The sequence below is a fragment of the Acinetobacter sp. A2 genome, from assembly GCF_048537555.1.
Taxonomy (GTDB): Bacteria; Pseudomonadota; Gammaproteobacteria; order Pseudomonadales; family Moraxellaceae; genus Acinetobacter.
This window is the reverse complement of sequence record NZ_CP183239.1, coordinates 57,672-173,014: the sequence shown is the minus strand read 5'-3', so window position 1 is coordinate 173,014 and position 115,343 is coordinate 57,672. Positions and strand designations below refer to the sequence as shown.

Here is a 115,343-nt window from a genome sequence, read left to right as displayed (position 1 = left end):
GGGTGTTTGAATAATGAGCTGGCGATGACTTACTCTCACATGGGTAACCCCACACTACCATCAGCGCGAAGAGGTTTCACTTCTGAGTTCGGGAAGGGATCAGGTGGTTCACTCTTGCTATTGTCGCCAGCACAACTGTTATGGACTTGTTCGGGTCTTAGTTACATTGCTTAAGCTCGATGCTTTTGCTTGTAATGCCTTACTTCGTTCCAAATGAGTTATTAACAGGTTGGCTATTGTATCTGAAATTTCATGTTCAGCAAGGGCTGAATCAAGATATTTGATCTGATCAGGTTTAAGTGATCTTTTATGAATCGATTGATGCTTGTGATACAACAACTGTTTGGGTGTTGTATAGTCAAGCCTCACGAGCAATTAGTATTGGTCAGCTTCACATATCGCTATGCTTCCACATCCAACCTATCAACGTCGTAGTCTTCAACGGCTCTTTAGGAGGCATAAAGCCTCGGGGAAATCTTATCTTGAGGTAGGCTTCCCGCTTAGATGCTTTCAGCGGTTATCCCTTCCGAACATAGCTACCCGGCGATGCGACTGGCGTCACAACCGGTACACCAGAGGTTCGTCCACTCTGGTCCTCTCGTACTAGGAGCAGATCCTCTCAAATTTCCAGCGCCCACGGTAGATAGGGACCGAACTGTCTCACGACGTTCTAAACCCAGCTCGCGTACCTCTTTAAATGGCGAACAGCCATACCCTTGGGACCTGCTTCAGCCCCAGGATGAGATGAGCCGACATCGAGGTGCCAAACACCGCCGTCGATATGAACTCTTGGGCGGTATCAGCCTGTTATCCCCAGAGTACCTTTTATCCGTTGAGCGATGGCCCTTCCATACAGAACCACCGGATCACTAAGACCTACTTTCGTACCTGCTCGACTTGTGGGTCTCGCAGTTAAGCGCGCTTTTGCCTTTATACTCTACGCGTGATTTCCGACCACGCTGAGCGCACCTTCGTACTCCTCCGTTACTCTTTAGGAGGAGACCGCCCCAGTCAAACTACCCACCAGACATGGTCCTCGTCCCGGATAACGGGACAGAGTTAGAACCTCAACATTACCAGGGTGGTATTTCAAGGACGGCTCCACTCGAACTAGCGTCCGAGTTTCAAAGCCTCCCACCTATCCTACACAAGTAAGGTCAAAGTTCAATGTCAAGCTGCAGTAAAGGTTCACGGGGTCTTTCCGTCTAGCCGCGGGTACACCGCATCTTCACGGCGAATTCGATTTCACTGAGCCTCTGCTGGAGACAGCGCCGCCATCATTATGCCATTCGTGCAGGTCGGAACTTACCCGACAAGGAATTTCGCTACCTTAGGACCGTTATAGTTACGGCCGCCGTTTACTGGGGCTTCGATCAAGAGCTTCGCTTACGCTAACCCCATCAATTAACCTTCCAGCACCGGGCAGGCATCACACCCTATACGTCCACTTTCGTGTTTGCAGAGTGCTATGTTTTTAATAAACAGTTGCAGCGGCCTGGTTTCTGAGGCTGTCGACAGCTCAAGGAGCAAGTCCTATCACCATCAACAGCGTACCTTCTCCCGAAGTTACGGTACCATTTTGCCTAGTTCCTTCAGCAGAGTTCTCTCAAGCGCTTTGGTCTACTCGACCTGACCACCTGTGTCGGTTTCGGGTACGATTCCAGTGTAACTGAAGCTTAGAGACTTTTCCTGGAAGCAGGGTATCAGCCACTTCACTGTACAAGTACAGCTTGCTATCAGATCTCAGCATAGAGCACCCCGGATTTGCCTAAGATGCATGCCTACTTCCTTTCACCTGGACAACCAACGCCAGGCTGACTTAACCTTCTCCGTCCTCTCATCGCATTACACTGAAGTATTGGAATATTAACCAATTTCCCATCGACTACGCCTCTCGGCCTCGCCTTAGGGGTCGACTCACCCAGCCCCGATTAACGTTGGACTGGAACCCTTGGTCTTTCAGCGAACGGGTTTTTCACCCGTTTTGTCGTTACTCACGTCAGCATTCGCACTTCTGATACCTCCAGCAGACTTCTCAATCCACCTTCGTCGGCTTACAGAACGCTCCCCTACCACGTATACAAAGTATACATCCGCAGCTTCGGCACATAGTTTTAGCCCCGTTACATCTTCCGCGCAGGCCGACTCGACTAGTGAGCTATTACGCTTTCTTTAAAGGGTGGCTGCTTCTAAGCCAACCTCCTAGCTGTCTATGCCTTCCCACATCGTTTCCCACTTAACTATGATTTTGGGGCCTTAGCTGGCGGTCTGGATTGTTTTCCTCTTGACTACGGACGTTAGCACCCGCAGTCTGTCTCCCGGATAGTACTCATTGGTATTCGGAGTTTGCATCGGTTTGGTAAGTCGGGATGACCCCCTAGCCGAAACAGTGCTCTACCCCCAATGGTATTCGTCCGAGGCGCTACCTAAATAGCTTTCGGGGAGAACCAGCTATCACCGAGTTTGATTAGCCTTTCACCCCTATCCACAAGTCATCCCCTGGCTTTTCAACGACAGTGGGTTCGGTCCTCCAGTTAGTGTTACCCAACCTTCAACCTGCTCATGGATAGATCACCCGGTTTCGGGTCTATACCCAGCAACTAGACGCCCTATTAAGACTCGATTTCTCTACGGCTCCCCTATGCGGTTAACCTCGCTACTGAATATAAGTCGCTGACCCATTATACAAAAGGTACGCAGTCACCGAACAAGTCGGCTCCCACTGCTTGTATGCATGCGGTTTCAGGATCTATTTCACTCCCCTCACAGGGGTTCTTTTCGCCTTTCCCTCACGGTACTGGTTCACTATCGGTCAGTCAGGAGTATTTAGCCTTGGAGGATGGTCCCCCCATATTCAGACAAGGTTTCACGTGCCTCGCCCTACTCGTCATCATTATGTGTGCCCTTTCGTGTACAGGACTATCACCCACTATGGTTGCACTTCCCAGAGCATTCCACTAAAACACACATAACTTAATGGGCTTTTCCCCTTTCGCTCGCCGCTACTGAGGGAATCTCAATTGATTTCTTTTCCTACGGGTACTGAGATGTTTCACTTCCCCGCGTTCGCCTTGCAACACTATGTATTCATGCTGCAATACCTACCTTAAGGTAGGTGGGTTCCCCCATTCAGAAATCTCCGGATCAAAGGATATTTGCCGCCTCCCCGGAGCTTTTCGCAGGCTATCACGTCTTTCTTCGCCTCTGACTGCCAAGGCATCCACCACATGCACTTAATTACTTGACTATACAACCCCAAACAGTCGTTAACCCCTACAAGTAGGGTTAAGACAATTAAATAAATATAAAATATTTATTTAATTCACAGTTTGATGTCTTGTGCACTTAAGCACTGTACAGCTTCAATTAGATTCATATACCAAAACGCTTGATTCAGTTAATTTGCTAGTTCTCATTTCAATTCGTAATTAAAACGTAACACCGAAGTATTACTGTCAATCTTGAATTAAATGAGTTGAACAATTTATTTCAGACTCAATTTTGCCAATCTGTTAATGATTTCCTACCGCCTCGTCAGCGAGTAGTTCACTGTGATAAATCACAGAATTTAATAAATCATTAAATCTTTACGATTTAACCTATTTACTAAATTCTGTAATCTTTAGCTTATCCCATACTTAAAAGTACGTGGTGGAGACTAGGAGAGTCGAACTCCTGACCTCCTGCGTGCAAAGCAGGCGCTCTACCAACTAAGCTAAGTCCCCAGCTTATCAATAAGTCAATGTTTCTGATTTCCGTTTACTCTGCAATCTCTTGCGTCGTCAGTAGTGGTGGGTCTGACAAGACTTGAACTTGTGACCCCACGCTTATCAAGCGTGTGCTCTAACCAACTGAGCTACAGACCCTCAGATACATCGTCATGAAGAACAACTTGTTGTGGATTCTTACCAATCGTCAATCTTTCGTTAAGGAGGTGATCCAGCCGCAGGTTCCCCTACGGCTACCTTGTTACGACTTCACCCCAGTCATCGGCCACACCGTGGTAAGCGTCCTCCTTGCGGTTAGACTACCTACTTCTGGTGCAACAAACTCCCATGGTGTGACGGGCGGTGTGTACAAGGCCCGGGAACGTATTCACCGCGGCATTCTGATCCGCGATTACTAGCGATTCCGACTTCACGCAGTCGAGTTGCAGACTGCGATCCGGACTACGATCGGCTTTTTGAGATTAGCATCACATCGCTGTGTAGCAACCCTTTGTACCGACCATTGTAGCACGTGTGTAGCCCTGGCCGTAAGGGCCATGATGACTTGACGTCGTCCCCGCCTTCCTCCAGTTTGTCACTGGCAGTATCCTTAAAGTTCCCATCCGAAATGCTGGCAAGTAAGGAAAAGGGTTGCGCTCGTTGCGGGACTTAACCCAACATCTCACGACACGAGCTGACGACAGCCATGCAGCACCTGTATGTAGATTCCCGAAGGCACCAATCCATCTCTGGAAAGTTTCTACTATGTCAAGGCCAGGTAAGGTTCTTCGCGTTGCATCGAATTAAACCACATGCTCCACCGCTTGTGCGGGCCCCCGTCAATTCATTTGAGTTTTAGTCTTGCGACCGTACTCCCCAGGCGGTCTACTTATCGCGTTAGCTGCGCCACTAAAGGATCAAATCCCCCAACGGCTAGTAGACATCGTTTACGGCATGGACTACCAGGGTATCTAATCCTGTTTGCTCCCCATGCTTTCGCACCTCAGTGTCAGTATTAGGCCAGATGGCTGCCTTCGCCATCGGTATTCCTCCAGATCTCTACGCATTTCACCGCTACACCTGGAATTCTACCATCCTCTCCCATACTCTAGCCAACCAGTATCGAATGCAATTCCCAAGTTAAGCTCGGGGATTTCACATTTGACTTAATTAGCCACCTACGCGCGCTTTACGCCCAGTAAATCCGATTAACGCTCGCACCCTCTGTATTACCGCGGCTGCTGGCACAGAGTTAGCCGGTGCTTATTCTGCGAGTAACGTCCACTCTTCTTAGGTATTAACCAAGAGAGCCTCCTCCTCGCTTAAAGTGCTTTACAACCAAAAGGCCTTCTTCACACACGCGGCATGGCTGGATCAGGGTTCCCCCCATTGTCCAATATTCCCCACTGCTGCCTCCCGTAGGAGTCTGGGCCGTGTCTCAGTCCCAGTGTGGCGGATCATCCTCTCAGACCCGCTACAGATCGTCGCCTTGGTAGGCCTTTACCCCACCAACTAGCTAATCCGACTTAGGCTCATCTATTAGCGCAAGGTCAAATGATCCCCTGCTTTCTCCCGTAGGACGTATGCGGTATTAGCATTCCTTTCGGAATGTTGTCCCCCACTAATAGGCAGATTCCTAAGCATTACTCACCCGTCCGCCGCTAGCTCAGTTACCGAAGCAACCTCGCCCGCTCGACTTGCATGTGTTAAGCCTGCCGCCAGCGTTCAATCTGAGCCATGATCAAACTCTTCAGTTAAAATCATTTTGAAGTTTTAATCTAAACTTCCAAATCTGGCTCATCAATTTTCTGACTTAAATTTCGCTCAAATAAACTTCGAGTAATTTAAACCAATCAATCAATGATAATATTTCGATTAATCAATCAGTAAAAATCCACACAAGTTGTTCTTCATAATCTCTTAATGATCTTCTCGATGCTTCGTCAGCATCAAGCTAGGTCGGCTATACTACTCTCTATTTCCAGAAAGTCAACATGCAATGTTGATTTTATTTTCAAACCCGCCTACTTAAAATAAACTCAATCAATCTTAAACCAATCAACCAAGCCATTGTTTTTCAACAAGTTTTTATCAACATCACCGCCAATGGATGTGCATTATAGGCCAAATATTTTGCCATGCAAGGCTTTTTGTAAAAGAAATATATCGAGTGTTTATTTTATAAACCCAAAAACAGATAAACCACTGTTTTATCTAATAAATTTATTTTAATAAAAGTCTGTGCAATTCTTTAGAATACAATCACAAGATTTAATCTATTGTTTTATTTGAAATTATTCTAATAAAAAAGTAAAAAGCAGAGCCTAAGCTCTGCTTTTGGTTTAAATAAAGTCCAAATTAGAACTTCATACTGATACGCGCCCAATAGTTGCGACCACTATTATTAAATTGTTCAGTAACTGGCAAACCTGTTCCTGACGCACCCATTTTGTTTAGATGCTCGGTATAGGTTTTATCCAAAACGTTATCAATACCCACAGACACATCAACACCTTTACTTAGGTTATAACTACCATTTAAAGACAACACGCCAAAGCCACTGCTCTCTTTTACATCATAACCAACAATATTCCCTTGATTTTGGCTGAAACGACTTTGACCATCGACCACACGTAATAATGCACCTAAAGTATATTTATCCTGAACATAGCGTAGGTTTAAACGTCCTTCCAAAGGTGAAATTTGTGGTAGCGGCGTATTGTCTGTGGTGTTTTCACCCCACGCATACATGGCACTCACATCAGCCTGTAAAGCATCGGTAAATTGATAGCCAATACCAACTTCTGCACCAGCAATGGTTGCATCCACATTACGAGAATCTGCGGCATTTTTCATCATTGGAACCATTACAGTTGGATCATAGCTCATGAGAATGAAGTCATTAATCATCCCTACATAAGCCGATGCCCAAGAACTGAACGCGCCATGCTCGTGCTGATAACCTAGATCGAGTTGTAAGGTTTTTTCAGTATCTAGATTTTTAAAAGTCGTACCTTCAACACCATTTAAATCTGTTCTAAACAATTCCCAATAATCAGGAACACGCTCTACATAACCCAAACCAACATACGTTTTTGCTTCATGGTGTGGGTGCTGATTTTCCAAACGAATAAAGCCACTTGGCAAAGTTTCTTTACGTTGTTGAGCTTTTTTAACAGCATCAACCTCAACTTGATCGACACGTATACCTGTGACTAATTTATTTTGATCATTGAGTTGATAACTCAATTCACCAAAACCACCATAAGATTGAAATTCCATATCAGTTGTTACTGGAGAATTCATCATTGCTTTAGTTGCATGATACATCCCACCAGCATGTTTATTATTTTGACTATCTAAGCCAGTAATAAATTGAAGCTTATCCCACTCATGTGTCACCGCCATACGCGCATTTAAAGTACGGCGTGTAACTGTCATAGCTTTGTTAGGCTCATCAACTTGGCGTAAACTAAAATTATCCATTACATGATCGTTAAAACTATAATTCACCTGTGCTTCAATTTTCTTAATCACATCGGTGATATTTTTCTTTTCTACACGTAAACCTAAACTTTCGCGGTCAAATTCAGCACCATCCATTGTACGGCCCGCATAAACCACTTCAGCATCACCACGACCACCTGTCAGTTCTAGCCAAGTGTTTTCATCGGGTGTCCAACCTAAAGCGACATCAGCATTCCAACGCTCCCAATCCGAAGGAACAGTTGTACCATTGCCATCTTTATAGCTGTCTGCTACAGAACGGTTGGCGTTTAAACGAATATATTTCTGCTCATCACCCGCAGCCGCTTCAACATTATGATCTAAACGGCCAAATGACCCCATCAAGACACTGGCTTGGCCACGATAGTTTTGACCTTCACCAAATTGCTCAGGCTTACGCTCAAACAATACCGTTGCTGCCGAACCTGTGTTGGCATATTGCACCGTTTGCGGGCCTTTAATGACGGTAATTTCATCAAAACTTTCTGGTGAAATATAAGAGGTTGGTGAATCCATACGACTCGGGCATGCACCTAAGTTTTCAGAACCATCGGTTAAAATTTTAATACGTGAACCAAACATGCCGCGGAAGGTCACATCGCCATTGGTACCCGCACCACTGTTGACAGCACTAAAGCCAACGATGCTTTGCAAATAGTCTGCACCATCTGTGGCTGGAATCGGCTGAATGGGTTGTTTTGGATTAGCACGAACCACCAAACCATTGGCATCATTGCCCTGTTGTGCGGTTGCAACAATAGGCGCAAGACTATGCGTATTCGCAGACAGCATACTTTGATCGGCAAACGCACTTGCTGAATAGCAGGCAACACAAACTGCAGCCGCAATGGGCTGTAATAAAAATTTAAGCTGAGCCATTTTATTTCTCACTTCAAAACATAAATACAGTTAGGGTCAAAGCAGACCCGAAAAACATTGAATTTATGCAAAGTGAGGTGGAGCACGTCCCTGCGGAAGTAAAAAGAGTTGCTGAAGTGCAAACCAAACGTGTTGAAAACGTTTTTGGAAAGCCAAAAGACGTACCTGAATGCGATCAAGCACCTCTTTAAGCTCTAATTCAGGTGGCAAGACCAAGTTGCCATAGACCGTACAATACTGACATTGATGTGAAGCATCGTGATGATGATGTTCATGCTGTACGGTCAGTTGCTGATCATCGGTCTGTGATGTAGATGAATGTGCAGTGTGCGAAGAATTTGTATGCACTGCGTGGGCTTGTGGCAACAAAAGTGCTCGCGTGATGGTTTCACAGACTGGCGCAACTTGATATTGCTCAGGCAGCAAAGGCTGTAAAAATACAGCAATCTGTAAAAAAACTGCGATAAATGAAAGCAGTAAGCCACTACGCAACAACAAAAACATCTATCCTGAATTTGTGTGGCGCAAGTATAACAAAGCCCAATCGAAATTGGGCTGATTTTTATGCTTTGGTCTAAACATGGACAACTAGATTGTGGTTTGTTTTAACGCTTCACAGCAACTTTTTCTTTCTGACGCTGGCGCACTACTTTTTCCACTTTTTCACGGGCACGCTGTCTTTTGAGTGGTGATAAATAATCGACAAATAATTTACCATTTAAGTGATCCATTTCATGTTGGATACAAACAGCGAGAAGTTGATCTGCTTCTAGCTCAAAGGTTTGACCCTCAAGGTTAATCGCTTCAATTTTTACACGTGACGGACGCTCAACTTTGTCGTATATTTGAGGCACTGACAAACACCCTTCTTCATACGGTTGGGTCTCTTCAGTCAATGGGGTAACTTTGGGGTTAATGAAGACCATGGGTTGATCTTTATTTTCAGATAAATCCATGACAATCAGCTGAATATGATGATCTACCTGTGTCGCAGCTAGACCAATTCCTGGTGCGGCATACATAGTTTCAAACATATCTGCAGCAAGCTGACGAATTTCGTCGGTCACTTCTTCAACTGGTTTGGCAATGGTACGCAAACGGGGATCCGGGAAACTTAAAATAGGTAATAAGGCCATAGGACGTCCTCACTTATATGCCATTGATCAAAAAACCGAATGAAGGAATGCTTCATCAAAAAAATGTGTGTAAGATCGTTATTATAACGCAACTACATACATAATTTTAGGAATTATGATAATGAAAAAGGTTTTGACAGACACATCCTCTTTTCGTGTCTTGGGGTTTAAAAAGCAAGTTTTAGCGCTCGCTGTATGTCTCACTGTGGGACTTGGGGCAATGAGTGTGGCTGAAGCAGCACCTGCACGAAATATTAATCCGCCTGCTTTAAAAGCCAATGCACCGAATGTGTATGTGGTGAAAAAAGGCGATACCTTGTGGGATATTTCTAAAAAATTCCTGAATAATCCACTGCGCTGGCCTGAAATTTGGGCAAGCAACCGCCACGTGAAAAATCCACACTGGATTTTCCCGGGTGACCGCTTGTTAATGTGTACCTATGAAGGTCGCCCAATTATTGGTAAAGATGAAGGTGATGGCTGTGAAGGCATTATTCGTCGTTACACAGGCAAGAGCACCAATTTACAGCCACAAATTCGCGTAGAATCTTTAAATAATACAATTCCTGTGATTCCACTGGAATACATCAAGCATTGGTTAGAGCGCAGCAGCATTATTGCCTCAGATGCACTGCAAGGCACGCCTTATATTTTAGGTACTTCTGATCAACGCGTGTTGGCTGCTAAAGGACAAAGCGTGTATGCACGTGGTGCAGGCCTAGAAGTTGGTCAACGTTATGCTGTCTATCGTGAAGGTGAACCATACATCCTAACCGATGCAAATGGTCAAAAATTCAATGCAGGCTTAGAACTCACTCAGGTTGCAGCAGGTATTGTAGTACGTGGTGAAAATGACATTACCACACTTGAATTGACCGACACTTACAACGCTGAAGTGCGTCGTGGTGACCGTGTCTTGCCTGTTTATGACCCAATGTTACCAACGCTGTTCTATCCGACCCATGCTGAAAATGTAACTGCAGGCGGTCAAGTGGTTCGTGTAATGGGTTCTATTGGTACGGCTGCAAAACACAGTGTGGTTGCCATTGACCGTGGTACGCTGCATGGCGTGCAATCAGGCCACGTATTCTCTGTCGCTCAAAAAGGCGAAGTTGTGACTGACCCGAAAACCAAAGAGCGTGTGCAACTTCCAGGCGAACGCATTGGTAATATCATGGTCTTCAAAAGCTTTGATCACATCAGCTATGCCTATGTATTAGACAGCGAATTGCCAATTAAAGTGGGTGCGAACTTACAAACACCCCTAATGGACGACTAAAAATAGTCTGAGATGGTGACATGTTGAATTCATTCACCCCACATCAAATTGACTACATTAAGTTGTGGTATTTGGTTCAGCATTCACTGTCGAGTTTTTATAAACTAGAACAATATTTTGGTTCCGTGGCTGCCGCAGTGCAGCCCGAACATCTTTTGGCTTGGTCAGAAGTACGTGTACATGCCAACCATCAACAGCGTGCTAAAGAATATCTTAGCCAATCAGGGCAACAGGCCTTTGAAAACGTCTTAAAACAATTACAACAGCATTGTGATTTTATCCTGACCTTGGATGATCCCAACTACCCCAACCAATTACGCCCCTATGCAAATAAAACTCCAATTTTATTTGGCCAAGGCAATGCTCAGGCTTTATTGCAAGCTCAAATCGCAATTGTTGGCAGTCGTAAAGCCAGCCCACACGGACGGCAAGTGGCTTATGATTTTGCCTATTATTTAAGTGAACAAGGTTTCTTTATCAATAGCGGTTTAGCACAAGGTATTGATGAGGCTGCACACCAAGGCGCTTTGGCACACCGTCGTACCATTGCAGTCATGGGCACAGGTTTAGACAGCACCTACCCGAGCGCCCACCATACACTCCGCCAGCAGATTGTGGAGCGTGGCGGTGCAGTGATTACAGAATTTTTACCTCACACCAAACCTTTGCAGCAAAATTTTCCACGACGTAATCGGTTAGTGAGTGGATTGAGTCTTGGCGTTATTGTTGCTGAAGCCAGTTTAAATAGTGGATCACTGATTACCGCTAAATGCGCAGCCGAACAAGGTAAATTAATTTTTGCTATTCCTGGACATATTTACAGTGAATTTCATCAGGGTTGCCATCAATTAATTCGTGAAGGTGCAATTTTGGTGGATCATCCTGAACAGGTGCTTGAAGATTTGGCATTGCCGACTCAATGGCAATATCAACAACAAAATATTGATCAATTGAGCTCTGACTCAACCTTGCCATCTTCAAAAATGAATGCTCAAACAGGAGAAAGCAATACAACCATACCTGATACAGCCACCTCGCCACAACCTATCCATAAAATCGTGACGCAGATTCCTGAGCATTTATTGGCGTTGTATCATCAATTGGATTGGGTCGGACAAAGTATTGACCACTTGGCACAACAGCTCGACTTGGAAATTGCCGTACTCACAGCTTATTTAATGGAACTTGAGCTCATGGGCTTAGCAATGCAGCAATCAGGCCTGTATCTGCGTTGTCGTCCTCACAAATAAGGTTCACAATAGCCCTCTCCCATTTCTATTTAGGTCAACTCGCATGATTACCACCTCTGTCACCGAAGCCGCTGCATGTCTACAACAGGGACAAGTGCTGGCCTATCCAACAGAGGCGGTCTGGGGTCTAGGTTGTGATCCTTATAATCAGCAGGCTTTTTTGGAAATTCTACGCCTCAAACAACGTCCAATTGAAAAAGGCGTCATTTTACTGGCAGGGCACCTGTCACAGGTAGAACATCTGCTTGAAGATTTAAAGCCAGATATGCAAGATCGTGTAATTGCCTCATGGAGCAATACACATCCGACTGAGCGTGCCACCACTTGGCTGTTACCCACCACAGCGGCAATTCCAAACTGGATTACAGGACAACACCCGAAAGTTGCGGTACGCGTGACCAACCATCCTTTATGTATGGCTTTATGCCATGCTTTTGATGGCTTTATTGTTTCAACTAGTGCCAACCCTGCTGGCCATGAACCTGCGCGCTCCCTGCAAGAAGCAACCCAGTATTTCCAGCAACAACTGCATTATTTAAATGGTGATTTAGGCTTAAGCCAAAAACCTAGCCGAATTTTAGATGCAGAGACAGGTTTGGTCATTCGCGCCTAGGCTTAGACAAATTTTAGATAAAAAAAAGCTCAACCATATAGGGATGGTTGAGCATAAAAAGGATGTGTATAAAAGCACATCCAGAGGGTACGAAAATCTTGCTGCGAATGATGTCTTGCTAAGTTTTTACTAAAGCAGATCATTTCCAGTACGTGAATTATGGAGTAATTTAGTCGACTATACAAATAGATTATTTCTATTAATCTTACATAAATAATCAATGATAGACTTATCACTTTTTCTTAACAATTTAAATTATCTTACTATTTTTTCAATTATTTTAGAAAAATTAAAAAAACTGTCATAAATTATATGCCTAAATCCTGTATATTTTTTGAATAAAACAGTATTTTAGATACATCTTTAATGCTCAAAAAAAGAGCAAATGCACTCAATTTTTTAGTGGAATTTGCACACGAGTTTTCATTTGAGCCAAAACAATGCCCACTAAAATAATCAAACCACCAACAGTGTGATAGCTCCCCCATACTTCTGCCAGCCAAAAATAAGCAATGATTGCAGTAAATACAGGCATCAAATTCATAAAAATACTGGTACGGTTTGGCCCTAAGTGCTGTACTGCCAACATCCACACCAAAGGCGCAATAATGGATGGAAAAATCCCCGCATACAAAACACTGAAACTATTTTGACTATTGAGCGGATCTAAGCCGAGCCACACAATGAAAGGTAGATGATAAATCAGCGCAAAAATTATTTGTACATACAGGCTAAGCATTAAAGGCAGTTTTAAATTCCATTTCTTTAAAAACACCCCATAAAAAGCATAAAAGAACACGGCTAGCACCATCAGCATGTCGCCTGCATGCCCAGTCAGCTGTGCTAATTGGCTGAAATCTCCCTGTGCAATCACATACAACAAACCAAAAAATGAAATGATACAGCTCAAAATTGCAAATTTTGTTGGAATGTCCCTTAAAATAATCAAAGACACCAATACCGTAAACATAGGAATAAATGCATTGATGATGCCCATGTTGGTGGCAGTCGTATAATTGGCTGCAGTGTAGCTTAGCCCTTGATACAGCACCAAACCAAAGGCACTTAAAACGGCTAACTGTTTTAAATGTGGACGAATTAAACTGCGTTGCTGCCAAACTTTAGGCAATATCCAAGGCGTGAGAATCAAAAATGCAATAAGCCAGCGGTAAAAGCTGATACTCACTGGCGAAATATATTCTGCAACATAACGTGTCACGGCAATATTGAGCGACCAAATTAATACCGCAATCACAGGGAGTAGAATTGCCCAAAGTGCACCTTTGGCTGGCTGTGTCATGTCTGCATCATCCTTGTTGCACGTCAGCTGCATAAGCTTGCTGCTGTTTTCTGATCATCCAATTGATTTGATTGCTTGAAGCTCAAACTAAACTTCAGGGCTATTTATGGCACTTTTCGCTCAACTTATCCACCAATACTTTTAAATGATGATAATCCTTATATTTTTTTAATTTATAGTCCTTCTTCTTTTGCACACAAATACAATAAATTTTCTGGTTTTCAACTTGCTGTGCTTTATAAATCCAGTTAAAACAATAACACTTCATATCATTCGCATTTGGACACTTACATGAGCCATTCGGTCTATAACATTCCCGTTCTCACCAATTCAGGTGAAGAAACCACATTAAATCAATATGCTGGAAAAGTATTGTTGATTGTTAATGTCGCCTCTAAATGTGGCTTAACCCCACAGTATGAAGGCTTACAAAAATTGTATGCGGATCAAAAAACACAAGGTTTGGAAATTTTGGCTTTTCCATCTAATGACTTTTTGGCTCAAGAACCAGGCAGTGATGCAGAAATTCAGGAATTCTGTTCATTGAATTATCAGGTGAGTTTCCCGTTATTTGCTAAAATTCCTGTGGTGGGTGAGAACAAGCACCCATTGTATCGCACCTTAATTCAGGCCATTCCAGAACGTATAGGTGAAGGCCCATGGTGGAAAGATTTGGTCGATTATGGCTTAACCCCAAATAATCCGCCGGAAGTTTTGTGGAACTTTGAAAAATTTCTAGTCAACAAGCAAGGTGAAGTCGTAGCACGTTTTGCGCCTGATCTAACTGCAAAAGACCCACGAGTTTTGGATGCGATTGCAGCAGAACTCGCCAAATAATGCTTGGCAATAAATGCTTTATACAGGGAATTTGCTTAGGCAACTCCCTGTTTTTCGTTTTAACAACACTTCTAATATTTGTTATTGCTTTGCAATAATCTGTTTTTTATTCATATTTTCGTTTTATATTGGTTTTAATGCCTTATAAATGATTAGATCAAGATGAATACACCATTTTCTAAATATGCAATACTGCTCCCCCTACTCAGCGTAGGTTTACTACTCAGTGCTTGTGAACAGGCTTCTGGCCCTCAAAGCAGCTCAGTCGAAGAACAAGGGACTGTAACATCTAGCAATAGCAATCCTGATGCAACACAAGCCCCCCTAAGCAGTGGCAATATGTTTTACATTGTGCGCGATGTAGCTGATCTACAACTTAAAGCTGGACAATATGTTGAACAACTCAATCAGTCCAAATCAGAATTGCAAACAGCAATCAACGCACAAGACCCACAACAACTCCAGCTTGCTGCAACTCAATTACAACATCAACTACATGGTTTTAATCAGACCCTCAGCAGCTTAGATTTAAAAACACAAGAAATTGATACGATTCGTCAAAACCTGTTAGCAGCTAATCAACAAGTTTTAAACTCCCCGTTTTTAAACGGACAAATTAACCTTAGTCAGGTCGATTTTAAAAAGCTAGAACAGCAAATGGGCAATATTCAATCTGAAATGGTGAAGTTGGCGGGTATGATTTTGCAGGGTGAATCGAATTATAAAAGTGAACACAATCAGCAGAATAATGAAAATACCACGACTTAGAAATTGTAAACAATTACAAAGCACGAAGTTTGTATCTCTAAAACAATAAGTCGTACAAACTTCGTGAAAAAATCAAAGTGAAAAATTAAGACTTTGGTAACAAAATCGTAGGTTTACTACACTTGCCTGCAACAGCTAGACTATATTTCTCCACTGCTGTTTTCCCTTCCATTTCATCAACTAGTTTTAAATTTGCACCACCAACAAAAACACCTGGCTTGATATATTGCTGAATATAGTAATTTTTTCCAGTTTCAGTATTCACTTTTAAATGATTTGGTGAAAATTCAGATTCTGTAGAAATAGTATGCTGTTTTCCGCCCTCTACTTCTTTATAAAAATAAACACCACGTGCTGTTTCCCCTAAACACTCCCCATCAATCCAAATATCTTTTTTTAAAGCACTACCAATAACATTGTTAGATCGATAAACAAAAAGTCCAGCATTACCGACCTGTGGAGTTTGTATTGCTTTTTGCTGTTGAGTTGTCGTCAAATCCGCCTTTGGAACTGATGCACAACCAACAAATCCCAATGCTAGCAATAACGGAAGTAAAATTTTATTAGACATTTAATACACCCTATTTTTTATATTTACATAAGAATACAAAATATAACAAATATTTCTTAAATATTCTTAACTTAAAATAAAAAAAGCCACTCTTTCGAGTGGCTTTTCAATCTTAAACCAGCAATTAAAGTGCGCGGTTTTTGATTTTGCGGATGGTTTCCAACTGTGCAGCAGTTTCTGCCAAAGCAGCCAAAGCAGCAGCAGAGTCCAAATCGCTTTTTTGATTCGCCAACAATTGTTCAGCGTGTTTACGCGCTTCAAGAATTGCGGCTTCATCTAAGTTTTCTGCACGAACTGCAGTATCTGCAAGAATCGTAACAACATGCGGTTGAACTTCTAGAACACCACCAGATACATAGATTAATTCTTCTGTACCATTTTCCAGCAGAACGCGGATTGCACCCGGCTGAAGCAAAGTTACTAGTGGTGCGTGACCCGGCATAATACCGAGTTCACCGCCAGCACCTTTTGCAATTAGCATAGTCACAGTGCCAGAGTACAAAGACTCTTTTACACTTACAACGTCACATTGCATAGTCGCCATGAGAATCTCCTAAATTAGAGCTGCTAATTAAAGTTTCTCGGCTTTAGCAATCACTTCGTCAATACCACCAACCATATAGAACGCTTGTTCTGGGATATGATCGTATTCACCAGCTAGAAGACCTTTAAAGCCACGAATTGTATCTTTAAGCGGTACAAGTTTACCAGGCGCACCAGTAAATACTTCTGCTACGTGGAACGGTTGAGAGAAGAAACGTTGGATCTTACGTGCACGGTATACAGTAAGTTTGTCTTCTTCTGACAATTCGTCCATACCAAGAATTGCGATAATGTCTTTCAATTCTTTATAACGTTGAAGAACGTTTTGAACTGAACGAGCAATTTCGTAATGCTCAGTACCAACAACTAATGGATCTAACTGACGTGAAGTTGAGTCTAGTGGATCGATCGCAGGGTAAATACCTTGAGATGCAATGTCACGGCTCAATACTACAGTTGCGTCTAAGTGCGCAAACGTTGTAGCAGGCGATGGGTCAGTTAAGTCATCGGCAGGTACGTATACAGCTTGAATAGATGTAATCGAACCAGACTTAGTTGAAGTAATACGCTCTTGAAGAACACCCATCTCTTCTGCAAGTGTAGGCTGGTAACCTACTGCAGATGGCATACGACCTAGAAGTGCTGATACTTCAGTACCTGCTAGTGTATAACGGTAGATGTTGTCTACGAACAATAATACGTCACGACCTTTACCGTTCTCGTCTTTTTGATCACGGAAGTACTCAGCCATAGTCAAACCAGTTAACGCTACGCGTAAACGGTTACCAGGTGGCTCGTTCATCTGACCGTAAACCATGGCTACTTTGTCAAGAACGTTAGAGTCTTTCATCTCGTGATAGAAGTCGTTACCTTCACGGGTACGCTCACCAACACCAGCGAATACAGATAAACCTGAGTGCGCTTTAGCGATGTTGTTGATCAACTCCATCATGTTTACGGTTTTACCAACACCCGCACCACCGAACAGACCAACTTTACCACCTTTTGCGAACGGGCAAAGTAAGTCAATGACTTTAATACCTGTTTCTAGAAGGTCAGTAGAAGCCGCTTGTTCTGCATAAGAAGGCGCTTGACGGTGAATTGGTAAACGCTCTTCAGTTGCAACTGGACCAGCTTCGTCGATAGGGCGACCAAGAACGTCCATGATACGACCAAGAGTCGCTGTACCTACTGGTACAGAGATTGGAGCGTTAGTGTTAGTTACGTTCAAACCACGCTTAAGGCCTTCAGTAGAACCCATTGCAATAGTACGAACTACGCCATCACCAAGTTGTTGCTGAACTTCTAATGTAGTTTCAGTACCGTCAACTTGGAGAGCGTCATAGATCTTAGGAACGCTGTTGCGTTCAAACTCGACGTCGATAACCGCGCCGATGATCTGAATGATACGACCGCCACTCATTGCTGTCTCCTCAATTCAAACTAATAATGTTAAACGGCAGCGGCACCACCAACGATCTCAGAAATTTCCTGAGTAATCGCGGCTTGACGCAGCTTGTTATAAATAAGTTGTAGGCTCTTGATCAGTTCACCTGCGTTGTCTGTTGCAGCTTTCATTGCAACCATACGTGCAGACTGTTCACATGCGATGTTTTCAATCACACCTTGATAAACCATAGACTCAATGTAACGAACCAATAAACCATTTAACAGCTCTTCAGCTTCTGGTTCATAGATATAGTCCCAACCGTATTGACGGTTAAGAGTCTTGTTTTCTTCAGCAGCTGCTAAAGGAACAAGTTGTTCGATTTTCTGATCTTGAGTCATGGCATTTACAAAGCCATTCGATACGAGGTAAATGCGATCTAACTCGCCTTTATCGTACGCATCCAACATCACTTGCACAGAACCAGATAACTGTTCAAGACTTGGCGCATCACCTACGTTTGTAGTTGCACCAAGCACTTTACCGCCGTAGTTTTTAAAAAACGAAACCGCTTTTTGACCAATTAAAGCAAACTGAACTTCAATTGACTGCTCTTGTTGTTGCTGTACATGCTTTACAACTTTCTTGAACAAGTTAATGTTCAAGCCACCTGCCAAACCACGATCTGAAGACACGATGATATAACCCACGCGTTTTACAGGGCGTTCGATCATATAACGGTGTTTGTATTCAGGGTTCGCCTGTACCAAATGAGCAATTACACGGTGCATATTTTCGGCATACGGACGGCCTTGAGCCATGCGCTCTTGCGCACGACGCATCTTAGAAGCAGCAACCATTTGCATCGCGCGAGTAATCTTTTGCGTGCTCTTGATACTAGCAACTTTGGCGCGAATTTCTTTTAAATTTGCCATACGCTTAACCTAGTATTCGAAAGCCCTTTCAGGCTTCCGAAGGTTGATTCCGTGAACCAAACCTCTAACTAGCCAATGCTAAATTAGTAAGTTTGAGTCGCTTTAAAGCTTTCAATACCTGCTTTGATTGCAGCTTCGATGTCTTTGTTGAAATCACCAGTTTCATCGATTTGTTGCATTAACGCAGCATTTTCTGAACGGAAGTAAGAAATTAACGCAGCATCAAAGTCTACGATTTTCTTCACTTCTACGTCAGCCATGTAGCCTTCGTTAGATGCATAAACTGAAACAGCTTGGTCAGCAATTGAGTATGGCGCATATTGTTTCTGCTTCATTAACTCAGTTACACGTTGACCATGTTCAAGTTGCTTACGAGTTGCTTCATCAAGGTCAGAAGCGAACTGAGCAAATGCTGCCAATTCACGGTATTGCGCCAAAGCGGTACGGATACCACCAGACAATTTTTTGATGATCTTAGTTTGAGCAGAACCACCAACACGCGATACAGAAATACCCGCGTTCACAGCAGGACGGATACCCGCGTTGAATAATGATGTTTCTAAGAAGATCTGACCATCAGTAATCGAAATTACGTTGGTTGGAACGAATGCAGATACGTCACCTGCTTGAGTTTCAATAATCGGCAATGCAGTTAAAGAACCAGTTTGACCTTTAACTTCACCGTTAGTGAATTTCTCAACGTAGTCAGCAGATACACGAGAAGCACGCTCAAGTAGACGCGAGTGTAGATAGAACACGTCACCCGGATAAGCTTCACGACCTGGTGGACGACGTAAAAGCAATGAAATTTGACGATACGCAACAGCTTGCTTAGACAAGTCATCATAAATGATAAGCGCGTCTTCACCACGGTCACGGAAGTATTCACCCATTGTACAGCCAGAGTACGGAGCAAGATACAACATTGCTGCTGGATCTGCCGCTGCTGCTGCAACAACAGTTGTATACGCCATAGCGCCAGTTTCTTCTAGCTTGCGTACTACGTTTGCGATAGTCGATTGTTTTTGACCAATTGCTACGTATACACACTTAATGCCAGAGTTTTTCTGAGCGATGATCGCATCGATCGCCATTGCTGTTTTACCAGTTTGACGGTCACCAATGATCAACTCACGTTGACCACGGCCTACAGGGATCATGGTATCAACTGATTTATAACCAGTTTGAACAGGTTGATCCACTGATTGACGCCAAATTACGCCTGGTGCTACTTTTTCTACAGCATCAGTTAATTTTGCATCAATAGGGCCTTTACCATCAATTGGGTTACCCAAAGCATCTACTACACGGCCTAAAAGTTCTGGACCAACCGGAACTTCTAATACACGACCTGTGCAACGTGCTTTTTGACCTTCTTGAAGGCTTAAGTAGTTACCTAAAACAACGACGCCCACTGAATCCTGTTCTAGGTTCAGTGCCATACCAAATAAGCCGCCGTCGAATTCGATCATTTCACCGTACATTGCATCAGCAAGGCCGTGAATGCGCACAATACCGTCGGATACCATAACAATGGTACCTTCGTTTTTAGCGGTCGCGCTGGTGTCCAGATCGCCGATACGCTGTTTAATGAGCGCACTGATCTCGGATGGATTCAGTTGTTGCATTGCGCTATACCTCAATCTTTTATTAGTTCAGTCTTCGCAATTAAGCTAAAAGACGTGTCCGCATTTTTTCAAGCTTGTTAAGCGCAGAATCATCTATCACTTGGTCGCCTGCACGAATAACCACACCCGCAATTAACGCTGGGTTCACTTCTACAGAAACATTTACTGCCGCAGCGAAACGTTTTTCTAACGCTTGAGCAAGAATTTGTTCTTGTACAGAAGTCAATGGGAATGCTGATTCAATCACAACATCCACAGTATTGTTATTCTGTGATTTGAGCTGTTCGTATTCTGCTTGAATTTCAGGAAGCAAAGCCAAACGGTTGTTTTCAGCAAGCAATGTCAAAAAGTTTGACACTGCTGCAGTTTGGTCTTCACCTAAAACTTTGGCAAAAATACTCACCTGCTCAGCAGGCGTAAGCTCAGGGCGATTTAAGTAAGCTGAAAATGCCTCGTCTTGCACCGCAGCACTGAGCAAGTTAAGTGCTGTTGACCAATTGTCAGTTGCACCTTGCTCAGAAGCGTAAGCAAATGCTGCTTTAGCGTATGGGCGTGCCAACGTCAAGAGTTCAGCCATAATCTGCCTCTCTCTTAAAGTTTAGCAGCCAGCTGAGTCAGCATGGCATTGTGAGCTTCTGCGTCAACTTGCTGGCTAAGAATTTTCTCTGCACCAGTTACTGCAAGCGCAGCTACTTGTTGACGTAATTCTTCGCGAGCAGAATTGATTTCTGTATCAACAGCTTCTTTCGCTTGTTGACGAATACGCTCACCTTCAGCAGATGCTTGGGTACGCGCTTCTTCTACCAATTGTGCTGCACGACGATTCGCTTGTTCGATCAATTGAGCCGCTTGTGCTTTAGCTGCATCTAATTCAGCTTTCACTTGAGCTTGCGCATCGGCAAGATCAGCTTTGGCTTTTTCAGCTGCATTTAAGCCGTCAGCAATACGACGCTGACGCTCACTAATCGCATTGATTAGTGGTGGCCATACAAACTTCATGCAGAATGCGACGAAAATCGCAAATGCAATCGCTTGGCCAAACAATGTGAGGTTGATATTCATTGCAAATTCCTCAAATAGTGAATTTCGGAATTAAGCTGATTAACCTACAAATGGATTAGCGAAGATGAAGAACAAGCCAATACCAACACCGATCATAGGCACAGCATCAAGAAGACCTGCGATTAAGAACATACGAGTTTGAAGTTGTGGAGCCAATTCTGGTTGACGAGCAACAGCTTCAAGGAAGCGACCGCCTAAAAGACCAAAACCAATCGCAGTACCTAAAGCACCGAAAGCGATCAAGATAGCAGATGCAATTGCAACTAGACCTAAAGTGAGTTCCATGATAATTCCTCAGAGGTTAGGTTTTATACCAAATTAAGTTAAAAAATTGTGTGCCCAACCGCCCGATGACAGTTAGGCCATACCATTAATGCTTTTCGCTTGCCATGCTCATGTACACGATAGTCAACATCATGAAAATGAATGCTTGTAGCGTAATAATCAAAATGTGGAAAATCGCCCAAGGCACAGACAATGCCCACTGGATCCAGAACGGTAATAACGCGATAAGAATGAAGATTAACTCACCCGCATACATGTTACCGAACAGTCGTAGAGCCAATGAAACTGGTCGCGCCAAGAAAGTAGTCAATTCCAACAATAAGTTGAATGGAATTAAAAGCACTTTAGCAACTGGATTACTTGGGTTGAATGGGTTAAGTGCCAACTCACCAACGAAGCCGCCAACACCTTTCTCACGAATACTATAGAAAATAATTAAGAAGAATACAGAAATAGACATACCTAAGGTAATGTTTGGATCTGTAGTCGGAACAATTTTAAAGTAAACCTGATGAGGGTCCACACCCAGCATAGATGCAATCGCCTGTTGAGCTACATAAGGAATAAAGTCAACAGGGATTAAATCCATCAAGTTCATGAGGAAAATCCACACGAAAATGGTTAATGCTAAGGGTGCAATTAATCGAGACTTCCCATGGAAGGTATCACGTACACTTGAATCCACAAACTCGATAATCACTTCAATTACTGACTGGAATTTACCAGGCACGCCTGAATTTGCAGCTTTCGCAACAATCCAGAACAATAAACAGAAGATCAGACCAAGTCCGATAGACCAACCCATTGAATCCAAGTGAATAGCAGTGAACCCCATCTGTTGAGCTTCTTCAGCAGACTCAGCCAACTTCCATGAACCGTCTGGCATTTTGCCATAGGTCATATTGGTCAAGTGATGCTTGATATACTCGGTCGAAGTAAGGGCATGTTCTTCAGCAGCCATAAATCACACCTGGTCAATGTAAAAAAACTAATAGAACAAACGAACATCGCGTGCTGCTTGATATCTCGCCTATTCCTGAAAAACTTTTCAATTTTTGCTGCGTTTAGACTCGTTTTTGTAATCGTGACACCCAAAATGGCGCAACCCACGACATGCTTTGAACGAGCATAAAACCACAAAACAATGCCACCGGGGATAACGGCTGTACATTGCTTAAAATTAAAATGAATCCTACGATCACGATTGCAAACTTACCGAGCATTCCTCTATACATGTTCGAAAGAACCTGTCTGGACGCTCGTGCACCTGCTGCTCGAAACGACTGCCATGAAAAATAACAACTTGCCAACCAACAAACACTAGCACCAAGTGCAGCGCTTAAGGCAGCCGTTGAGTCTTTCAAGACCCACGCTATCAGGGCTGAAACTGGAATCATGAATGCTTGTAAGAAGACCAAAGCTTTAGCTAATCGTCGGTCAATCAAGCGACTAGTTCGGCTCATTTTTTTATCCACTCACAGCATTAATGCTTGACAAGTTCAACTGATGATCGTTTTTTATCGCAGGCATTATAGAGTTAGCCCCCTGAACATGCAATCGTTTCCCGACCTTAGTCGTGTTTTTTTGCATGTTTGTCTCGGAATTGTCATATTTCAAATTTGCTTAAAAAACGCATCATTTTCGTGCATTTAATACACAAGCCTTGGTTTGCTTGGCTAGTTGCTGCCACGCTTTCACAAAATCATCTGCGCCGCGCATGCTTTCATCGACCTTTTGAAACACAATTGGATTCAATTTCATATACTGATTTTTACTGGCATGTCCTTCTGCAAGCAGGCACATTTTTGGATTTGGTCGGTGATCGTTCAAATATTTAATTTGTGCGACTGTTGGCGCAATATGCGGATCATTGGTCATCGACCCAGAAAATTCTAAATTTAAGGCACGTTCTAAATATTGATAGGCATCGTGATAAGCCCAATATGGCTGTACTACAGTTTGAGTCTGAAACTGACTTGCACTTTTGAATAAACTCTGTGCGAAGGCACGTGCGTTGTTCCAGTAAGCATCGCGATGTTCAGGCATTTGCTGAGAACGTAACGCGGCAATAAAGAAGCCGATACGCACCGCATTGTTTGGGTCTAGCCAGACATGGCTGTCTACTGTATTTTTTAATGCTGCACCACGTTCTGAACGCTGCGGCAAAGTTTTCATAATGCCCGTATCTAATAAAGCAATCGCTTTAGGATTTTGATGTAATACACGTTCTAGCGGTGCTTCATGCGCCTTACCTAGCCAAATAATTAAACCCGCATCTTGGATGATTTTACGATGTGCAGGCGTGAGCGATACATCATGCCCTGTTTGATCTGCCAGTAATAAAGTGGGTGTTTCGATATTTTGCGTGACTTTTTGGGCAATCAAATAGATAGGATGCGTAGACACCACCAAAGCCTGCGCCATGCTGACAGTACTGCATAACGCTAAGAAACAGAAACTAAATAAACGAAACATTGCGGCATATCACGAAAAATCGATAAATGTTATAATATAACAAATTTATAAAAATACCTACGTATAATCGAAACTGATAACGCTTCATGCTAAGATTTACTGTCGTTTTTCTTTTAAAGTTCAACTGGGGTGGCTATGAGCTTATGTTCGCACGAGCATCACAATGCATTACATGGCGTTCACGACTATCACAATGTCGATCAACGTCTTGCCGAAGCTGAAAGTTTATGTGCGGCAACAGGTGCTCGTTTAACACCGCTACGTAAAGAAGTGTTGGAACTCATTCTCAAGGCATCTGCACCAATGGGTGCTTATGATTTATTGGCGAAAATTAAAAGTGAGTCTGATCGTCCTGCAGCACCGCCAACGGTGTACCGTACTTTGGATTTTTTACTGGAAAAAGGACTAATTCACCGTTTGACTTCAATCAATGCCTATATTCCTTGCTGTCATCCACGTGAAGGACACCAAGCGGCATTTTTGATCTGTACTGAATGTAAAGTCGTTAAAGAAGCTTCAGCGCAAGGTTTATTAGAGCAATTAGATCAGTTGGCAGCCTCTGACCGCTTTAGCCCGCATCACAGCATTATTGAGATTTCTGGAAAATGTCAGCAGTGCAACAGCAAATAACCACTGCACCGCTCATCGCCTTGCACAATATTCAGGTGCGAATAGATGAGCGCGATATTTTAAAAAATGTCGATTTTGAATTACATGCACGTGAAATTGTCACGCTAATTGGCCCCAATGGCGCAGGAAAATCGACTCTAATTAAAGTCTTGCTTGGCATTGTCAAACCAAATGCAGGCAAGCTCGTAAATGCTCGCAAATTGACCTTTTCTTATGTGCCGCAAAAGTTTAATCCTTCACACAGCTTGCCTTTAAGAGTGAAAGATTTACTGGCTTTAGAAAAATGCCCAGACGCAATTAAAGCAGAAATTATCCGCGATACTGGCATTGCCAAACTGCAAGATTCAAAAGTACAACAACTGTCTGGTGGTGAGCGGCAACGGGTGCTATTGGCACGCGCCTTATTACGTCAACCTGATGTTTTGGTACTGGATGAGCCGATGCAAGGACTAGATATTCAGTCCGAAGCTGAACTGTATGACTATGTGCGCAACTTACCGAGCAAATATGGCTGTGCGGTGTTGATGGTGTCGCATGATTTGCAATGGGTCATGCAAGGTACGCATCGTGTGGTATGTTTAAATAAACACATTTGCTGTAGCGGTTTGCCCGAAAATGTACAGCAACATCCTGAATACCAAGCTATTTTTGGAACTAATCGGGTGTTTTATCAACATCACCATGAACACTGCGCCCATGGCGATCATGCCGAGCCTTGTCAGCATGATTCACGTCCTCATATTCACCCTGAACCGGAAGCTTAACCCATGATGGATTGGCTACAATTGCTGTTACCTGCATGGATCATGGGCAGTTTATTGGTATTTTTGACCGCCCCACTTGGCTGTTTAATGCTGTGGCGACGCATGTCCTTTTTTGCCGATACGATGGCGCATGGCACTTTATTGGGTGTGGCAATTGCAGGCGCGTTAAGTTTACCTCTGTGGATGGGCGTGACATTCTTGGCATTATTATTGGTGGGTGTTTTGTGGATTTTACATGATCCACGGTTGCCGAATGATGCATTATTGGCGCTCTGCTCTGCGACCTTGCTCTGTTCAGGTTTGCTCTTTATTCAACATATTCCGAGTTTGCGTCCTGAGTTGCTGAGCTATTTATTTGGCGATTTACTCACCATTTCATGGGCAGATTTACCCGTATTTGCTTTGGTCATTATTGCAGCCTTAGCGGTACTCTATAAGTTTTGGCAGGCTCAAATTCAAATTGCAATTGACCCTGACATTGCAGTCAGTGAAGGTGTGAATGCCCAATGGCAACGCCTGATTTTTATGTTGTTGTTGGCATTATTTACCGTATTGGCTTTACGTGCAGTCGGCTCTTTATTGATGGGCGCATTGTTGGTGATGCCTGCTTTAACCGCACGTTTATTGGCTCACTCGCCTAAACAAATGGTGATTTGGGCATTTATTGTGGCGCAAATTGCAGTCAGCGTAGGTTTATGGTCAAGTGCGGGCTTAAATATTTCGACAGGTTTAAGTATTGTGATGACGATGGCAGTGATTTTTGCTGTGATTTTTAGCGTTCAAAAAGTCAGAAAGATGGCTTAAGCCAATGAGCTAAATGGATGCCATGCGATTGCATGGTTTTTGGATATATACCATCATTCCGATTAATACATTAGCATCAATCTTGGTAAATAATTTTTTGGGTAATAATATTCAAAGAGCTGCCTTTCAGCAGCCGTCAGCTTAGTTTTGAACAGCACAAATACTGACTATAAATAAACAAGTCATCACGCATGCCAAACTCGGATCAAAATAAACCACCAATGTATCAAACATTGGAGTAAATCCAAGAATTAAACCCGCTGAGCTTGCTTTCTTCAGTTGTGACATATTATCACTCCTTAAAAAACTGTTGCGGGTCTCTTGATGAGTTAGGTACGCAACGCTCAGACTATTGCTACTTAATTTCGTTTTAAAACCAGTTGCGATGGGTAAGTAGCAATCCTAACTGGTTAATAACTATTCTAGTTATCAATAACAATTATTTCAATTACTTACTATATCACTGATGCACCAAACTTAACAAAAATGCAGCACCCGCAAATAGGGTCGCAAAAGTACGATTCATCATTTTTTGCTGCCGAGGCGATCTTAACAAACGCAAGACTTTGGCGGCCAAACCTGTGTATCCTGCCATCACAATCAAATCAATACTGATCATAGTTGCTGCCATAATCAGATACTGAATCCATTGCGGTTTCGATAAATCTAAAAACTGTGGCAAAACTGCCAATAAAAACACAATCGCTTTTGGATTACTCATGTTAACCAAAAAGCCATACATCACCAGTTTTCCAGCAGATTTTCGGGTCAATTCATGTTGGATTTCAATGGACTGAGCAGGTGCTGCCCATTGCAAATAGGCCAAATACAATAAATAAGCTACACCAAACCATTTCACAATCAAAAATGCCCAAGGGGTGGTAGCAAACAAAACCCCTGCCCCCGCAGCGACAATTGCAATTTGCAGTAATAATGCCAACTGCAAACCAATAGCATTCCAGTAGCCATGTCGAAAACCATAGTTCAAACCACTCGACATCGATGCAATTGCACCTGCACCGGGCGAAACACTAATTACCCAGCACGCCAACATGAATGCTATCCAAACTTGATAAGACATAGAAAACAGTTTTATGAAAGATAGCGCATTATATGATATTTCACTTAATATCATGGCAAAAACCGTTGAATAAAATCCCAAGAAGGGTATTAAGCCTGCATGCAATCAGGCACAATAAAGTAAACCCTATAGAAAACAACAATTTTTTCAGGAGCTATACATGACTGCCCAATCTGTAATATTGCCACTACCTTCAGATCATGCTCGCTTTCTAGTGTTACGTTTAAAAGATTTAAGCATTGCTGAATTAAAAGAAAAATTGGCGGACCTTTTTAGCACACGAGATCGTTTAATCACTCAACATCCACATGCACAAATTAAAACTGGGGTGGCCTTTGGCCCTGAACTTTGGGCACAACTCTATAGCCAATCTCCTGAAGGTTTTAAACAATTACAGCCGATTCATGGCTCCTTTAATATGCCTGTAGTGCCTGCCGATGTGATTATTCACCTAGCCAGTGCCCGTGCAGATATTTGTTTCGCACTAAGTCAGGCCTTTTTTGATGGTATTCAAGATAAAGTTGAAGTTTTAGATGAACGTGTTTGCTTCCGTTATTTTGATGGACGTGACATGACAGGCTTTATTGATGGTACTGAAAACCCGCAATTCCCTGATGATCGTGCTGAAGTGGCGCTTTTAGGTGAAGATGCAGGTGTGTTTGCCGATGGCGCATTTATTTTTGCACAGCGTTATTGCCATGATTTAGAAAAATGGAAAAAGCTGAAAGTCGATGCTCAGGAACACGTGATTGGTCGTACCAAACTTGAATCTATTGAGTTGGATGACGAGGTTCAACCTGAGAACTCGCACGTGTCGCGTACTGTGGTTGAAGATGATGCAGGCGATGAGATGGAAATTTTGCGTCACTCGCTGCCTTATGGCGATGGTCAGGGTGATCAAGGCTTATTCTTTATTGCCTACACCAAAGATTTGAGCATTATTGATGCCATGTTAGAGCGTATGTTTGGCACGTCTGGTGATGGCATCCATGACCGTTTACTGCACTTTGTGACTGCTCTAGACGGTGCATATTACTTTGCCCCAAGTGAAGAGTTATTAGAAGAAGTGATGGAAGGTTAAGATAAAGAGGCCGACGAGAGTCGGCTTTTCAGTCTGAGAGACTGTAAATTAAATTGTGTAATTGCCTGAATTTGCTATGTTCATATTCACAACGGAGTCAGGCAATATGATGAACGAACAAAAACTAAAAGACCTTGCAGCAGAATTTGCTAAAGGAATCAAAACAGCAGACGATCTCAACCAATTCACCAGATTGTTGACCAAACTCACTGTTGAAACGGCTCTTAATGCCGAACTTACCGAACATCTCGGACATGAAAAAAATGCCCGTAAATCTGGCTCAAATTCACGCAATGGTTATTCTAGTAAGACTGTACTTAGCGATGATGGGGGAGATTGAGATCACCACACCACGTGATCGTGATGGCACTTTCGAACCTCAGTTAATTAAGAAAAATCAGACCCGTATCACGCAAATGGATAGCCAGATTCTATCCCTTTAGCCAAAGGCATGACCACCCGTGAAATCGTTACTACCTTCAAGGAAATGTACGATGCCGATGTATCTCCAACGCTCATTTCCAAGGTAACTGATGCCGTCAATGAGCAGGTTGCTGAATGGCAAAACCGTCCGCTGGATGTGATCTATCCTATCGTTTATATGGACTGTATTGTGGTTAAAGTCCGTCATAATGGCAGTGTCATCAACAAGGCTGTATTTCTTGCCTTAGGCATTAATCTTGATGGACAGAAAAAACTGCTCGGCATGTGGATAGCTGAGAATGAAGGTGCCAAGTTCTGGCTAAATGTTCTGACTGAGCTGAAAAACCAAGGGTTGCAGGATATTCTGATCGCCTGTGTAGATGGACTAAAAGGCTTTCCTAATGCCATTAACAGCGTATACCCGCAAACCCACATCCAGCTGTGCATTATCCACATGCTGCGCAACAGCTTGAAATATGTGTCATGGAAAGATTACAAGGCGGTCACTCAGGATTTAAAAGCCGTTTATCAATCACCCACTGAAGAGGCAGCCTTGATGGCCCTGGATCAATTTGCCCAAACATGGGATGACAAGTACCCACAGATCAGCAAAAGCTGGCGTACGCACTGGGAGAATCTGAATACCTTCTTTGCTTATCCAGCCGAGATACGCAAAGCCATCTACACTACCAACGCAATCGAGTCATTAAACAGCGTAATACGCCAAGCGATCAAAAAACGTAAAGTCTTTACAACGGATGATTCTGTACGTAAAGTGATTTACCTGGCAATTGATGCAGCATCTAAAAAGTGGAATATGCCGATTCGCGACTGGCGTTTAGCTATGAGCCGCTTTATTATTGAATTCGGTGACCGCTTAAGCAATCACCTTTAAATTGATCAAAAGCAATTACACAAAATTATTTACAGGCTCCAGTCTGATATTATCTATAGTTTTTTAAAAAATTAATTCGTTCTTCATTATCTTGAACATAACAATCTAATAAATAAATTGGAGCTTCATGCCCTCCTTCTGCCAACTCATACTCAGAAGTACATTTATTTTCTCTTCTCTTTAACCAATTTTTTTGACTTGATAATAATTTCTTCTTTTTAATTAATTTTAGTTTTTTCATTCTTTTTTTATACTCTCTGTTTAACTCATGATCCGACTCTAAATAACCTCGTGAAAGGCAGTACCTCAAATCCTCTTGAAGAGGACTTCCTTCTTTGCATATTACTCCTAAAGCATCTTCATATAAAAAATCTTCAGGAACAACAGCATAAGAATTTAAAGAGAAGAAAAAAATATTATAAATTTATTTATAGCATTCACATTTCAATCCTTTTTCAAAAATAACAGAAATCCTCCCATACTCGACTTTGATATTAGCATTACTTGTGAATCTAGTTTTTTTATAGTTTCATAAGCAAACAATATTATTGAGACTTAGGTTTTGATAAGTAAGAAAAGTTTTCTTTTTATTTCTAAAATTCAAATACTCAACGCCATATAAAATATATCCTTGAGATATGAATGTATATTGACCAGTAACTTTATTATTGATAATTTCATTCACGGTTTTATGAATTTCAGGTTTAAATTCATCTCCCATATCAATTTCCTTCACCTTAATCGGCTTAGAAATTTTAATATCTTTTAAATAGGGATAATATTGAACAACCTTTATGTCTGGATAAGTACTTGGTACCAATAGTGTATTTTTCCCACCATTTGATAAGCAGAAAAAACTATTGTTCGCATAACTTCCAAAACTAACTAGTAAACCCAATAAAAAAAATAAAAACTTCATATTTCTTTCAACCTTGTATTTGCAATTTTTTTAGCTGCATTCGCAGTATATCCGTAACGTTTCCTGCTAATTTTATTTTTATTCTTATCAAGAGTAAAACCGAATGGAAATTCAACATCCTTACTCATATTCAAGAATTGCTGATAACCCTTTCTGGCCTCTTTTTCATTTTTTACCTTACCTTTTTTATTCATCTTAGGATCGTTCCATAGTCCCCATCCAAAACATTCACCAGGTTTATTAAAAAAAATATAACTATTTTCAAAATCAGTATAGTTATCTAGGTTACGAACAATAGTTTTATCTATCTTTAAACATTTTTTAATGTTAAATGCACTTGCAGATTTTTTGTAATATTTTTCTCTATCATCAAAACCATTATATCCACCATTAATTAGTGCACAGGTAGCGATTAAATCATTTTTTAAAGCGTGAGGTGTCAAATTCCCTGATTTAGAGTGAAACCAATACCAAATAGCTGAACCAACAGCATGTTCTTTCTCTTTTGAAATTTTATGTTTATTTTCACCTAAAAAATTTTCATTCACAGCTAGACCATATTGCATATAATTATTTTTATAGGTCAACTGCATTAAACCTCGACCTTTATACCCATCATAGACCTGACTCTCTGTTTTACCAACTAGAACCTCTTCTAATAATGAATAACTTGCTGTTTCATGCAAAGTATGAGCAATAAAATGTGCTTTTTCTAAACAGTTATGCATATTAAATTTAGCAAACTGCTCATTTAAATCTTTAAGAAAACTTAAAGCAGTTTTACTACGTGTAATTTTTTTAAACTCTTCAAGAGTTATATCTCTATTACAAACACATTCGCTTTCAACCACCTGTTTCTCAATACTCGGCCTACCCTCTGCCGTGATACCTTTAACGATCTCCACATCCAAACGCAATTCAACTGCATCTGCACGCATTCTTTTTGCAATATAAGTCACAGGGCTTAAAGCATCCCCATTCGGCTTTAATACTCTAAATTGCAAACGCTGCCCCACCATACTGAACAATGGAGTACTGCCATTTAAAATGGTAATTATCTGTTTTTTACCCGTATCCAACATCAACATTTCAATATCAGTTGGAGTTTCAATTAACTGCTCACCTGTTCTATCTTTTAGTTTTAATTCAGATCGGCTTTTGAAATTACTATATGGTTCATCGAGTTGTATTAAAATCGGCTGCTGTGAGCCATTTTTAGAATTTACCTCACATTTCACGACAAATTGATCATTTGAAGTTAACACCAAAATTTCAATATCACGCTGTGGTGATGACAATACCTCCACGATCCCATTTTCATTGGTATATCGTTCATAAGCATTTTTCCGCCCTCTAGGTCTTGATTGAATAGGAAAATTTGAAACCACTTTCCCAGCACAATCTACCACTTTAAAAGTAGTTGTAACAATTCTAGCTTTGGTTTCACCTAATTCTTTTTGTTTATATTCTTCAATTGTTTTAGGTAACTGAATTTTTATTGGATCTTGTGATGATGAACCAATAGATGTATGAATGACCTTAAAAACAGTAAAATCTTTTTGATTGGGTGGTTTTGCCAGTATTTCTACTGTTCTATATGGAGATGCCTGAAATACAAACTGTCCATGAAGATCAGTTTTCTGAAGATTTTCACGTTTTGAACCTTGGTATCTAGACATAACATTTAAGTTGATCACCCGACGCCCTGAACGATCATAAAATTTTGATGTAATTGTGACTAAATTACTCATTAGCCTAAATCCTCTTCTGCATAAACTTCATCTTCTTCTAATTCTGTTTCTTCTTCTATTTCAGCCCATAATTCATCAATATTATTATCTTGTACAGCCGACTGAGTTAAATAGACATAGGATGAATTAAACCCTAACGCAACGAATTCAGTTTTTTCTGACGTATAAAATCTTAATGAACTGACACTCTGATTTGCATCTTGTATATTTTTATTCGTGTTAATGAGCCTTCCATCTTGCTTTCCGACAACAAAAATCTCTTTCTCATCTTCAGTTGCAACATCCCACTGATAATCAATTTGATGACTATATTCAGTCTCAGCTTGAGGCAAACTGTATTGGACGCTTGCCACCCGTTCCCCACCCTCAAAACAATGCTGCCCCGCCTTACATTCAAATTTCCCACCTGTTGTATTCAACACACCTTTTGAATTTATTTTGATTTGTGAACCGCCTGCCGTTAGCACAATTTCTTTCGGACTGCTGATTTCAATGCGCCCCTCAGTTGAAATAATTTGAATCCCTTCCCGTGCAAAAAAATCTACACCATCATCTTGTGCCTGAATTTCGACTTTTCCCTTGGCTGCAAAAGCACTTATACCTTGCTCTGCAGCAAATAAACTGACTTTGTCACGTGCATGTGTAATCACAGATTTCTGGGTTGAAAAATTGATACCGCCTGCAGCACTTTGATAAATCTGTTGATCTGCCGAAAGATGGATATCCTGATGCGTTGACAAGGCAATTGAATGCGGTGCGCATAGCAGCATCAACGCCTGTTTAAACGTAGCAGCTTTACTCTGATCTTCTTGTTCTATCTGATTTATAAATGCCTTGAGATGATCCAGTGTTTGTAACGGATCAGCTCGCTGCTTTTGTGCCAACTCACTTAATTTCTGACTTGCAGCAAAACTATTATCTAATTGTGTTTTTGCAGCACTAACATCCAAATGATGAGCCTGTGCCTGTTCTTGTGAATGCGTTGAAAGCAGTAAGCCCTGACCTGCTCTAACTGCACCAAAAGCATCTGTGCGCAACTCAAAGCCTTCTCCTCGATCGGTCAACTGTTCATGCTGCTGCGGATGCGTTAATGCCCCCAAATTGAGCTGGCTCACCGCATGACTGCTTTGTAATTGAGCACTCAGCTGTCCTGTGCTGTCATTAAAACGGAGCTGATTAAAGCCTGTGCCCTGCATTTCCTGTGAACGAATACCACTCAAACTTTTGCTATCGGGCAAGCTGCCCAACATATCAAACTGGGTCGGTATTCGTTCTGCCTCATGTAAACGTCCAACCACAAACGGACGGTCAATATCACCTTCAAAAAAATCCACCACCACAATTTCACCAATACGTGGATGAAATCTGGCACCATAACCCTCACCCGCCCAAGGCGTGAGTACATCTACCCAAGCAGAATCACTCTCATTGTCATTAGCACCCGCACCGCCATCATGTTGATGGTCATCATTACGGGTAAATAAAAATCGTACTTTAATGCGTCCCCATGCATCTACATGCACCTCTTCATGCGCTGGCCCAACCACTCGTGCTCGTTGTGGATAGGCAACAGGGCGATGCTGCAAAGGATTAAATTCAGGCACCACTGCAATATGCCTACGTATCAGGGTTAAATCACAAAATTGTTTAGACTGATTTGCAAGAGGCAATTCAAAAGACCACTGGCTTTGTTGCAGTAGACCTGCCAACTGTACGTGCACATCCTGCGCCAAGTTGTTTTGGTTATAAAACCGTTTCGATAAAATTAAAAACTCACGCTCTGTTTGAGGATGCGTATCTACTTCGGCATGCCCCTGTAATTCAAACCAATACCCGACCTGAGCATCTCTTAAATTACTTTGAGCAGAAAAATATTTCGACTGTAAGGCATGATATTGGGTTTGCTGTTGTCCCCATTGATCGAGCTGCGCTGTGCCAGTAACAGCAGCCTGATCTTGGTCAGTTGTATCCTGCATATAGGATGAACTTAAATTCCACACCTGCTCCAAACTTAAATCTGCTTGGCTTTGCGTTGCACTTTGCACGTTTGATGAAAACACGACAGAGTGCTGATCTTGCGCTAAAAGATCGGGTTGCCAACGTTGTAACTGGACTTCGCTCGGTTGCAAGCTACGCTGTGCCATCCAAGCATAAATACTGTCTCTGCGCTCAACCCCACTAGAACGTTGAAAGGCAATCTGTCGACGTTTTAAAGACTGAAAATGACTATTTTGTTCAATCAGTCTTAATTTTTGTACGGTGATTGGACTGAGATAATCTGCAACCCTCAGCTGACTTTCATCAATTAACCAATTGATTCCTTCACTCCGCCACAAGCGGGTTAAAAAATCATAATCAGTTTCGCTAGATTGAATGATCAGTGGCCGCGTTATATAACGATCGCTGACACCACTTAAATCTAGACTCAAACTCGCAGCAAATAAATGGCTGCGGCTTTGCCATTCTTTAAACAAAATTTCACTGACTTCCAGCACAGTTTTATTCATAAATACCCGACTATTGCGTCGTTTATGCCAAAGTGCGGTTGCATCCTGAATCTGTAATTTATATAAGCTCAAAGTACCGTCACTGTGGCCTTGTGCTGCAGCAGTAATGATGCCGCTGTGCCGAAAAATCTCGCCTTGGTCAGTTCGTTGATCCACTGCCACGGCACAACCTATAAATTGTTTTAAGGGTACATGTGCATGAGATGCAAGACACAAGGCTTCAATCTGTAAGCCTTGATTAATGGCATGCTGGCCATTTAAGCATTGTAAAAAAACCTGATGATTTAAGGCTGAATTAGAAAACTGGATATGAATGGTGCGATTTTGAGGGCTTAAGCCAAATTTTTCTAATACAGCAAAGTATGGACTTTGCATGGTTATTATCTTTGCTATTTTTATAATGGGCGCTATTCTAATCAGCAACTTAGCAATTATCTAGAGTGTTTTATTCGCAAAACGACAGGCGGTTTTACAAGGCATGAGAGGATTAGCGTATGAAACAAATGAGTATGCAGTCCCACGTATAATGAAAAATCAACAAAGCTGACACAAGAAGTTACTCCTCAGTCAGGACAATTCAAAATAGCTGTGCTACAAGTAAGGCATTCACAAAAAATAAGGAGAAATTCAGAAATTTATTGTTTTTTATCAAAACCTTTTTTCAATTTTATTTTTAAAGATTCAATTTCTACATAAAAGGGTCATCATTAAGCTTTAGCATAATAAAGGCATGAAAATGCCTAACATATATAACTGCTATTCGGGAGCGAACATGAATAACAGCCAAAATTATGTCAAACAAATTAAAAATGCTAAACGTGGAGGATACACGCCTACCATCGCCAAAGACATCAACAAACATAAGATTCAAAAAGCCATCCGCCTAATTGAACAATGGAGAACGCTCGCCAATGAACTCAAACCCCAAATGCAACTGGATATGGCCTTTACCTTAGAGGAATGTGCACAAGATTTAGATCGTGTCTTAAGAAATAAATAATCACTTTTCACCTTTCATTTCACATGATTTTCCTCAATGAGCTCAGATACTGAGCTCATTTCTATTCTTTCCCCCTACACAGTTTTTGTTGATCTGCGATTAAAAAATAAAGAATATCGACTGCGCTAAAAGTGTGAGTTCTGCATTAAACGATCACTTTTTGGCTTGCGTGCTTGAAAAAAATCTGTAAAATTCTCTGCACAACGCCGGCATAGCTCAGTTGGTAGAGCAACTGACTTGTAATCAGTAGGTCCACAGTTCGAATCCGTGTGCCGGCACCATATTAAACCTCGTAAGTCTTAGATTTATGAGGTTTTTTTGTTTATAAAGCTCAAATTTAATGCTGGTTTATAATATTTGAGGAGTTTATTGATCAGTCCTTAACGGCACTCACTTGCACATATTTAACCCAGCCATCTGCATACAACTTGGCGCACAAGCGTGCTGTCATGGCAATTTTAAACCAGTCTACATCTCGCGTTTGGATTTGATGTTGGAGATGCTGATTCACATAGTCAGCAAAACCTGCCAACACCTGTGTCGATAAATCCTCTATCTGTATCTGTTGAAAATGATGCTGTTGCAACAGGCTACATAGCTGAGTTTCAGACATGAGATCATCAAAATGAACATCGGCAGCTTTTAATAAGGCTCGATATTGCACTTGCTTAAGTAGATGTGCGGGGGCTTGATCTGCCCAAATTAAATAATGAAAACCAAGCCGCCCATTTGAATTTAAAACAGCGCTGACCTGATCTAAAAATGAATTTAAATGGCTGTGATATGCGGCATCTATACACAACACCACATCAAAACACGGCTGGGGAAAAATAGTTTTTAAATTTAAAAATGAGGCGTGGTGAATTTGGAGATTTGAATTCAAATTTTCACGAATATGCTGTACGCAAGCCGCTTGAAGTTCAACCGCTTCAAGATATTGAATTTGATAATGTTCCTGCCAATAAATTAGGCTGGCACCTTGCCCACAGCCTAAATCAAGCAACCGATCTTTTGAATTTAAATAGACGGCTGCCGCCAAATGGGCAGCCAAATTTTGACATGCAGCGGGATAATCATCGCCCACTGCATCTGACCAATAACCTAAATTGCTCCATGGCAATCGTGCATTGTCGCCCAAATATGCCGCTTGAATGGCATATTTATGTTTTGGAAAATATGAGCGGAATGCCTGTTGCCATTTCATAAGGACTCAGTCTAGTTCAATGAAGAGGGTCTGTTGATAATTCATCTATGTTTGCGACCACGCATATTTTTTAGCTGATATAAGGCATGAGGCAGGAAATTTAGTCATTCTAAATGACTGACTCATAACGCAATAGCAGCAAAAAATATGCTCGCCCCCTTGCGCAGCAAACAAAGCAGTGCTTTGTTTTTGCTCATGTGGCTAAAACTTTCTCAGATTGCGTTATGAAACTTGGCAATAGTCTCGCTATTCCCTGCGTTTCATGCCTGATCTGCTCAGTATTAGCCTACAGCACAAACCATTTATGAAATATCAACAGACCCTAAACTTAATAACCTAATTGTGGCGCAACCTCAACTTTTGGTTTCAAATCAATAAACGGTAACGGCGCACCAAAAATTTCTGCAATATGCATGGCCGAAGTTACTGCAGATTCTAAAATTGGCAAACCATCACACGACCAAGAACCACAGAAGAATACTTTACGGTTGTCTTGGTGATGACGCTGTTGCAACTCTTTATTTAAGGCAACAGTTTTTGAGTCCACCACAGCACGGGTTAAAGTCACGGTCGAAATGATCTTTTTCGGATCAATCGGGGTAACTGGACGCCATGTTTGGAACACTGGAGATTTACCCACCAAGGTTGGTTCAATCGAGTTCAACCATACTGTAAATTGCTGACGGGTAAATTTACGATCCATCATATAACTCAGTACCGACCAATCTTTACGTTTTGGTGGCATCACAGTTTGATCGGTATGAATCACCAATTCGCCTTGTTCAAATTTGAATTGTTTCAGTAATTCAATATCTTCAGCAAATTGTTGATTGTCTAGGAAATCCTGCACTTTTGTGGTTGGTGTTGCAATCACAACGCGGTCAAATGTTTGTGCATGACCTTCAGAATTTTCAACAACCACACCCGCTTCTTGCTGATGAACACGGGTAATAGCTGCACCACTTTGAATATCGATACCTTCAATCAGTTTATCGACTAAAGCAGGCGTGCCGCCTTGTAAACGCAATAAAGCATCACCATCAGTCAATTGGCGCAAAAATACCAATAACGGTTTTGCAGGCCATTCGCCAATGGTTTTAGGGTCACAGGTACAAATGGTGTATAGCACAGGCATGACGGCACCATGCAAAAATACCTCTTCAATTTCATTGCGGTTAATAAATTCTGCAAGGGTAATATCTTGGTGCTTAGATTTAAAGAACTTGGCAATTGCTGTTTTTAACTGCAACATACCTTTCACCAAACGCCAGCCGTATTGCTGCAAACCTTTGCGGTTGTTGATGATCGGGAAGTTACCAATACGGGTACGACTGGTGGTCAGCCATGTTTCAGTACGGTCTTCAAATAACCAGCTACACGCCATATATGTGCGTACAGGGTAGGTTTTAATCCCTAAATGTGTCGCTAAACTGAGGGTGTTTTTCCACAAATGTGGATTCATCACCCGTAAAGGTGCATCAATTAAACCATCTTCAAATTCGATGCTATGGCTGTCCATTCCACGACCAGGCAGCGCCTCAAAAATTGTAATGTTATGCCCTGCATCTTTAAGAATTCTTGCGGTAGCCAGTCCAGCCATACCACTACCGATTACTGCGATATCCAAACCGATCATCCATCTTTTGACATACTTTATGAAATTATGAACCATGCCCTGTCAAAAGGAGCTATTAAAAACTACCAGATTGCGCACTTTTCACAGAGAAACAACAGAAAGCACAGTGCCTGCTTGATTACATTTCTTAACATTTAGATTGCAGAAAAATAAGTCCAAGAATTTATTCATATTATTTTTATTAAATGACAAATATTGTTCTAAACCATGTAGATAAATCAACCGAATATCTCATTTATATTTTACAAATAAATTTTCAGTGGTTATGATGCACCGCATAAAAATGATAACTACGTCACAGATAATTATCATAAAGAATATGATCAATCCGTTAAAACGAGAAACTTTACAGCGTAATAATAATAAAAGCCTCTATCGAATATTCGATAGAGGCTTTTTTCTTCATCGCTCTCTTCCAAGCTTTAAGCCGTTTGATGCTGAATTGGAATTTCACCAAATTTGCCCTGATTAAAATCATCAAAAGCCTGAATAATTTCCTGTTTGGTATTCATGACAAATGGCCCATAGCCTTGAATAGGCTCATTTAACGGTTTGCCTGTTAGCACCAAAAACTTAGTATCTTGCAATGCTTCCAACTGAATCAGTGCTTCACCATCTTGAGCAAATAGCATGACCGAATGATCCAGCATCTGTTGGCTGCCATTGACACGCAATTCTCCTTCTAAAAGCACCAATAAAGTATTGTGATCGACAGGTACATGCACAGCCTGAGTTTGTTCGGCTTTAAGCTGCCCATCCCAAACATTCACTGGACTAAAGGTACTCGCAGGCCCATGCTGATTAGCATATTGACCTGCAATAATGCGTAAATGACCCGCATCGTTTTCAAACTCCACCACAGGAATATTTCGCGCCTCAATGGCCTGATAACGTGGTGCTGTCATTTTATCTGCAGCAGGTAAATTCACCCAAATCTGCACCATTTCAAACAGCCCGCCTTGCTGCGCATAGTCTTTGGAGTGAAACTCCTCATGCACCACACCTGCACCTGCTGTCATCCACTGCACATCTCCTGTTTTAATGGTGCCACCACCACCCGCAGAGTCTTGATGTGTGACCTCGCCCTGATAGGCCAAAGTCACTGTTTCAAAACCACGATGTGGATGTGAACCCACACCATGCTGTGCCGTCGTAGCATCAAAATGATACGGCGATGCATAGTCCAACATTAAAAATGGGCTGATGACCTGACCTAAACGATCATAAGAAAATAAGTTTTTAACGGGAAAGCCATCGCCCACCCAATGCATGTTCTGATTGCGATATACACCTATTATTTTTTTCATGTGTGATGCCTATAACTGAATATGGAAGATACTTTGATCTTAATATTTTGCTTAGCTGCGACCTAGCACAAATTTGGCATACTGCATTGCAAGAATAGAATAATCCCTGGCAAGATGCGCAGTGTATTGCGCTATCTTAAAAATTGCATAAAAAATCCAGAACCGAAGTTCTGGATTTTGAAATTTTCATGGATGGATGATTTAGATTTTTCCAACCAGATCAATTGATGGTGCAAGTGTTGCATCACCTTCTTTCCACTTGGCTGGGCAAACTTCACCCGGATGTGCATGCACATATTGTGCAGCTTTCACTTTGCGTAACAGCTCTTGCGCATCACGACCAATACCACCCGCATTGACTTCTACAATCTGAATTTTACCTTCAGGATCAATCACAAATGTACCACGGTCTGCCAAGCCTTCTGATTCAATCAGTACTTCAAAGTTTTTAGCCAAAGTCCAAGTTGGGTCACCAATCATTGGATATTGAATCTTTTTGATTTCTTCTGAAGTATCGTGCCATGCTTTATGGGTAAAGTGGGTATCTGTAGATACTGAATAAATTTCTACACCCATTTTTTGGAATTCTTCATATTGATCGGCCAAGTCTGCAAGTTCAGTCGGGCAAACAAAGGTAAAATCTGCAGGGTAGAAAAATACTACTGACCATTTGCCAATAAGGTCTTGTTCCGACACTTCAATAAATTGACCATTTTGGTAAGCGGTTGCGTTGAATGGTTTGATTTGAGTATTGATTAAACTCATGCTGTATTCCTCAATTCGTTTCGGGGATTGCTTATCTTGTGTAGTTAGAATACAAAACCCGATAGAATCGGTAAAACAGTACTTTTTTATAAAAATGATCGGTTTTTAGAATCAAAAATCCATTTATTATTTAAAAACTGATTGATCAAGCCGATGCTGAACTCACTAATCTGCATTAAAAAACCCTTTGTCGAAACAAAGGGTTTGGAGGATGATTTGCCGTTTTAACTTAAGTTAGAACGGTAGATCATCATCTAAATCTGCTGGTGCGGTTGCAGGCGCAGCTTGCGGCTTCGGTGCAAAACCACTTGGGTTATTGTTGGCATAGCCACCACCCTGATTTTGGTTAAAACCACCTTGATTTTGGTTGCCATAACCCGCAGCCTGACCTTGATTCTGATTACCATAGCCACTTTGGTTATTGTTAAACCGTGGCTGTGCAAAACCGCCATCTTGTTGGTCAGATTGTCCACGATTACCTGAATCGAGCATTTGCATTTGATCACCACGAATTTCAGTGGTGTAACGCTCTTGACCGTTTTGGTCTGTCCACTGACGAGTACGCAATGAACCTTCAATATATACCTTAGAACCTTTGCGTAGATATTGCTGTGCAATTTCACCTAAACGGTTATGCAACACAATACGGTGCCACTCTGTTTGCTCTTTACGCTCGCCCGTATTTTTGTCTGTCCAGACATCACTGGTTGCGATAGAAAATTGGGTGAGAGAACCCCCATTTGGGAAAGTTTTTGTTTCAGGATCGCGACCTAAAGTACCGACTAAAATGACTTTATTTACACCACGCATTAGACGTTTTCTTCCTATTTGTTTCTATTATTTACTTTATAAGAGTTATGCTTAAATGGCTACCTCTTTCCCTAACAAGTGCGTTAATTGTTGTCGCGCAGCATCATCAATTTGCTGTTTATCCACTTTCACATACGCCACTTGCTGGTCAGACATCACCACGACCTCTTCAATACCACGAATCGCTAAAAGTTGAGAAGTCCATTCATCTGTTTCTCGACTCTCAGGCAAACGCAACACCAAAGATGAAAGATAGCGCGGCTGCGCCAATCCAAAACTAACCAATAACCAAATTATAGCAATCGCAGTCAAAATACTCCAACCCATCGCAGTGTGATTCAGTAACAGCAACTGTCCACCAATCATCCCGCCAAAGAAAGCGCCTAAGAATTGGCTGCTGGCATTTACGCCCATGGCGGTAGCTTTAGACTGAATAGGTGCCGCCTTAGACAACCATGAAGGCAACAAGGCTTCCATGACGTTAAAGGCAATAAAGAATAAGCCCAGACCCAACAGTAAAATATATTTTGATTCAAACCCGAAAATCAGTACCAGCAGACCTAAAATAATGCCTGCAATAGCCGTCAGGAAAATGCCACGCATTTTTCGATATTTTTCTGCCAAAACAATGCTTGGGAAAGCTACAAACAGGCTGACCAATAGTAACGGCAAATACACCCAACCATGATGCTGTAAAGGAATATCAGCAAACTGGATTAACTGCGAAGGCACATAAATAAACATGGCCGTCAGCAATAAATGCAAGGTAAATACGGATACATGCAGGCGGTTTAAATCGCCCATTTTTAGCACTTGCTTTAACTGCGGTACATAACCTTGCTGGAAATTACGGTGATGACGGGTGACTTTCGGCACCAGCAGCAACATGAGAATGGCTGCCAACCCCATCACTGTGGTCACCCAAAATAGTCCTGAAATACCAACCCAACCTGTAAGCCATGGCCCCAAACTGAAGGCCACCACAAAGGACATACCAATACTCATGCCCATCACCGCCATGGCTTTCATGCGGTTTTCTTCACGGGTCACATCGGCCAACAATGCCATCACTACCGCAGACACCGCACCACCACCAGCTATAGCACGTCCAATAATCACACCATAAATGGTGTCGGACATGGCGGCAATCGCACCGCCCAAAGCAAACAATAATAAGCCCAAAACCACCAAAGGTTTACGGCTATAGCGGTCTGCTATTAAGCTAAATGGAATTTGTAAAATGGCTTGAGTGAGTCCGTATATCCCAACAGCAAGCCCAATTAAGGCAGGTGTTGCATATTGATACGATTGCCCTGCAACTGAAAACACAGGAATAATCATGAACAAACCCAACATGCGCAATGCAAAAATACTGCTTAAAGCAAAGGTCGAGCGGCGTTCCAAGGCATTCATCATATCAATCGACTAAAACTAAATAATTTTGAATTTGCAGATATCCTACAACATTCAGCTGCATGATGCTGATTTTTCCCGATGTTTATTATACGAGATGCCTAGAATTTCAATAAAAAAAGGGCGCAACGCTGTGCACCCAAATTCTAACTTCGTTCTGTCTGTATGATTGTTCAGCTTGGTTATGCTTGAGTCATACCATCAAAGCATCAGCAGCGCATTAACCTACTTTTGCCTGACGTTTTTTAAATTGAATCGAAGCAATCACTGCCCAAACAATGAATGCAACGCCAATTAAACCTGTCACTACTTCTGGCACATGTAAGCCTGTACCGCTGGCAATCATAATAAAGGCCAAGGCACCAATGGCGTAGTGTGCACCGTGTTCAAGGTAAATATAGGCATCCAAGGTACCTTTTTCGACCAAGTAAATGGTCATAGAACGCACAAAAATCGCACCAATGGCTAGACCTAACATAATGATTACCACGTCTGAGGTAATCGCAAAGGCACCAATCACGCCATCAAAACTGAACGAGGCATCCAGTACTTCTAGATATAAAAAGCCGCCAATACCCGCTTTTACCACACCTGTTGGCACACCATTTTCATCATAACGCACAGCATTGCCCTGCTCATCGACTTCAGGCTCTCCGCCCAGCATGTGACTCAGCACTTGCACACCAATATAAATCACGATGCCCCAAATACCCGCCATCGTCACCACAAGGCGTTTATCTTCAACCACGTTCGCCGCCATGATCAGCAAGGTCACTAAGGCTAAAAATACAGACATGGCTGGTACGCTTGCCAAATTGCTCAAACGACGTTCCAACCATCTGAACCAGTGGGTGTCTTTTTCATCATCCAAAAAGAAATTCAGGAAGACCATCAACAAGAATGCACCACCAAATGCGGCAATTTCAGGGTGATGTGCCATCAGTTTGGCAGAATATTGCTTCGGATCATTCAGTGCCAGTTGCACCACTTCCATCATGCCCATATCGGCAGTGACAGCCACAATCACCACAGGGAAAATCAAACGCATGCCAAATACAGCAATGATAATCCCCACGGTTAAAAACAGCATTTTCCAGAAATGATCCCAACCGCGTAGGACTGAAGCATTGACTACCGCGTTATCAAACGACAACGACACTTCCATAATCGCCAAAATTGCGGTGATGGTCAGTGCGGTGAGCATGGTCTGCACACCTGCTTCTGGGCCATGGGTATAGCCCCAATATGCAGATAGCGCAAGACACACTATCGAAAATACGATTGAGAAACCAAAATGTTTCATCATGACAAACGACCTATCGATATATTTTGATCTGAATTTTTTATCTGTCGAATCTGCACCACAAAAGCCAAGCATAGCTTTGGGTGAGTAACAACAGATCTAAAAATTCTGAAATTTGAATTGTCCGAATTTTAATCGGACAAAAGCTGAGAATGTAAAATTTTATGCCGCAATTATGACGCTTTTTTCTCAACTTCGCCAAAATTCTTCGTATGATTTTTTTGTTGTGATGGATTTCGCCCCAACTGCGCTATTTCAATATTGATCAGTTGTGATCACCGTACAGATATGCAATGGTATCTGCATCAATAAAATTCAAATGGAAATCCAACATGCGCTTTTCTCAAGAGGCTTGGCAGCGTAACCTTGCGCTCTATCAAAAAACACTGGCGTTGCCATTTAATCAGGAACTGGCGCAAGGTACGTTAAGCAAAGCTGCGTTTTGTCATTATGTGATTCAAGATTCACATTACTTAATTGCCTATGGTCGTGCACTGGCTGTCTGTGCTGCCAAAGCTTTTGATGCCGATGATATCATTCAGTTTTCGGAAGCAGCCAAAATTGCAATTGTGGTTGAACGCACCTTACACGACAGCTTTATGCAAGCGTTTGATATTTCCAAACAGGAATTTGAAAGCACCCCACTGACCCTCGCTTGCTATCATTACACCTCTTATTTGCTCGCAACGGCATGGTCAGAAAGTTATCCTGTGGTATTGGCTTCATTGCTGCCATGTTTCTGGATTTATGCAGAAGTGGGCAAAGATATTGTCAATAATTCTGTACCGAATAATCCGTATCAGGCTTGGGTAGATACCTATTCAGGCGAAGAATTCCATAACGCAGTCAACAATGTAATTCAGACCATTGACCGTATTGCTGCACGCTGTGATGCCGACACCATTGAAAAAATGCATCAGGCCTATACCAAAGCGGCAGAACTGGAATGGCTATTCTGGGACAGTGCTTATCATCAGCGTCAATGGTTAGGCTTAGATCAAGTTTAAACCTTGGCCGCTTTAAGTGCCTGCTGTATTCGCGTTTCTCTATACAGCGCGACACGCCATGACCGATAAAGCGTGAAAAATAACACTTGAACAATTTTCATGCGCTATCATATATAAGTTTTTCATTTGCAGAATTTCGAGAATTTTTTATGAGCCAAAGTCATATCCGTATTCGAGGTGCACGTACCCATAACCTAAAAAACGTGAACCTTGATATTCCACGCGATAAATTTGTGGTGATTACGGGCTTATCTGGTTCAGGAAAATCCTCACTGGCGTTTGATACCCTGTATGCCGAAGGACAACGTCGCTATGTCGAATCACTTTCTGCCTACGCACGCCAATTCTTATCACAAATGGAAAAACCTGAAGTCGATTCAATTGAAGGTCTAAGCCCTGCAATTGCAATTGAGCAAAAATCGACCAGTCATAACCCACGCTCAACGGTGGGTACCATTACTGAAATTTACGACTATTTGCGTTTACTGTATGCCCGTGTCGGTACACCGTACTGCCCCGAACATGACTTGCCGATGGTAGCACAAACCGTATCAGAAATGGTTGATGCAGTAAAAGGACTGGAAGAAGGCACTGCTTTGATGCTGCTTGCACCAGTGATTCGTGAGCGCAAAGGCGAATATGTGCATCTGTTTGAACAGCTACAAAGTCAGGGTTTTGTACGCGCCCGAGTGGATGGCGAAGTCATGGACATAGACCCACCGCCTGAACTCGACAAAAAGAAAAAACACACGATTGAGGTAGTGGTAGACCGTTTTAAAGTCCGAGATGATTTGGGTAACCGTATTGCCGAAAGCTTTGAAACGGCACTACGTTTAGGTGGCGATCTGGCCATTTTATCGTGGATGAATGCCGAACAGCCTGATCGTATTTTTTCAGCCAAACATTCATGTCCAAAATGTGATCGTGCCGTTGCTGAACTTGAGCCACGTTTGTTCTCGTTTAATAATCCGTTTGGCGCCTGCCCAACCTGTGATGGCTTGGGGACACGTAGCCATTTCAGTGCAGAAAAACTAATTCCAAACCCTGAACTTTCAATCAGTCAGGGTGCAATTCGTGGTTGGGACAGACAGCGTCCGTATTATTACAGCATGCTAGAAAAAGTCGCAGCACATTATGAACTTTCATTAGAGACTGCGTGGAATCAACTCGACAGTGCCACCCAAAAGAAATTTCTGTACGGTACAGGCAAGGACAAAATTGACCTGAGTTATACCGATGAACGTGGTCGCCATCATAAACGTGTGATTGCTTTTGAAGGTGTTTTGCCGCATTTAGAACGTCGTTACCGTGAAACTGAAAGTAATTATGTACGTGATGATTTGGCACAGTATTTATCTAATGCGGCCTGTGATGCCTGTGGTGGTTCACGCTTAAATGAAATCTCCCGCAATGTCCGTGTGAAAGACAAAACTATTGCTCAAATTACCCAAATGTCAATTGGCGATGCCGAGCAGTACTATCAAGGACTGAATCTGGAGGGTGCCAAAGGTGAAGTGGCAGATAAAATCTTTAAAGAAATTCGTGAGCGCTTACATTTTTTAGTGTCGGTAGGTTTGAATTATTTAAGTTTGTCGCGCTCTGCCGAAACGCTGTCTGGTGGTGAAGCACAGCGCATCCGTTTGGCATCTCAAATTGGTGCAGGCCTCATGGGCGTGATGTATGTGCTGGATGAACCCTCTATTGGCTTACACCAACGTGACAACGACCGATTGCTAGAAACCCTGATTCGCTTACGTGACTTGGGCAATACCGTATTGGTGGTAGAACATGATGAAGATGCCATCCGTGCAGCCGATCATATTATTGATATTGGCCCAGGTGCAGGTGTGCATGGCGGGCATATTATTGCCGAAGGTACCTATGCAGAGCTGGCGGAAAATGCCGATTCACTGACAGGGCAATATTTATCGGGCAAGTTAAAAATTGAAGTACCGAAAAAACGTACCCAACCGCCACATCCTGAACAACAAATTAAACTCATGGGAGCCGCAGGTCATAACCTAAAAAAAGTAGATCTGACTTTGCCCTTAGGGGTCATGACCTGCGTTACAGGCGTATCTGGCTCAGGTAAATCGACCTTAATTAACCGTACTTTATTGCCTTTGGCTGCAACACAATTAAATGGTGCCACGACCTTAAATGCAGAAAAGTTTGACTCGATTGATGGTTTGCAATACTTAGATAAAGTCGTGGATATTGACCAAAGCCCAATTGGACGTACTCCACGTTCAAACCCCGCAACGTATACAGGCTTGTTCACTCCAATCAGAGAACTATTTGCACAAACGCCTGAAGCCAAAGCTCGCGGCTATGCGGCTGGTCGTTTCTCCTTTAACGTTAAAGGTGGACGCTGCGAAGCTTGTGAGGGTGACGGTATGATTAAGGTAGCGATGCACTTCCTGCCCGACATGTATGTACCTTGCGATGCCTGTCATGGTAAGCGCTATAACCGCGAAACGTTGGAGGTCAGCTATAAAGGCCGTAATATTTCCGATGTGTTAGAAATGACAGTTGAAGATGCTATGCATTTCTTTGATGCGATTCCTGTGATTCATCGTCGTTTAGAAACTTTAAATCAGGTGGGTTTGGGCTATATTCGCCTCGGACAATCTGCAACAACGCTATCGGGTGGCGAAGCCCAACGCGTCAAACTAGCGCGTGAATTGGCCAAACGGGATACAGGTAAAACCTTATATGTGTTGGATGAACCGACCACTGGTTTGCACTTCCATGACATTGCTAAGCTACTCGACATCTTGCATGAGCTACGCAATAAGGGTAATACCATTGTGGTGATTGAACATAACTTGGATGTGATTAAAACTGCAGACTGGATTGTCGATTTAGGGCCTGAAGGTGGTGCAGGTGGTGGACAAATTATTGCCGAAGGCACCCCTGAAGATGTGGCAAAATCTAAAGTTTCACACACTGCTAAGTTCTTAAAACCAATGTTAAAAGCTTAGACTGGTGAATAAGTGAAATCATTTTAATGTGAACCAAGTTGTACATCATCTTGTTGATTTTAGAGATGATGTGCAACTTAACCCTCAACCGCATTACGTCCACGCGCTTTGGCTCTAAACAAATGCTTATCGGCTTTTTCCAGCAAGCTACTCCATGAAGCAGCACCTACTGCAACGCCCGCACTAATAGAAATTTTAATATAATCATTAATTTCTGGAATATAAATTTCGTCTTTGACAATTTGACAACGTAGCTTGTCTGCCAAATAAAGTGCTTCAGTAAATTCAATATTATCAATGACCACCAAGAATTCATCGCCACCAAAACGCACCACTAAATCTGATGAGCGCACATTGGCTTTGAGTGTTTTAGCAATCAATTTTAAGGCTTGGTCACCAACAACATGACCAAAGGTGTCATTCACATGTTTGAACTTATCCACGTCCATAATAATTAAACCTGTTTTAGTCAATTTCTCAGGTTTTTGTTCCAAAAATTTTAAATATTCTTCTAGTGCTAAACGGTTTGAAACACCAGTTAAAGCATCGGTATTGGCAATATTACGCAGCTGAAATTCCAAATTATCACGCTGTACTAAACGTTGTTTTAATTTTTGAATTGCTTCAAATAAAGACACACTATCGCTATTTTTATTGTTGATAAGGGCACTGACTTCATCATCATAAGCGGACAAAGCCAAAATTTGTTTGCGTGCCTGAATGAGTGGAATAAATACTTTTGAGCGAGCATACACCATGGTAAAAATGGCAGCCATCAACGAAATAAGTGTAACCACCAGCGTTAAAATAAGTTTTTGTTGTGCTTTGAAGTGATCTTTTTTTGCCAGCGCCAAACTATAATCCAGCACATAAGTTTGTAAATCGACGACAGTACTAAACTTATCGACCATGACTTCCGTTAATTGCGTACCCGTTAATGAGTAAGGCTCACCACGCAAACTTTGCTCAATCAACTGTTTTATAATTGGAATACCTTGATCCAAAAATTCAGCCTTGAGCTGATTATGCAAAACGGTATATTCCGGCACTTTGTGCGCTTCAGGCAAAATGGTATGTACCAAGTCCCACAAATAATAGGCCTGTCTTTGATTTTGCAAAGAATTGGCTAGATTTTCTTCGGGGATTTTTTCGCCAAATGTAACCGCAGCAAACACATTTGAGGCGACTCGTCCCGCCTGATCACGCAAATCTGACAGTATAAAAATAACGCTATAGTAGGTAGATACAGCAGTATCTTTACCCACAGAATCCAACATGACATGCTTTAAAACATACTGTGAGCTGTCCCAAGCATTGAACATTTTCTGGATCGCTTGATCGAGTTGTTCTGAACGTCGCAAATGTGTTGGTGTTGCCGCATAAGCATCTACCGCATCACGCCCCTGTCTTAATGAGGCTTGCAACTGATCTGACAAATAAAATGCCTGATGATTAAAGCCTTCACGCTTAAGTACCCGAATCGTGTCCTGAATTTGTTGATCAACCTGCAAACGGTACTGTTTTAATTCTTCTAAATGTCTTGCCTGATCTGCAGGTGTACTTGACATCACTTTATTGGCAGGAGCCCGCTCACGGGAAATATTATTGGTTAATTCTGCAACATTACGCAAGACAGAAATTTCGATTAAGGCGTGCTCTGCCTTTTTGTAACTCTGATAACTGCTGACAATTAAAGGCACTGAAATAAAAATTAATGAGCCAATAATAATGATCATTGAGATAAACAAGCGTCGACTAATCTGCTCAGAATGCAATTTCGCCATCATGTTTAGCCTAACTCCATCTCACTTCAGCCTTAAAAGCTGAACTTGGTCACTTTATCGTCAGCAATAGTACAACAGCTTGGATGATATTTCTTATTTATTTTAGCAATAATTTTAATCGCTTAGTTTTAATTAAGCATCGGTAATATACTCAAAATGATTGCAACCCACTAAAGCAAAATAACAGCTCATCCATGTTTCACTGATTCTGAGTCACTTTCAATTCATTTATATGCTTTATGTTTCATACCGAAATGATGAAAAAACTCACTGTGAACAGCAGAAAATATTTTACAGTTGCAACATTTAGGTGCATAATGCACCCCAATAGGGCGAGTTTAGTTTTTCCTCAGCAGAAAATTAAACTTTCCCGCAAATTTTGGCGAAAAAACCCAGTTTTCATTGAAAACTGGGTTTTTTTTATACAAAAATAACAGCACTCATATTCACCCATCAATATAAATGCACCAATATGGTGCATAAAACTCATCCATATATTAACTTTTATCATCTGGCCGATAGCAAAGTGATAAGTAACCAGCCAGCCAATTTAAGACAAAAAAAACCCAACCTTGGGGAAAGTTGGGCAGATAAAAAGAAACAATTATGGAGAATTTCATCGTACTACTGAAAAAACCAGTCTGTAGATTTGATATGTAAAATTATGAGAAATTTCACAAAACTCAAAAACCCGACTTAAGTAGTAGGACTTCGTGAGAGAATTATGAACTAAATCACAATTTATGTAAAGCATAGTTAATTGGTCTGCTATATTCTTGAACAGACCACCAAATAAATGTGATAAAAGTCACACAAAAATACTCATTCACATCAATTAATCACATAAAAATATGACGGTTAGCATGTTTTTAATACAAAAAAAGAGTATTGCTACAAAAAACACGTCAATTTTTAAGTTATTGTTCACACTAAAACTATTGGTTTTAAGGATTATTTACATAAATAGCATCGCTTATTCCAATCAAAAATTCTTCAACCTGTCATAACTCTAGGGTTCTAAACAACATAATGACTTGTTATCACTACATTTTTATGGTTGACAACAAAAAATCTATTTGAATATTTTTCAACCAAAAAAGTCAATTGGACTTAATGCCTGAAGAATGTTGTTTTAGTTCATTGACTTAATAAATTGTTACACTAAAATGATCAATGTTTCATCCATTTTTAACAAAACTGGTAACTATCATGAAAAAACTCGGTTTAGCCACTGCATTATTATTAGCCATGACCGGTGCTCAAGCGTACCAATTCGAAGTTCAAGGTCAATCTGAATACATCGACAATACTGTAAACGATAAGAATTTCACTGGTGCTGTTCAAGGTACTTACTACTTCAAAAATGTTGATGCAACTAAAGGTCCATTGGCTGAAGCTGCATTCTTAAACCAAGCGTCTAACTTCTCTTTAGCATACAACTATGGTGAATATGACGAAGATGGTTTAGATATCGTTTCTCACACATATGGCGCTAAAGCTGAAGCATATGTACCAACTAAGCTTGTACCTGTTTATGCAAGTGCAGCATATAGCCACACAATTCATGACAGCAAAAACAACCTTAAAACTGATGACCAAGGCGACCGTTATGCCTTAGAACTTGGTGCAGTTGTTGCGCCTAACTTCTTGGTTGCTGTAGGTTATACAAGCGTTGCAGACCAAACTTCTTATGACGCTTTCAATATCCTTGCTAATGGTGTTGCTAAAGCAGCGCTTGAGTCAGGCACAATTGCTGAAGACCAAGATGCAATCACTGCACGTACAAAATACGTAGGTGCAATTGACGGCACCAATATGGCTGTTGGTTTTGAAGCAGGTCTAGTTTACGGTGAAAGCACTGCTTATAACTTAAAAACTGATCTTTATTTAACACCAGCACTTAGCGTTGGTGCGTCATACATGGAGTCAAGCTACAACGATTCTCCAAATAAAGCTTGGGGCGCGAACGTAAACTACTTCATCACTCCTGCGGTTTCAGTAGGTGCAAGCTATGTAAATGCAAACTTCGAAGCAGCTAAAGCAGCAGAAGAAGACGCTGATGTACTTGACACTCAAACTGTTGGTGTAAACGCTAAATTCCGTTTCTAATTTCACATTAGATACCGAAGTTAAAAAAGACGCTCATCTGAGCGTCTTTTTTTATGCCTGAAATATGTCATGAAAAATTTGCACGCTGTTTTACTCAGCCGAATCATCATGGTGATGATGCGGTAAGTGGCGAATGTACTGCAATGCGATTAAACGTGACACGATCAATGCCAAATACATCACGCCACAGAACATTTGCAACATGGCAATGAACCGTGCTTCGGGACTGATCGGTATAAGATCAGATAAACCTGTCGCAGATTGCAAACTAAAACTTAAAAACAGTAAATCCAACCAGCTTTGTAAACCTGTAACATTCGGGTTCTGAAAACTATTTGGAATCAGAATCTGGCAAATACTGTATAAAAAAGCAAAACCCCAAGCAATTAAAGTAAACACTGCGGCAGCGGCAAACAGCTCATCTTTGGTTAAATAACGGTCATGGAACATATAGCGCAATAAGCCATACGCTGCGCTAAAATAGGCTGCAGCTTCACAAGCATGACTCATCACCAAAATAAGAGGATGCCGCACACCTAGTAAAATAAAGAATGAAAAGAACAAAGCCGCATAAACAAAACTGAGCCCCAAAACACTCAACATTGGCGTTTGTCGAATCACTTTAGCAATGAGCAGCAACACCAATACCCCCACCATCCACGTGATGACTTTATAGGGCATGTTGTGATGTGCAAAGAGTGAGAGCAGCAAAATCAAAAACTGCAAAAACAACAGCCATGCCGAAGGCAAGACCCGAAATCTTTTCCATACATTTTGTAGTGCTTGCATACGCCTCTTGTAGTGCTTGCATACGCCTCGGCTGCCTTTTTATTGTTTTGATTTCTAACATAACATGCTGCCAGATCACTGCATGCATGGACTCTGTATCAAAATTGCATATATAAAACCTCTCTCTATACTTTAGATGAAATAGCCCTCCTAGATGCTAGATAGATCATCCACGAAATTTTAGCCATAAAAAAAGTCCCATTGCTGGGACTTTTTTGTGGTGTTTCAGACCTTAGTGGTCAGATGCACCAGAGATACCAATACCAGTTTGTGAGCGTACGAACTGTGCATCGAATGCTTTACGTTCAGCTTGTGCTTGCGCAGAGTTGTCAGTGATAGAGAACAACCAGCAGCAGAAGAATGAAAGTGGCATTGCAAAGATCGCAGGACCATTGAATGGGTTGATTGGTGTGTCAGAAATTTGCAGCGTATCTACCCAAACTGCTTTAGACAATACAATCAAGGTGACTGCTGAAACTAAGCCTGCTACCCCACCAATCACTGCACCACGAGTCGTTAAGCCTTTCCAGAACATAGATAGTACAAGTACTGGGAAGTTTGCACATGCTGCTACAGAGAATGCTAAACCGACCATGAATGCAACGTTTTGTTTCTCGAAAAGAATACCCAAGATCATTGCGAAGATTGCTAAGCCTAAAGTTGCAATTTTAGACATGCGAAGTTCAGATTCAGGTGTCGTTTGACCTTTCTTGAATACGTTAGCATACAAGTCGTGAGAGATTGCTGAAGCACCAGACAATGTCAAACCAGCTACAACCGCAAGAATTGTTGCGAATGCTACCGCTGAAATGAAGCCCATGAACAAGTCACCGCCAACTGCGTCAGACAAGTGCACCGCAGCCATGTTGTTACCACCAACAAGTTCTAACTTGCCAGTCACTGCCATTTTCGCAACATCAAGGAATTGTGGGTTGTTTGATACATAAAGGATCGCACCAAAACCAATGATGAAGGTTAATAAGTAGAAGTAACCAATGAAACCTGTTGCTACAACTACTGATTTACGTGCTTCTTTCGCGTCTTTTACTGTGAAGAAACGCATCAAGATATGTGGTAAACCTGCAGTACCGAACATTAACGCAAGACCAAGTGAGATTGCATCAATTGGGTTAGACGCTAAATTACCAGGACCCATAATGTTTGCAGCATCTGCCAAGCTCAAGTCATGTACTTTAGAGAATACTTGGATCGATTGCTCGAACATGTTAGTGAAACTGAAGCCCACACCTTTCATTACCATGAAGGCCATGAAAGTTGCACCTGAAAGTAACATCACCGCTTTGATGATCTGTACCCAAGTTGTTGCCAACATACCACCGAACATTACGTAAGCCATCATGAGTAGACCCACGATTACTACCGCAAGGTTGTAGTTCAAACCAAAGAGTAGTTTGATTAACTGGCCCGCACCTACCATCTGTGCAATCAGATAGAACGCAACCACAACAAGTGAACTGAATGCTGCAAGGGTACGTACCGGCTTTTCAGCTAGACGGAACGATACCACGTCAGAAAGGTTATATTTCCCTAAGTTACGTAAACGTTCAGCAATCAAGAACAATACAATTGGCCAGCCCACCATGAAGCCCAGTGAATATAGCAAGCCATCAAAGCCTGACATAAACACCATTGCGGAAATACCGAGGAACGATGCTGCTGACATATAGTCACCTGCAATCGCTAGACCATTTTGGAAACCAGAAATACCACCGCCTGCGGTATAGAAGTCCTTAGTGCTCGTAGTTTGCTTCGCTGCCCATTTAGTAATGAACAAAGTTGCACCAACGAAAATTAAGAACATAATAATTGCTGGCCAGTTGGTTGGCTGCTGTTCTGCTGCACCTAAATCTGGTCCTGCAAATGCCATACCTGACATTAATACAGTAGACGCAGCCAGTGCTTTCAATGAATTCCATTTCATCTTAGTGCGTTCCTTTCTCATGTGTAATTGCTTCAACTTCACGCATCGCTTCTTCGTTCAATTGGTCAAGTTTGCCATTCGCAATTGATGAATAAACAGCACACAAAATGAAAGATAAAACGATAATGCTCAGACCTAATGGAATACCCCAAGTCGTCACACCGCCAGAAATTGAACTCAATAAGAATTCTTTGTTATAGCCCACTAAAAGCATGAAACCTACGTACACAAACAACATGATTGCTGTTAATGTCCAACTTAGGTTACTTTTTCTGCGAACCATTTCTTTGAATTTTGGGTTTTGTAGAATGCGTTCTACTTGTACCTCATCCATAACCTGCTCCTTCAAGCGCCCTGCCTTAGGCGCAAATTTTTAATTCGAATTATTTCGAACTTAAAATTAACAATGTTGAAGCCGATTTGCAATTTAGACTTTGGTCGCTAAAAAAATGATCAACCTCAGCGCAAAGGCAATGGAATAGGCTATCATAGCCCTATTGTCGATACTTTTAAGGCATCATGAACAGCTGGCTCATTATGGGGGTTTTAGCCCTCTATATCGCATTACTTTTTATCTGTGCTTTCTATGGGGAAAAACACGCCAGTCGTTTAAGCACGCGTGGGCGCATGCTCATGTTCAGCTTAACTTTAGGGGTGTACTGTTCATCATGGACTTTTTATGGTGCAACGGGCGCAGCCGTTCGTGAAGGGATCATTTTTTTACCCATTTATTTAGGGCCATTGCTGTTTGTCGCTGTTGGTTATGATATTTGGCGACGTTTAGGTCGAGTGCGACAACACCACGCCATTTCATCGATTGCTGACTTTGTTGCTGCACGTTACGGTAAAAGCGGGCCATTGGCATCACTGGTCACAATTTTGGCGGTGATTGCAATTATTCCCTATTTGGCTTTGCAATTACGCGCAATTGCGCTGAGTGCCGCAGTGATTTTGGATCAAAGCACCAATGTTGAAAGTACCACCAATGCGGTGTTATTCCTGACAGGTTTATTGGCTATTTTGGCGATGCTGTTTGGTACTCGACAAATTGCCAATACCGAACAACACGGCGGCTTAATGCTTGCGGTTGCCTTTGAGTCCTTTGTCAAACTATTTGCCTTGCTGGCTGTGGCCTTCTTCTTTGTATTTGAAGCGCCTGACAATATTCATCAAATTGCCAATGATGTTTCAATTACCTTCCATGAAGTACAGCTGTTTGGTGTGCCTGAAACCTTTTGGGTGCAAACCTTATTGGCGGCATTAGCGATTATTTGTTTGCCGCGTCAGTTTCACGTTGCTGTGGTCGAACTGCGCGATGAAAAACATATTCGGGGTGCGCGTCGCTGGTTTACCGTTTATCTGATTTTAACCACCATCGCGATTGTTCCAATTGCCAGTTGGGCCTTGCACGCAGCTCCGCAATATTTAGCCATCCCTGATGTAGCAGTATTGTCTTTACCGCTTAGCTATAACCAAGACTGGTTGACGCTGTTGGCGTTCTTGGGAGGATTCTCCGCCTCAACAGGCATGCTATTGGTATCTTCAGTAGCACTGTCGATCATGCTGAGTAATGACCTGATCATGCCTGCCTTGTGGCGCATGGGCATTTTCTCACGCCATGACAAGCGCTTGCCTTTGGTACTGAAATTCACCCGACGCATTTGTATTTTAGCGGTGATGCTGCTCGGCTTCCTGTTCTTCAACTTCTTTAACGATATTGATCAACTTTCTGTGTTTGGCTTGTTGGCCTTTAGTGCAGTGGCACAGTTCTCCCCTGCCCTGATTGGGGGGTTATATTGGCGTGGTGGCAGTAAACAGGGCGTTTATGCAGGCTTAATTGTTGGATTTGCGATGTGGGCCTATACCCTGCTACTTCCGACTATTTTACGCAGCCTGCCAAGTCAGTTCAGCGAGTTTACCCGTGAATTTTTATTACTGGGACCTTTAGGCATCAACTGGTTACGCCCTGAAGCCTTGCTTGGCTTTGAATCTTTTGCCCCGCTCACACATGGGGTGGTTTGGGCGCTCGGTTTAAATATTTTGTTATATGTTTGGGTGTCACGTATTTTCCGCCCAAGTGTGGCAGAACAGATTCAGGCCGAAAGTTTCTTTTATTATGAAACCAAGCCTTTGCCAACTCAGAACATGAGCAACGAGGTCAGCTATTCACATCAGGATGTAGCGCGTTTAAAAGTAGGCGATTTAATCACACTGGCAAAACGCATTACAGGCGAATCTCCAACCCGACAAGCCTTTGAACAGTTTAGTCAGCAAAATAATGTGGTGCTGAATGAAAACGCCAACGCCAACGGCATGTGGTGGCGTTTTACCGAACAATATTTGGCAGGGACGATTGGTGCTGCTTCGGCACGTACCTTGCTCACCACCGCCATGGTCAATAATGGCCTTGCGTTAGGGCAAGTCGCGAATATTCTTGACCAAGCTTCACAATGGCAGCGCTTCAACCAAAATCTGATCATGACCATGATTGACCACATGACCCAAGGGGTGAGTGTGGTAGATGAAAATATGTGCTTGGTGGCATGGAATAATCAATATCTCAAACTATTTGATTATCCTAAAGATATTGTCTATGTTGGCTGCCCAATTGCCGATTTGATTCGCTACAATGCCGAACGTGGCGAATGTGGTCCAGGTTCAATTGAAGAACATGTGCGTAAACGTATTCATTGGATGAAAATGGGCAGTGCGCATGAGTTTGAGCGCATCCGTAAAGATGGTCGTGTCATTCAAATGCGCGGCAACCCAATTGAAGGCGGTGGTTTTGTAACCACCTTTGCCGATATTACTGCCTTCCGTGAAAATGAAGCTGTGCTTGAAGCACGGGTGCAGGATCGTACCCAACAATTGGCCGATGCCTTGTCCGAACAACAATTGGCTCGTGAACAAGCCGACAAAGCCAATATGTCCAAAAGCCGCTTTATTGCCGCAGCGAGCCACGATTTATTACAACCGATGCATGCGGCCCGTTTGTTCAGTACAGCTTTAGAGCAAACTATTCAGTCGGATGAAGACCGTAAAACCCTGCAGCAGCTAGATCGCGCCCTGCATGGTGCAGAAAGTATGCTTTCCGCCTTGCTGGATATTGCCCGTTTAGAGGGCGGTACCATTCAGCCAAAACGTCAAGCATATCCACTGCATGATTTACTCAGCGATTTAAGCCTGCAATTTAAATCGATTGCAGCACAACGTGGCATTGAATTCCGTGTGCATGATGTGCAGTTCTGGATTGATACCGACCCACAATGGATTCGTCGTATTATCCAAAACTTTGTCAGTAATGCCCTGCGCTATACCGCCAAAGGGCGTGTTGTGGTAGGGGTACTGCGTTCTGCCGAGCATCCACAGCATATTCGGATTGGGGTTTGGGACACCGGGCCGGGCATTGCCGAAGAACAGCGCATTAAACTGTTTCAGGAATTTGAACGTTGTGGACATACTTCACCTTGGGGTGAGCAAGGTCTGGGCTTAGGCTTGGCGATTGTGCAACGTATGACCAGCCTGCTGAACTACCCTGTGCATGTCTATTCTGAACTGGGCAAAGGCTCTTGCTTTATGATTGAAGTGCCAATCGTAGAAGCACCAAAAGTGGTGGCAGCGCCTGTGCAAGTGGTACCAATGAAAACCAAAGCCTACAAAATTTTATGTCTGGATAATGATGAGACCATTTTGGAAGGCATGGCGACCCTGCTCAGCAAATGGGGCTATCACGTCTTTAAAGCCACTGAGCCCGAACAAGCCATTGACCTGATTCAGCGTGAACACATTCAGGTTTGGTTGGTCGATCAACACTTAAATGACGATAAAATTGGTTTAGATTTTATTCTGGAACATCGTCAGGAAGATGTCCCTGTGGCATTAATTACAGCAGACTCCGACCCAGAATTGCCGCAACGCTTAAAAGAGCTGAATATTGTATTGCTGAAAAAACCGTTAAAACCAGCATCGCTGCGTTCTTGGTTATCTGGACTGAAAATTTCAGGCAGCTGATACCCATAAAATTTTGTCTGCCCCGCTTTAAACTATGCTTGGTTGAGGCCATGTTAAGCGCGAGGCAGGCAAATACTCAATATCCATCTTGCAACAGTTTAATGCTGCTTTACTTACTGCAACCCTAGACCACTCAAAAAACAACAGATTGCCTGTAAAGTGTCACAGCCGCTGGCCTGATGTACAACGTCCATTGACCAAAATTTTCAAAAACATCGAGTTTTGAGTGCCTGCCATTCACATTAAATACCATCGTCTCACTGGCTATGGCAAAGTCTGACAAGATGGTAAGTGAATATGCTCAATAAATTTTACAATTTGTCTAAGCCCTGAGTTTGTCGTTATTTTTTGCCCTTATCGCCAAAACATTAGACTTTAGTCGTATATGCTTAAAACGCTTCATGCGCACATAACTAAGTACAAGAAATGATCAATTAGCTGGTGTAGCCTATATAAATACTGCCATTGATCAACCCTTCTTCTCGTTTTAGGAAGTGATGTCATGAATTTAGCTGAATATGAACAGCAGCTTGCCGAACAATCTCAGCAGCTGCATCGTCAATACGGCGTCAATGCGCTCTTACCCGAAATTCAATGGAATCAACTGTTCCCCAATAGCAAACTCAGTTCCACACATCTTCAAGCTTTGGAAACCATTTACCAAAGTGCTGTGCCCTTAGCCTTGCAGGTTTTTGAAGAGTTAAACTTTGATGTATTTAGTCCTGCAGCTTATAAACCTCAAGGTTTAGGTCTGTTCGAGAAACTTGCAGATCAGGAACAACAATTACTCAGCCTTTTGGAGCAAGAAGCTCAAGGTCTCGATGGACCTACCCGCCAACATATTTGGAGTATGTTATTGCGTGGTGGTGCCGTACTGGTCTTTAAAGCATGGTTGGGCAAAGTCAAAACCGATACAGCACAGCTCGACACCTCTCAATTTGATGAGCTGTCCGATTTACTGTTTATTAAAACCCCACCCTTTGAATTGGCAGAACGCTTGAATATTAATGCACATGCCCCTGCCGAACATATTTTTCTGTTATATGGTAATGACGTATATTTAGACCGTTTTAACAGTCTCGAAACCGCAGCGCTATTTGTCGATTTAGGCGTCTATGATGCGGCTTTTTTAAGCCTGAGAGATGACCGTGTGGCCAAATACTTAATTGGGCAAGGCTATGTCAGCCAGCAACAAATTGATGAATTACAATGTGCTTTAAATCCATTAAATTGTGCCGATTTAAATCCGAAACAGAATTATATTGCCTAGGGTTTGTTGAGCATTGCATTAAAAAACAAGGCGTGCCAATGGCACGCCTTGTTGGTTCGTCTATCTGCCAATTCAGACAGTAAAATTGCATAACCTGCCTTAAAAAGTCACTCGCTTATAGTCACGGTAAGCAGGCTTCCAAAAGTTTGCTTCAATTGCCTCTCGTAAAGCCTCATCACTCATGACAGCTGCAACACCTGCATCCATTGCTGCTTTTGCAACTCTAAATGCAATAAATTTAGACACCTGCTGAATTTCATTTAAATCAGGTAATAAATCTGCGTTTGGATCCTGCAACAATGGTGAGCAGTCCGCCAGCGCATTACTTGACGCAATTAACATACTGTCTGTCACACGTGTTGCCCCTGCAGCGATTACCCCTAAGCCAATACCTGGGAAAATATACGAGTTATTGCATTGGGAAATATTATAAAGTTTGCCCTGATAGTTCACTGGCTCAAATGGGCTACCTGTTGCAATTAAGGCCTTGCCTTCAGTCCACTCCAAAATATCGGCAGGAAATGCTTCAACTTGTGAGGTTGGATTTGACAATGGCAACACAATTGGACGCTCGCAATTGGCAGCCAAGGTTTTAATTACCTCTTCAGTAAATAAACCCGGTTGCCCCGAAACCCCAATCAATACGGTTGGCTTGGCGTTTTGAATGACGTCCAACAGAGAAATCACACCCTCAGGATTACCCCAATGTGCAACACGGTCAGGACTTTGTGCCAATTTACGTTGGAAATCGAGTAAGTTTGGCTGATTGCTGGTGAATAAACCAAAACGATCCACCATATACACACGGGCACGTGCTTCAGCATCGCTCAAGCCTTCCACCACCATTTGCGCCACAATTTGCTCGGCAATACCACATCCTGCAGAACCCGCGCCCAAAAAGGCAATGGTTTGATCTTTCAGCTGCTTGCCTGCCGCACGTGATGCAGCAATTAAACTGCCCACAGATACGGCAGCTGTGCCCTGAATATCATCATTAAAACAGCAAATCTGATCACGATATTTATTCAGCAAGGGCATGGCATTTTTCTGAGCAAAATCTTCAAACTGAATCAATGCCTTTGGCCAACGGCGTTTCACCGCATCAATCACCTGATCGACAAATTGATAATATTCCTCACCACTAATACGTGGCTGATTCCAGCCCATATAGATCGGATCATTCAGTAATTGTGGGTTATTGGTGCCGACATCTAAGGTAATCGGCAAGGTATAGGCCGGGCTAATACCACCACACGCTGTATATAAAGATAGTTTCCCAATTGGAATACCCATGCCGCCAATGCCCTGATCACCCAAGCCTAAAATACGCTCACCATCAGTAATCACAATCACTTTGACATTCTTTTTATTGATGTTTTGCACAATGTCATCAATATGGGCACGATCTGGATAGGAAATAAAAATACCCCGATGACGGCGGTAAATATCGGAAAAACGCTGACATGCCTCGCCCACAGTTGGGGTGTAAATAATAGGCATCATTTCACTCAAATGCTGTTCAATCAGGTGATAAAACAGGGTTTCATTGGTGTCCTGAATGTTGCGCAAATAAATATGCTTATTGATGGCATCGCTAAAAGCAGAATATTGCTGATACGAACGCTGGCTTTGTTCTTCAATATTTTCAATTGCATGTGGAATTAAGCCATGCAAGTTAAAACGGGTGCGTTCTTCTTCTGAAAATGCAGAACCTTTATTTAATAAAGGCAATTCTAAAAGGCCGTTGCCCGCATAGGGAATATATAAAGGACGTTTCTGCTGCAAATTTGCGGTTGTCATTGTTCATCTCATTCTAATCGGTTGCTGATGGCGCATGGATTGAGATGCACCATCTGACATCTGACTAGCTTAGCCCGAATTGCAGCAAATAGGGCATTTAGAAGTTTGATAACCAAATCTGAATGATTTTTATTTCTGATAGCCCATGTTATATAGGCATCGAACCTGATTTATTTGGGTGGTTGCAGTGGCGTCATATCTACAATTAAGCCAGTGAACTTACGCACCAAAGGCAGCACACATAATACGACTGGAAAAGCAAACGCCCAAGAAATCATCCAGTTATGCAACCACAGGGTAAAAAAACCCTCAATCCAGCCCAAATTTCGGATCATATTAATCAACGAAATGATGCCACTCATCAAACATGATAAAAAGAAAGGCATTACCACCGTGGCCCATTTCATGGGTAATTTGGGTACATTGCCAAAAATCATTGCACGTTGTTTCATGCTCCAGCCTTTTCGTCTCACTGAATGCCGCATACTATGCCATGAATTGCTGGCTTAAAGGATGATTTTTCAGGCAATTTGTTCATGCTTAGCCACAATCTCTGAAATTCGATAAAGCATACAATTGCACTCCCCTAAAGCCCCTGAAATTTGCTATATTTAGCGTTTTTCTGCACATCTATTTTTCGACTAAATATGAATACGGCAATACAAGCAGCGCTCGATCATGCAGTGCAATCCCTTCAAGCTGAAGGTGTACTCCCATCTGACTGGAACAATACGAGTAATTTAACCCGTACCAAAGACCGCAGCCACGGTGATTTCGCATCAAATATTGCCATGATTGCCTCTAAAGCCGCAGGCATGAAGCCACGCGATTTAGCCGAAAAAATGCTTGCTGCCCTGCCTGAAGTTGCAGACATCAGCAAAGCAGAGATTGCAGGTCCTGGTTTTATTAACTTCTTTTTAAATGCCGACCAGCGTTTTAGCGTTTTAGACCAAATTCAAGCACAAAAACAACAATTTGGACGCAGCCAAATCAATGCAGAAAAACGTATTCAGGTCGAATTCGTTTCTGCCAACCCAACCTCAAGCCTGCACGTGGGTCATGGTCGTGGTGCTGCTTATGGTATGACCGTTGCCAATTTACTTGAAGCCACAGGCGCCAAAGTTGACCGTGAATACTATGTCAATGATGCTGGCCGTCAAATGGATATTTTGGCAACTTCAACTTACTTGCGTTATTTGGAACTGGCAGGTCAAACGCTGGTGTTCCCCAAAAATGCGTATCAAGGCGACTACGTTAAAGACATCGCACAAAGCATTTTAAAACAGGATGGTGAGCGCCATGTACGCCCTGTTGCAGATGTATATAACAATGTGCCTGAAGATGTGCAATATGCGGCAGAACTCGATGCCGATGGCAACAAAGTGGTCTTGTCGGGCGATAAAGAAAAACACATTGATGGTTTGATTTTCAATTCGCAAACGCTCTTGGGCGATGATTATCGCGTGTTCCATCAAGCTGCGCTGAATGCTATTTTGGCCGACATTAAAGATGACTTGGGCGAGTTTGGTGTCACCTTTAACCAATGGTTTAGCGAAGCGTCATTGACAGAAAAAATTGATGAAGCTCTGCAAACACTAGATCAACGTGGTTATCTATACGAACAAGACGGCAATATCTGGTTTAAATCGACCGCATTTGGCGATGAAAAAGACCGTGTGGTGAAACGTCGTAATGGTCAAACCACTTACTTTGCTTCAGACATTGCTTATCACCTGAATAAATTACAACGTGGCTACACAGACCTAATTGATATTTGGGGTTCAGATCACCACGGTTATATTTCACGTGTGAAAGCGGCCATTGATGCACTAGGCTACGACTCGAAAAAATTAACGGTACTGTTAGTGCAGTTCGTGAGCTTATGGCGTGGCGGTGAAATGGTACAAATGTCATCTCGTTCAGGTCAGTACGTGACCTTACGTGATTTGCGTAAAGAAGTTGGCAACGATGCTGCGCGTTTCTATTATGTCATGCGCAAATCTGAACAGCACATTGACTTTGACCTAGATTTAGCCGTTTCACAAAGTAAAGACAATGCTGTCTACTATATTCAATATGCACATGCACGTATTTGTCGTATGCTCGAAAAAGCTGCGGCTACGCAATTGAATTTTGATGCGACGACTGCACGTCAGTTTGCCGCTAAACTTGAGCTAGATGCTGAAACTGAAATTTTAGCCAAACTGGCTGCGTATCCTGAAATTTTAGTACGTGCTGCCAACAGCCACGAACCGCATCAGGTAGGTAACTATTTGAAAGAATTAGCAGCATTGTTCCACGGTTGGTACAATGAGCATAAAGTGCTGAATGATGATGCAGCCTTGACCCAAGCACGCTTATTGCTTTCAGTAAACGTACAACAAGTCTTGCGGAATGGTTTAGAATTATTAGGTGTCTCTGCACCAGAAACAATGTAAAAGCCCAATAAAAGCATAACAAGAGGAAATCCACGTGTTTGGAAAAACGCAACGCGGTGTATCTGAGCGACCGAATAAGCCCAAAAAACCACTAATTCCAACGTGGTTAGGCACGCTCGTGGTGATTTTAATCGTGTTGTGTTTTGCTGTAGCCTTAATGCTCTGGAAACCGTGGGCACCTGTGCAGCCTAAAGGGCAAATCAATTCTGAGCATTATCAGGAAGATACCAACAAAGACTATCGTTTTTATGATTTGCTGCCACAGCAACAGGTTACCCCAATTCCAGAGCAAGCAGTACCTGAAACACAGCAACAGAATACCGTAGTCATTGTTGAAGCACCTGCTGCGGTTGAAGCGCCAGCGGCCAGCGAAGCCAATGTTGGTCTGACAGAAATGCCAGCCCCTGTGGTACAAGCCAGCTATATTCTACAAGTGCGTAGCTATACCGACCCAGATGCTGCAGATGCACGTCGTGCCGAAATTATTTTGAATGGTTTATCGGCAGATGTGGTGAAAAGCGTAGAAGCTGGTGAAACTTGGTATCGGGTGATTTCAGGCCCTTATGATTCAGCCGATGCTGCAGTGATTGCTCAGCAAACTTTACAGCATAGCGGCATTGATTCAATTGTCGTGAAACGCTAAGCCTAGTTACTATCAATCGACCAAAATCAATTAAAAAAAAGATGCCACGGCATCTTTTTTTTAGGTCTATAGAACGATGTGCTCACAAGAATCATTGCCAGATTTACATTAACTGCTGCTCACGTTCGCGTGCACGCTGAAATGCGGGACGCTGTTCCACACGTGCCAAATAAGCCGCAATCTGTGGATAATGATGCCCGGTACGGCTTTGCAATGCTTGGAGCGGGAAACCCATTTGAATATCGGCAAAAGAAAAATCCCCTGCAAAATAATCATGTTTGCCCAAATAATCTTCTAAATAAGCAATATGATCTTTTAAACGAGGCTGAATAAACCCTGCTTTAACACCTGCTGTAATTTTTTGCGCCATTGGTCGAACTAACCATGGCACATGCTGCGGCACATTGGTCATCACCAACTGCATCACTAACAATGGCATTAATGAACCTTCGGCATAATGCATCCAGTATTGATAGGCTTGCTGTGCTGAAGCCTGCTGCGGTTTAAACTGCCTTTGCGTATCATAATGCTGCTGCAAGTACTCCAAAATGACAGCAGATTCTGCAATGGTCTGTTCTGCATCAGTCAAAATTGGTGCTTTACCCAATGGGTGAATCAGCTTCAATTCATTGGGCGCGCTTAAATTGGGCTGACGGTGGTAAAACTTGATTTCATAGTCCAAGCCCAGCTCTTCGAGCGCCCACAAAATGCGGAAAGAGCGGGATTGATCAAGGTGGTGTAAAGTAATCATAAACGTCCTATTTTGTTTTTATTGCATCTGTTTTAAGTGATTGTTATATCTTCTGTTTCACGCAACATTATAAAAAGGCATGTCCTGCATGCCTTTTTATAAGAAACAGATTCAACATCTAGGTTTAACCCAATTCAGTACGAATTTCCACACTGCGTAACAAGGTTTTCGTCACTGGTGTTTTTTGACAGATATTCAGTGCTTTTTGCTGTAATTCTACATCCAATACCACTTCAGTTTGCACACGGCGTTCAATCCACTGCTCCTTGAAATGTAGTCAAACATACTCAAGGACTAATTCGCACTCTGTTAATGTCTTGTTGCCAAGCGTGTAACTAGAGCCTGAGTCGGTCAGTTCCGACTTGTAGCGGTCAGTCCGTTCTTGCAATATACGCTTTACAGTTTTGTAAGGCGTATAACGACTTATCTCATTGTCGTTTAATCTTGCAAGCACGTTTCTCGCAGCATTCCAATCAGCTTGCACAACTTCCCCATTGAAACGGTGAAAACGATCTCCCTTACGTGTACCTATTAAAAGGCCATGCAAGAAAGAATCACTTTGCGAAGTATATGCAGAATTGACTAGATGCACCGTAGAACCTCTACGGTGAGATATAGAAGTTAGGGCATTAGCTAACAAACCTTTAGCCCATGTATTTAAGCGTCTATTGGTGTTTTTGCCATAGTTGCGTTTACTTTGAATTGGGGATGTTAAATCTTCCGCAACAATCACTTTGGCTTTATCAACCAACTTGTGAGTTGCTGTAAATATTAATGTTTTGAGCTTTGCTTTTTGAGTATCTTGTCGCTTATCTAGTTTTTTTCGACCTAGATTATTTAACTCAATTTTCTGTTTCTTGTGCGGTTTGGCTTTAGAAATCGCTCTGAGCTTATTTCTACGTTTGTACTTTTGATTTAAATAATCTGATTCACTTGAGATCAATTTACCTAAACCATTGCCATATACTTCACCATCAGAATCCACAAAGGCTTCTGAATAACCTTTATCAACACCTACGGTTTCCTGACCACAATCCTGTGTTTCAACTGCATCATAAGTTGAGTGAACTTCAACATTACCGTTTTTTAGAATGATTCTAAGTGTGCCTTGTGGCGCAAAATCAACAGTGGTGTTTAGTGGAATTTTAATGGTTTGTCGAGGGACTAGACTCGGCACTTTAAGCCAACATTGACCATTTAACTCAAAAGTTTTACACATATCCGCACGAACAATAATTTGATTATGTGTGTGATTAACACCATGCTTAAAGTGATTACGCATTTGACGATGGAGGAAATTATCAGTCATCCATTCATCTTTTTTAAGCAAGGTGTATAGTCTTTTTTGTTCATTATTACAGGAGGTGCGTTTTCGGATCGCCTGCTTTACTTTGTCTTTTGATGCTTCTCGATAGGCTTTAATATCACCTATGCAATCACGTAGCGTTTCTTTCCACGCATTTGCAGAAACACCAAAGTCACGACTTTCTTTCATCCACGCATCACGAATAGCTCTGTCACTGATATTCAAACCTGAAATAGCACCATATTTAGCCCACACCTCGCTACGAATACGACCAAGTAAAACAGCTTGTTTTTCAAGTTGCTTATACTTTTCTCGATTCAAGTTTTTACAGTGATGAATGCGTGTTAATTTCACAAAGTCATGCCTAGGTTAAGGGGTTGGATAATCAATAGATATGGATGCTAATATACCAAGACACTCACCTAAAATACAAAAGATAATCATTTAAATCTCTAATAAATACCCACCTTGCCACTACTGAATCGACATAGACAAAATGAGCACTTATGCAAATATTTGTCTATATTTTTAGTTATAGTTAATTACTCCCTATAGATTGATATTCCATCATTTATTTTGATGCACGCATTTTTGCGGGGAAAGTCGGTGCTTCTAAACGTGGCCCATCATAGTCTAGAATTGTGCCAAAACGAGGATCATGATTGATCCATTGCTCACGTGCAATGCTTAACTCTTCTTGGGTACGACCGACGAGATTCCACCACAACAAAATTGGCGACTCAAAAGGTAATCCACCCAAGAGCAACAGACGCGCACCCGCATGTAAATCTAGCTGAATTTCGGTTAAGCCCGGTTCAAGTACCAGCATATTTTCATCGTTTAATTCATGCCCATGCACAGTGGCTGTGCCTTCCAGCATCATCAAACCATATTCAAATTTAGGATTCAGCGACAAACGGGTTGTCGTGCTGGTTTCACTATAAATATCCACCCCTAGCAACTCACTATGTACCAATACTGGCGAAGTGGTATTTAAAAACTCACCAACTAAGATGGTAAACTCCACTCCATCTTGCTGAACCACAGGCAGGTCAGGGTAATGATCAAAACGTGGCGCCATATTGCGCTGATCATCAGGTAAAGCAATCCACAATTGCGCTGTATGCATGTGTGTTTCGGTGTCAGGAGCAACTTCGGTATGTGAAATACCATAACCCGCGGTCATTAAATTAACCTGTTTGGGACGAATCAATTGCTTAGTACCCAAGCTGTCGGTATGCATAATGCTGCCTTCAATCATCCAGGTGAATGTTTGCAAACCTATATGCGGATGCGGCCCGACGTCTAAGCCTTCACCTTGTGGAAAATTGACAGGGCCTGCGTGATCCAGAAAACACCATGCCCCAATCATGCGTTTATGCCGACTCGGTAAAGCACGTTTAATTAAAGTTCCCTGCCCAATTTCAGCACTACGCAGTGGAAATTCCTGTATAAATTGCTTGACGTACTTATCACAATCGTCTGAATTGGAAAGCTCGGTATAATTGCTGTTGCTCATCCTATACCTCTTATATTTCTGTAAATTCCTTGACTATTAAATACGCTAAATCACTAACGAAGAGCAAGATGAAATTTGTTGTTCTGATTTTTATGGTTCAAACTTGAACTACACCTTAAAATATATGGCATAATTTTGACCAAAATTTAAAAAAAATAGAGAAAATACCCAAATTTAGGGAGGTTATTTTTTCTGCATTTTGCGCATAATCCTAACTATAAGTTGTCAATTTGAGTAAATATCGCTATGTCTGTAAAAGCTCGAATGGGGGAACAGACCCGTTCGAAGATTTTAAGCAATCAGGAAGCCTCAGAAAAACTTTTAAAAACAACTGAGTGTGATCTTGAAAACCGACAAGCAATTGAAAAAGCATTGCAGCACCCTGCTGCGCAACTTCCGCCACAATTTGAAACACATTTTTATCAACACCAAAATTTACATCAGCGTCGTTATTTACGCCAAGTCAATTACATTGGGCAAATGATTTTCTTACTGTATTTCTTTGTCGATTATTTTGTGATTCCAGATGTCACTACACTCTCGGCCACACTCCGTCTCAGTACTGTTGTATTGGCGCTGATTGGCAATTATTTCTGCTTTAAATTGATCAAAGATATTCGCCTGCTAGATTTAATTTTACCGGTCAGCGCCACACTGTGCTGCGGTATTTGGTTCTACATCCTGTCGCAATCACAAAGCCCTTGGATTTCCACTTATGTGTATGCCTCGGTCATTTTTGTGCTCATGGCGAACCTATGTATTCAAGTGCGTTTCCGCCCTGCGGTCTACAATTCATTGGTCATGAGCGTACTCATGTTTTTGGGGGTGATTTCCCTCACCAATTTGCAGGATGCCTTAGTTTTTATGGTGGTGTATATCCCTGTATGTTTGTTGAGTTTGTATATCAGCTGGATCAATACCCTAAATGCCCGCCATCACTTTTTACGCAGTTTGCTGGATGACTGGAATTTTCATACCTTGCAAGCCTTGGCGCATACCGATGAACTGACCCAACTCAATAACCGACGTCAGTTTGTACACATGGCAGAACACAAAATTCATGCATGGCCTAAATCTGAATCGGTCTGCTTGCTAATGTTTGATGTCGACTTTTTTAAACAAATTAACGATACCTATGGGCACGATATTGGAGATCGAGTCTTACAAAATATTGCAGACATTGCCCGTAAAGAAATGCGCCGCAAGGATATTTTGGCACGCTTTGGCGGTGAAGAGTTTATTGCGCTGCTCAGTGAAACCAGCTTAGATGAAGCATTGATGATTTCAGAGCGCTTAAGACAAAAAATTGCTCAGCATGAAATGTGCATTGATAAAAAATGTTTTAATTTCACTGTCTCCATTGGCGTGTCGAGTTTAAAACCACAACAAACCGACTTGCAAACCCTGATTAAAGAAGCCGATTTGGCCTTATACCAAGCCAAACAACGTGGACGAAATTGTGTTATCAGTTTTGATGTAGGGATGCCTGAGCCCCCTAAGTCTACGGTAAAAAAAGAAATTAAATCTTGGATTGTTTAGCAAACATAAAAAAAAGAGCACATGAAGTGCTCTTTTTTATGTGTAAGAGGAAAACTAGTTGCCGTTGGCACATTGTGCCCATTTAAAAACTTTGCTTTCAAATGGGTTCATTGCGTAATTTAGGTACGAAGTAGTGCTGCTTGAAACCCCTAGCTGCCGCGCGCATCTTGCACCCATTTTAAAAGCCGTGCTTTAAAATGGGCTCATGTCGTAAAACTGGCAAGCAGCAGTGCTGCTTGGAACCCCTAGCTGCCGCGCGTATAGCGCTTGGCGTAATTCAGGCACGAAGCAGTGCTTCGTGAAATCCCTGAATTACTCCCATTCAATGGTTGCTGGTGGTTTAGATGATACGTCATAAACCACACGTGAAACCTCTGCAATTTCATTCATGATGCGCGTTGAAATACGGTCAACCAAATCATACGGCAAGTGTGCGAAACGTGCGGTCATAAAGTCCACTGTTTCTACGGCACGTAGTGCGATTACCCATGCATAACGACGACCATCACCTACTACACCAACAGATTTTACAGGTTGGAATACTGCAAATGCTTGAGCTGTTTTGTCATACCAGCCACTTGCACGTAATTCCTGCATGAAAATATCATCAGCTAGACGTAAAATGTCTGCATATTCTTTTTTCACTTCACCCAAAATACGCACGCCCAAACCTGGACCTGGGAATGGATGGCGGTAAATCATGCTGTGTGGCAAGCCTAAAGTGGTGCCAAGTTTACGAACTTCATCTTTAAACAAGTCACGTAATGGTTCAACCAATTCAAAAGCTAAATCTTCTGGTAAACCACCCACGTTGTGGTGTGATTTAATCACGTGTGCCTTGCCTTGTTTGCTGGCTGCAGATTCAATCACGTCTGGGTAAATCGTACCTTGTGCCAAGAATTTCACGCCATCTAATTTACGCGCTTCTTCGGCAAAGACTTCAATAAATTCACGACCAATGATTTTACGTTTTTTCTCTGGATCAACTTCACCAGCCAATGCGCCTAAGAAACGCTGTTCAGCGTCGGCACGAATTACGCGAATCCCCATGTTTTCTGCAAACATTTGCATCACTTGATCACCTTCGTTCAAGCGCAACAAACCATTGTCTACAAATACACACGTTAATTGATCGCCAATGGCACGGTGCAATAAGGCAGCAACTACAGATGAATCAACACCACCTGACAAACCAAGTAATACTTTTTCATTGCCAATTTGCTGACGTAATTGTTGTACACGCAAGTCGATGATGTGTTCTGGTGTCCACAAACCACGGCAGCCACAAATTTGATGCACGAAGTTAGACAGTAATTCTGCACCTTTAGCCGTGTGCGTTACTTCTGGGTGGAATTGAATACCATAGAAACGGCGTGTTTCATCAGAAATCATCGCCACAGGGCAGCTTGGTGTGCTTGCCGTAATTTGGAAGCCTTCTGGAATGCGTGCCACTTTATCGCCATGGCTCATCCAAACGTGCAATTGGTTTTCACGGTCTTGCAAGTTACCAATCAGTTTGTCACGTACCAAAACATCGACTTCGGCATAACCGAATTCATGCACTGAACCTGCTTCAACTTTACCGCCCAGTTGTTCTGACATGGTTTGTAGACCATAGCAGATACCCAATACAGGTACGCCTAAGTTAAATACAATTTCAGGTGCGCGTGGACTACCCTCTTGGTGAACACTTTCAGGTCCACCCGATAAGATAATACCGTTTGGATTAAATGCACGAATGTCTTCTTCCGACATATCGTAGGCATACATTTCAGAATATACGCCTGCTTCACGAACACGACGTGCGATCAGCTGGCTATATTGCGAACCGAAATCCAGAATCAGGATACGATCTTCAGTAATTTGAGTATTGGTAGTCATGACAAACAACTATAGAAAGGCAAACGAATTAAGCGCGCTATTCTAGCATTTTTCCGCGCCTTGCGCACACTATTCAGACAATCCTAAAAATGGCTATTTTTCTTCGCGATATTACAGTGACCACATACTCTAAGTTTTAAAAGACCATACATTTTCTATGGCATAAAAAAAAAGCAACCTGCTTGAAGATTGCTTAAATTGTTGAGCTAATTTTGAAATCAATGACTTACTTTTTTGCTTCCAAAAGATAGTCTAGACTTATTCTGCCTGCACCGTAAAGCATGATGTAGAAGAAACCGCCAGCCAAACCAATATTTTTCATAAAATTCAGCGCATCTTCTGGTGCAGCATGGAATAAAAATGCAGTTAAAAGACTAAAAACACCTAAACCCAGACCCACAACACGTGCTTGTAAACCGAATAGAATTGCCAAACCACCACCAAGTTCTAGCAAAATCACCAAAGGTAGCAGTGAACCTGAAACACCCATAGCTTGCATATAGCCCACTGTCGCATCATAGCCTGCAATTTTGCCCCAACCAGATACAATAAATAAATACGCTAAAAAAGCACGTGCAAATAAACTTACAATGGCTTGCACACTTGCTTTTTCGACCACACTTTTTAACACAACATTTGGATTAAACATCAGATCACCTATATTTTTGATTCATTCTTGAAGACAAATACATCTTAGTTTTTTCAAAATTTAGGATAAATACGCATTTAAAAGACATGTTGTTGCATCTATGCAACGAAAAAAAACCGATGTGGCTGGTCTGGCATCCCTAAAATTGCTGTGAAAATTATTTACCTTTTCATACTGACTTTCCGCCTGTGGACTGCTAGGATTTGAGCACACTTTCGCTTGTTTTTTCCCATGGAACTGATTGATTTTATATTACACGTCGATGAACATTTGCTCGAATTCATCACCCAATATGGGGTATGGATTTACGCCATTTTATTCCTGATTATTTTTGTAGAAACAGGCTTAGTGGTCATGCCATTTTTACCAGGCGACAGTTTACTTTTTGCAGCAGGTGCACTCGCGGCTTCAACAGGCGTGATGGACCCTTGGTTACTCGGAGTTTTACTATTCATAGCCGCAGTACTGGGCGATACCCTGAATTATCATATTGGTAAATATATTGGCCCACGGGTTTTCGAGCTTGAATCACGTTTTATTAATAAAAAGCATTTGATCGAAACTCAAAAGTTTTTTGAACGTCATGGGGGTAAAACCATTATTTTTGCCCGCTTTGTGCCTTTTGCACGTACCTTTGCACCATTTGTAGCGGGTGCAGGCAGTATGAATTATAAATACTTTCTGACCTATAACGTGGTTGGGGCATTTTGTTGGATTGCTTCGTTTATTACCCTAGGCTACTTATTTGGAAATATGCCAATTGTGAAAGACAATTTTACCTATTTAATTTTCGGTATTATTATTCTGAGTGTTTTGCCAGGGGTGATTGGTTTTATTCGCCAAAAACTCAAGAAAAAGCCTGCTTAAATATACGCATATTGGAAAAATTCAAGCGTTGAATACTCGACCTACAAGGATGCACTACGCATCCTTGGTTTGATCTTTACGTCGATTCTGTCTTTGAACCCTTAAAAGAACCGTGCCACCACAGGCAACATACATACCACTAAAAGTAAGGCCGAACCTTTATAGAGCAAATCGGCTGTGACTTTTTTAGTTTCTCTGGCCAAAATCACCCGTCCAAATGACATCCAAAATAATGCGGTAGGTAACAACACCAAACTAAATAGCACGTAGACCACCGCTACATTGGTCGGGTTATTCCATGTTTCTACCGGAAAAATACCCGCAGCAAATAACAAGGCTTTTGGATTTTTAAAGGTGGAGAAAAATAATTGCGCAGGGCGAATGGTTGGATACTTCTGACTGTGCTGCTCTAAATGTGACTGCTTCCATAAATGAAAGGCCATCCAAAATACATAGCCCGCACTCAAAATATGTAAAATATCAATAAAATACGGCCAAATTGGGGCGCTTAAATGAATCAGCAGAGCCCATAAGCTAATTGCATAAGCATAGCCAAATAATTCTGCAGGAATCAGCATACTGGTTTTCGCAATGCCCTGTTGATGCGCTGAACTCGCCAATAATGCATTGGTCGGTCCAGGAATCATCAAGACCGCGATCATGGCCAAGACAAACCACCAACTTTCAATCATAAACACCAAAGTACGCCAGTCAAACAGGAGCACACCTTATATGAAAGCCATAAAAAAAGACAAGTTTTTCTAATACGCCAATACTGACCCGAGCGTATAAATATAACGACAATTCAATCTAAGTTTTTGTTTTTATATGCTTCATTTTAGGGAAACCCTGAAACATTTTGCTAAAAAATTTCAGCTATGGCTGTGCCATATAGGCACAACCATAGTGTTTTTTCTTAAGATGTCGCAGGTTTAAGCTTCACAATAATCGGGCAGGCTTTAAATTTTGCAGCCTGCACAATTGCTTCTTGCTCACCCAATAAACGTGCTAATTCGGTATTTTTGGTATTGGATGACTGTCCCATATTCACCGAAACACTTGGTCCAATGCCCCAACCACCTCGGCTACCCCAGCCACCACCTAAGCCCACACCTACACCAACGCCTGTACGTTTGGGTGCCTGCACACCACTTTCAATATATTGTTGAATGCGGTTATATTCACTTTGTAATTGCTGGCAATTCAAGGCCTGATAATGCGTAGGTGACACATAAGTCGGCTTGACTGTAGTCGCACACGCACCTAACAACACACTACTGACCGCCAAAAAACCGATTGCAAATGTTTTCATGTTCACCTCTGTGTATCACACTTGCTCAATTTCATTGAACAACGATTGATAGGCCTGCGTCAATTTATGATCTGTTGCCAAATGAATTAATGGCAAATTTTTATGATGCGATTCTTTCATCAGCACTGAAGGCGGCAACATGCTGTTCAAGACAGGCAAGCCCTCATCTTTGAGTTGCTGAACCACTTCACGCGGCAACTTGGCCTGCGCCTGAAACTGATTCACCACAATCCCTTCAATTTCCAGATGCGGATTATGATCATCTTGGGTTTCCAAAACATTTTCAATCAAGCTTTGTAAGGCACGTTTAGAAAATACATCACAGTCAAAAGGAATGAGCACCCGATCTGCCGCAATTAAGGCAGAGAGCGTAAAAAAGTTAAATGCAGGTGGGGTATCAATAAATACACGGTCATATTGATCAGACAATTGCTGCAAGGCATCACGTAGTTTATAAATTTTATGTTTAGATTCTAAGGCATGTGCTAAACCACCCAATTGCGGGCTAGCAGGAATCACATCCAGATTCTTGAACGGTGACTGATGCACATAAGCTTCTAAACCTTTGCTGCGGTTTTTTAAAATAGAGCCTAGCGCATTGCCCAATAAACCTTTGGACTGATTACCCCCCAAAACCTCTTCAAAATAATTTTCAATATTGGGTTCAAGTGCAGGTTTATCGGCAGAATAGGTCGCATCATCGCCCAGTAAATATTGACTGGAGTTGGCTTGCGGGTCGAGATCAATCACCAGTGTTTTTAGCCCCTGATGAGCACTGATTGCTGCCAAATTCACGGTAATACTGGATTTTCCAACACCACCTTTCTGATTAAACACCACACGTGTGCGCATTGTCGCCCCTCGTTGAATGACTTCAGTTCTTGTTATATGTTCAGTTTAACCGACCCGCTATGATTGTTGGTACATAGTGTCTAACAATCCTTAAACTTACCCTAGCCAAAACTTGGTTTAAGCATGACCAAACCTAAAATGGCAATGAAGGCAATCAGAGCCAGTCCCCAACCAACACGGCGCTGCACCAGCAAAATACGCTCATCTTTTTTATACGCTTTAATCAAAGAAGAAAGCATCACAAAAAATAAAATAATTTTGGCATAAAACCAAGCTTCGACCTGAAAATCCTTCAGAAATAAGGCAATGACTCCTGTCACCACAATCAACGTGAGTGCCGAATGCTGTAAAGCCACAAAGACTTTCCATGCTTTAGGGTTTGGAGAGTGATTCAATGTGCCTTTAAATAAAGTCATGGCACGCACCACTATCACCAACAGCAACAAAGCCACTGCAGCAACGTGAATGTTGTTCAGCATTGATAAATTTTCCATCTATAGCCTTCCCTTACGCATCTTTTGGTGCATGTGCACATTCAGGGCTTGACGTATCTTGGCCTTGCCACTCAGAGGCAACAAAGGCATGAATCGCAAGCGCATGAATTTTATTTGGCGCGAGTAGATCACCCACAGCGGCATAAATTTTTTGATGACGTTGTACCGAACGTAAGCCCTGAAAAACATCACTGACCATCACCACTTTAAAATGGGATTCTTTTCCTGGGAAATAACCGCCATGCCCTGCAGATTCATTCACAACTTCTAAATGACTTGGATTTAAAGCAGCTAAGCGTTGCAACAATTGTTGTTCTAAACTCATGATTGTATTTCCCAAAATGGTTTAAAGGCTGCCTAGCAGTATAACTGCGTTCTATACAATTCTCAGCACTTTGGTAGAATCATTCGTGCTTCGTGCCGTTACAGCGTGTTTTTCTACTTAAATTTGGCGATCTCATCGCCAGTTGTTCTAAAAAATGTCGTTTATTTATGCAATTAAGCTAATTTTTTGCATAAATGGATTGACCCTATTTTTGCATAATGTATTATACACCGCATGCGGGAATAGCTCAGTTGGTAGAGCACAACCTTGCCAAGGTTGGGGTCGCGAGTTCGAGTCTCGTTTCCCGCTCCAGAATTTTAAAAGCCTCAGTCAAAAGATTGGGGCTTTTTTATTGTAAAAAAATATTCAACCTCTCCTTCACCAACATCACCCGATAGGGTGAAAATATGTTGATCACGGAGTCTGAGGGCGTGGTCTACCGACATAGATATTCCAAGCCCAAGCTTCGCTTTTGTCCAGACCCAAATCTCAGTATGTCTACATCATCACAGCATGCATTTCCCACACATATTGACTGCGCATCAATTGTTTTAATTGTTTAAGGTCTTGATATTTTTCCAGTATCTCTTGTGCTCGAGCTAATTTTTGTTGGGCATGCCGATAGTCTTGCTCATATTTTCGATACAAATCTTGCACTTTAATTTTACGGTTAGAATATAAAAACTGACTCCAATTAAAAGAGTAAATAATGTCATCTACTTGCATTTGTAAAGTTTCTAACTGTTCTTCTAAAAGCAGGTTATACGCTTTTAATTGTTGATTGGCGAAAGATAGATTGTGCTGCTGACCCAACTGAATTTGCAAATTTAGCAAGGTCAATAAATCATTGGCTTCATAAGCTTGATTGGCTTGCTGCATCAATGCGGTTTTTTCTTGTTTTTTCTGCTCATCTTGCTCACGATCTGGGTGAATCCACGCTGTAATTTTTAAGTAAATCGTTTTGATGGATTGATTTGCCAGTTTCTTTGCTTCTTCACGCTGTTGCTGTTTTTTTGCTGCTTTGGCTTTTTCACGGGCAATTTGCTGTTCGGCAAAAGCTTTTTGAGCACCACTCAACTGACTTAAAAAATCTAGCTCCTCTTGATCTTGCATTTTTTGTTCAAATTTTTCTATAAAATCATCTAAATCTAATGGATCATGCTGAAAATCAAAAAAATCTAGATCTAGGTCATATTCTTCACAGAGAAAATGTTTCAAACTGTCCAACTTGAGCTGTGCTAGTCGTTCTTGTTCAGAAGCATCATCTTCAAAGCCACCTTGCTCAAAGTTTTCTTCTGCGAACTCAGCCTCAGTTTTAGCCTCAAACATCTCATCTAGATCATCTAAGTCTGGCCGCTCAAAATCATAGCCATAATGATTCAGCAATTCTGTTAAAAACTGAACTTGTTCGGCAGACATCTGCTGCGAATCTAAGAGCTGTAAACTGAGTTGCTCAATTTTTTGAGCAAGTTTAGTTTGTTGGGCTGCCGTCATTTTTTGTTGTTTTTGCTGAAGCAATTGTTGAATTTGCTGAAATATAATTTCACGCAATTGCGTATAGGTTGGTAAAATTTCTCGGCTGGCTCGTGCCTGAATATCGGCTTGTGCGGTCTGCCATTCATTCAAACGTACTTGTTCCTGCTCAATTTTTTGACATAATTTCTGAAATTTTTTCTGTGGCGCAGAAAGTTTCTGCTCTGGCTCTAAAGTACTTTTCTGTAATTTCATCTTCAATCATATCGAACACATAAGTCTGAGCCGTATTTTAACCAACTTCACTCAATAAAAAACACCCTTGCCATCACAACACCTTTTCTCATCCATGGTCTTTGACCTGCTCCATCTTGCAACAGCCCCACACACGGTTAATGACCTGAAACATCTTCAAGCAATTGATCTTCTATTCTGTACAGCACATTGCACATAGTTCGATTATCATAGGCAGCAATACGACTTTTCCAAATATTCAGGATAATACATGAGCAAACTCACTTGTTTTAAAGCCTATGACATTCGCGGAAAATTGGGCACAGAACTCAATGAAGAGATTGCCTATAAAATTGGTCGTGCTTACGGACAAATTTACCAACCCAAAACCGTTGCAATTGGCTGCGATATTCGCCTTAGCAGCGAAGGCTTAAAGCAAGCCACCATTCGTGGGTTAAATGATGCAGGGGTCAATGTACTAGATTTGGGCATGACAGGCACAGAAGAAGTCTATTTCGCAGCCTTTCATTTAGACGTGCAAGGCGGCATTGAAGTGACTGCCAGCCACAACCCCATGGACTACAACGGCATGAAACTGGTACGTGAAAATGCACGTCCGATTAGTGCTGATACAGGTTTAAAAGACATTCAGGCTTTGGCAGAATCAGGCGAATTTACCCCAGTTGAGCACAAAGGTAGCACCCAAAACTATAATATTTTGCCTGAATTTATTGAACATTTAATGACTTATATCGAGCCTAGCAAAATTCGTCCTATGAAACTGGTCATGAATGCAGGCAATGGCGCTGCAGGGCATGTGGTCGATGCAATTGAGCAAAAATTCAAAGCCCTGAATATCCCCGTTGAATTGGTCAAAATTCACAATGATGCCGATGGCACCTTCCCCAATGGTATCCCGAATCCAATATTAGTGGAAAACCGTGACAGTACCCGCAATGCCGTATTAGAGCATCAAGCCGACATGGGCATTGCATGGGATGGTGACTTTGACCGCTGTTTCTTGTTCGATGAAAAAGGCCAGTTTATTGAAGGCTATTATATTGTCGGCTTATTGGCGCAGGCGTTTTTACTCAAACAAGCAAGCGAAAAAATCGTGCATGACCCGCGCTTGGTCTGGAATACCTTTGATGTGGTCTCACAATATCAGGGTGAAGCGATTCAATCTAAATCTGGACATGCCTTTATTAAAGATGTAATGCGTGAACACAATGCCGTTTACGGCGGTGAAATGAGTGCACACCACTATTTCCGTGATTTTGCCTATTGTGACAGCGGCATGATTCCATGGTTATTGGTGCTTTCTGTGTTGTCTGAAACAGGACAATCGCTATCCAGTCTGGTCGAAGAAATGATTGCCAAGTTCCCATGTTCGGGCGAAATTAACTTTAAAGTGGCCGATACTCAAGCCACCATCCAAAAAATCTTTGAGCATTACGCCAGCCAAAACCCAACGATTGATCAAACCGATGGCGTGAGTCTTGACTTTGGGGCATGGCGTTTGAATGTACGTGCGTCAAATACCGAACCTTTATTGCGCTTAAATATTGAAAGCCGTCGTGACCACAATCCACGCCCAATGCAGGACTATGTGGATGAATTAACGCAGTTGATTCAAGGTTAAATTGTTCTGCATGCTAATAAAAAACCATTCAACTTATTTAACCTGAGTTCGATGAAATCCACTTAACCTTTTAGCATATTTTGGAAAGTTGGCTTATTGGGGTTCAAACAATAAGCCACTACAGCAGCCATGATATTCACCATGAAGTTATTTACCGAACGATGACGTGAATGTTCAAGTTGATGTAAATTTTTTAATTGATCATTCACTGTTTCGATCAATCCTCTTCTGCAAAGTAATTGTTTTTCTTCTTCAGTTTGGATGGGTTTATTTTTCATATTCCGACGTGATGGGGTCAATATTTTCAGTCCTCTTGCTGCTAAAGCTTCGGCTTTTGCTTTGCTCAAATAGCCTTTGTCTCCGAGTAGGATCCCTTTTAATTCTTGAGTTAAAGATTCTAATATAGCAACATCATGAACATTTCCCGATGTCAGCTTGAGATTAATAATTTCACCTAAATTATTGATAACGAGATGTAATTTAAAACCATAAAACCAACCCGTACTACTTTTTCCACGACCGGCCAAGCCTTTAAATACACGATGCCTTTTAATCCGAAGATTATGGCAAACTACCAATTTAGTGGAGTCAATGATACTGATTCCCGTATCTTTTCCTTTCACCTGATGGAAGAAACTACTCAGAGCTTGCAAACAACGGGGCATGATTTCAATAAATCGGTTGTAGCTAAGCAGTTTAGGAAAAGCAGATTTCCAGAATGGAACGATCATTTGGCAATAAAAATATTTGAAGAATCTAAAACCGGATTGATGAAATAAAATGACAATGGTCATTGCTTCAGACAAGCTTAAAGCTGACTTTTTCAACCTGGTTTTTTGATTAGAAATTAAAGCTTTCTCTAAAGATTCATTAAATTTTTTGCAGAAATCATCCAAAATACAAAATAATTCGGTAATATGATCCATTGAGAAGCCTTGTTTTATAACATTTTGTCTTGAGAACCAATATGTTACAAAAACAGGGCTTTTTTTCTACTCTTTTTTTATATCGAACTCAGGTTATTTAATAAGTTGAATGGTTTATTTTTTTAGCTTAATTAGAAAGAAATTCTATCCAAGCTGACGACTGATTAAAATAGTGAACGATCCAATGGAATTTCGACTCCAATAGATACTCCCGTATCTTGACCATAGACATCAGAATCACTCACCCATCCATTGATTTTCAATGGCGCATTCGGTTTTAAGTAATGTGTCCAAGTAAGATCTAAAGCTTTAATTTCATCTTTTTGGGCAAATGCATGATTGATACTTAAATTAGACTGATTGACTTTTGCCACCAACACACGTCCATTTAAACGATTCATAGGATCAAAGCGAATGTCTCCACCGAGACTTAGCATTTGACCATCCCCACCTATGGTATGCCCTAACGGGAAGCCGTGTTGGTAATAACCATCTGTATATATATGATGATCGTAAGAAATACCAAGTGCATCACCATTGGTTCGTGTATCTGCCCACTCTGCATAAATTTGATAAGGGATGCTATTCAGTTGAGAGGAATAATCAACTCCAGCTAAATACATTTTCTTAGAAGGTAGAAGTCCTGCTTCATCCTCACCCACATATTGAGCATACATACTCATGGGGATGCCTGTAAAATGATTCATATTTAAGCGCGCATCAAAACCTGCTATTTGATTCGATGCATTGTCTTCACCAACACATACACCATCATTACATCCATTATCTTTCCCAACAAAAGCATTCCAATATGCTTTTAAACTACCTGGTTGCCCTTGACCATCAATTTGAAAAGTTCTTGAGGCACCGAGCTCAAGATAAGGCAATGGCTGTGCAGTTAAGCGTAGACCTAATAAATTCGTATCAGGAACGGCTTTATAATCATCTAATCGGCCAGCAAAAGCTTGATATTGCCAAGGACCAATCCATGACAGCCACTTTGTTTCAAATGCTTGTTGTTCAGCACGCTGCATGGTCAAACCATAAACTGGGCGGCTTGCATCACCACGGATTAGGCTTCCTTCATGTCCAGGTCCCCAATAGGTTGGGATTTGTCCCGCAATCAACCATTGATTCCACAATTTTCCTGCAATATAAGAACCTTCTAAATTGACATCATGTCCATGGTCAGTGATTGGATCTTTTTCAGCATTTACTCGCAGTCTTGCATCCCACTGCTTTCCACCTGCATTCAATTCAAGCGCTGCTTGATATTGCGATTTTTGCTCATCTGCAAATTTTTGCGGGATATTTTGTGGATCTGTTTCAGCAAATAAAGCGAGCTTAATAGAGGTATTTTCTGCTTCTACATTTGCCATAACCGAATTGATAACTTTCTGCTGAGCATTATTTTCAATTTTGGCAGTAGATAATGCACGCTGAATTTCTTCACCACTCAATGGCCAAGTCGAAGTGCTAATTTGGATCACACCTTGCTGATTCAGCCAATTTAAATCTGTACGTAGATCATCATTATTCAAAATGATCCCTTGAGCGTAAACTGGCAGAGCTAGAGAAGAAAAAATCGCAAGTGATAGAACTCTAAGATTTTGATATTTCATATATTATTTCAATCAAGTTATCTTTCACATATGATAACGATTTTTTCCAAACAAAAGATAAGATCTATCACTATTTTTGCACAATCAATACACGACTTGAGTTAGGTATTGAGAAGTATGGCAAATACAAAATTCGCCATACTGTCTTTAATGAATTTACACACTAAATTTTAATCTTAGTTATAACCATTTGGATTTTGCTTTTGCCAGTTCCAGCTATCCTTCAACATATCTTCTAAACCATATTGAGGCTGCCAATCTAACTCTGCGACAGCGCGGGCATTATCAGCAAATGAGGTTGCAACATCACCTTCTCGACGAGGTACGTATTCAAAAGGTATGTCAACTCCATTCACTTTTTCAAAAGTATCTCGAATCTGTTTTACTGAAATCCCATTGCCTGTACCAATATTCCAAGCGCGGCATCCTTGCGTTTTTAAACGATGATTCAATGCGCATAAATGTGCATTGGCCAAATCAACCACATGAATATAATCACGCACACCTGTACCGTCTACCGTGTCATAATCATTGCCAAAAATTGACAACTTATCACGACGGCCGACTGCCACCTGTGTGACATAAGGCATCAAATTATTGGGTATCCCCTGTGGGTCTTCACCAATTTGACCACTTTGATGTGCCCCTACTGGGTTAAAATAACGCAGCAATGCAATTGACCAGCGCTCATCTGCAGCCGATAATTTCTCTAGTAATTGCTCGACAATCAGTTTGGTATAGCCATAGTTATTACTTGGCATACCTGTAGGCATGGTTTCATTCAAGGGTGAAATATTGGCTTCATCATAGACCGTTGCCGATGAACTAAAGACCAACTTAAAGACTTGAGCACGCTCCATCGCTTTAACTAAGCTAATAGAACCCGAGATATTATTTTCAATATATTTTAGTGGCTCTTTTTGGCTTTCACCCACAGCTTTTAAACCTGCAAAGTGAATCACTGCATCAATGGAATGATGTTGAAAAATTTGATCTAAAGTTTGCTGATCGAGAATATCACCTTCAACAAAATCTAATTTTTTAGCTGCCAACGCTTGAACACGTGCTAAAGATTCGACAGAACTGTTGGACAAATTATCCAGTACAACAACGTCATGCCCTGCGCTCAAAAGTTGAATACAAGTATGTGAACCAATATAACCTGCACCACCTGTTACTAAAATTTTAGCCATTGTTTTTTCCTAATAATATTTGTAGTAAGCCTTGCGTTGATCCATCTAAATCCGAAATGTCCTTTCGATCACCATTTAATATTGGAAGTAGCTGATTGGCAATTTCTTTGCCTTTTTCTACACCCCATTGATCAAACGGGTTAATGTTCCAAAGCACCGACTGTACAAAAACTTTATGTTCATACATTGCGATCAACATGCCCAAACTATATGGATTTAGCTCTTGCAATAAAATGGTTGAACTTGGTTGATTACCTTCATATTGTTTATATTCCGGCAAATCTTGTACTTCATGTTGATTTAAAGCTTGATTACCAAATGCAAGTAAGCGCGATTGAGCCAAACAATTAGATAAGGCCAAATGATGCTGTTCCACCAGCGCCTCTGCATTATCGACATAGGTAAATTGTTGGGCCTGATAGCGTTGCACTGGAGCAATGAAATCACAACTCACTGCTTGACTACCCTGATGCAGTAATTGATAAAAAGCATGCTGTGCATTCGGTCCCACTTCCCCCCATATAATCGGGCAAGTATCCCAGTCCACTTTTTTACCATTACGCTGAATCGACTTACCATTCGACTCCATTTCCAACTGCTGCAAATAAGAGGCGAAATATTTCAAACGGCCATCATAAGGCAGTACCGCATGAGTCTGAATATCAAGGAAATTATTATTCCACACACCCAACAAGCCCATTAATACAGGAATATTTTGTTCGAAAGGTGCCGTCTGAAAATGCTGGTCTACCTCATATGCGCCAGCTAACAGTCGTTTAAAGCCATCAACTCCTATTGTCAGTGCAATCGGTAAACCGATACATGACCAAAGTGAATAGCGACCGCCGACCCAATCCCAGAGCAAAAATTGGTTTTCAGCTGCAATGCCCCATTCGGTCATTTTATCTGCTTTAGTAGATACGCCAATAAAATGATGCTTTAAAATTTGTGATTCTTGTCCAAGTGCTTTTTCAAGCCATAAACGAACTGTTTGCGCATTAGATAAGGTATCAATGGTCCCGAATGATTTTGAAGAAATAATAAACAGCGTGGTTTCGGGGCGAAGTTGATGCAATAAATCCGAAAGCTGGCTACCATCAATGGTCGAAACAAAATGTACATTGAGTGGCTTATATGTGGATTTTTTGAAATCAGATAAGGCATGACTCACCATCAGTGGTCCTAAGTCTGACCCTCCAACACCAATATTCACCACATCTTGAATGACTTCACCTGTTGAACCACGGCATTGACCAGCATGAATTTTTTCTACCAAAGCATACATACGCTCAAGTTGTGTATGCACTTGTTTTGCTAATTCAGGATGAGACTGATCATCTTTAGGTAACCGTAGCGCCCAATGCATGGCTGCTCGCTGTTCGGTATAGTTAATTTCTTCAGTAGAAAATAAATGCTTTATCCACGAGGTTAAATCTTGTGTCTGTGCCCACTGGACTAGGTTTTTGACAACGGGCTGATTGACTCTATGTTTACTAAAATCAAAAACCACCGGCTCTAAAGGCACAGAGAATTTTTCAAATCGTTGCGGGTCTTCAGCAAAGAGTTCTGTTAAATGCTTATTTTCAAATTCAGTTTTCAAACTATGAAGACTGCCTAAAACTGAATCTAAATTTTGTACAGCATAAGGTTGAGTTTTAACAGCCATTAACGTCCTACCCCCATATATGCAAAACCTTGAGACTTCACATACGCTGGATCATAAATATTGCGCCCATCCAAAATAAGTGGGTGCTGCATGGTTTTAAGCAATTCGGTATAATCAGGACTCCAATATTGTTTCCATGCCGTCAATAAACACAAAGCATGTGCATCTTGCACTGCCTCATATTGCTCTGTGCAATACATAAGATCAGGTCGCTCACCATATATTTTTTTCATTTCATCCAAGGCTTGAGGGTCGTGTAATTTAACTTTTACACCTTGAGCCCATAGTGCTGCCAACATGGCATGAATAGGAGATTGTTTCGTACTAGACGTTTTTTCTTTAAATGCAGCGCCCCATATCGCAACAGTCTTCCCTTTTAAATCACCATGATAATAATTCCACAATTTACGGAATAAAACTTCTTTTTGCTGCTCATTAATGTCCCAAACTTGAGCAAGCAGTTGGCTATTTGCACCCACACCTGACACCGTATGCGTTAAGGTCTGAATATCATGTGAAAAGTTTTCTCCACCAAAGCCTGTCCCCGGATAGAGATAAGATCCACCAATACGATTATCCGCAGCCATCCCCTGACGAACTGACTCAATATCAATGCATAACTTCTCAGCAACCATTGCTAAGTCATTGATATAACTAATTCGTGTCGCCAACATGCCAGAGATACTTAACTTGGTAAATTCAGCATCTAAAATTGGCATAAATAAGTATTGTTGAGCACGTGGCAATAAGGGACGGAGCAATTCTTTAATTTTGGTTTGAGCACGTTCAGATGAAGTACCGACAATCAATTGCTTGGTCTGAGTCAAGCTAGTTAAAGCGTTACCTTCTTGGATAATATCAGGCAGATAAACCCAATCATCTTCCGATAAAATGCGTGCAAATTTTTCAGTGCCATGCAGCCCTAGAGTGGAAGCATTCATCATCAGTTTAGGATGAATTATTGGTCGAGATTTTAATTCTTTTAAGATCTCTATTGCTTGAATCTCTTCAGTGGGATTAAAACTAAAAAAGTAAGCATCAATATCTAAAGGAATATCTGAAAAGTTACAGTATTTTAAAAAACCCTTGGCTTGCTGTTGCTCAAGCAAACGCTTAACCGCTTCATCTTGGCTATAGGCTTGTTCTGATGCTGTTTTTTTTAAAACATCACACCAAAAGACCTGATGACCACTTTCAGCCATTAACCCTACAAACACACCTGAATAAAGGGTCTGTCCAAATACTGCAACTTTCATATCTGTCTCTTTTATAGTTTTAGCTCTTTGATCAGCGCTTTAAATTCCTCACCTAACTTTGGATGATCAACACCATAGTGTAATACTGCTTTTAAATACCCTAACTTACTACCACAGTCAAACGTTTGACCTTTCATACGATATGCTTCTACAACTTCAGTTTGTTGTAACATCGCAATGGCATCAGTGAGTTGGATTTCATTACCCACACCTTTCGGAGTTTGCTCAAGCAATTGCATGATTTTTGCAGGCAAAATATAGCGACCAACCACAGAAAGATTTGATGGTGCTTTACCCACTGCTGGCTTTTCTACAATCCCTTGCATTTGGATGCTATGACCTTCAGCAGGTGTCGATGCAACATCGACAATCCCATATTGATCGACCATATAATCAGGCACAGCTTCGACCATAATTTGTGATGCTTGAGTCTCATCAAAGCGTTGAATCATCAAACTTAAATCATTGCGTTCTGATGAATCTTTAACAAGAACATCCGGTAAAAGAACTGCAAAATCATCTTCACCTACAACCGCTTTTGCACAGAGTACAGCATGACCTAAACCTAATGGTTGCGGTTGGCGTACACTAATCACGCTAACATGAGGGGGTAAAATTTCGGTAATTTCTTTGAGTAAATCAAATTTCTTTTTATTTTCTAAGGTGGTTTCTAGCTCAAAATTACGGTCAAAATAATTTTCAATTGAAGCTTTGGAAGAATGCGTCACTAAAATAATTTGTTCAATACCGGCAGCAACTGCTTCACGCACCACATATTCAATCGCAGGGCGGTCAACAACAGTCACCATTTCTTTTGGAATAGACTTACTTGCAGGTAAAAAACGGGTACCTAGACCTGCGACTGGCAGAATGGCTTTTTTGATCATATAATGCACACCAATAAATTAAATTTTACCTAGAACCAGTTTTGATATTTGAAGAGTCTTGACTTGAAAAACGAGCAGCACCAACCTCTTGATCTGGTGCATTAATACCCTCTTTAGTAAACATGACCTTAACCGTTTTAAACATAATTTTAAAATCAAGCCAAATAGATTGGGTTTCGACATATTGCACATCGAGTTCGAATTTTTCTTCCCAAGAAAGATTGTTACGCCCACTCACCTGTGCCAAACCGGTCATTCCAGGTTTTACTTCATGTCGACGCATTTGTTCAGGCGTATAATGCGCTAAAAACTCTTTCATTTGAGGACGCGGACCTACAATACTCATGTCACCCTTCAACACATTAATAAGTTGAGGCATTTCATCCAATGTAGTAGCGCGAAGCTTTTGGCCAAATGGCGTAATTCGTTCTTCATCAGGCAAAGGGTTACCATTTTTATCAACAGCATCCCTCATAGAACGAAACTTGATCATTTTAAATACCTTGGCATCTTTACCTGGACGTTCTTGCAAAAAAAATACAGGTGAACCTAGCTTTCTTCTAACCTGATAAGCAACAAAGGCAAAAATGGGTAAAAGCAGAATAATTGCGATTGTAGCAATAAGTAGATCAAAAAACCTCTTAAGCATTTTTGAAAATCCTATTGTTTATTTATCTTTAAGATACGCTGGTCTAGACATTTGGTATTTAATTGATCACGACTCGGATCAAAAAACCATCCCCATTTATGAAAATATTTTATCGCACTTTCTAAGTGAGCTTTCAGTAATTTAGCATTTTTATATGAAGCTTGTTCATGATGATGTATCACCGTTGCAAGAGGATAGTAGATTGTACCAAATTTTTCAGCACATCTTCTTGATAAATCAATATCCTCCATGTACATAAAGAAGCGCTCATCAAAACCATCTAATTCTAATAAACAATTAGATTTAAAAAGCATGAAACAACCAGATAAATAAGGCACGAAATAAGGTTTACTAAGATCTAAATCTTTCAATAAATAATTTTGATCAAGTTTCTCCGCCAATTTAGATGAGAATCTACGAGCAAAGAGGTTTAATGGACTCGGCAGTAACCTTGCACCAAACTGGTTTTCTCCACTCGGGTACACGATTTTAGGTAAGAACAGACCTTCTGTTCGCGTTTCAGCAAAATCTAGTATTTTTTGAAATTCACTTTGACTAAACTGAATATCAGGATTACAAATCAGGAAATAATCACTTTCTTTTGCATATTTTTGAATTGCAAGATTATGACCATAACCAAATCCAAAATTTCCTTCTGACTTCAAGTAAGTAATCTTTGAATGAATAAATTTATTAGCCCAATCACTTGCATCATTATCAATCAAAATAATTTTACTACAACAATCAATTGATAATAAGCAATTAAGGGTTTCACAAACATCCATATAACTATGTTTAAAAATAACAATCGAAGCTGAAAAATTCATTTATAAAGAGCCTTTTTTTCCACTTAAACCATCTTTAATAGCCAATAAAAAGAATCTTATATAACTAAATTTATCTTTCTCAAGAATACATAGCATTAAACTTACGATTAAATTATTAAACAACATATTTATTAGCCATATTTTTTTTATATGTATCATATTCCACATTAAAAATATATTTCTAACCCTATAATATCTGCGACGAGCTGAATGAACAGGGAAAGTAGTTTTGAAAAATTTAATTGTATTTTCACCAATACTGTGATACATAATTGCGCTATTAGATATAAAAAATTTAAAACCTAGACTAGAAGCTCTAAAACACCATTCAGTATCTACATAATCAATAAATAAATCTTCATTCATTAAACCTGTATGACCGAAAGTTTCAACAGAAACCAAACTACCAGAAGAAATTATAGCAGCAACCTCAATAGGGAAATTTATATGACTTATATCAATCTTTGACAGCAATCCAACTTTGTTATAAACCAAACCTGGTGAATATAATTTTAAAGCTGTATCTATAAATTTCGGACCAATTGCTGCTATCGGCTCACCAGAAGATTTAATAAGCTCATAGTCATTATTTATATTTTTGATAAAATCTTTATCAATTTTACTATCGTGATCAAAAAAAATAATTTTCTTAGCTAAGGATTTGATAGCAAAATTTATACCAACATTTTGAGCAAAAGCAATCCCCTTATTTGAGTTTAAATAAAAAAAATGAACTTTAGAATTTTTGATAGCATCGATAAAATCTAAAGATTTTGAACCGTTATCTACAACAATAGGAACAACGTCACTTTCACTTAGGACATTGATCAAATCAACTAATGTGGATACATCTGGATTATAAGTAACAATTACTGAAAAAAAATTACTATTCATTTAAACAACCATTCCTTCAGCACAGTCAAATTAACCAAATTATCATAAGATAAATAGTATGAATATACATAATAACAACATACTATTAAAACTAAAAAAATTTTTAATAAAAAATTATTAAAATTATTAACACTAAAGATAACGCTAAACATTAAAACAAAAAGAGATAGATCAGATAATCTAATGGAAACAACAGGAAATTTACCCCCCAAAGCAACAGCACTAACTAGCAAAAAAAAGCTCAATGAAAAAGATAATAATGAAAAATTGCTTTTAATAACTTTTAAGCAAACAATCATCAAAAAAACCAAAAAAATAATTTTAAGAGAGAAAATACTAAAATGAGCTGAATACAAATTGACATCATATAAAGAGTAATTTGTATAAGAAAAAATTAAATTAATTAATATTGCCGAGAACACACTAACTATACTAAATTTAAAAATGTCTTTTTTTAGGAAAAAATACAAAAAATAAGGGAAAATCACAAAAATCATACTATAGTGAAATAAAATCGAAATAATAAGGAATAGATTCTTCTTTGTGTTATGAAAATCGGATAAAGTTATAGAGTAAATAAATAAACTCATAGCCAACCCTATTCTAATTTGTGTCATCTCCCATAAGGGAAAAAAAGAAATAAAATAAAATAAGAAAAAAATAAAACAATTCAAAAACCCATATTTATACAAGTTTAAAGACTTAAAAAAAATTGAAAAAAAACCATATATAAATAGTAAATAAATAAAATCTAAATCGAAAGACCTTAACACCAAACGAATTAAGTTAAATGTTAATTCAGATGATATTTCAAAATTCTCGAACATTATTTCATAGGCATCATAGTCATCTGTTAAATATCTAGGGCGATGAGAGATGAAATACCCCAATAAAGACGATATTATACAAACCCAAATTAAGTTTAAAGTTTTAAATCTAATAATCATTCAAACTCTCAGCAATATAAGAACCAATTAAACTTTTTCGATTGTAAATTTTCTTCTGTATGAAAAAATTAGGAATTCTTCTAGAAACACCTGTAAATTTAATCATTTTAGGAGTGTAAATATTTTTTTTATTCCTTAGAAGCAATTCACACGAAATCAAGAAACCGTTAAAATAGTTTTTGTAATTATAATAATGCCCTTGCGAACCTGAATTAATACTTTTTACCTTATATTGACCGCTATTTATTATTATTGACAAAGCGATATAACAAATTAAATACGGAGCAAAATTAATTTTTATATTTTGCATTATTTCTTTATTAGAATATACACTTGAGTAATAACTAAAAGGATCAAATGATGTAATACATTTCAAATACTCATTTAACCAATTATTAATCAATATATTATTTTTATTTGCAACAATAAACCAATTTTCATAAATAGGCTTATTTTTATTTTTAGTACATTGATCGGAATAGAATAAAAAAACTTCATCATCATTAAGATAATTTAAAATCCAATCCAAATTTTCGACTAAATAAGTAGAAGCATCTATCCAGATACCACCATAAACTGATAAAATCTTTAAACGAATATAGTCAGCAATATGAGCTTTTGTTAAATTTTCATTAAATTCAATTAAATCAATATATTCATTAACATTTTTTTCATCTAAAATTATAACTTCATAACCTCTACATATTTCTTTAACCCGATTTATGCATATTTCAACCAAATTATTTTTAACAGGCGAATCCCAATATAACCATATTACTCTAGGTATATTATTTTCACTTAATTTGTTTAATTTAGTTTTTTCAAAAAATTTTGGCTTGTAAAAGATAAAATTAATAAATGCTAAAAATAATTTCACAATGTTTTTTAAAAAACTCATTTGATAACCCTTTTTTTCACATAATTATTAATAAAGTAAAATAAATAGATAATTTCACTAAAACCTTTAAGCCTAATGAGCCCCTTAACACCGTGTATTTTCAATATTAAATATATATAATTTACGCATAGCTTTTTAATTGTAATATCAATTAGATCACACCTGTTACTATCTAAGTGTCGTAAAAGTTTTTTATAACTATGTAATTGTTTCTCGTTAATAGTATTAACAGCACTATTCCCCCTTACTCTATAGTTCACCAATACCTTATCAACATGTAAAATATTCTTAGCTTCAATATATATATATGGAAATATATAAGCGTCTTGGATTAGAACGCCCACAGGATATTTATATTTTACCATAATTTCTCGTTTTACTACTCTTAGCCAAGATTGCCATACACTTTCTGTAAATATTTTCTTCAATAATTCCTTTTTTTCTTTTCCATCATAATATCCAGATCTTAAAGATTGATTCATAATTATAGATTGATTATTATCAATTTCACTAAATGTAACTGCCTTAAAATCTATTATATCTGGTCTATACATCTTTATCGCTTTTAAAATTTCTTCTATATAATCAGTAGCCACATAATCATCAGGATCTAAAAAAGCAATATATTCACCTTTAGAAACACTAATTCCATAATTTCTAGCGATGCTTTGACCTTGATTTACCTGATTAAGTACAATAATATTACTGTAATTACCATTAAGATATTCGCTGCATATATCCATTGAGCGATCTTCAGCCCCATCATTAATCAAAATTAATTCAATAGAATCTCTTAACTGAGGAACTATGCTCTCTAAAAATTCTAAAATATAGTCCTCAACTCCATATACAGGAACAATAATACTTAGTTTTTTCTTTATCGAATTTTCAACTAATTCATTCATAACTTAATTTTTCATACTTCCCAATGTGAAGCAATTTGGTCTTTATTACTGACTATCACTTCTTCAATATCTTTTAACGGCCAGTCAATTGCAAGTGTAGAATCATCCCAAAAAATCGAACGCTCACACTCTTTCGAATAATAATCCGTTGTTTTATATAAAAACTGTGTATTATCTTCTAAAGCGATAAAACCATGAGCGAAACCAGCAGGAATCCAAAATTGTTTATAGTTTTCACTACTTAATTCCACACCAACCCATTGACCAAAAGTTTCAGAGTCTTTACGGATGTCAACAGCAACATCCCAAGCACGCCCCTGAACAACGCGGACTAATTTACCTTGAGCGTGTGGATTTAACTGGTAATGTAGACCGCGTAGTACACCTTTTTTTGAAAAAGAATGATTGTCTTGAACAAAATTTGGTATTTCTAATCCTCGGTCAGCTAAAGCTTTTTCAAAAATCTGCTGGTTAAAGCTTTCCATAAACCAGCCACGATCATCCCTAAACACACGTGGTTCAAAAATCAACAAATCTTTAATTTTAGTCTCTATGACATTCATAACACAAACTCTGATTTAGATCATATTTTAAGAACAAAGTGCCCATTTGGGCACTTGGAATTTATTTCGCTTTGGCCGTATGTTCCTGATATAGTTTAAGCAAATATTGCCCATAACCTGTTTTCTTAAACAACTCTCCACGGGCTTTCAGCTGCGTTGCGTCAATCCAACCATTGTTGAATGAAATTTCTTCAAGACTTGCCACTTTTAAGCCCTGCCGATTTTCAATCGTTTGGACAAACTGACTTGCTTCAAGTAAAGAATCATGTGTACCAGTATCTAACCATGCAAATCCTCTACCCAAAACCTCGACATTCAAAGTATTCTTTTCAAGATAAATGTTATTTACATCTGTGATTTCAAGTTCACCACGATGTGAAGGCTTAATATTCTTTGCAATCTCTACAACATCATTATCATAGAAATATAAACCTGTTACAGCATAGTTCGATTTTGGTTGTTCAGGTTTTTCTTCAATGCTTAATGCCTTTCCTTCAGCATCAAAATCAACCACACCAAAACGTTCTGGATCATTTACATAATAACCAAACACAGTTGCACCGCTGCTTTGATGAGCTGCTCGTTTTAATTGATCACTAAAGTGCTGGCCGTAGAAAATATTATCTCCCAATATTAAGCAGACATTATCATCACCAATAAATTCTTCACCCAAAATAAATGCTTGGGCTAAACCATCTGGAGATGGCTGAACTTTATAAGATAATTGAATACCAAGTTCTTCACCATTGCCTAATAATTTTTCAAAATTAGGCAAATCTTCAGGTGTAGAAATAATTAAAATTTCACGAATACCCGCTAACATTAATACTGATAAAGGGTAGTAAATCATTGGCTTATCGTAAATTGGAAGCAACTGCTTAGATGTTCCCATTGTGATTGGATACAAACGCGTGCCCGAACCACCAGCCAATATAATACCTTTACGCTTTACTGAAGTTGTCATGTTTTTAAAATCTCATTCATTACTTGAGCTACGCCTTGCTGCCATTCCGGTAAGCGAAGTTTAAAAGTTTTCTGCAATTTTTGCGTATTCAATCTTGAATTCAATGGCCTACAAGCAAGTGTTGGATAAGCCGAGGTCGCAATTGGATTTACTTTTTGAATGGCTAAATTCACACCACTTTGGCGAGCTTGCTCAAAAATATATTGAGCATAATCATACCAGGTAGTTTCACCCGTTGGTGCCAAATGATAATGCCCATGTAAATGTAACTGTTGTTCAAATGGCTGTAATGTGTAATAGCGCAAGACTTGTGCCGTCACATCCGCAATCAAAGCTGCCCCCGTGGGAACACCCACTTGATCTTGAATAATACTTAATTCAGACTTACTTTCTGCCAATTTCAACATGGTTTTAATAAAGTTCTGACCATGTGCCCCATAAACCCAGCATGTCCTAAAATTAATGAAACGAACCTGGCTCTTCTCTAATGCAAGTTCACCATTTAATTTAGTTTGCCCATAGTAATTTACAGGCTGCTTTGCTGCACTTTCAACCCAAGGACTTTCCCCTTTGCCATCAAACACATAATCCGTTGAATAATGCACCAACAACGAATTATTTTGTTGGCAAAGCTGTGCTAAATGAGCAACTGCTTTATGATTTATTAAATCAGCTGTTTCTTGGTCAGACTCCGCTTTATCCACTGCTGTATACGCACTGGCATTAACCACAATATCAGGGTTAATGTGTTTAAATGCATTCTGAATAGCTGAAAAGTCTGCAACATCTCCAGATAATCCAGATGCATTGACAGATCTATCCAAAGCAATGACTTTGCCTAATGGTTGTAAAGAACGCTGTAGCTCCCAACCAACTTGACCATTTTTACCTAGAATCAAAATTTTCATTGGACAGATTAAGCCTTATCAGTTTGATATTGTTTCTGAATCCAGTTCTGATATTCACCACTCTGAATATGCTCAACCCATTCTTGATTATTCAGATACCATTCAACCGTTTTACGTAATCCAGTTTCAAAGCTTTCTTCAGGCACCCAACCCAAGTCTTTTTGGATTTTGCTTGCATCAATCGCATAACGTAAATCATGCCCCGGACGATCCGTTACATAGGTGATTAAATCTAGATATTGCCCGATACCCGCAGGTTTATTTGGTGCCAACTCTTCTAGTAATTGGCAAATTGCTTTCACAACGTCGATATTCTTTTGTTCGTTATGCCCACCAATATTATAGGTTTCACCTACTTTAGCTTCAGTAACTACTTTATATAAAGCTCTAGCATGATCCTCAACAAATAACCAGTCACGGATTTGATGTCCATTTCCATATACTGGGAGGGCCTTACCTGCTAAAGCATTTTGAATTATCAGCGGAATAAGCTTCTCAGGAAAATGGTAAGGTCCATAATTATTCGAACAGTTCGTAATAACAACTGGTAAACCATAAGTCCTGTGCCATGCTCGCACCAAATGATCTGAACTCGCTTTACTTGCAGAATATGGTGAACTTGGTGCATATGGGGTCGTTTCTAGGAATAAATCATCAGTTCCTTCTAAATCACCATAGACCTCATCTGTAGAAATATGATGAAAACGAAAAGCCAGCTTTTGAGACTCTACCAGTGAATTCCAATATTGACGAGTCGCCTCCAATAACTGATAAGTACCAATAATATTGGTTTCAATAAAGTCAGCAGGACCAGAAATAGAACGATCTACATGAGACTCTGCGGCCAAATGCATCACTGCATCAGGTTTAAAATTTTCGAATAATTGATCTAATGCAACTCGATCACAAATATCCGTTTGTGAGAATGTATAGCGTTCATGATTCTGAACACTTGCTAAAGACTCTAAATTTCCCGCATAGGTTAGTTTATCAACGTTTAACACATGATTATTTGTGTTTTGAATAATATGTCGTACAACAGCAGAACCAATAAATCCCGCACCACCTGTGATTAAAATTTTCATTTTAAACTCTAACAATTAGTGAAATTGATTTAAATAAATAACTAAGTTAATCGCTTTACTTAATTTTTTAATTGAAGATTAATATTCTCAATAACAATTTCCCACATATTATTAACCTTCATCTTTAATTCATTAGCTGCAGATAGAATTTTTACAGAAGAATCTTTATGAGTATTTTCATTTGAAAATAAAGCTATGAGATTACTCAATTTGTTTAAATCTGATAAGTCATCTACTAAGCCTTCTCTGTTGTTAAAGTCAGCAAATAACTCTGGATACTTATGTGACCAACCAGCACCAATACATGGAACACCCTGTGACATTGTACTTACTAATGCGTGGAATCTCGAACCAATAACAAATTTAGCTTGTCCTAAAATCCACTTTAAGATACGTGGGTCTTCATGCTGAATCGTTTGAATATTTTGATATTTATTTTCTAGTTGAGCAACAACCTTTAAGTCTTCTTTAGCATCATGAATCAAAAACAATGGTGTTAATCCATGACTTTGAATCAAATCTAGAGATGTTTCTATAAATTTAAGATATGCCTTCGGATCATCAGACTTATCTAGCATACGTAAATTAGGAACAATTGCTACAAAATTCTTAGGTAAATTAATACTCGAATTTGGTAAGGGTTTCACAGCAATCGTAAAATCAGGGCTAAGTTTAAGTTTATTCTGATCTAATAAATTTTTACTATAGTTAAAGGATTGAATATCACGTGCGAAAACTATTTCTGCTCTAGAAAATAGCTTTTGTGTCCACTCATTTACTTCACTTTTTTCAAATTTACCTAATGCCTGAGGCATTAAAATCAATTTTTGATCAATCCTATTTTTGGCAGTCATTTTTTGATATAAATGTTTAGGAAAATAACTACCCCACTGATCAGAAAATGCAAAGCCCGATGCATCCAACACCACATCAACTTTATGAGCACGAATAATTTTTCCTGTTAGACCTGCAACCCCTAAAGAGAAAATTGCTCGCTTTGCTAAAATTTCTAAAGTTGAGCTAGTAAAAAATCCATATCTATTAATGTCGCTTGGGAAGCCAAAAGTAGATGGGACAACAATTTTTGCATTTGGATAAACAGACCAAATTTTTTCAGAAATCGCTATCGCCATTAATTCAGCACCACGATTGTGTATTCCTGTCCCATGAATTTCAATAATAGGCGCTTTAGTAGTATTCATTAAGTATTCTCTTCAAAATTATATTTAATCAATTGTTGCTGAGATTTCTTGGTCGAATTAGCGACCATCCCCTCAGGGTGTGGATAACCGAATGCAACTAACATGATAGGTCGCTCATCTGGATCTAAGTTTAGTAAACGAGCCATCTTTTTTTCTAAATTCGGTACCTCCGGCCAATTAATACAACACGAGCCCAGACCTTGAACCTCCAAACCATATATAAAAGACATAATTGCTAGAGAACCATCGATATAAATCAAGTGACGATCGCGCTCGTTAAAATAATTTCTTAATTTACCCACTACCACTGCTACGCAAGGAACTTGATGGCCAAAACCACCAGTTCCCATTGGAAGTTTAATGACTTCAGAGACTATTGCAGGATCATCAAAAACTCGAAATTCGTAAGGCTGTCTATTACAAGCAGTAGGAGAATAAGCTGCTACATTAATTGCTCGCTCAATAATTTTTCTATCGACTTTATCTTCTAGAAACCATCGAACTGAACGACGATATTTTGCTAGTTTCAGCATTTCATCATAATCAATTTCTGGTTGATCTGATTTTAAACGAACATAGGGTATATTTTTTTTTGATAAAGAGTCATTCTCTATAATTTCAGATGAAGATAATTCAACAATAGGTCTTAAAGGATCAATAACAGGATGGCTTGGATTTATAGCCATATATTCTTGTAATACATGCTTAGCCCAAATTAACTCTCTTAACTCCGTTTGTGCACTAACCGCTTTTTGATATGCATCAACTGTCTCCGCAATATAATCTAAGCCAAATGGTAAGCGCCTAGGACGCATTAACAAACCTTTCTCTAATCTATGTACATTTCGACGTAGTAGACTGGTGTTAAAAACTGGATTACTAAGAGAATCTTGATAAATCACTTTACCAGCAAGAACTGCTCGGTGTTCCCAACCAAAGTTTGATCTTAAAAAATAGTATAGATTAGATAAGAATGTACTCTTTACAGCCATCTTAATAATGTGACGATTTAACCCTTTTAACAAGTTTTTAACTTTTCTTTTTACTGGCGATAGCATAGCTTTTATTTCAACTTTAGATCCACTCTTCTTAGTCATGCCTTTAAAGCCCCTATTAAACTTTTAAAGTTTTTTAATGTATTGATACCTGTTGGCATTACAACAATTAAAAATAAAAATAAAAATAAAAATAAAACACCTGAAACTACAAGATTCATTAATAAATGATGAGAAATAATACTCTGCATTAAATAAGAAGACAATAAAGCCGCTCCAACTGAGGCAATTGCTGGTACAACAATAGGCCTAAAGAAATCACTTGGCTCAAGTGGCGTTCTTTTAAAAAAATACCACAAAGAAGGGTACAAAATCGCATAATTTACAATAGCATAAGATAGTGCGACACCTTCAGCCCCCCATCTTATACCAATTAAGAATCCAACACTCACAGCGAGTGTATTCACCATGCCCCAAAGAATATATTGCTGCGACAAACCCAAACTCAGCAAAACCAAACCTCTTAAACTTGCTACAGCCTGAATAAAACCACTAATACCTAGCAAAATGAAAATAGGAACAACGTCTTCCCACCCTTTTCCTAAAGCAATATAAATAATATTTTCAGCATTCACTACCAAATATGCCATCAGCGGCATAGACAGAAAGGCAAGGAGAGTCGCAATATTCTTATAATATGATTTGTAAAGCTCGGGTTGATCCTGTAAACGACTTAACACAGGTAATGCAATAGCATTAATTGGCTCTCTCAAACTAGAAATTGGCAGCATCATTAACTGATACGCCCGTGTATAAAGCCCTAAGACTAAGGGTCCCCAAACTCGACCAATTAAAATATTGTCTAAGTTACGGTGAAAATAATTCAGCAACTCAAATAACGTAACATTTGCTCCGAAATTGATAAGATCTCGTGTGCCTTTGACTATTTTTGGTCGCTTGGGAACAAACGATGATCCCTTAAAATAAAGCAAAGTAGTGACAAGAACACCAATGACGGTTCCCCATGCAAGAGACCAAAAGCCATACCCATAGTATGCCATTGTAATTGAAATGACTAAGGTAAAAATTGCACCTAATACATCTGCTATGACTTTAGGTTTAAGGTTCAAATCACGTTGCATAAGTGCAGCATGCTGTGCACCCAAACTTGCAATAAAAAATGTTGTACTCAGTAAAACTACAACTGGTTCTAACTCTGGTCGTGAATAAAAGTCTGCGATATAAGGCGAAAGGGCTGCTGTTAAGCCGGTTAAACCTAGCCCTATAGCAACATTTAACCAAAAAAGAGTATTGATTTGATCAAATACCAAATTCTTCTTTTGAATAACAGCTGTAGACAAACCCATGTCACGAAAAATACCCATGAATGCAGTAATGGCTGTAACCATTGCAATCAATCCAAAATCCGTAGGTGTCAATAATCGTGACAATACAATAATAGATGTAATTTGAATGATGATCGTAACAATACGTGCGGACATTGTGAGTGCCCCACCACGTATAGCTTTTCTCTTTAAATCTTTTACATCTATTTGGTGTGACATAAAAATTAATTCTCACCAAACAAATCACGTGTAAATACTTTATCTAGAACATCATTCAGCTCAGACACCATACGGTTTGCCACAATCACATCTGAGATTTTTTTAAATTCTTTAAAATCTGTTAAAACCTTTGAATTATAAAAATGATCGTGCTGTAAATTCGGCTCAAAGATAATAACTTCGATCCCTTTCGCTTTTAGACGCTTCATAATTCCTTGAATTGCAGACTGTCTAAAATTATCACTTCCCGCTTTCATCACTAAACGATAAATACCTACAATCTTAGGCTGCTTCTTTAAAATTTCGTCAGCAATAAAATCTTTGCGAGTGGTGTTTGATTGAATAATTGCAGTAATGAGGCTTTGCGGTACATCTTGGTAGTTCGCCAAAAGCTGCTTAGTATCTTTAGGTAAGCAATAACCACCATAACCAAACGACGGATTGTTATAGTGTGTTCCAATACGAGGGTCTAAACCCACAGCCTGAATAATATCCTTACTGTTTAAACCACGTAATGCGCAATAACTGTCTAATTCATTAAAGTAAGCTACACGCATTGCTAAATAGGTATTTGAAAATAGCTTAACAGCTTCTGCTTCCGTAGAATCCATTAAAGCAATATCAGCATCTGGTTTTAAACTGGCATTCCTGAATAATTCAGCAATTCTTTGACCAACTTCAGTTTTGTCACCCACCACAATTCGAGATGGATAAAGATTGTCATGCAATGCTTTACCTTCACGCAGAAATTCTGGTGAGAAAATAATTTTCAAATTTGGAAACCGTTGCTGAGCCTTTACGGTAAAACCTACAGGAATTGTGGATTTAATTAAGATAATAGATTTACTGTTTAAATTATTTAAAGTTGACAATACCTGCTCAATTGAACTGGTATCAAAATAATTGGTTTTTTCATCATAATTGGTAGGTGTGGCAATAATTACATAATCTGCTTTTTCAAATGCCAAACTTGCATCTAAAGTAGCTGTGAAATGATTTTCTTTTTTTAAATACTGTTCAATTAAATCATCTTGAATTGGCGATTTTTTTTCTTTTAATAATTCAACTCTGTGAGCATCAATATCCAATGCTACAACTTCGTGCTGTTGACTAAATAGCATTGCATTTGAAAGACCTACATAACCAGTGCCGACTACTGCCAATTTCAACATCTACTCCCATCCCTATAATTAATCTTAAACTAATATTCAAAATTTACAGCTCAAAAATGAAAAATAACTATACCAAAACTGCTCTTGAATGAATACCTGTTTATAATCCAAATAATTCTTAAAAATATTTTAAGCTTGTAGTTATCCAAGCAAATACTATTAAAATTATGATGAAACATAACCCTCAACATAATGCTGCAAGATTCTCTTTAATCTAAAACTATCTGTAGCCGAGGCATTCATTTCTTTCAATTCAACAAAAAAGTTTAATACTTCAGTGTAATTAAAAGAATTTTCAAAAGCTTTTAAAACTCTTTCATGCTCCGTTTTTTCAACACCATCCTCATCAATTAGTAGCTCTTCATACAACTTTTCACCTGGACGAAGCCCTGTAAACTGAATCTCGATATCCCCTATCCCATTTTCATCAATCGGACGGAAACCACTAAGACGAATCATTTGTCGAGCTAGGTCAACAATCTTTACTGATTCACCCATATCTAATAAAAATATATCTCCGCCCACCCCCATTGCACCTGCTTGAATCACGAGCTGTGCAGCTTCAGGAATGGTCATAAAGTAGCGAGTGACCTCAGGATGAGTCACCGTCACAGGACCACCTTGTGCAATTTGCTTCTTAAACAGTGGTACAACTGAACCCGATGAACCCAACACATTACCAAAACGTACAATACTAATTTGCGTTTTTGGATTGGTTGAAGCTAAACCTTGGCAATACAACTCTGCCATACGTTTAGATGCCCCCATAACATTGGTTGGACGCACGGCTTTATCGGTTGAAATCAGCACAAAGGTTTTCACACCTTGAGCTACAGCAGCATCGACACTGCGCTGTGTACCAATCGAGGTATTATAAATTCCTTCAAAAGGATTCGCTTCAACCAATGGCACATGCTTATATGCCGCAGCATGATAAACTGTCTGAATATGATATTCAGAAATAATACGTTCTAATTTTTGTTGATTTGTAACAGAACCTAAAATAGGCACAATTCGGGTACCTGAAGCCTGCAACTCTCGATCGATTGAATACAATGCGAATTCAGACATCTCAAATAATATGAGCATTTTCGGCTGATGCTTCACAATCTGACGACAGAGTTCTGAGCCAATCGACCCCCCTGCCCCAGTCACCATGACCACTTTATGTTTGATATTTTTTTCGAGTAGTTCAGGTTTAGGTGGAACAGGATCACGACCCAGCAAATCAATAATATCTACTTCACGGATATCAGAGACTTTGACTTTACCATCGACCAATTGGGTTACACCCGGTAATTCCATGATTTTAACTTGGGTTGCATCAAACGATTCAATAATTTCCTTTTTACGAGCACGACCAACTGACGGCATTGCAAGTAGCACTTCCTCAATGCCAAATTTTCCAAGTTTACGCTGGGCTTTTTTCGGTGAATAAATTTTTAAACCACTTAAAGACTGACCACGAAGCGATTTTTTATCATCAATAAAACACACAGGTAAATAATCATCCGAGCGATTTAAAGCTGCCGCGATTTGTTGACCTGCAAGTCCTGCACCATAGATTGCCACACGTTTACGGGTTTGTTTTTTAGCAAAGGTTTTAAGTGTTGCGTAACGAATCACCGCCCGGCTCCACCACATGTATGAAAACAGCATAAAGCCATACATGAGTGGAATACTCATTGGAATAAAGGCAACATCTAATTTTTTAATGGTATATAACGCCACAATTTGGATAAATGTGCCAATTGAAATACGTAGTAAATAATCTTCGTTAAATGAACGCACAATCGCGCGGTAAATGCCAAGCAACGCAAAAACGAGTACGCCAAAAATCGCAACGTAAATGTACCAAGCCTCAAGCCCCTGCATCACCGTAACATTTGGACGTGCCAAACGGATGGCATATGCTAACCACATCATGAGTGGAAGCATACACAGATCCATGGTCACCAAAACTACTTGTTTTTGGCGACGCGGTAAAGATGCAATTGATCGAATAAAATCTTTCATTGAGGCTCTGTTAGATCTGCTGAAATAGCACGGCGTGATTATACGCTGTTTTAAGCTTGAATCTTAACAATGGTGCTTTGAATCACATCCACGGTTTTTTGAATGCTTTGCTCAGACAAAGTTGGATGTACAAGGAACATCAAACTGCTTTCACCTAAAGCTTTTGCATTGGCTAAACGCTCAACTGGACGCCACGGTGTATCATCAAAGGCTTTTTCCAAATACACTTCTGAACATGAACCACTCAGGCATGGCACACCTAGCTCATTGATTTCTGCCATGATGCGGTCACGTGACCAGCCTTCAGGTAGCGCATCAACCTTGACTTGTACATAACATTTATATGCGGCATGCACATAATCAGCTGATGGTTTAGGAACAGTAAAATACGGACTGTTTGCAAACATCGCCTGGATCCGTGCCATATGGGCATTACGTTTTGCGGTCCATTCAGGCATTTGTTTCAGTTGCAAACGGCCAATCACCGCTTGCATTTCCATCATGCGCCAATTGGTACCAAATGAGTCGTGTAACCAACGGAAACCCGGTGGATGTTGTTTGTTATAGACGCTATCAAAGTTTTTACCATGGTCTTTGTAAGACCACATTGTTTTCCAAAGATGTTCATCATTGGTGGTGACCATACCACCTTCACCGCCAGTGGTCATAATCTTGTCTTGGCAGAAAGACCACGCGCCAATATGACCGATTGAACCTGCAGATTTGCCTTTATACATTGCACCATGCGCTTGGGCACAATCCTCAATCACGAAGATGCCTTTTTCCTCTGCCAATTGCATGATTGGATCCATATCACACATCCAACCCGCCAAATGCACACAAATAATCGCTTTGGTATTCGGTGTAAGCACCGCTTCAATAGTACGACGTGAGATGTTTTGTGAATCCAGTTCGACATCAGCAAAGATTGGATTGGCACCTGCTGTGACAATTGAGCTTGCTGAAGCCAAGAAGGTACGTGAAGTGACAATCACATCATTCCCTGCACCGATGCCGAGGGCTTTTAGGGCTAAATCGAGTGCCACGGTGCCATTGGCTACGGCAACGGCGTGTTTCGTTCCTGCAAACTGTGCAAATTCCTTTTCAAATTCACGGCATTCCTGACCTGTCCAATAATTCACTTTATTAGACAAAAGGACTTTTGACACCGCATCGGCTTCTGCTTGGGTAAAGCTTGGCCAAGGCTCAAATGCACTGTTTAACATGGAATTTTCCTAAAACTTATTGCTGTGAAGTGGTGACAATCCGTGCAGGATTACCCACCACTGTTGCGCCCGCAGGGACACTTTTGGTGACTACGGCGCCCATACCGACAATCGCGCCTTTACCAATCACCAAAGGCTGATCGGGGGTGCCTTGCTTAATCATGGCCCCTGCGCCAATATAGGCATGGTCATGAATATGAATATTACCGTTACATTTTACGCCTGGCGCAAAGGTAACGAAATCCCCAATCACACAATCATGCTCGACATAGCTGTATAAATTGGCATGGAAGCATTTGCCGATTTTAATATTGGAGGTGATGGTGACAAATGGGCTTAAGGCTGAACCTTCCGCGATTTGAACCTCATCCATAAAAATCACGTTATCGGCTGAGATCGACCAAAGCCCAATACCATCGGTTTCTAAACGCTGGGCGATTTTTTCACGTACCCGACTATTGGCAATCGCAATTTGCACGTATTTTCTTGATGCTGATTCATTTAAAAATGCTTGATAATTCATAGCACGATGACCATTCACCGAACCGATTTCTGTTAAGGCATCATCGATAAAGACAATTTCAGATGGATCTTGTTCACGCGCCAATTGCTGACGGGCAATCGGCATGAGACTGCGCCCACAACCTGATGCCCCATAAATTGCATAAAGTATTGTCATTTTTTTTGTTCCGGTGTGCCGGTAAATTTACTCATGGTCGCCTCGCCTTCAGCGCTGATATCGTCTTTGGCAATCACTTTTTTTATGGTTTTCAGCATGATTTTAAAATCAAGCCATAGCGATTGATTTTCCACATACCATGTATCGAGTTCGAATTTCTTTTCCCATGAAATGGCATTGCGACCATTCACTTGTGCATAACCCGTGATGCCCGGACGCACGTTATGGCGTTTGGCTTGCTCGCTATTATATAAAGGTAAATATTCCATCAGCAGTGGTCGTGGACCAACGATGCTCATATCGCCTTTAATCACGTTCCACAGTTCAGGCATTTCATCAAGACTGGTGGCACGAAGCATTTTGCCAAATGGGGTGAGGCGTTCGCTGTCGGGTAATGGGTTGCCCTCAGCATCCAGAGCATCTTTCATGGTGCGGAACTTGATCATTTCAAATGGCTTGCCATGTAAACCCGGACGCACCTGACGAAATAGCACCGGTGAACCTAAATTCTTTTTCACCTTATGTGCCACGATCAAATACACGGGTGACAACAGAATTAAAGCCGTGGAAGCAATGGTGATATCAATAATACGTTTTAACATTGAATTCCTCTGCCCCTTAGTCAAGATCTGTCCAACGTCTATTTACAGATTGACCTGCATTATTCATGTGAATGACTTTGGCATAATTTCCTACAGCCGTAGCATTTTCAGGAATATCTTTCGTCACCACACTACCCGCGCCAATCGTTGAATTATCACCAATCGTAATTGATTCCACGATACAGACATGAGGTCCAATATAAACATTATTACCAATTTTGGCTGCACGACGACCACCATTGGCGCCAATCGTTGTGAATTGAGATAAATTGACGTTATGCCCAAGCTCTGTTGTGGGATTAATGACTAAAGGTCCACCATGTCCAATATATAAGCCATAGCCAATTTTAGTCGTGGTATGAATATCGATCCCATATTGCTTTCTTTTATAATAATAAATGGGATAAGCAAGTTTTGCTAAAAACGTTTTTGAACTGGCAATACGTAACCAAAATGAAAAATTAAAGCCACGATTAAATAGATAGTTTTTAACAAACAATTTAAAACTGACTTTTCCCGTATAACGATATAAATCGCTTTTGATGTATTTAATCAACATGCGCCAGACTCTAAATTGATATCGATGACTCCCATTTCACCAAGCATATGTTTATTCACCTGATGCACATCATATTTATTTAAAGCCATCTCACGGGAGCGTTGCCCCATCAACTCGATAAGTTTTGGATCTTCAATAAAATATTGCATGCTTTTCACCAAATCATCGACTGATTTTACTTCGACCAAATAGCCGTTTACACCATGCGATACGGTTTCACGACAACCCGGCGCATCAGTGGTAATCACCGCACGTCCCATTGCCATGGCTTCTAGTACGGTACGTGGCGTACCTTCACGATAAGATGGCAATACATAGACCGAACTTTGTGCAATGGCAGGACGGACATCACTGAGTTTACCCCAATATTTGAGACGACCATCAGCCATCCATTGATCAAGTTCAGCTTGGGTAATCGCAGATGGATTATCGTCAATCCAACCGACCAAATGAAATTCTGCTTCAGGATATTGCGCTTTGATGATGCGTGCCGATTCCGCATATTCACGTACACCTTTATCACCGAGCAGGCGTGCAATCAGCAAGAAAGATGCTTTGACCTGTCCTTGTGCATTTTTCGGTAAGGGCATCACATCAAAGTCTTGTACATTCACGCCTGAACCATTCACCACCACAGTCGGTTTATTGGCTTCAAGCAAATGCATATCTTGGAATAACTTTAAGTCATCCGGATTTTGGAAAAAGACTTTGTCACTATGTTTTAAGGCTTGGGCATATAAACCATGTACCATTTTTTGAAACAGACTACGCTTGCCAGATCCCACATTTTGAAAGGCATAACCCAAACCGGTAATCAACGCAAAACGATGTGGGACTTTGGCAAGCCATGATGCGAGTGTTCCGTAAATCACCGGTTTAATGGTATAGGACAACACATAATCCGGTTGAATGCGACGAATTTGCTGATACAGATTTTTCAGTAGTTTTAAATCTGCAAGTGGATTGGTGCCAGTACGTTGCATGGGAATTTCATGCAAATGATAGCCAAGTGCTTGCAGTTTTTGCTGTTCTTCAGGAAAGCTTGCAAACTCAGGTGCCATGATATGAATCTCATAGCCTTTGGCAGAAATCGCTTCCAATAATTTGCCACGAAAGTTCAGCACCGACGGCAAAAAACTACTGATCATTAAAAATTTCATGCCTGTTGGCTCCACACCTGCATATATTGACGGCTAACGGTCGCAATACTGAAATTCTGTTCAACACGTTCACGCGTTGCTTGTTTTAAGGCTTGTTTTTCTGCATCTGTTTTTTGTGCATATTTTAAAATTGCATCTGCCAAGGCTTGGGCATTACGTGGCGGAACAATGGTTCCTAAATCCTGCACAATGTATTTGGCATCACCGACATCGGTACTGATACACGGCAAACCCGATGCCATCGCTTCGACCAACACATTCGGGAAACCTTCAGTAATTGAGGTCATCAGGAATGCATCAATCGATTGATAAAAGGCAGGCATATCCGAGATTTGATCTAAGAGATAAACTTTTTGAGCATCTAACTGATACTGCTCAAATAAGGCTTTAACATCTGGATTGTCTAAACTTGCCCCACCACCCGCAATTTTAAAGATGATGTTTTCATCTTTGAGCAAGCCCATAGTTTCAAACAAATACGGATAACCTTTGGCATGTCGATAATTACCAGCAAACCCAATCACCGTTGGCTGATTGAGCTGTAAATTCGGCTGAAATTTATCAAGAAATACGCCATTTGCAATCACATGCTGTTGAGCATTTTTAAAACCAAAACCAGTATGTTGCTGTTTCGATGAATGCGCACAGTAAATAATGGCACTTGGCTGTTTCGATAAAATTTGACTTAAACCGAGTGCAATTTTGGTGCTGATCGATTCATCTTTCGGTGATGCAAGCGAGTGATGAATGCCCCACACGACATTCGGTTTGTGGGCTAAACCGATGACACTTAAACTCGTCAACGCATTGGCATGGTACATCCAACATTGCACGGTTTTAGGTTGTAGTTGTTTGAGTAGTCCACGCAGTTTTTTGATGATTCCAAGTGTATTTATGCCATTCCAACTGAGCGCATAATATGACTGGCAACGATCAAGCGTGCTTTGATACACCTCCGATGTTTTCATCAAAGCAATAATGACATGCTGATAATGATCTTCCGTATATTGAATCAAGCGTGCCAACATCATTTCAGCACCACCCACCCCTGCAAAGTTGGTAATCACATGCACCATTAAAGGTTTACTCATGATGCAGACTCCATCATGTGCATATACTGTTTCAGCACGGTTTGTTTATGGAACTGCTGAATATGCGTGCCAAAATCGGCATCTGAGTAATGTACATAGTCGGCAAAAATCGCCTGATGCATCGCTTGGGTTAAACCTGTTTGATCATTGCATTTAACCAATAAACCAAACTTGGCATGGTCTAAAATTTCCATCGGGCCACTTGGGCAATCGGTACTGACCACTTTCACTTTGGATGCTAAGGCTTGAATCAGTACACCTGGCAAACCTTCCCAATTCGAACTGAGTACAAACAGTGAGGCATATTTAAAATAGGCATAAGGATTGGCATCAAAACCGGGTAAATCGACCGCATCTTTTAAACCCAATTCATTCACCAAGGCTTCAAACTCGGTACGTAATTCACCCTCGCCTAAAATAATCAAACGTGTATCTACATACTGATCATGTAAGGCTTTAAATGAACGAATCAAAAAGCCAAAGTTCTTGGCCTCAGTTAAACGACCAACCGCCAAAATGACCTTGTTGGTCTCATTGAAAAATTTGTGCGAGACTGGGGCGTTGAGTTTTTCAAAATAGGCATCATCGAGTACAGGATTATAAATAGTGCTCAGATTATTCTGTTTATAACTGTAATATTCTCGAAAATCCGTTTCGACGCCTTTAGACACACATACCACTTGCTGTGCCATCGGGTACGTCCAATTCACCAAAGTTTTTAGCACAAACTTGGCAATCCCCTGCAACTTCATATTTTTAGACGGCGTAGACACTTCACGGAAGATCAAACGTGTTTTGACGCCTGCTAACTTTTTGGCAATGCCTGCGACAATATTGGTATGGGTTTGCGTTGCCACTAAGCAGTCATATTGCTCAGCTTTCATTTTTTTTTTCAAGGGCGTAATGCTATTCATCACCCGACCGCAATTAAAATTGACCAATTCAATTTTTGAACTCACTTCGGGTAACAGCTTGGCTTTTTCACCATTTAGGTCACATACACCCAAATGAATCTTAAGTCCTTGTTCGGCCAAACTATTCGCTAGTTGAATGACTGTACGTTCTGCACCACCACCGCCCAAGCTTGGCAAAAAGAACATGACTTTATTCAACATAATCAGACCTAAATAACATGAAATGGGAACGTATTAATCTGAGAGTTTTGAGGCTTGAATCACCATGGCACGTTCAACGCGTGCGCGGTAATCAATAATGCCAACGAGTTCACTGTCACTCGCGCAAGTGCTTTGAATTTTGGCTTGATAATCAGCAAAGCTCGACACTACTTTAGCCGGCACACCAATCGCCACAGAATGATCTGGAATATCTTTGGTCACCACCGAACCTGCACCAATCACCACATTGGAACCAATACTCACGCCCGGCATAATAATGCTGTTCACCCCAATAAACACATGCGAGCCGACCTGAATCGGGGCAAAGCGTTGATAGCGCTTCCCTTGCGCATCTTTGACCAGACAGGTACTGCCATCATGGGTAATAAACTTCACCCCTGAGGTCACCGTGACATGATCACCAAGCGAGACCAAGAAGGGTTCTGAGCCCCAGTTTTTAATATAAACTCGGCAGTTTTCACCAACCTTCACCCCCTTTTTACGTGCATAGGCCACACTGCCTTTCGCCATAAAATAAGCCAAATCAAACAGCTGTCGAAAAGCAGAAACAATCAATGCCATATACATGACCTTTGTCAGGTTCAAAAGGAGGAAAAATCGCTGATTATTTTACGCTGAAAATCCGCTTTAGGATATGCGTGTCAAAGTCACCCGAAACTTGTATTTAAAGCGATTTGATTTTCTTGACGGGACTGCCGACATAAACCCCAGCATCATCCAGTGGTTTAGACACTAAACTACACGCGCCAATCACGCTGTTGCTTGGAATGGTGACACCATCTAAAACCGTCACGCGTGCACCGAGCCAAATATTTTCACCGAGGCTGACACCGAGTTTGGTAATCGCATCTTTAACCAAAAGATCAGGCTCACCGAACTTATGATTACTGGCAATCATAATACTTTGCGTGCCAATCCGAGTGTTATCGCCAATCGTGACACCGCCACAGCCATTAATATAGGACTTGGAATTAATGCTAACATCTTTGCCAATCACCACCTTGCCACCGAAGCATTTGATATAGCAATTTTCACCAATAAAACTGTTATCGGCAATTTCAAGCACTGCGCCATGTTCAACGATCAGGCTGACATGATCGCCAATATAGACATTGTTGCCGAGCTTGACTTTTCCACTAATATCCACCGTGCAGGCTTTGCCGAAATAGCGAAATTTGGTGCCAAATGCCATGTTGTACATCACTTTACGGCACTGTGAAGCAAACCAATTCATGTATTTTAAGGTTTTAAAAAACATCACTTTTTGCTACTCCACACAGAGAATAAAATGGCAAAGTTATAAAAAATCAGGGCAACCGGCACGGCAAGCAGCATATAGATTTTATCTTCTACCAGTAGATACAGGCCGAAAAATAAAACGAATTTAATCAATAACTCAATAATCTGCAATCTAAACAGCACATGGCTACTACGCTGTGCAATCAGGAAGGCCGAACTGGGCGGATTACAAAAAATGGCCCAATAGCCCAAGGCCAAAATCTGGAAATAGGTAGAGATGCCGACCCAGTCTTTGCCAAATACCCATAGATACAGGGATTCTGGCAGCACAAAAAACACGGCAAACAGCGGCAGAGACAGCAGACTCAACAGTACACTGCTTTTCAGGGCTTCCTGACTATTTTCCAGATGTTTAAATTTGCGGATAAAGAACTGGCGAATGGTTTGCGACATTAAATTAATCGGCACCCGCAAAGTCCGCTCCACAATGGCATAGAAGCCCATCGCCTGCACACCGACAAAATGCGAGACCACATAATAAGGCAAGTTATGCGAAAAGCTGTTCAGCAAGGCATGTGGCGTATTGGAATAAATAAAATCCTGATAGTGCTTAAATGCCTGCCAACTGACCTGATAAAGCTGATTTTTTACAATATAAATCAATATAAACAGCAGCATCAGCAGCGAACTGGCACTGTAACTGTTGACCAGGCTGATGCTCATCAACAAGGGCAAACCCAGCTGTACCAGCACCACAATCAGGCTACGCAAAATATTCAGTCCGGCACAGAAATATTCTGCATGCGCGGCAAATTTATAATTATAGATAGTTTGAATCAGGGTATTGGCCAACACACCGCTACAAATGGCAACCACCACAGCCGCATTAAAAATAAAACTTAAGATGATGGCACTGACCGCCACAATACCTGTGGAGAACATCATTCCTTCAAAGATCAGGCTTTTTTTGTCCTGCTCTTCCGCGACCAATAAGGCTTGATCGAGACGCAAATTGGCAATGGTCGATAAAACGCTGACCACAGCCAAGGCAATACCATATTCACCAAAATCCTGCACCGAATAAAGGCGCGTTAAAAAAGGAAGTGCGATAAATGTGATTATCGCACCTACTAATAAACTCGACGTGATTAAGCCAATCGACTGATATTTGGCAAAAATACGTGCAATCATGTCAGATTTTTAACGTACCAGCGCATGGCCAGCTGAATACCGGCATTAATTCGAAACTCAGGTGCATAACCCAGGGCTTTCTCAATTTTGGCAATGCTGGCTTGGGAGTGACGTACATCTCCAGCACGGAAGTCACGGTACACCGCATCTTTCGTATAGTTCACGCCATTTTCAACCAGTGCAGCCTGAATCGCACGATACAAATCATTCAAGGTGGTACGGTCACCGACTGCGACGTTATAGACCTGATTTTTTGCGGCATCATCGGCTGTGGTCGCTGCCAGAATATTGGCTTGCACCGTGTTATCGATAAAGCAGAAATCACGGCTGGTTTCGCCATCACCATTAATGAATACATCGTCACCGGCAATCATGGCTGCGGTCCATTTCGGAATCACCGCCGCATAGGCTCCGTTCGGATCCTGACGCTGACCAAAGACATTAAAGTAGCGCAAACCAACCGCTTTAAAGCCATAAGTTTTAGCAAAAACATCGGCATAGAGCTCATTGACATATTTGGTCACGGCATAAGGCGACAAAGGCTTGCCAATGTTTTCTTCCACTTTCGGCAATGCTGGATGGTCACCATAGGTTGAGCTGCTGGCTGCATAGGTAAAGCTGGAGACTTTGGCATCACGCGCCGCAGTCAGCATGTTCAGGAAACCGCTGATATTGGTGGCATTGGTAGTGATCGGGTCAGCAATCGAACGTGGTACTGAGCCTAGAGCTGCTTCATGCAAGACATAATCCACACCGGCACAGGCTTTTTGGCAATCTTCCAGATTGCGGATATCGCCTTCATAAAAGGTGAATTTCGCCCATTGCGCCGCACTGACCAATGACTGCACTTCATCTAAGTTATGTTGATGACCGGTAGCGAAGTTATCCAGACCAACAACCGTTTGATCGAGTTTCAACAGTGTTTCTAACAGATTGGAGCCAATAAAACCGGCAACCCCCGTCACTAGCCAGATTTTAGGGCTTTGCTTTAATTGCTCGCATACTGTCTGATATTGGCTCATCTTTATAATATCCTTATCAATTATAAACGAAGATCAGATTCAGACTGTGCAAGTACATATTTCAAATCATATAAAACATATTCTGCTTTGCCCAAGGCACGAATTTTCTCTACGCCCATCTCTTTAAACTGATGATGTGCCACCGCCAAAATGATGGCGTCATAGCTGTGGTCTGTTAATGTCGAAACAGGCTGAATCCCATATTCATGCTCGGCTTCGGCACAATCTACCCATGGGTCATAAACATCCACATTCACGTGATATTCTTTCAGTTCATTGACGATATCAATAATGCGGGTGTTACGGATATCGGGACAGTTTTCCTTAAAACTTAAGCCTAAAATCAGCACCTTGGCATCTTCCACCTGAATGCGTTTTTTCAGCATGCCTTTCACCAGCTGAGTCACCACATAGGCGCCCATACCATCATTCAGACGGCGGCCGGCCAAAATAATTTCAGGGTGATAACCAATCGCTTGCGCTTTATGGGTGAGATAGTACGGATCCACCCCGATACAGTGCCCGCCAACCAGACCCGGACGGAACGGCAGGAAATTCCATTTCGTGCCTGCAGCCTCAAGCACCGCTTCGGTATCAATCCCCAGTTTATTGAAGATCAAGGCCAGCTCATTAATCAGCGCAATATTGACATCTCGCTGGGTATTTTCAATCACCTTTGCCGCTTCAGCAACTTTAATGCTGGTGGCTTTATGGGTGCCGGCTTCAATAATCAGGTTATAGACCTGATCAACAAAATCAGCGACTTCAGGCGTAGAACCTGAAGTGATTTTGAGAATATTGGTCACGCGGTGCAATTTGTCACCCGGATTAATGCGCTCTGGACTATAACCGGCAAAGAAATCCTGGTTGAATTTCAAGCCTGAAACTTTTTCCAGTTCAGGAATGCAGACTTCTTCTGTGGCTCCCGGATAAACCGTTGACTCATAAACAACAATGTCGCCGTCTTTTAGCACTTTACCAATACTCTGCGAGGCTTTGACCAATGGTGTCAGGTCCGGCTGCTTATATTCATCAATCGGGGTTGGTACCGTCACAATAAAGAAATTGCAGTCTTTTAAATCTTCTAAATTTGCAGTATAGGTTAAATGAGTAGATTGTTTTAATTCTTCAGGCGAGACCTCTAAGGTATGATCTTGCCCACTTTGTAATTCTTGTATGCGTTTTTGCTGAATATCAAAACCCACAACAGGCAGCTGCTTGCCAAATTCTACCGCTAGGGGTAACCCGACATAGCCTAAACCAATAATGGCAATTTTTAGGTCTGAAAGCTGTAGCATTTGAGCGCCTTTAAATTTATATCTGTATTTTATGAAGAAAGAATCTTTCGGCAGGAATACTAGCAGAAATTTATGAAATTTCTATTATGATTTGTGCTCAAATTAGTTGAAAGATGCATCAGTGTATAGTTTTTGTGAATATTCCACTTTTTAAATTTTGAGTAAATTCACAATTTGCGATTTTTATCACTTTGCGCAAAGAGTTTGACAGAATCTGCAAAATGATTACAAATTGCTATGTACCTATTTGACAAGTTCGGTAAAATGGCAGTAATTGATTTAAAAGATTTTAAAAATTAATAATGGAATCTCGCGTGCGACACTTTCAAATGGCTGTTTTATTGGCATGTGGCATTGCCACCACTGGGTGCGCTGTCACCTCTGGTTTACAAACTTATGACTTACCAAATGAAGGAGTCTATACCACCGACCTGGGCACAGCGGTCAATGTGATTAAACTCACCCAAGACTCAATGCTTGCGGTGCAGCCTGCAGTTCACAATATTCAACAAGACTATGCGCATTTATTTCATACACCACAGCGTCAATACACCTTAAGTTCAGGTGATATTCTCTCTATTTATTTATGGGCATATCCTGAAATTACCCCACCAACCAATACCATTAGTAGTGAAAAAGCTGTCGAGTCCAATGGTTATCAAATTGACTCACAGGGTTATATTCAGTTTCCGATTATCGGGCGTTATAAAGCTGCAGGTAAATCTTTAGCGCAAGTGAATCGTGAGTTGCGCGGTCAATTGGCACGTTATTTAAAAACCCCAGATGTGATTGTACGAGTCTTGTCTTACCAAGGGCAGCGATACTCTGTACAAGGCAATGTCATGAAAGGTGGGCAATTCTATTTAAACGATCAACCTGTGAGTGTCTATACCGCACTGGGTATGGCAGGCGGGGTCAATGCCC

Annotated in this window: 99 protein-coding genes, 4 tRNA genes, 3 rRNA genes and 2 pseudogenes (1 of these 108 only partly in view); 24 read left to right on the top strand and 84 right to left on the bottom strand. The window is 40.8% G+C overall.

What is annotated here, in order from left to right:
* Positions 1 to 16: 16 nt before the first annotated feature.
* From rrf to def, 8 genes are all read right to left on the bottom strand, one after another.
* Positions 17 to 131 (bottom strand): 5S ribosomal RNA (gene rrf / locus ACNS8M_RS00760).
* 223 nt (positions 132 to 354) lie between these two features.
* Positions 355 to 3,247, bottom strand: a 23S ribosomal RNA gene (locus ACNS8M_RS00755).
* A 402-nt stretch (positions 3,248 to 3,649) separates the two neighbouring features.
* Positions 3,650 to 3,725: transfer RNA gene (locus ACNS8M_RS00750), tRNA-Ala, on the bottom strand.
* 64 nt (positions 3,726 to 3,789) lie between these two features.
* Positions 3,790 to 3,866, bottom strand: a tRNA-Ile gene (locus tag ACNS8M_RS00745).
* Positions 3,867 to 3,927: 61 nt separating this feature from the next.
* Positions 3,928 to 5,464 (bottom strand): 16S ribosomal RNA (locus tag ACNS8M_RS00740).
* The 16S, 23S and 5S rRNA genes sit together here with 2 tRNA genes alongside, the layout of an rRNA operon.
* A gap of 601 nt (positions 5,465 to 6,065) precedes the next feature.
* The gene (locus ACNS8M_RS00735; protein WP_419225020.1) at positions 6,066 to 8,093 is read right to left on the bottom strand and encodes a TonB-dependent copper receptor; all 2,028 of its coding nucleotides are present in this window, start codon (positions 8,091 to 8,093) and stop codon (positions 6,066 to 6,068) included.
* A gap of 63 nt (positions 8,094 to 8,156) precedes the next feature.
* The gene (locus ACNS8M_RS00730) at positions 8,157 to 8,591 is read right to left on the bottom strand and encodes a DUF2946 family protein (protein ID WP_154321168.1); all 435 of its coding nucleotides are present in this window, start codon (positions 8,589 to 8,591) and stop codon (positions 8,157 to 8,159) included.
* A 107-nt stretch (positions 8,592 to 8,698) separates the two neighbouring features.
* A complete protein-coding gene (gene def / locus ACNS8M_RS00725) occupies positions 8,699 to 9,229 on the bottom strand; it encodes a peptide deformylase (protein WP_154321169.1) in 531 nt (176 codons plus the stop codon).
* Between the two features lie 121 nt (positions 9,230 to 9,350).
* On the opposite strand from def, the gene ACNS8M_RS00720 reads away from it, so the two are divergent.
* From ACNS8M_RS00720 to ACNS8M_RS00710, 3 genes are read left to right on the top strand one after another with little or no spacing between them, the layout of a single operon-like run.
* Positions 9,351 to 10,508, top strand: a complete 1,158-nt coding sequence (locus tag ACNS8M_RS00720; RefSeq protein WP_419225019.1) for a LysM peptidoglycan-binding domain-containing protein — start codon at positions 9,351 to 9,353, stop codon at positions 10,506 to 10,508.
* Positions 10,509 to 10,528: 20 nt separating this feature from the next.
* Entirely contained in the window at positions 10,529 to 11,758 is a 1,230-nt protein-coding gene (gene dprA, locus ACNS8M_RS00715) for a DNA-processing protein DprA (RefSeq protein WP_419225018.1), read from the top strand.
* A gap of 43 nt (positions 11,759 to 11,801) precedes the next feature.
* A complete protein-coding gene (locus ACNS8M_RS00710) occupies positions 11,802 to 12,371 on the top strand; it encodes an L-threonylcarbamoyladenylate synthase (protein WP_419225017.1) in 570 nt (189 codons plus the stop codon).
* 391 nt (positions 12,372 to 12,762) lie between these two features.
* Here the strand turns inward: ACNS8M_RS00710 and ACNS8M_RS00705 are convergent, their stop codons facing one another.
* Positions 12,763 to 13,671, bottom strand: coding sequence for a DMT family transporter (locus ACNS8M_RS00705; RefSeq protein ID WP_419225016.1), 909 nt, complete (start codon positions 13,669 to 13,671; stop codon positions 12,763 to 12,765).
* 291 nt (positions 13,672 to 13,962) lie between these two features.
* Between ACNS8M_RS00705 and ACNS8M_RS00700 the strand changes: the two genes are divergently transcribed.
* Together ACNS8M_RS00700 and ACNS8M_RS00695 are read left to right on the top strand one after the other, a co-directional pair.
* A complete protein-coding gene (locus ACNS8M_RS00700) occupies positions 13,963 to 14,508 on the top strand; it encodes a glutathione peroxidase (protein ID WP_419225015.1) in 546 nt (181 codons plus the stop codon).
* 162 nt (positions 14,509 to 14,670) lie between these two features.
* Entirely contained in the window at positions 14,671 to 15,276 is a 606-nt protein-coding gene (locus ACNS8M_RS00695; protein ID WP_419225014.1) for a hypothetical protein, read from the top strand.
* An 85-nt stretch (positions 15,277 to 15,361) separates the two neighbouring features.
* Here ACNS8M_RS00695 and ACNS8M_RS00690 read toward each other — a convergent pair whose 3' ends face one another.
* The 11 genes from ACNS8M_RS00690 to ACNS8M_RS00640 all read right to left on the bottom strand — a co-directional run bounded on the left by ACNS8M_RS00690 (position 15,362) and on the right by ACNS8M_RS00640 (position 24,162).
* Positions 15,362 to 15,847 (bottom strand): DUF2846 domain-containing protein, encoded by a 486-nt coding sequence (locus ACNS8M_RS00690; protein WP_179994473.1) that lies wholly within the window; start codon positions 15,845 to 15,847, stop codon positions 15,362 to 15,364.
* A gap of 124 nt (positions 15,848 to 15,971) precedes the next feature.
* The gene (locus ACNS8M_RS00685) at positions 15,972 to 16,391 is read right to left on the bottom strand and encodes a F0F1 ATP synthase subunit epsilon (RefSeq protein ID WP_168419253.1); all 420 of its coding nucleotides are present in this window, start codon (positions 16,389 to 16,391) and stop codon (positions 15,972 to 15,974) included.
* A 27-nt stretch (positions 16,392 to 16,418) separates the two neighbouring features.
* Entirely contained in the window at positions 16,419 to 17,813 is a 1,395-nt protein-coding gene (gene atpD / locus ACNS8M_RS00680; protein ID WP_004970134.1) for a F0F1 ATP synthase subunit beta, read from the bottom strand.
* 29 nt (positions 17,814 to 17,842) lie between these two features.
* Positions 17,843 to 18,712: a F0F1 ATP synthase subunit gamma gene (gene atpG, locus ACNS8M_RS00675; protein ID WP_096902733.1), complete on the bottom strand. Its 870-nt coding sequence runs from the start codon at positions 18,710 to 18,712 to the stop codon at positions 17,843 to 17,845.
* Between the two features lie 83 nt (positions 18,713 to 18,795).
* On the bottom strand, positions 18,796 to 20,340 hold the full coding sequence (atpA, locus tag ACNS8M_RS00670) for a F0F1 ATP synthase subunit alpha (RefSeq protein WP_104852884.1): 1,545 nt from the start codon (positions 20,338 to 20,340) through the stop codon (positions 18,796 to 18,798).
* A 40-nt stretch (positions 20,341 to 20,380) separates the two neighbouring features.
* Entirely contained in the window at positions 20,381 to 20,917 is a 537-nt protein-coding gene (locus ACNS8M_RS00665) for a F0F1 ATP synthase subunit delta (RefSeq protein WP_004970141.1), read from the bottom strand.
* Between the two features lie 14 nt (positions 20,918 to 20,931).
* Complete coding sequence (locus ACNS8M_RS00660; protein ID WP_004970142.1) at positions 20,932 to 21,402, bottom strand: F0F1 ATP synthase subunit B; 471 nt, start codon at positions 21,400 to 21,402, stop codon at positions 20,932 to 20,934.
* 39 nt (positions 21,403 to 21,441) lie between these two features.
* Positions 21,442 to 21,687, bottom strand: coding sequence for a F0F1 ATP synthase subunit C (gene atpE / locus ACNS8M_RS00655; RefSeq protein WP_000424060.1), 246 nt, complete (start codon positions 21,685 to 21,687; stop codon positions 21,442 to 21,444).
* 85 nt (positions 21,688 to 21,772) lie between these two features.
* Entirely contained in the window at positions 21,773 to 22,648 is an 876-nt protein-coding gene (gene atpB, locus ACNS8M_RS00650) for a F0F1 ATP synthase subunit A (RefSeq protein ID WP_004970145.1), read from the bottom strand.
* A gap of 103 nt (positions 22,649 to 22,751) precedes the next feature.
* The gene (locus ACNS8M_RS00645; RefSeq protein WP_004970147.1) at positions 22,752 to 23,150 is read right to left on the bottom strand and encodes an ATP synthase subunit I; all 399 of its coding nucleotides are present in this window, start codon (positions 23,148 to 23,150) and stop codon (positions 22,752 to 22,754) included.
* Between the two features lie 172 nt (positions 23,151 to 23,322).
* The gene (locus tag ACNS8M_RS00640; protein WP_168461770.1) at positions 23,323 to 24,162 is read right to left on the bottom strand and encodes a metal ABC transporter solute-binding protein, Zn/Mn family; all 840 of its coding nucleotides are present in this window, start codon (positions 24,160 to 24,162) and stop codon (positions 23,323 to 23,325) included.
* Between the two features lie 135 nt (positions 24,163 to 24,297).
* Between ACNS8M_RS00640 and ACNS8M_RS00635 the strand changes: the two genes are divergently transcribed.
* The 3 genes from ACNS8M_RS00635 to znuB are packed head-to-tail and all read left to right on the top strand — an operon-like array spanning position 24,298 to position 26,360.
* Positions 24,298 to 24,792 carry a transcriptional repressor gene (locus ACNS8M_RS00635; protein WP_419225012.1) on the top strand — a complete coding sequence of 165 codons (495 nt, stop codon included), beginning with the start codon at positions 24,298 to 24,300 and terminating at the stop codon, positions 24,790 to 24,792.
* Positions 24,768 to 25,556 (top strand): zinc ABC transporter ATP-binding protein ZnuC, encoded by a 789-nt coding sequence (gene znuC / locus ACNS8M_RS00630; protein ID WP_131261255.1) that lies wholly within the window; start codon positions 24,768 to 24,770, stop codon positions 25,554 to 25,556. Before ACNS8M_RS00635 ends, znuC begins: the two co-directional genes overlap by 25 nt.
* Positions 25,557 to 25,559: 3 nt before the next feature.
* The gene (znuB, locus tag ACNS8M_RS00625; protein WP_419225011.1) at positions 25,560 to 26,360 is read left to right on the top strand and encodes a zinc ABC transporter permease subunit ZnuB; all 801 of its coding nucleotides are present in this window, start codon (positions 25,560 to 25,562) and stop codon (positions 26,358 to 26,360) included.
* Positions 26,361 to 26,501: 141 nt separating this feature from the next.
* Here znuB and ACNS8M_RS00620 read toward each other — a convergent pair whose 3' ends face one another.
* Entirely contained in the window at positions 26,502 to 26,648 is a 147-nt protein-coding gene (locus ACNS8M_RS00620; protein ID WP_168419260.1) for a hypothetical protein, read from the bottom strand.
* A 172-nt stretch (positions 26,649 to 26,820) separates the two neighbouring features.
* Positions 26,821 to 27,441: a LysE family transporter gene (locus ACNS8M_RS00615; protein ID WP_168419261.1), complete on the bottom strand. Its 621-nt coding sequence runs from the start codon at positions 27,439 to 27,441 to the stop codon at positions 26,821 to 26,823.
* A gap of 160 nt (positions 27,442 to 27,601) precedes the next feature.
* On the opposite strand from ACNS8M_RS00615, the gene ACNS8M_RS00610 reads away from it, so the two are divergent.
* Positions 27,602 to 28,522, top strand: coding sequence for a Dyp-type peroxidase (locus tag ACNS8M_RS00610; RefSeq protein WP_168526419.1), 921 nt, complete (start codon positions 27,602 to 27,604; stop codon positions 28,520 to 28,522).
* Positions 28,523 to 28,631: 109 nt separating this feature from the next.
* A pseudogene (locus ACNS8M_RS00605) lies at positions 28,632 to 29,840 on the top strand (IS256 family transposase).
* Positions 29,841 to 29,889: 49 nt separating this feature from the next.
* Here the strand turns inward: ACNS8M_RS00605 and ACNS8M_RS00600 are convergent.
* From ACNS8M_RS00600 to ACNS8M_RS00585, 4 genes are all read right to left on the bottom strand, one after another.
* Positions 29,890 to 30,150: a lysozyme inhibitor LprI family protein gene (locus ACNS8M_RS00600; protein WP_419225010.1), complete on the bottom strand. Its 261-nt coding sequence runs from the start codon at positions 30,148 to 30,150 to the stop codon at positions 29,890 to 29,892.
* Positions 30,151 to 30,369: 219 nt separating this feature from the next.
* Positions 30,370 to 30,759 (bottom strand): hypothetical protein, encoded by a 390-nt coding sequence (locus tag ACNS8M_RS00595; RefSeq protein ID WP_419225009.1) that lies wholly within the window; start codon positions 30,757 to 30,759, stop codon positions 30,370 to 30,372.
* Entirely contained in the window at positions 30,756 to 32,510 is a 1,755-nt protein-coding gene (locus ACNS8M_RS00590) for a glycoside hydrolase family 19 protein (RefSeq protein ID WP_168526506.1), read from the bottom strand. Before ACNS8M_RS00590 ends, ACNS8M_RS00595 begins: the two co-directional genes overlap by 4 nt.
* Positions 32,510 to 35,392, bottom strand: coding sequence for a type VI secretion system Vgr family protein (locus ACNS8M_RS00585; protein ID WP_419225008.1), 2,883 nt, complete (start codon positions 35,390 to 35,392; stop codon positions 32,510 to 32,512). The genes ACNS8M_RS00590 and ACNS8M_RS00585 overlap by 1 nt, the downstream gene beginning before the upstream one ends.
* 397 nt (positions 35,393 to 35,789) lie before the next feature.
* Here ACNS8M_RS00585 and ACNS8M_RS00580 point away from each other — a divergent pair, with 397 nt between their 5' ends.
* Both ACNS8M_RS00580 and ACNS8M_RS00575 read left to right on the top strand, forming a co-directional pair.
* Positions 35,790 to 36,017, top strand: coding sequence for a hypothetical protein (locus ACNS8M_RS00580; RefSeq protein ID WP_168419449.1), 228 nt, complete (start codon positions 35,790 to 35,792; stop codon positions 36,015 to 36,017).
* A gap of 205 nt (positions 36,018 to 36,222) precedes the next feature.
* Positions 36,223 to 36,298 (top strand) — tRNA-Thr (locus ACNS8M_RS00575).
* A gap of 92 nt (positions 36,299 to 36,390) precedes the next feature.
* On the opposite strand, the gene ACNS8M_RS00570 is transcribed toward ACNS8M_RS00575, so the two are convergent.
* The 7 genes from ACNS8M_RS00570 to ACNS8M_RS00540 form a co-directional block, all read right to left on the bottom strand.
* Positions 36,391 to 37,221 (bottom strand): class I SAM-dependent methyltransferase, encoded by an 831-nt coding sequence (locus ACNS8M_RS00570; protein ID WP_325781591.1) that lies wholly within the window; start codon positions 37,219 to 37,221, stop codon positions 36,391 to 36,393.
* Between the two features lie 328 nt (positions 37,222 to 37,549).
* Entirely contained in the window at positions 37,550 to 38,857 is a 1,308-nt protein-coding gene (locus tag ACNS8M_RS00565) for an FAD-dependent oxidoreductase (protein WP_194558151.1), read from the bottom strand.
* 422 nt (positions 38,858 to 39,279) lie between these two features.
* Positions 39,280 to 40,164, bottom strand: a complete 885-nt coding sequence (locus ACNS8M_RS00560; RefSeq protein ID WP_168419451.1) for a pirin family protein — start codon at positions 40,162 to 40,164, stop codon at positions 39,280 to 39,282.
* Between the two features lie 201 nt (positions 40,165 to 40,365).
* Entirely contained in the window at positions 40,366 to 40,929 is a 564-nt protein-coding gene (ahpC, locus tag ACNS8M_RS00555; RefSeq protein ID WP_168542602.1) for an alkyl hydroperoxide reductase subunit C, read from the bottom strand.
* A gap of 234 nt (positions 40,930 to 41,163) precedes the next feature.
* Positions 41,164 to 41,739 carry a single-stranded DNA-binding protein gene (ssb, locus tag ACNS8M_RS00550; RefSeq protein WP_168461690.1) on the bottom strand — a complete coding sequence of 192 codons (576 nt, stop codon included), beginning with the start codon at positions 41,737 to 41,739 and terminating at the stop codon, positions 41,164 to 41,166.
* 51 nt (positions 41,740 to 41,790) lie between these two features.
* On the bottom strand, positions 41,791 to 43,155 hold the full coding sequence (locus ACNS8M_RS00545) for an MFS transporter (protein ID WP_419225007.1): 1,365 nt from the start codon (positions 43,153 to 43,155) through the stop codon (positions 41,791 to 41,793).
* A 217-nt stretch (positions 43,156 to 43,372) separates the two neighbouring features.
* Positions 43,373 to 44,458, bottom strand: a complete 1,086-nt coding sequence (locus ACNS8M_RS00540; RefSeq protein WP_419225006.1) for a DUF475 domain-containing protein — start codon at positions 44,456 to 44,458, stop codon at positions 43,373 to 43,375.
* A gap of 329 nt (positions 44,459 to 44,787) precedes the next feature.
* Between ACNS8M_RS00540 and tenA the strand changes: the two genes are divergently transcribed.
* Both tenA and uvrA read left to right on the top strand, forming a co-directional pair.
* Positions 44,788 to 45,462 carry a thiaminase II gene (gene tenA, locus ACNS8M_RS00535; protein ID WP_419225005.1) on the top strand — a complete coding sequence of 225 codons (675 nt, stop codon included), beginning with the start codon at positions 44,788 to 44,790 and terminating at the stop codon, positions 45,460 to 45,462.
* Positions 45,463 to 45,611: 149 nt separating this feature from the next.
* Positions 45,612 to 48,446: an excinuclease ABC subunit UvrA gene (uvrA, locus tag ACNS8M_RS00530; protein WP_419225004.1), complete on the top strand. Its 2,835-nt coding sequence runs from the start codon at positions 45,612 to 45,614 to the stop codon at positions 48,444 to 48,446.
* Between the two features lie 77 nt (positions 48,447 to 48,523).
* Here the strand turns inward: uvrA and ACNS8M_RS00525 are convergent, their stop codons facing one another.
* Positions 48,524 to 50,230: a GGDEF domain-containing protein gene (locus ACNS8M_RS00525; RefSeq protein ID WP_419225314.1), complete on the bottom strand. Its 1,707-nt coding sequence runs from the start codon at positions 50,228 to 50,230 to the stop codon at positions 48,524 to 48,526.
* 1,209 nt (positions 50,231 to 51,439) lie between these two features.
* On the opposite strand from ACNS8M_RS00525, the gene omp33-36 reads away from it, so the two are divergent.
* Positions 51,440 to 52,339, top strand: a complete 900-nt coding sequence (gene omp33-36 / locus ACNS8M_RS00520) for a porin Omp33-36 (protein WP_419225003.1) — start codon at positions 51,440 to 51,442, stop codon at positions 52,337 to 52,339.
* A 90-nt stretch (positions 52,340 to 52,429) separates the two neighbouring features.
* Here omp33-36 and ACNS8M_RS00515 read toward each other — a convergent pair whose 3' ends face one another.
* The 3 genes from ACNS8M_RS00515 to ACNS8M_RS00505 form a co-directional block, all read right to left on the bottom strand.
* Positions 52,430 to 53,128 carry an ion channel gene (locus tag ACNS8M_RS00515; RefSeq protein WP_419225002.1) on the bottom strand — a complete coding sequence of 233 codons (699 nt, stop codon included), beginning with the start codon at positions 53,126 to 53,128 and terminating at the stop codon, positions 52,430 to 52,432.
* Positions 53,129 to 53,360: 232 nt separating this feature from the next.
* Positions 53,361 to 55,070 carry a cation acetate symporter gene (locus ACNS8M_RS00510; protein WP_168526603.1) on the bottom strand — a complete coding sequence of 570 codons (1,710 nt, stop codon included), beginning with the start codon at positions 55,068 to 55,070 and terminating at the stop codon, positions 53,361 to 53,363.
* Between the two features lies 1 nt (position 55,071).
* A complete protein-coding gene (locus tag ACNS8M_RS00505; protein WP_167845675.1) occupies positions 55,072 to 55,404 on the bottom strand; it encodes a DUF485 domain-containing protein in 333 nt (110 codons plus the stop codon).
* 185 nt (positions 55,405 to 55,589) lie between these two features.
* Between ACNS8M_RS00505 and ACNS8M_RS00500 the strand changes: the two genes are divergently transcribed.
* Together ACNS8M_RS00500 and ACNS8M_RS00495 are read left to right on the top strand one after the other, a co-directional pair.
* Positions 55,590 to 59,081 (top strand): PAS domain-containing hybrid sensor histidine kinase/response regulator, encoded by a 3,492-nt coding sequence (locus ACNS8M_RS00500; RefSeq protein WP_419225001.1) that lies wholly within the window; start codon positions 55,590 to 55,592, stop codon positions 59,079 to 59,081.
* A gap of 502 nt (positions 59,082 to 59,583) precedes the next feature.
* Positions 59,584 to 60,351 carry a hypothetical protein gene (locus ACNS8M_RS00495; protein WP_419225000.1) on the top strand — a complete coding sequence of 256 codons (768 nt, stop codon included), beginning with the start codon at positions 59,584 to 59,586 and terminating at the stop codon, positions 60,349 to 60,351.
* Positions 60,352 to 60,450: 99 nt separating this feature from the next.
* Here ACNS8M_RS00495 and ACNS8M_RS00490 read toward each other — a convergent pair whose 3' ends face one another.
* Both ACNS8M_RS00490 and ACNS8M_RS00485 read right to left on the bottom strand, forming a co-directional pair.
* Positions 60,451 to 62,151 carry an NAD-dependent malic enzyme gene (locus tag ACNS8M_RS00490; RefSeq protein WP_180060344.1) on the bottom strand — a complete coding sequence of 567 codons (1,701 nt, stop codon included), beginning with the start codon at positions 62,149 to 62,151 and terminating at the stop codon, positions 60,451 to 60,453.
* A gap of 170 nt (positions 62,152 to 62,321) precedes the next feature.
* Complete coding sequence (locus ACNS8M_RS00485; protein WP_004970219.1) at positions 62,322 to 62,603, bottom strand: DUF2798 domain-containing protein; 282 nt, start codon at positions 62,601 to 62,603, stop codon at positions 62,322 to 62,324.
* Between the two features lie 195 nt (positions 62,604 to 62,798).
* Between ACNS8M_RS00485 and argS the strand changes: the two genes are divergently transcribed.
* Positions 62,799 to 64,589, top strand: coding sequence for an arginine--tRNA ligase (argS, locus tag ACNS8M_RS00480; protein ID WP_325781601.1), 1,791 nt, complete (start codon positions 62,799 to 62,801; stop codon positions 64,587 to 64,589).
* 34 nt (positions 64,590 to 64,623) lie between these two features.
* Complete coding sequence (locus ACNS8M_RS00475) at positions 64,624 to 65,232, top strand: SPOR domain-containing protein (RefSeq protein WP_104852865.1); 609 nt, start codon at positions 64,624 to 64,626, stop codon at positions 65,230 to 65,232.
* A 103-nt stretch (positions 65,233 to 65,335) separates the two neighbouring features.
* Here ACNS8M_RS00475 and ACNS8M_RS00470 read toward each other — a convergent pair whose 3' ends face one another.
* The 4 genes and pseudogenes from ACNS8M_RS00470 to ACNS8M_RS00455 form a co-directional block, all read right to left on the bottom strand.
* Positions 65,336 to 65,983: a glutathione S-transferase family protein gene (locus ACNS8M_RS00470; protein WP_419224999.1), complete on the bottom strand. Its 648-nt coding sequence runs from the start codon at positions 65,981 to 65,983 to the stop codon at positions 65,336 to 65,338.
* A gap of 124 nt (positions 65,984 to 66,107) precedes the next feature.
* Positions 66,108 to 66,248 (bottom strand): annotated as a pseudogene (locus tag ACNS8M_RS00465) (OsmC family peroxiredoxin); the annotation flags it as partial.
* A 12-nt stretch (positions 66,249 to 66,260) separates the two neighbouring features.
* Complete coding sequence (locus tag ACNS8M_RS00460) at positions 66,261 to 67,643, bottom strand: IS200/IS605 family accessory protein TnpB-related protein (protein WP_419224998.1); 1,383 nt, start codon at positions 67,641 to 67,643, stop codon at positions 66,261 to 66,263.
* A gap of 217 nt (positions 67,644 to 67,860) precedes the next feature.
* Positions 67,861 to 68,808 (bottom strand): pirin family protein, encoded by a 948-nt coding sequence (locus ACNS8M_RS00455; protein WP_419224997.1) that lies wholly within the window; start codon positions 68,806 to 68,808, stop codon positions 67,861 to 67,863.
* A 246-nt stretch (positions 68,809 to 69,054) separates the two neighbouring features.
* Here ACNS8M_RS00455 and ACNS8M_RS00450 point away from each other — a divergent pair, with 246 nt between their 5' ends.
* A complete protein-coding gene (locus ACNS8M_RS00450; RefSeq protein ID WP_419224996.1) occupies positions 69,055 to 70,347 on the top strand; it encodes a GGDEF domain-containing protein in 1,293 nt (430 codons plus the stop codon).
* A 312-nt stretch (positions 70,348 to 70,659) separates the two neighbouring features.
* Here the strand turns inward: ACNS8M_RS00450 and guaA are convergent, their stop codons facing one another.
* Together guaA and ACNS8M_RS00440 are read right to left on the bottom strand one after the other, a co-directional pair.
* The gene (gene guaA, locus ACNS8M_RS00445; protein WP_419224995.1) at positions 70,660 to 72,228 is read right to left on the bottom strand and encodes a glutamine-hydrolyzing GMP synthase; all 1,569 of its coding nucleotides are present in this window, start codon (positions 72,226 to 72,228) and stop codon (positions 70,660 to 70,662) included.
* A gap of 226 nt (positions 72,229 to 72,454) precedes the next feature.
* Positions 72,455 to 72,877, bottom strand: a complete 423-nt coding sequence (locus tag ACNS8M_RS00440) for a DoxX family protein (protein WP_419224994.1) — start codon at positions 72,875 to 72,877, stop codon at positions 72,455 to 72,457.
* Positions 72,878 to 73,108: 231 nt separating this feature from the next.
* Here ACNS8M_RS00440 and ACNS8M_RS00435 point away from each other — a divergent pair, with 231 nt between their 5' ends.
* Positions 73,109 to 73,744, top strand: a complete 636-nt coding sequence (locus ACNS8M_RS00435) for a DedA family protein (RefSeq protein ID WP_168418963.1) — start codon at positions 73,109 to 73,111, stop codon at positions 73,742 to 73,744.
* Positions 73,745 to 73,845: 101 nt separating this feature from the next.
* Here the strand turns inward: ACNS8M_RS00435 and ACNS8M_RS00430 are convergent, their stop codons facing one another.
* From ACNS8M_RS00430 to ACNS8M_RS00410, 5 genes are all read right to left on the bottom strand, one after another.
* Positions 73,846 to 74,436 carry a LysE family translocator gene (locus tag ACNS8M_RS00430; RefSeq protein ID WP_104852858.1) on the bottom strand — a complete coding sequence of 197 codons (591 nt, stop codon included), beginning with the start codon at positions 74,434 to 74,436 and terminating at the stop codon, positions 73,846 to 73,848.
* A 224-nt stretch (positions 74,437 to 74,660) separates the two neighbouring features.
* A complete protein-coding gene (locus ACNS8M_RS00425; protein ID WP_104852857.1) occupies positions 74,661 to 75,056 on the bottom strand; it encodes a hypothetical protein in 396 nt (131 codons plus the stop codon).
* A gap of 15 nt (positions 75,057 to 75,071) precedes the next feature.
* Positions 75,072 to 75,908 carry a ParA family protein gene (locus ACNS8M_RS00420; protein WP_104852856.1) on the bottom strand — a complete coding sequence of 279 codons (837 nt, stop codon included), beginning with the start codon at positions 75,906 to 75,908 and terminating at the stop codon, positions 75,072 to 75,074.
* A gap of 101 nt (positions 75,909 to 76,009) precedes the next feature.
* Positions 76,010 to 76,402 carry a SirB2 family protein gene (locus ACNS8M_RS00415; RefSeq protein WP_104852855.1) on the bottom strand — a complete coding sequence of 131 codons (393 nt, stop codon included), beginning with the start codon at positions 76,400 to 76,402 and terminating at the stop codon, positions 76,010 to 76,012.
* Positions 76,403 to 76,415: 13 nt separating this feature from the next.
* On the bottom strand, positions 76,416 to 76,727 hold the full coding sequence (locus ACNS8M_RS00410) for a BolA family protein (RefSeq protein WP_104852854.1): 312 nt from the start codon (positions 76,725 to 76,727) through the stop codon (positions 76,416 to 76,418).
* Between the two features lie 236 nt (positions 76,728 to 76,963).
* Between ACNS8M_RS00410 and ACNS8M_RS00405 the strand changes: the two genes are divergently transcribed.
* Positions 76,964 to 77,039, top strand: a tRNA-Gly gene (locus ACNS8M_RS00405).
* A 186-nt stretch (positions 77,040 to 77,225) separates the two neighbouring features.
* On the opposite strand, the gene ACNS8M_RS00400 is transcribed toward ACNS8M_RS00405, so the two are convergent.
* Positions 77,226 to 78,455, bottom strand: a complete 1,230-nt coding sequence (locus tag ACNS8M_RS00400) for a hypothetical protein (protein ID WP_419224993.1) — start codon at positions 78,453 to 78,455, stop codon at positions 77,226 to 77,228.
* A 250-nt stretch (positions 78,456 to 78,705) separates the two neighbouring features.
* On the opposite strand from ACNS8M_RS00400, the gene ACNS8M_RS00395 reads away from it, so the two are divergent.
* Positions 78,706 to 80,076, top strand: a complete 1,371-nt coding sequence (locus ACNS8M_RS00395; protein ID WP_419224992.1) for a phosphomannomutase CpsG — start codon at positions 78,706 to 78,708, stop codon at positions 80,074 to 80,076.
* A gap of 62 nt (positions 80,077 to 80,138) precedes the next feature.
* Here the strand turns inward: ACNS8M_RS00395 and ACNS8M_RS00390 are convergent, their stop codons facing one another.
* From ACNS8M_RS00390 to tviB, 33 genes are all read right to left on the bottom strand, one after another.
* Complete coding sequence (locus ACNS8M_RS00390; protein WP_004679438.1) at positions 80,139 to 81,002, bottom strand: IS982 family transposase; 864 nt, start codon at positions 81,000 to 81,002, stop codon at positions 80,139 to 80,141.
* 164 nt (positions 81,003 to 81,166) lie between these two features.
* The gene (locus tag ACNS8M_RS00385) at positions 81,167 to 82,624 is read right to left on the bottom strand and encodes a capsule assembly Wzi family protein (RefSeq protein ID WP_419224991.1); all 1,458 of its coding nucleotides are present in this window, start codon (positions 82,622 to 82,624) and stop codon (positions 81,167 to 81,169) included.
* 176 nt (positions 82,625 to 82,800) lie between these two features.
* Positions 82,801 to 83,817, bottom strand: a complete 1,017-nt coding sequence (gene galE, locus ACNS8M_RS00380) for a UDP-glucose 4-epimerase GalE (protein WP_419224990.1) — start codon at positions 83,815 to 83,817, stop codon at positions 82,801 to 82,803.
* A complete protein-coding gene (gene pgi / locus ACNS8M_RS00375) occupies positions 83,810 to 85,483 on the bottom strand; it encodes a glucose-6-phosphate isomerase (protein ID WP_419224989.1) in 1,674 nt (557 codons plus the stop codon). Before pgi ends, galE begins: the two co-directional genes overlap by 8 nt.
* Entirely contained in the window at positions 85,483 to 86,739 is a 1,257-nt protein-coding gene (locus tag ACNS8M_RS00370; protein ID WP_419224988.1) for a nucleotide sugar dehydrogenase, read from the bottom strand. Before ACNS8M_RS00370 ends, pgi begins: the two co-directional genes overlap by 1 nt.
* A gap of 11 nt (positions 86,740 to 86,750) precedes the next feature.
* A complete protein-coding gene (galU, locus tag ACNS8M_RS00365; protein WP_419224987.1) occupies positions 86,751 to 87,626 on the bottom strand; it encodes a UTP--glucose-1-phosphate uridylyltransferase GalU in 876 nt (291 codons plus the stop codon).
* A gap of 25 nt (positions 87,627 to 87,651) precedes the next feature.
* Entirely contained in the window at positions 87,652 to 88,275 is a 624-nt protein-coding gene (locus tag ACNS8M_RS00360) for a sugar transferase (protein ID WP_419224986.1), read from the bottom strand.
* Between the two features lie 11 nt (positions 88,276 to 88,286).
* The gene (locus ACNS8M_RS00355; protein ID WP_419224985.1) at positions 88,287 to 89,102 is read right to left on the bottom strand and encodes a glycosyltransferase; all 816 of its coding nucleotides are present in this window, start codon (positions 89,100 to 89,102) and stop codon (positions 88,287 to 88,289) included.
* Positions 89,103 to 89,996 carry a glycosyltransferase family 2 protein gene (locus ACNS8M_RS00350; protein WP_419224984.1) on the bottom strand — a complete coding sequence of 298 codons (894 nt, stop codon included), beginning with the start codon at positions 89,994 to 89,996 and terminating at the stop codon, positions 89,103 to 89,105.
* Positions 89,993 to 90,943 (bottom strand): EpsG family protein, encoded by a 951-nt coding sequence (locus tag ACNS8M_RS00345; RefSeq protein WP_419224983.1) that lies wholly within the window; start codon positions 90,941 to 90,943, stop codon positions 89,993 to 89,995. The genes ACNS8M_RS00350 and ACNS8M_RS00345 overlap by 4 nt, the downstream gene beginning before the upstream one ends.
* Positions 90,933 to 91,841, bottom strand: a complete 909-nt coding sequence (locus ACNS8M_RS00340; protein ID WP_419224982.1) for a glycosyltransferase family 32 protein — start codon at positions 91,839 to 91,841, stop codon at positions 90,933 to 90,935. Before ACNS8M_RS00340 ends, ACNS8M_RS00345 begins: the two co-directional genes overlap by 11 nt.
* Positions 91,838 to 92,746: a glycosyltransferase family 2 protein gene (locus ACNS8M_RS00335; RefSeq protein WP_419224981.1), complete on the bottom strand. Its 909-nt coding sequence runs from the start codon at positions 92,744 to 92,746 to the stop codon at positions 91,838 to 91,840. The genes ACNS8M_RS00340 and ACNS8M_RS00335 overlap by 4 nt, the downstream gene beginning before the upstream one ends.
* Before the next feature lie 11 nt (positions 92,747 to 92,757).
* Complete coding sequence (gene rfbC / locus ACNS8M_RS00330; protein WP_419224980.1) at positions 92,758 to 93,309, bottom strand: dTDP-4-dehydrorhamnose 3,5-epimerase; 552 nt, start codon at positions 93,307 to 93,309, stop codon at positions 92,758 to 92,760.
* 61 nt (positions 93,310 to 93,370) lie between these two features.
* Positions 93,371 to 94,273, bottom strand: coding sequence for a glucose-1-phosphate thymidylyltransferase RfbA (gene rfbA / locus ACNS8M_RS00325; RefSeq protein WP_419224979.1), 903 nt, complete (start codon positions 94,271 to 94,273; stop codon positions 93,371 to 93,373).
* Positions 94,270 to 95,181 (bottom strand): dTDP-4-dehydrorhamnose reductase, encoded by a 912-nt coding sequence (gene rfbD / locus ACNS8M_RS00320; protein ID WP_419224978.1) that lies wholly within the window; start codon positions 95,179 to 95,181, stop codon positions 94,270 to 94,272. Before rfbD ends, rfbA begins: the two co-directional genes overlap by 4 nt.
* Positions 95,182 to 95,189: 8 nt before the next feature.
* The gene (gene rfbB, locus ACNS8M_RS00315; protein ID WP_419224977.1) at positions 95,190 to 96,266 is read right to left on the bottom strand and encodes a dTDP-glucose 4,6-dehydratase; all 1,077 of its coding nucleotides are present in this window, start codon (positions 96,264 to 96,266) and stop codon (positions 95,190 to 95,192) included.
* Between the two features lie 59 nt (positions 96,267 to 96,325).
* Complete coding sequence (locus ACNS8M_RS00310; RefSeq protein WP_419224976.1) at positions 96,326 to 97,468, bottom strand: polysaccharide pyruvyl transferase family protein; 1,143 nt, start codon at positions 97,466 to 97,468, stop codon at positions 96,326 to 96,328.
* Positions 97,468 to 98,565: a nitroreductase family protein gene (locus ACNS8M_RS00305; protein WP_419224975.1), complete on the bottom strand. Its 1,098-nt coding sequence runs from the start codon at positions 98,563 to 98,565 to the stop codon at positions 97,468 to 97,470. Before ACNS8M_RS00305 ends, ACNS8M_RS00310 begins: the two co-directional genes overlap by 1 nt.
* A complete protein-coding gene (locus ACNS8M_RS00300) occupies positions 98,562 to 99,965 on the bottom strand; it encodes a lipopolysaccharide biosynthesis protein (RefSeq protein WP_419224974.1) in 1,404 nt (467 codons plus the stop codon). The genes ACNS8M_RS00305 and ACNS8M_RS00300 overlap by 4 nt, the downstream gene beginning before the upstream one ends.
* A gap of 68 nt (positions 99,966 to 100,033) precedes the next feature.
* A complete protein-coding gene (locus tag ACNS8M_RS00295; RefSeq protein WP_419225313.1) occupies positions 100,034 to 101,197 on the bottom strand; it encodes a nucleotide sugar dehydrogenase in 1,164 nt (387 codons plus the stop codon).
* 168 nt (positions 101,198 to 101,365) lie between these two features.
* Positions 101,366 to 103,216: a polysaccharide biosynthesis protein gene (locus ACNS8M_RS00290; RefSeq protein ID WP_419224973.1), complete on the bottom strand. Its 1,851-nt coding sequence runs from the start codon at positions 103,214 to 103,216 to the stop codon at positions 101,366 to 101,368.
* Positions 103,217 to 103,266: 50 nt separating this feature from the next.
* Complete coding sequence (locus ACNS8M_RS00285) at positions 103,267 to 104,442, bottom strand: DegT/DnrJ/EryC1/StrS family aminotransferase (protein ID WP_419224972.1); 1,176 nt, start codon at positions 104,440 to 104,442, stop codon at positions 103,267 to 103,269.
* A 16-nt stretch (positions 104,443 to 104,458) separates the two neighbouring features.
* A complete protein-coding gene (locus ACNS8M_RS00280; protein ID WP_419224971.1) occupies positions 104,459 to 105,121 on the bottom strand; it encodes an acetyltransferase in 663 nt (220 codons plus the stop codon).
* Positions 105,118 to 105,723, bottom strand: a complete 606-nt coding sequence (locus ACNS8M_RS00275; protein ID WP_419224970.1) for a sugar transferase — start codon at positions 105,721 to 105,723, stop codon at positions 105,118 to 105,120. Before ACNS8M_RS00275 ends, ACNS8M_RS00280 begins: the two co-directional genes overlap by 4 nt.
* A gap of 16 nt (positions 105,724 to 105,739) precedes the next feature.
* The gene (locus ACNS8M_RS00270) at positions 105,740 to 106,282 is read right to left on the bottom strand and encodes a serine O-acetyltransferase (protein WP_419224969.1); all 543 of its coding nucleotides are present in this window, start codon (positions 106,280 to 106,282) and stop codon (positions 105,740 to 105,742) included.
* Positions 106,276 to 107,442 carry a glycosyltransferase family 4 protein gene (locus ACNS8M_RS00265; RefSeq protein WP_419224967.1) on the bottom strand — a complete coding sequence of 389 codons (1,167 nt, stop codon included), beginning with the start codon at positions 107,440 to 107,442 and terminating at the stop codon, positions 106,276 to 106,278. The genes ACNS8M_RS00270 and ACNS8M_RS00265 overlap by 7 nt, the downstream gene beginning before the upstream one ends.
* Positions 107,439 to 108,533, bottom strand: coding sequence for a glycosyltransferase (locus tag ACNS8M_RS00260; protein WP_419224966.1), 1,095 nt, complete (start codon positions 108,531 to 108,533; stop codon positions 107,439 to 107,441). Before ACNS8M_RS00260 ends, ACNS8M_RS00265 begins: the two co-directional genes overlap by 4 nt.
* The gene (locus ACNS8M_RS00255; protein WP_179988865.1) at positions 108,530 to 109,648 is read right to left on the bottom strand and encodes a glycosyltransferase; all 1,119 of its coding nucleotides are present in this window, start codon (positions 109,646 to 109,648) and stop codon (positions 108,530 to 108,532) included. Before ACNS8M_RS00255 ends, ACNS8M_RS00260 begins: the two co-directional genes overlap by 4 nt.
* Positions 109,649 to 109,681: 33 nt before the next feature.
* Positions 109,682 to 110,230: an acyltransferase gene (locus tag ACNS8M_RS00250; RefSeq protein WP_419224965.1), complete on the bottom strand. Its 549-nt coding sequence runs from the start codon at positions 110,228 to 110,230 to the stop codon at positions 109,682 to 109,684.
* A gap of 103 nt (positions 110,231 to 110,333) precedes the next feature.
* Positions 110,334 to 110,927, bottom strand: a complete 594-nt coding sequence (locus tag ACNS8M_RS00245; RefSeq protein ID WP_419225312.1) for an acyltransferase — start codon at positions 110,925 to 110,927, stop codon at positions 110,334 to 110,336.
* Complete coding sequence (locus tag ACNS8M_RS00240) at positions 110,927 to 112,099, bottom strand: lipopolysaccharide biosynthesis protein (RefSeq protein WP_419224964.1); 1,173 nt, start codon at positions 112,097 to 112,099, stop codon at positions 110,927 to 110,929. Before ACNS8M_RS00240 ends, ACNS8M_RS00245 begins: the two co-directional genes overlap by 1 nt.
* Entirely contained in the window at positions 112,096 to 113,121 is a 1,026-nt protein-coding gene (locus tag ACNS8M_RS00235; protein WP_180111978.1) for an NAD-dependent epimerase/dehydratase family protein, read from the bottom strand. Before ACNS8M_RS00235 ends, ACNS8M_RS00240 begins: the two co-directional genes overlap by 4 nt.
* A gap of 20 nt (positions 113,122 to 113,141) precedes the next feature.
* Positions 113,142 to 114,419, bottom strand: coding sequence for a Vi polysaccharide biosynthesis UDP-N-acetylglucosamine C-6 dehydrogenase TviB (gene tviB / locus ACNS8M_RS00230; protein ID WP_419224963.1), 1,278 nt, complete (start codon positions 114,417 to 114,419; stop codon positions 113,142 to 113,144).
* Between the two features lie 314 nt (positions 114,420 to 114,733).
* Here tviB and ACNS8M_RS00225 point away from each other — a divergent pair, with 314 nt between their 5' ends.
* On the top strand, positions 114,734 to 115,343 hold the 5' portion of the coding sequence (locus ACNS8M_RS00225; protein WP_419224962.1) for a polysaccharide biosynthesis/export family protein. Its footprint extends 494 nt past the window's final position; only the first 610 of its 1,104 coding nucleotides appear in the window; its start codon is at positions 114,734 to 114,736; the stop codon falls past the right edge of the window.

Coding starts and splice junctions, on each gene's coding strand:
- ACNS8M_RS00735 (WP_419225020.1), bottom strand. CDS start 8,093: ATGGCTCAGCTTAAATTTTTATTACAGCCCATTGCGGCTGCAGTTTGT.
- def (WP_154321169.1), bottom strand. CDS start 9,229: ATGGCCTTATTACCTATTTTAAGTTTCCCGGATCCCCGTTTGCGTACC.
- ACNS8M_RS00720 (WP_419225019.1), top strand. CDS start 9,351: ATGAAAAAGGTTTTGACAGACACATCCTCTTTTCGTGTCTTGGGGTTT.
- dprA (WP_419225018.1), top strand. CDS start 10,529: ATGTTGAATTCATTCACCCCACATCAAATTGACTACATTAAGTTGTGG.
- ACNS8M_RS00710 (WP_419225017.1), top strand. CDS start 11,802: ATGATTACCACCTCTGTCACCGAAGCCGCTGCATGTCTACAACAGGGA.
- ACNS8M_RS00705 (WP_419225016.1), bottom strand. CDS start 13,671: ATGACACAGCCAGCCAAAGGTGCACTTTGGGCAATTCTACTCCCTGTG.
- ACNS8M_RS00700 (WP_419225015.1), top strand. CDS start 13,963: ATGAGCCATTCGGTCTATAACATTCCCGTTCTCACCAATTCAGGTGAA.
- ACNS8M_RS00695 (WP_419225014.1), top strand. CDS start 14,671: ATGAATACACCATTTTCTAAATATGCAATACTGCTCCCCCTACTCAGC.
- ACNS8M_RS00690 (WP_179994473.1), bottom strand. CDS start 15,847: ATGTCTAATAAAATTTTACTTCCGTTATTGCTAGCATTGGGATTTGTT.
- ACNS8M_RS00685 (WP_168419253.1), bottom strand. CDS start 16,391: ATGGCGACTATGCAATGTGACGTTGTAAGTGTAAAAGAGTCTTTGTAC.
- atpD (WP_004970134.1), bottom strand. CDS start 17,813: ATGAGTGGCGGTCGTATCATTCAGATCATCGGCGCGGTTATCGACGTC.
- atpG (WP_096902733.1), bottom strand. CDS start 18,712: ATGGCAAATTTAAAAGAAATTCGCGCCAAAGTTGCTAGTATCAAGAGC.
- atpA (WP_104852884.1), bottom strand. CDS start 20,340: ATGCAACAACTGAATCCATCCGAGATCAGTGCGCTCATTAAACAGCGT.
- ACNS8M_RS00665 (WP_004970141.1), bottom strand. CDS start 20,917: ATGGCTGAACTCTTGACGTTGGCACGCCCATACGCTAAAGCAGCATTT.
- ACNS8M_RS00660 (WP_004970142.1), bottom strand. CDS start 21,402: ATGAATATCAACCTCACATTGTTTGGCCAAGCGATTGCATTTGCGATT.
- atpE (WP_000424060.1), bottom strand. CDS start 21,687: ATGGAACTCACTTTAGGTCTAGTTGCAATTGCATCTGCTATCTTGATC.
- atpB (WP_004970145.1), bottom strand. CDS start 22,648: ATGGCTGCTGAAGAACATGCCCTTACTTCGACCGAGTATATCAAGCAT.
- ACNS8M_RS00645 (WP_004970147.1), bottom strand. CDS start 23,150: ATGAGCCGAACTAGTCGCTTGATTGACCGACGATTAGCTAAAGCTTTG.
- ACNS8M_RS00640 (WP_168461770.1), bottom strand. CDS start 24,162: ATGTTTCGTTTATTTAGTTTCTGTTTCTTAGCGTTATGCAGTACTGTC.
- ACNS8M_RS00635 (WP_419225012.1), top strand. CDS start 24,298: ATGAGCTTATGTTCGCACGAGCATCACAATGCATTACATGGCGTTCAC.
- znuC (WP_131261255.1), top strand. CDS start 24,768: ATGTCAGCAGTGCAACAGCAAATAACCACTGCACCGCTCATCGCCTTG.
- znuB (WP_419225011.1), top strand. CDS start 25,560: ATGATGGATTGGCTACAATTGCTGTTACCTGCATGGATCATGGGCAGT.
- ACNS8M_RS00620 (WP_168419260.1), bottom strand. CDS start 26,648: ATGTCACAACTGAAGAAAGCAAGCTCAGCGGGTTTAATTCTTGGATTT.
- ACNS8M_RS00615 (WP_168419261.1), bottom strand. CDS start 27,441: ATGTCTTATCAAGTTTGGATAGCATTCATGTTGGCGTGCTGGGTAATT.
- ACNS8M_RS00610 (WP_168526419.1), top strand. CDS start 27,602: ATGACTGCCCAATCTGTAATATTGCCACTACCTTCAGATCATGCTCGC.
- ACNS8M_RS00595 (WP_419225009.1), bottom strand. CDS start 30,759: ATGAAGTTTTTATTTTTTTTATTGGGTTTACTAGTTAGTTTTGGAAGT.
- ACNS8M_RS00590 (WP_168526506.1), bottom strand. CDS start 32,510: ATGAGTAATTTAGTCACAATTACATCAAAATTTTATGATCGTTCAGGG.
- ACNS8M_RS00585 (WP_419225008.1), bottom strand. CDS start 35,392: ATGCAAAGTCCATACTTTGCTGTATTAGAAAAATTTGGCTTAAGCCCT.
- ACNS8M_RS00580 (WP_168419449.1), top strand. CDS start 35,790: ATGAATAACAGCCAAAATTATGTCAAACAAATTAAAAATGCTAAACGT.
- ACNS8M_RS00570 (WP_325781591.1), bottom strand. CDS start 37,221: ATGAAATGGCAACAGGCATTCCGCTCATATTTTCCAAAACATAAATAT.
- ACNS8M_RS00565 (WP_194558151.1), bottom strand. CDS start 38,857: ATGATCGGTTTGGATATCGCAGTAATCGGTAGTGGTATGGCTGGACTG.
- ACNS8M_RS00560 (WP_168419451.1), bottom strand. CDS start 40,164: ATGAAAAAAATAATAGGTGTATATCGCAATCAGAACATGCATTGGGTG.
- ahpC (WP_168542602.1), bottom strand. CDS start 40,929: ATGAGTTTAATCAATACTCAAATCAAACCATTCAACGCAACCGCTTAC.
- ssb (WP_168461690.1), bottom strand. CDS start 41,739: ATGCGTGGTGTAAATAAAGTCATTTTAGTCGGTACTTTAGGTCGCGAT.
- ACNS8M_RS00545 (WP_419225007.1), bottom strand. CDS start 43,155: ATGATGAATGCCTTGGAACGCCGCTCGACCTTTGCTTTAAGCAGTATT.
- ACNS8M_RS00540 (WP_419225006.1), bottom strand. CDS start 44,458: ATGATGAAACATTTTGGTTTCTCAATCGTATTTTCGATAGTGTGTCTT.
- tenA (WP_419225005.1), top strand. CDS start 44,788: ATGCGCTTTTCTCAAGAGGCTTGGCAGCGTAACCTTGCGCTCTATCAA.
- uvrA (WP_419225004.1), top strand. CDS start 45,612: ATGAGCCAAAGTCATATCCGTATTCGAGGTGCACGTACCCATAACCTA.
- ACNS8M_RS00525 (WP_419225314.1), bottom strand. CDS start 50,230: ATGGCGAAATTGCATTCTGAGCAGATTAGTCGACGCTTGTTTATCTCA.
- omp33-36 (WP_419225003.1), top strand. CDS start 51,440: ATGAAAAAACTCGGTTTAGCCACTGCATTATTATTAGCCATGACCGGT.
- ACNS8M_RS00515 (WP_419225002.1), bottom strand. CDS start 53,128: ATGCAAGCACTACAAAATGTATGGAAAAGATTTCGGGTCTTGCCTTCG.
- ACNS8M_RS00510 (WP_168526603.1), bottom strand. CDS start 55,070: ATGAAATGGAATTCATTGAAAGCACTGGCTGCGTCTACTGTATTAATG.
- ACNS8M_RS00505 (WP_167845675.1), bottom strand. CDS start 55,404: ATGGATGAGGTACAAGTAGAACGCATTCTACAAAACCCAAAATTCAAA.
- ACNS8M_RS00500 (WP_419225001.1), top strand. CDS start 55,590: ATGAACAGCTGGCTCATTATGGGGGTTTTAGCCCTCTATATCGCATTA.
- ACNS8M_RS00495 (WP_419225000.1), top strand. CDS start 59,584: ATGAATTTAGCTGAATATGAACAGCAGCTTGCCGAACAATCTCAGCAG.
- ACNS8M_RS00490 (WP_180060344.1), bottom strand. CDS start 62,151: ATGACAACCGCAAATTTGCAGCAGAAACGTCCTTTATATATTCCCTAT.
- ACNS8M_RS00485 (WP_004970219.1), bottom strand. CDS start 62,603: ATGAAACAACGTGCAATGATTTTTGGCAATGTACCCAAATTACCCATG.
- argS (WP_325781601.1), top strand. CDS start 62,799: ATGAATACGGCAATACAAGCAGCGCTCGATCATGCAGTGCAATCCCTT.
- ACNS8M_RS00470 (WP_419224999.1), bottom strand. CDS start 65,983: ATGATTACTTTACACCACCTTGATCAATCCCGCTCTTTCCGCATTTTG.
- ACNS8M_RS00455 (WP_419224997.1), bottom strand. CDS start 68,808: ATGAGCAACAGCAATTATACCGAGCTTTCCAATTCAGACGATTGTGAT.
- ACNS8M_RS00450 (WP_419224996.1), top strand. CDS start 69,055: ATGTCTGTAAAAGCTCGAATGGGGGAACAGACCCGTTCGAAGATTTTA.
- guaA (WP_419224995.1), bottom strand. CDS start 72,228: ATGACTACCAATACTCAAATTACTGAAGATCGTATCCTGATTCTGGAT.
- ACNS8M_RS00440 (WP_419224994.1), bottom strand. CDS start 72,877: ATGTTTAATCCAAATGTTGTGTTAAAAAGTGTGGTCGAAAAAGCAAGT.
- ACNS8M_RS00435 (WP_168418963.1), top strand. CDS start 73,109: ATGGAACTGATTGATTTTATATTACACGTCGATGAACATTTGCTCGAA.
- ACNS8M_RS00430 (WP_104852858.1), bottom strand. CDS start 74,436: ATGATTGAAAGTTGGTGGTTTGTCTTGGCCATGATCGCGGTCTTGATG.
- ACNS8M_RS00425 (WP_104852857.1), bottom strand. CDS start 75,056: ATGAAAACATTTGCAATCGGTTTTTTGGCGGTCAGTAGTGTGTTGTTA.
- ACNS8M_RS00420 (WP_104852856.1), bottom strand. CDS start 75,908: ATGCGCACACGTGTGGTGTTTAATCAGAAAGGTGGTGTTGGAAAATCC.
- ACNS8M_RS00415 (WP_104852855.1), bottom strand. CDS start 76,402: ATGGAAAATTTATCAATGCTGAACAACATTCACGTTGCTGCAGTGGCT.
- ACNS8M_RS00410 (WP_104852854.1), bottom strand. CDS start 76,727: ATGAGTTTAGAACAACAATTGTTGCAACGCTTAGCTGCTTTAAATCCA.
- ACNS8M_RS00400 (WP_419224993.1), bottom strand. CDS start 78,455: ATGAAATTACAGAAAAGTACTTTAGAGCCAGAGCAGAAACTTTCTGCG.
- ACNS8M_RS00395 (WP_419224992.1), top strand. CDS start 78,706: ATGAGCAAACTCACTTGTTTTAAAGCCTATGACATTCGCGGAAAATTG.
- ACNS8M_RS00390 (WP_004679438.1), bottom strand. CDS start 81,002: ATGGATCATATTACCGAATTATTTTGTATTTTGGATGATTTCTGCAAA.
- ACNS8M_RS00385 (WP_419224991.1), bottom strand. CDS start 82,624: ATGAAATATCAAAATCTTAGAGTTCTATCACTTGCGATTTTTTCTTCT.
- galE (WP_419224990.1), bottom strand. CDS start 83,817: ATGGCTAAAATTTTAGTAACAGGTGGTGCAGGTTATATTGGTTCACAT.
- pgi (WP_419224989.1), bottom strand. CDS start 85,483: ATGGCTGTTAAAACTCAACCTTATGCTGTACAAAATTTAGATTCAGTT.
- ACNS8M_RS00370 (WP_419224988.1), bottom strand. CDS start 86,739: ATGAAAGTTGCAGTATTTGGACAGACCCTTTATTCAGGTGTGTTTGTA.
- galU (WP_419224987.1), bottom strand. CDS start 87,626: ATGATCAAAAAAGCCATTCTGCCAGTCGCAGGTCTAGGTACCCGTTTT.
- ACNS8M_RS00360 (WP_419224986.1), bottom strand. CDS start 88,275: ATGCTTAAGAGGTTTTTTGATCTACTTATTGCTACAATCGCAATTATT.
- ACNS8M_RS00355 (WP_419224985.1), bottom strand. CDS start 89,102: ATGAATTTTTCAGCTTCGATTGTTATTTTTAAACATAGTTATATGGAT.
- ACNS8M_RS00350 (WP_419224984.1), bottom strand. CDS start 89,996: ATGAATAGTAATTTTTTTTCAGTAATTGTTACTTATAATCCAGATGTA.
- ACNS8M_RS00345 (WP_419224983.1), bottom strand. CDS start 90,943: ATGATTATTAGATTTAAAACTTTAAACTTAATTTGGGTTTGTATAATA.
- ACNS8M_RS00340 (WP_419224982.1), bottom strand. CDS start 91,841: ATGAGTTTTTTAAAAAACATTGTGAAATTATTTTTAGCATTTATTAAT.
- ACNS8M_RS00335 (WP_419224981.1), bottom strand. CDS start 92,746: ATGAATGAATTAGTTGAAAATTCGATAAAGAAAAAACTAAGTATTATT.
- rfbC (WP_419224980.1), bottom strand. CDS start 93,309: ATGAATGTCATAGAGACTAAAATTAAAGATTTGTTGATTTTTGAACCA.
- rfbA (WP_419224979.1), bottom strand. CDS start 94,273: ATGACAACTTCAGTAAAGCGTAAAGGTATTATATTGGCTGGTGGTTCG.
- rfbD (WP_419224978.1), bottom strand. CDS start 95,181: ATGAAAATTTTGATTCTAGGTAAAAATGGTCAAGTTGGTTGGGAGCTA.
- rfbB (WP_419224977.1), bottom strand. CDS start 96,266: ATGAAAATTTTAATCACAGGTGGTGCGGGATTTATTGGTTCTGCTGTT.
- ACNS8M_RS00310 (WP_419224976.1), bottom strand. CDS start 97,468: ATGAATACTACTAAAGCGCCTATTATTGAAATTCATGGGACAGGAATA.
- ACNS8M_RS00305 (WP_419224975.1), bottom strand. CDS start 98,565: ATGACTAAGAAGAGTGGATCTAAAGTTGAAATAAAAGCTATGCTATCG.
- ACNS8M_RS00300 (WP_419224974.1), bottom strand. CDS start 99,965: ATGTCCGCACGTATTGTTACGATCATCATTCAAATTACATCTATTATT.
- ACNS8M_RS00290 (WP_419224973.1), bottom strand. CDS start 103,216: ATGAAAGATTTTATTCGATCAATTGCATCTTTACCGCGTCGCCAAAAA.
- ACNS8M_RS00285 (WP_419224972.1), bottom strand. CDS start 104,442: ATGTTAAACAGTGCATTTGAGCCTTGGCCAAGCTTTACCCAAGCAGAA.
- ACNS8M_RS00280 (WP_419224971.1), bottom strand. CDS start 105,121: ATGACAATACTTTATGCAATTTATGGGGCATCAGGTTGTGGGCGCAGT.
- ACNS8M_RS00275 (WP_419224970.1), bottom strand. CDS start 105,723: ATGTTAAAACGTATTATTGATATCACCATTGCTTCCACGGCTTTAATT.
- ACNS8M_RS00270 (WP_419224969.1), bottom strand. CDS start 106,282: ATGTTGATTAAATACATCAAAAGCGATTTATATCGTTATACGGGAAAA.
- ACNS8M_RS00265 (WP_419224967.1), bottom strand. CDS start 107,442: ATGAAATTTTTAATGATCAGTAGTTTTTTGCCGTCGGTGCTGAACTTT.
- ACNS8M_RS00260 (WP_419224966.1), bottom strand. CDS start 108,533: ATGAGTAAACCTTTAATGGTGCATGTGATTACCAACTTTGCAGGGGTG.
- ACNS8M_RS00255 (WP_179988865.1), bottom strand. CDS start 109,648: ATGTTGAATAAAGTCATGTTCTTTTTGCCAAGCTTGGGCGGTGGTGGT.
- ACNS8M_RS00250 (WP_419224965.1), bottom strand. CDS start 110,230: ATGGCATTGATTGTTTCTGCTTTTCGACAGCTGTTTGATTTGGCTTAT.
- ACNS8M_RS00245 (WP_419225312.1), bottom strand. CDS start 110,927: ATGTTTTTTAAAACCTTAAAATACATGAATTGGTTTGCTTCACAGTGC.
- ACNS8M_RS00240 (WP_419224964.1), bottom strand. CDS start 112,099: ATGATTGCACGTATTTTTGCCAAATATCAGTCGATTGGCTTAATCACG.
- ACNS8M_RS00235 (WP_180111978.1), bottom strand. CDS start 113,121: ATGAGCCAATATCAGACAGTATGCGAGCAATTAAAGCAAAGCCCTAAA.
- tviB (WP_419224963.1), bottom strand. CDS start 114,419: ATGCTACAGCTTTCAGACCTAAAAATTGCCATTATTGGTTTAGGCTAT.